Source organism: Streptomyces sp. R-07, assembly GCF_049913175.1.
Lineage (GTDB): Bacteria > Actinomycetota > Actinomycetes > Streptomycetales > Streptomycetaceae > Streptomyces.
Genome location: NZ_CP183978.1, coordinates 1,423,657 through 1,537,869, shown reverse-complemented (window position 1 = coordinate 1,537,869; position 114,213 = coordinate 1,423,657). Strand labels below are relative to the sequence as shown.

Below are 114,213 nucleotides of genomic sequence, written 5' to 3'. Positions count from 1 at the left end.
CCCGCCCCTCGGAGAGGTTCGTGCCCTCGAAGAGACAGGTGCCGGAGTAGACGAGCGCGGTCTCCGGCGTCGGCATGTTCGGGCTGGGCGGCACCCACGGCAGTCCGGTCGCGTCGAAGAACTCCGACCGCCGCCACCCCGTCATCCGTACGGTCTCCAGGGCGACGGGCGTGGCCAGGAACTCGCCGTTGAAGAGGCCGGCCAGCTCGGCCACCGTCATGCCGTGCGCCTGCGCGATCGGCTCCCGCCCGACGAAGGTCGCGAACGCCCGGTCCAGGACGGGACCGAGTGCCGCCCGCCCGGTCACCGGGTTCGGCCGGTCCAGGACCACGAACCGCTTCCCGGCGAGGGCGGCGGCCGCCATGCAGTCGTACAGCGTCCAGATGTACGTGTAGAAGCGGGCGCCGACGTCCTGGATGTCGAAGACGACGGTGTCCACCCCGGAGGCGGTGAAGACGTCCGCCAGCGGCTGTCCGCTCTTCAGGTACGTGTCGTAGACGGGCAGCCCGGTCGCCGGGTCGTCGTACCGGCCCTCGGAGCCGCCCGCCTGGGCGGTGCCCCGGAAGCCGTGCTCGGGGCCGAAGACGGCGACCAGGTCCACCCGCTCGTCGGCGTGCATCACGTCCACGAGGTGGCGCGCGTCCGGGGTGATGCCGGTCGGGTTGGTCACGACCCCGACCCGTTCGCCCGCGAGGAGCGCGTATCCGTCCGCCGCGAGCCGCTCGAAGCCGGTCCGCACGCGGCCGTGACCGGAAGCGGCGGCAGCGGGAGCGGCAGCGGTGGCCGCCACCGCCCCGAGGGCGCCTCCTGCGGCCAGCAGACTCCGTCGCGACAGGCTCATGCGGGACCTCCTCGCCAGTGACATGGGCACGCACGCTAGCGCTCCTGACCGCCCCGGGGAACGAGGCGTGCGGAACGGGTCTTCCGTCACTCCATACCGACTGGTTAGTCTGTCCGGGTCGTCACAGCCGAGAGGTGGGTCCATGACCGCGGACACGAACGAGCTCCAGGGCGCCGGTGTCAACGAGCTCCGGGGCGCCGGTGTCGTCGTCACCGGAGCGGGCGGCGGCATCGGCGCCGCGCTCGCCCGCCGCTTCGCCGCCGAGGGCGCCCGGGTCGTCGTCAACGACCTCGACCCCGAGCGCACCAAGGCCGTCGCCGAGGAGATCGGCGCCGTCCCCGTCCCGGGCGACGCCTCCGCCGTCGTCGCCGAGGCCCGCGAGGCCCTCGGCGGCAGCGTCGACATCTGGTGCGCCAACGCCGGACTCTCCTCGCCCGGCGACGCCTTCGCCGACGAGGACGTCTGGGCGGCCGCCTGGGACGTCAACGTCATGGCCCACGTCCGCGCGGCCCGCGCCCTCCTCCCGGAGTGGCTGGAGCGCGGCAGCGGCCGCTTCGTCTCCACCGTCTCCGCCGCCGGACTCCTCACCATGATCGGCGCGGCGCCGTACAGCGTCTCCAAGCACGGCGCGTACGCCTTCGCCGAATGGCTCTCCCTCACCTACCGCCACCGCGGCCTCAAGGTCCACGCCATCTGCCCGCAGGGCGTCCGTACGGACATGCTCACCGCCGCCGGATCCGCCGGCGATCTCGTCCTCGCCCCCACCGCCATCGAGCCCGAGGACGTCGCCGACGCCCTCCTCGACGCCATCGGCGCGGACCGCTTCCTCGTCCTTCCCCACCCCGAGGTCGCCGGCTACTACCGCAACCGCGCCACCGACCCCGAGCGGTGGCTCACCACGATGAACCACGTCCAGCGGACCTGGGAGACGGGCACCCGTCAGCCGTAGCCCCGGCGGATGGGAAGATCTACCGGCGGGAACGCGTTCCCGTGACCGAAAACGATCACCACGGAAGGCGGCGGAGCATGGCCAGGACGACGGACGGGAGCGGCACCCCCGTCCCCCAGAGGCTCCTCGCCGCCGCCACCCGGCTCTTCGCCGAGCGCGGCTACGACCGCACGTCCGTCCAGGAGATCGTCGAGGCCGCCGGAGTCACCAAGGGTGCGCTCTACCACTACTTCGGCTCCAAGGAGGACCTCCTCCAGGAGGTCTACTCCCGCGTCCTGCGCCTCCAGCAGGAACGGCTCGACGCCTACGCGGACGCCGACGCGCCCGTCGAGGACCGGCTGCGCCGCGCCGCCGCCGACGTCGTCGTCACCACCATCGAGAACCTCGACGACGCCGCCATCTTCTTCCGCTCCATGCACCACCTGAGCCCCGAGAAGAACAAGCAGGTCCGGTCCGAGCGGCGCCGCTACCACGAGCGCTTCCGCGCCCTGATCGAGGAAGGCCAGCGGGCGGGCGTCTTCTCCTCCGCCACGCCCGCCGACCTCGTCGTGGACTACCACTTCGGCTCCGTGCACCACCTGTCCACCTGGTACCGCCCGGACGGACCGCTGACCCCGCAGCAGGTCGCCGACCACCTCGCCGACCTCCTGCTGCGGGCCCTGCGCCCGTAACAGCCGCTCTAGAGGTACTTCTTCAGCTCGCGGCGCGCCAGCGACCTCTGGTGCACCTCGTCGGGCCCGTCCGCCAGCTTCAGCGTCCGTGCCGCCGCCCACAGCTCGGCCAGCGGGAAGTCCTGCGAGACACCGCCCGCCCCGTGCGCCTGCACGGCCTTGTCGATGATGTCGACGACCGCGCGCGGGGTCGCGATCTTGATGGCCTGGATCTCGGTGTGCGCGCCCCGGTTGCCGACGGTGTCCATGAGCCAGGCCGTCTTCAGGACGAGCAGCCGCAGCTGCTCGATGGTGACCCGGGCGTCGGCGATCCAGTTCTGCACGACGCCCTGCTGGGCGAGCGTCTTGCCGAAGGCCGTACGGGAGACGGCGCGCCGGCACATCAACTCGACCGCCCGCTCGGCCATGCCGATGAGCCGCATGCAGTGGTGGATGCGGCCGGGGCCGAGCCGGGCCTGCGCGATGGCGAAGCCGCCGCCCTCCTCGCCCACGATGTTCGCGGCCGGGACCCGGACCCCGTCGAAGATCACCTCGGCGTGGCCGCCGTGGGAGTGGTCCTCGTACCCGTACACCCGCATCGCGCGCCGGACCTCGACGCCCGGGGTGTCGCGCGGCACGAGGATCATCGACTGCTGGCGGCGGAGGTCCGGCCCGTCCGGGTCGGTCTTGCCCATCACGATGAAGATCCGGCAGTCGGGGTTCATCGCCCCGGAGATGTACCACTTGCGGCCGTCGACGACGTACTCGTCGCCATCCCGCCGGATGCGGGTCTCGATGTTGGTCGCGTCGGAGGAGGCGACCTCGGGCTCGGTCATCGCGAAGGCCGAGCGGATCTCGCCGGCGAGGAGCGGCTCCAGCCACTGCTTCTTCTGCGCCTCGTCGCCGAACTGGGCGAGCAGCTCCATGTTCCCGGTGTCCGGGGCCGCGCAGTTGAGGGCGGTGGGAGCGAGGTGCGGGCTGCGGCCGGTGATCTCGGCGAGCGGCGCGTACTGGAGGTTGGTGAGCCCGGCGCCGTACTCGGCGTCGGGCAGGAAGAGGTTCCACAGGCCCTGCCGCTTGGCCTCGGCCTTGAGCTCCTCCACGACCGGCGGGGTGTCCCAGGGGGAGGCGAGCAGGGCGCGCTGCTCCTCGGCGACGGCCTCGGCCGGGTACACGTGCTCGTCCATGAAGGCGAGGAGCTTCTCGCGGAGTTCCTGGGTGCGGGCGTCGTACGCGAAGTCCATGACGGATCAGCCTTCCTGGAGGGTGGTCAGGCCGTGCTCGATGAAGACGGGGACGAGTTCGCCGATGCGGTCGAAGCCGGCGCCGACCGTCTGCCCGAGGGTGTACCGGTAGTGGATGCCCTCCAGGATCACGGCGAGCTTGAACCAGGCGAAGGCCGTGTACCAGGCGAGGGCGGAGGTGTCGCGGCCCGAGCGGGCCGCGTAGCGCTCGACCAGCTCGGCGGCGCTCGGATGACCGGGGGCCGTGGCGGTCGTGGAGACGGGGGAGTCCGGCAGGTCGAGCGGCGTGCTGTACATGACGAGCAGGCCGAGGTCGGTCAGCGGGTCGCCGAGGGTGGACATCTCCCAGTCCAGGACGGCCCGGATCCGGTCGTCCTCGCCGACGAGGACGTTGTCGAGCCGGTAGTCGCCGTGGATCACGGTGGCCGGCGGCGAGGCGGGGAGCTCGCGCCCGAGGGCGGCGTGCAGCTCGTCGATCCCGGGCAGCTCGCGGCCGCGCGAGGCGTCGAGCTGCTTGCCCCAGCGGCGCAGCTGCCGGTCGAGGAAGCCCTCGGGGCGGCCGAAGTCGCCGAGCCCCACCGCCTCGGGGTCGACGGCGTGCAGGTCGACGAGGGTGTCGACCAGGCCGAGGACGGCGGCGCGGGTGCGCTCGGGGCCGAGCGGGGCGAGCTGACGGGCCGAGCGGTACGGCGTCCCGTCGACGAACTCCATGACATAGAACGGCGCGCCGAGCACCGACTCGTCCTCGCAGAGCAGGACCGTCCGGGGGACGGGCACGTCCGTCGCGTGCAGGGCGCTGATGACGCGGTGCTCGCGCCGCATGTCGTGGGCGGTGGCGAGGACGTGGCCGAGCGGGGGCCGGCGGACCACCCACCGGCCGGTGCCGTCGCTCACGACGTACGTCAGGTTCGACCGGCCGCCCTCGATCAACCGGGCTTCGAGGGGGCCGGACACCAGTCCGGGCCGCTCGCGGTCGAGGAATCGGCGCAGCTGCTCGGGGTCGAGTCCTGGCGGCGGGGCGGAGCTCATAGGTGCGTACCTCCGGATCGGCTTCGGTCGGCGTTCATGATGACCGACCAGTCGGTATGTCGTCCAGGGGGAGGCGTGCAAAGGGTGTCCCGCACTCTGGCGGACGATCGAATGGCTGAATAGGGTTCACATATGGATACGAAGCTGATCGTCGACGAAGTCCGGCTCACCCCGATCCTCATCTCCGACCCGCCTCTCCTCAACACTCAGGGCGTCCATCAGCCCTTCACGCCCCGGCTCGTCATCGAAGTGATCACCGGGGGAGGGGTGAGCGGGCTCGGGGAGACCTACGGCGACAGCGTCTACCTGGACATCGCCCGCCCGCTGGCCGAGGCGCTTCCGGGCCGCTCGGTCACGGACGTGAACGGCCTCTTCGCCCTGGCGGCGGAGAGCGGGGACGCGCCGCCCCCCGGCACGGACGCGGGCGTCGACGCCGCCGGCCTGCGGGGGGTCCGTACCGCCGAGAAGCTCCGCCTCTCCGTCGCCTCCGCCTTCGAGACCGCCTGCCTGGACGCCCTCGGCAAGACCCTCGGCCTGCCCGTCCACGCCCTCCTCGGCGGCAAGGTCCGCGACGAGGTCGAGTACAGCGCCTACCTCTTCTACAAGTGGGCCGGCACCGACAGCTGGGGCGCGGCCCTCGACCCCGCCGGCATCGTCGAACAGGCCCGCCGCTTCGACCGGGAGTACGGCTTCCGCTCCTTCAAGCTCAAGGGCGGCGTGTTCGAGCCCGAGCGGGAGATCGCCGCGATCCGGGCGCTCGCCGAGGCGTTCCCCGGCCGGCCGCTCCGCCTCGACCCCAACGGCGCCTGGTCCGTGGAGACCTCGCTCGCCGTCGCCCGCGAGCTGAAGGACGTCCTGGAGTACCTGGAGGACCCGGCGAGCGGCACCGGCGCCATGGCCGAGATCGCCGCCCGCACCGACGTACCGCTCGCCACCAACATGTGCGTGACCACCTTCGAGGAGGTCCCGGAGGCCTTCGCGAAGGGGGCGGTACGGATCGTCCTCTGCGACCACCACTACTGGGGCGGCCTCCACCGCACCCGCGAACTCGCCGCGCTCTGCCGCACGTACGGCGTCGGGCTCTCCATGCACTCCAACACCCACCTGGGCATCAGCCTCGCCGCCATGACCCAGGTCGCCGCCACCCTGCCCGGCCTCCACCACGCCTGCGACACCCACTACCCCTGGCAGACGGAGGACGTCGTCACCCCCCGCCCCACCTTCCGCGCGGGCCGCCTCACGGTCTCCGACGCCCCGGGCCTCGGCATCGACCTGGACCACGAGGCCCTGGCGACCCTGCACCGCCGCTGGAGGGAGGACGACGGGACCTTCAGGAACCGGGACGATGCGGCGGCGATGCGCACGACGAACCCGACGTGGACCCCGACCACCTGGTAGCCCGCGCCCGCAGGTCGTGGCCTCGCCCCCCCCGTGTGGGCAATCGTCCCGCAGGGCGGGACGGGTGGGGTGACGGCCCACAAGCGGGGCCGGCGGCCGGCAGGCTACGCGTGGCAGGCCACCGGCTCCCCGCCGTTCATCGCCGCCATGTCCCCGAACACCGTCACCGGATCCAGCGGCGACCCCTCCGGCAGCCCCTCCAGCTCCGCGTACGCCCGGTGCAGGTTGGCGACGAGCCGCTCGCTCTCCCGCCACTCCGCGAACTCGCCCAGCGACGCCCGCCGCGCCGTCTCCAGCGGCGAGTCCCCCTTCCCGTACCCCTCCGTGGCCAGCTCCCGCACCCAGAGCAGGTACCGCTCGGTGGTGTCGTACGCCGAGGGGTCGGTGACCCGCCCGTGCCCGGGTACGACCGTCGGCGCGTCGAGGGACCGCAGCAGATCGAGCGCGCGCAGCGAACCGGCGAGCGAGCCCATCGGCAGGAACGGCGTCCCGCCGTGGAAGACCAGGTCGCCGGTGAAGACGACGCCCTGCTCGGGGAGATGGACGATCGAGTCGCCCGTGGTGTGCGCGGGACCCGGGTGGAGCACCCGCACCTCGATCCCGCCGACGTACAGCGTGAGCCGCTCGCTGTACGTGAGGGAGGGCGGCAGGATGTCGACCCGCCCGAAGTCGGTCTGCGGCCACAGCAGATGGAGCTGGTGCCCGGCCGCGAGCTGCTCGGACCGGCAGTTCTCGTGCCCCACGATCCGCGCCTCGGGGCGGAACACCCCGTTGCCGTAGGTGTGGTCGCCGTGGTGGTGGGTGGAGACGATGGTCCGCGGCAGCGGCAGGCCCTCGGCGAGCACCGCCTCGCGCAGCAGCCGCGCCCGCCGCTCGGTGGCGGCGGTGTCGACGAGCAGCGTCTCGTCCGCGTCGCCGATGAACCCGGCGTTGTTCAGGCACCAGCCGCCGTCGGGCTGGACGAAGGCGTGCACGTGCGGAGCGAGCGTGACCACATAGGGATCGGTGGCAGACAAAGGGATTCCCCCGGATGAGAGCCCGACTGGAGACTGGACAGGGGAAGAGTGCCAGTCGGCCCCGGCCCCATGGAAGTCGGAACGACCTACTCCGCGTCCCACCCCTGCGCCGCCGCGAACGCGTCCCCGTACTCCGCCGACCAGCGCCCCAGCGCCTCGATCGGCCCGAGCAGCGAACGCCCCAGCGCGGTCAGCGCGTACTCGACCCGGGGCGGCGTCTCCTCGTACGCCCGCCGCTCCACCAGCGCGTACCCCTCAAGGCGCCGGAGGGTCTCCGTCAGCACCTTCGCGCTGATCCCGCCGATCGCCGTCCGCAGCTCGCCGGGCCGGCGCGGCCCGTCCGCGAGCGCGTACAGCACGACCCCGTTCCACGTATGGGCGAGCAGGTCGAAACCGAGCCGCGCCCGGCAGTCCGCGAGGACCCGGTCGGGGTCCCCTTCGGTAACCATTCGGTAAGTCGCCCCCCGCCTACGGTCGTTCATGTCAGCACGCACAACGGTACGTGAGGGAGGACGCCCCATGCGGGTGGGAGTGATGGGTACGGGAGCGATGGCACGGGCCCTCGCCGGAGGATGGGCCCGGGCGGGCCACGAGGTGCTCGTCGGCGGCCGGGACGCGGAACGGACGGCCGCGCTCGCCGCGAGCACGGGGGCCCGGCCGGGCACCCTCGCCGAGGCGGCCCGCTTCGGCGGGGCGACCCTCCTGGCCCTGCCGTACGACGCGGTCCTGCCGGTCCTCGGGACGGTGGGCCCCGTCGGCTCGTTCGGCGGCCGGATCCTGATCGACTGCACCAACGCGGTGGGACCGGGCCCGGTCCTCACGACCGGCGAGGGCCCCGGCGCCGCGCGCACGCTCGCCGCCGCCACGGGCGCCCGGGTGGTGAAGGCCTTCAACCACGTCACGCCGGCGGTGTGGAGCCGTACCCCGCCCGTCTTCGCCGACGGACCGGTCGCCGTCCCCCTCTGCGGGGACGACGAGGAGGCCCTCGCGCTCGTCTCCACGCTCGCCGCCGACCTGGGCTGCGCCCCCTTCGTCGCCGGGCCCCTGGCCCACGCGGACCTCCTGGAGGCGGCCACCGCCTTCCTCATCGGCCTCTGGACCTCGGGCCGCGACCCGCGCGCCATGCTCCCGCCGCCGGAGGCGCTCGGAGGCTGACGCCCCGGCTTGCGGGCCGGGCCGTACGCACCGAGGGTCGGGGTATGAAGGCGATCAGCTACAGGCGGTACGGCGGCCCCGAGGTCCTGGAGTACGGCGAGCTGCCGCAGCCCAAGATCGGACCCGACGCGGTCCTGGTCGAGGTGCGGGCGGCCGCCGTCAACCCGGTCGACTGGAAGTGCCAGGCCGGATACCTCGACGGCATGATGGACGCGGTCTTCCCGGTCGTCCCCGGCTGGGACGTCTCCGGCGTCGTCGTCCGGCTCGGCGTCTCCGTGCCCGAGTTCGCCGTGGGCGACGAGGTCATGGGGTACGTCCGCGAGGACTTCCTCTCCCGGGGCACCTTCGCCGAGTACGTCGCCGCCCCCGCCCGCACCCTCGCCCGCAAGCCCCGCACCTTCGGGTTCGAGGAGGCCGCGGCGCTTCCGCTCGCCGGCCTCACCGCGTACCAGGTGCTCCATCAGGACCAGGCCCTCGCGGTACGGCCCGGGGAGACCGTCCTCGTGCACGCGGCGGCCGGCGGCGTCGGCTCGATGGCCGTGCAGATCGCCCGCCACCTGGGCTGCCGGGTCATCGGCGCGGCCAGGGACGCGGGCCTGGAGCGGGTCGCGGAGCTCGGCGCGGAGCCCGTCCGCTACGACGAGGCGACCTTCACCGACCAGGTCCGCGCCCTCGCCCCGCTGGGCGTGGACGCCGTCCTCGACACCATCGGAGGCCCGTTCCTGGAGCTCTCCGCCCGGCTCCTCGCCCCGCAGGGCCGCCTGGCCTCCATCGCCGACGGCGAGGTCCTCGCGCTGGGCGGCCGCTACTTCTGGGTCCGCCCCGACGCCACCGACCTCGCGGCCCTCGCCGACCTGGCCGACGCGGGCGTCCTCACCGTACGGGTGGCCAGGACGTTCCCGCTGGAACAGGCGGCGGATGCCCAGCGCGCCAACGCGGCGGGCGGCCTCAACGGCAAGGTGGTGGTGACCGTCCCCTAGGGGATCACCAGATCACCGCCGCCCCGAACACGGCGAGCGCGATCGTGCACCCCGCCGCGAGCAGCGCGCCGCGGTGGGAGAGCGGGAGCGGCCGGGCGGCGCCCAGGGAGCGGATCCGGCGGTGCGCCACGGCCAGGAAGGCGATCCACACCAGGGACGAGAGCGCGAGCCCGGTCAGTTCCTTCGCGGTGACCTCGGCGCTGACGGTCAGCTTCACGGCGAGCACCGCGACGACCGTGCACGACAGGGTCGTACGCCGCCACGCGAGCCGGGTCCGCTCCGGCTGGAGCCCCGGATCCCGGGCCTCGGCACCCTCGGCGCCCTCCCCGGCCCCGCCGGCCGAACTCACCGCCCGGCCCAGCCGAAGACGACGAGCACCACCATCGCGAGGGCCACGGCGGCCACCGCGAGGCTCAGCACCGCCGGGAACCGGGACGTCGGCAGGTCCTCGCCGCGCCGCATCGCCCGCTCGCAGCGCACCCAGTGGTTCACGGCCCGCAGGGCGCAGAGGACGCCGGAGGCGAGCAGCGCGAGCGCGAGCCCGACGCGCACGCCCCAGCGCAGGTCCGGCAGGAACTGGTCGACGGCGAAACCTCCGCCGACGAGGGCGAGCGCGGTCCGGATCCAGGCCAGGAAGGTCCGCTCGTTGGCGAGGGAGAAGCGGTAGTCGGGGGTCTCGCCCTCGTCCCGGATCCGCTGCGGCGCGAACCACAGCCGCAGGCTCTGCACGAAATCGCTCACCCGTGCACCCTAACGGCCGGATGATCAGCCCGCCCGGCGCGGTCCGCCGACCCACAACACGCCCGGCACCCGCTCCGTGCCAGGATCCTCAGCGCGCCCGGCACCCGCTCCATACCGGGCCCTCAGCGCGCCCGGCACCGGCTCCGTGCCAGGATCCTCAGCGCGCCCGGCACCGGCTCCGTGCCAGGATCCTCAGCGCGCCCGCAGCAGCTCGTACGCGGCGAGCCCGTCCGGCACCCACTGCCAGGCTTCCGCCGCCCCGGGCAGCCGTTCGGCCAGCTCCGCGTCGGTGAGGAAGCCGTGCCAGGCGACCTCCTCCACCTGTGGGCTGACCGGCAGCTCGCAGCGGACCTCGTAGACCGCCGACCACCACTTCCCGGCCACGCCCCCGGAGTCGTACAGGAATTTCAGTACCGGCTCCGGCCGCGGCAGTCCGGAGACGCCCAGCTCCTCCTCGGCCTCCCGCAGCGCCGCCTCGTCATAGGACTCGCCCGCGCCGACGACCCCGCCGACGAACATGTCGTACAGGGAGGGGAAGAGCAGCTTCGTCGGCGTCCTGCGGTGGACGAAGATCCGGCCCTCGGCGTCCCGGACCCGGACGAAGACGCAGCGGTGGATCAGGCCCCGCGCGTACACCTCACCGCGTGGGGCCCGACCGATCACCCGGTCGTTCTCGTCGACGACGTCGTGAATCTCCTCGGAGGCGCTCATGCGCCCATGAAATCACCGCCGACGGACACCGCCCCGTGAACCTCACTGCCCCATGACGTACTTGACCGTCGGACCGGTCGTCCAGCCGCCGTCCACGGCGAGCTCCGCGCCCGTCACGTACGAGGCGGCGTCCGAGAGCAGGAAGACGACCGCGCCCGCGATCTCGTCGGCCTCGCCGACCCGGCCCATCGGCGTGTTCGGGTACTTGCCCTCGCCGCGCTCGATGCCGACGGAGGCCGTCATCGGGGTGTAGGTCATGCCGGGGTGGACGGAGTTGACGCGGATCCTCGCCGTGCCGAGCTCCACCGCGCCGATCTTCGTCAGGCCGCGCACGCCCCACTTGGAGGCGCCGTAACCGGCGGTCAGGGCCAGGCCCATCAGGCCCGCGGCCGAGGAGATGTTGACGATCGAGCCGCCGCCGGCCTCCTTCATCGCCGGGATCGCGGCCTTCATGCCGATGAAGACACCGGTCAGGTTGATGTCGAGGACCTTGCGGAAATGCTCGACGGACTCGCTCTCCAGGAACGCGCCGGTGGAGATGCCGGCGTTGTTCACCAGACCGTGCAGCCCGCCGAACTCCGCCACCGCGAAGGCGACGGCCGCCGCCCACTCCTCCTCGGAGGTGACGTCGTGGTGGAGGAACCGGGCCCGCTCGCCGAGCGCGTCGGCGGTCGCCTTCCCGTCCTCGTCGAGGACGTCGGTGATCACGACGTTCGCTCCGGAGGCCACGGCGAGGCGGGCGGCCTCGGCGCCCAGGCCGCGGGCGCCGCCGGTGATGAGCACGGTCTTGCCGGTGAGGTCGTTCATGAGAGGTCCCTTCGGGGTTCTTCAGAAGCTGTTCTTCAGACGCTCCGGGGCTGTGCGGCCCGGAGAAGCGCGGTGGTGGTCTCGACGAGATCGGCGAGGAAGAGGGGCTCCTCCGTGAGGGGCTCGGCGCCGTCGAGGTACTGCCGGGCCCGGTCCGCCATCGCCGCGCCCACCACGGTCAGCGCAAGGTCCAGGCGCTCCAGGAGCAGCGGCTCGGGGAGTCCGCCGTCGGCCAGGCGGTCGGCGATCCGCTCGATCAGGCGCCAGTAGACGGTGCCGGCGAGCGTGGGATGGGGGGTGCGCGTGCGGACGCCGCTCTCGTGGCTGAGCTGCGCGGAGATCCGCAGGCAGCGGCGGCCCCGGTCGGTGCGCAGCTCACTGGCCTCGGCGGTGACGAGCGCGTCGATCAGCTGCTTCAGGTCGTCGCCGGCGCTGTCGAAGAGGGGCGCGAGCACCTGTTCGGTACGGGTCTGACGGCCGGACATGACCGCGTCGAGCAGTCCGGTGCGTGAGCCGAAGTGGTACTGCACCGCGGAGGGGTTGGCCTGTCCGGCCAGCGCCACGACGTCCCGCAGCTGCGCGCCGTCGACACCCTGAGCGGCGAAGAGCTCCTCCGCCGCGCGGATCAGTTTGTCCCGGGTCTCGGGCCCTGACGTCCTCGCCATGTCTTCATATTAATGCTCGACATTAGAAAAGCGAAAGGGTCGGGCGGTTGACTCGATACATTCGTGTATCCAAGATGCGGTCCATGTCCTACGACGCTGATGTGATCGTGATCGGGGCGGGCCTCGCCGGCCTCGTCGCCACCGCCGAGCTGGTCGAGGCCGGCCGCACCGTGATCCTCCTCGACCAGGAACCCGAGCAGTCCCTCGGCGGCCAGGCCCACTGGTCCTTCGGCGGCCTGTTCCTCGTCGACTCGCCCGAACAGCGCAGGATGCGCGTCAAGGACAGCCACGCCCTGGCCCTCCAGGACTGGTTCGGCACCGCGGGCTTCGACCGCACCGAGGACCACTGGCCCAGGAAGTGGGCCGAGGCGTACGTCGACTTCGCGGCCGGCGAGAAGCGCGCCTGGCTCCACGCGCGTGGCGTGCGCTTCTTCCCCGTCGTCGGCTGGGCAGAGCGCGGCGGCTACGACGCGAACGGCCACGGCAACTCCGTACCCCGCTTCCACATCACCTGGGGCACCGGACCCGGCCTCGTCGCCCCCTTCGAGCGCAAGGTCCGCGAGGGCGCCGCCCGCGGCCTCGTCGACCTCCGCTTCCGCCATCGCGTCACCGGACTCGGCCGCACCGCCGGAGCCGTCGACACCGTCACCGGCGAGATCCTCGAACCCTCCAGCGCCGCCCGCGGCACCGCCAGCACCCGCACCCCCACCGGCTCCTTCGAACTGCGCGCCCAGGCCGTGATCGTCACCTCCGGCGGCATCGGCGGCAACCACGACCTCGTCCGCGAGCAGTGGCCCGCCCGGCTCGGCACCCCGCCCGCCAAGCTGCTCTCCGGCGTCCCCGCCCACGTCGACGGACTGATGCTCGGCGTGGCCGAGAAGGCCGGCGCCAGCCACATCAACCGCGACCGGATGTGGCACTACACCGAGGGCATCGAGAACTGGAACCCGATCTGGGCGCGGCACGGCATCCGCATCCTGCCGGGACCCTCCAGCCTCTGGCTCGACGCCACCGGCAAGCGGCTGCCCGTGCCGCTGTTCCCCGGCTTCGACACGCTCGGCACCCTCGAACACATCATGCGGACCGGCCACGACCACACCTGGTTCGTCCTCGACAAGCGGATCATCGGCAAGGAGTTCGCCCTCTCCGGCTCCGAACAGAACCCCGACCTCACCGGCAAGTCCGTCCGTGACGTCCTCGGTCGTGCCCGCGCCGACGTACCGGCGCCCGTCAAGGCCTTCATGGACCACGGCGTCGACTTCGTCGTCGAGGACGACCTCTCCGCCCTCGTCCGCGGCATGAACGCCCTGACCGACGAGCCCCTGATCGACGAGGCCGCCCTGCGCCGCGAGATCACCGCCCGCGACCGCGAGATCGCCAACCCCTTCACCAAGGACCTCCAGGTCACGGCGATCCGCGGCGCCCGCAAGTACCTGGGCGACAAGCTGATCCGTACGGCCGCCCCGCACCGCATCCTCGACCCGAAGGCGGGCCCGCTGATCGCCGTACGGCTCAACATCCTCACCCGCAAGTCCCTCGGCGGCCTGGAGACCGACCTCGACTCCCGCGTCCTGACGGAGGGCGGCGAGCCCCTGGAGGGCGTGTACGCGGCGGGCGAGGCGGCCGGCTTCGGCGGCGGCGGCGTCCACGGCTACCGCTCCCTCGAAGGCACCTTCCTCGGCGGCTGCATCTTCTCGGGCCGCGCGGCGGGCCGGGCGGCGGCCAGGGCGGTGAGCTGACGGACCCCGCCGAAGGGCGTCACGTGGCGCGGCCACCCGGCCGACGGACCCCGCCCGGCCGGCCGACGGACCCCTCCCGGCGTGTGGCGCGGGTCACATGCCGACCCCTTCGTGTCGCGGGCCTTCCCGCTGCCCAGGATGAGGTCCATGGAGATAGGCATCGCACTGCCCCAGTACGGCACCCACGCCCGCGCCGACCGCATCGCCGGCTTCGCGCGGGACGCCGAGGAGGCCGGCTTCGACTCGTTCTGGGTCGGCGACCGCACCCTGACCCCGGTCGCGCCCAGCGACCTCTACCCCGGCCACACGCCCGAGAACCCGTACCCCGCCCAGTACAAGACCTTCCTCGACCCGCTCACCGTCCTCACCGTGGCCGCCACCGCGACCGGCCGCGCCCGGCTCGGCATGAGCACCCTCAACGGCCCCTGGTACCCGCCGGTCCTCCTCGCGCGCTCGCTCACCTCGCTCGACCGGGTGAGCGGCGGACGCCTCGACGTCGGTCTCGGGATCGGCTGGCTGCGGGACGAGTACACCGCCGTCGGTGCCGACTTCAGCCGCCGCGGCGCGCTCCTCGACGAGCTCCTCGACGTCCTCCACGGCATCTGGACCGAGGAGGAGTTCGGCCACGAGGGGCCGCACTGGACGATCCCCGTCTCGTACGTCGGTCTGCGCCCCGCCCAGCCGGCCGGACCGCCCGTCTACCTGGGCGGCTTCAGCCCGGCCGCCCTGCGCCGGGTCGGCCGCCGGGCCGCGGGCTGGGTCGGCGCCGTCCTCCCGCCCGGCATGGCCGAGGCGCTGTGGGACGAGGCGCGGCGCGCCGCCGACGCGGCGGGCCGCGACCCGGAGGCGCTGCGCCGGCAGATCCGGTACAACCCTGCCCCGGGCGCCACGGCCGACGCGGTGGCCGCCGTCCTCGCGGGCGTCCGGGACACGGGGGCGGACGGCTGCTTCGTCGACTTCCAGCAGTCGGTCGACTCGCCCGACGAGGCCCTGGAGCTGGGCGTCAAGGTCCTCGGCCTGCTGCGGGGCTGACCGCCGGCACGTACGGAAGGGCCCCGGACGTCCCTGAGGTCGTCCGGGGCCCTTCCGCGTGGCAGCGGGAGCTACAGCACCAGCGAGAGCAGCAGCACGAACGCGATGCCGACGACCGAGATGATCGTCTCCATCACCGACCAGGTCTTGATCGTCTGGCCGACGTTCATGCCGAAGTACTCCTTCACCAGCCAGAACCCGGCGTCGTTGACGTGGCTGAAGAAGAGCGAACCGGCACCGATGGCCAGCACGAGCAGCGCCGTGTGGCTGGTCGACATGCCCTCCGCGAGCGGAGCCACGAGGCCCGCCGCCGAGATCGTCGCCACCGTGGCCGAGCCCGTCGCCAGCCGGATCGCCACCGCGATCAGCCAGGCGAGCAGCAGGGCCGGGATCGACCAGTCCTTCGAGAAGTCGAGGATCATCTGGCCGACGCCGAGGTCGATCAGGGTCTGCTTGAAGCCGCCGCCCGCGCCGACGATCAGCAGGATGCCGGCGATGGGGGCGAGGGACTTGTCGACGGTCGAGGACAGCCGCTCCTTGCTGAAGCCGGCCGCCCGGCCCAGGGTGAACATGCCGACTATGACGGCGGCGAGCAGCGCGATCAGCGGCGAGCCGATGACGTCGGTGACCTTCTGGACGCCGTTCTCCGGGTCGTCGACGACGATGTCGACGAGCGCCTTGACCAGCATCAGGGCGACCGGAAGCAGGATGGTCGCGACGGTGACGCCGAAGCCGGGGCGCTTCTCCAGGTCCTCGGAAGGACGCGTCGGGATCATCTTCTCGGGGGCCTTGATGTCCACCCAGCGGGCGGCGTACCGGGAGAAGACCGGACCGGCGATGATCACCGTCGGGACGGCGACGACGAGGCCGAGCGCGAGGGTGACGCCCAGGTTGGCGCCGACCGCGTCGATCGCGACGAGCGGGCCGGGGTGCGGCGGGATGAGCCCGTGCATCACGGAGAGGCCTGCGAGCGCGGGGATGCCGATCCGCATCAGGGAGTAGTTGCCGCGCTTGGCGACGAGCAGCACCACCGGGATCAGCAGCACGATGCCGACCTCGAAGAAGAGCGGCAGGCCGATCACGGAGGCGATGAGGACCATCGCCCACGGCATGGACCGCTTGCTCGCCTTCGCCAGGATCGTGTCGACGATCTGGTCGGCGCCGCCGGAGTCGGCGAGCAGCTTGCCGAGGATCGCACCGAGCGCGATGAGCACGCCCACGCCGGCCACGGTGTTGCCGAGTCCGGTGCTGAACGACTTGATGGTGTCCGCGAGCGGGGCACCCGCGAACGCGCCGAGCGCCAGCGACCCGATGGTCAGCGCGAGGAACGCGTGCATCTTGAACTTGGTGATGAGCAGGACGATGACGGCGATGCCGGCGAGCACGGCGATCCCCAGCTGGGCGTTGCCTGCCGAGGTGATCGGTTCGGCGGCGTCCGCTGCCAGGGTCTCGACGCTGAGACGGGTCACGGTGGTGTCCTTCGTACGGGCAGGTGGGGGACGGGGCGGGGGAGAGGGTCAGCCGGCCCGGCCGCGCAGGGCGGCGACGGCGCGGGCGGTGATCTCCTCCGGGGTGCCGGAGACGTCGACGGCGACGCCGGCCTCGTCGTCCTGCAGCGGCTGCAGGGTGGCGAACTGGGAGTCGAGGAGCGCGGTGGGCATGAAATGGCCCTTGCGTGCGGCCATCCGCCGCTCGATCAGCTCCCGGTCACCGGTCAGATGCAGGAAGACGACCCCGGGCGCGGCGGCACGCAGCCGGTCCCGGTAGGTCCGCTTGAGCGCGGAGCTGCTCACGACCCCGCCGAGCCCGGCCCGGCCGTGCGCCCACTCCCCGATGGCGTCGAGCCACGGCCCCCGGTCCGTGTCGTCCAGCGGGATGCCGGCCGACATCTTGGCGACGTTGGCCGCCGGGTGGAAGTCGTCGCCCTCGGCGTACGGCAGACCGAGCGCCTCCGCGACCAGCGGACCGATCGTGGTCTTGCCGGTCCCGGCGACGCCCATCACGACGACGACCGGGGGAGCGGTGAGGGGGGTGGTGCTCATGGGGGGTGCCTCGCTGTCTTCATCGACATCGATTCGGTGAATCCGTCGCGCTCATGAAACCCATTGGGTACGACGTATTCAAGAGCCTGTGACATAAAAGTCGTACTTTTCATTCCCGGTGTGATCACGAGGGCCCGCGCGCATAGGCTGATCACCATGACGACACCGGCCCAGGGGCTCCACTCACACGTCCTGGCCACCCTGGGTCTCGCGATCACCGCCGGGGAGTACCCGCCGGGCACCGTGCTGCGCACCGACGAGCTCGCCCAGCGCTTCGACGTCTCCCGCACCGTCGTCCGCGAGGTCGTCCGGGTCCTGGAGTCCATGCACCTCGTCGAGTCCCGCCGCCGCGTCGGCGTGACCGTGCTCCCCACGGCCAGCTGGAACGTGTACGACCCCCAGGTCATCCGATGGCGGCTCGCAGGCGCCGACCGCCCCCGCCAGCTCCGCTCGCTCACCGTGCTCCGCTCGGCCGTCGAACCCGTCGCCGCGGGCCTCGCCGCCCTGAACGCCACCCCCGAGCAGTGCCGCGAGCTCACCGAGCAGGCCCTCGGCATGGTCGCCACCTCGCGCGGCCGGCGCCTGGAGGAGTACCTCGTCCACGACGTCGCCTTCCACCGGGTCGTGCTCAACGCCTCGGGCAACGAGATGTTCGCCCGCCTCGGCGACGTCGTCGCCGAGGTCCTCACCGGCCGCACCCACCACCACGTGATGTTCGAGGACCCCGACCCGGCCGCCGTCACCCTCCACGTCCAGGTCGCCGAGGCCGTACGGGAGCGGAACGCGGCCCGCGCGGAGGAGCTCACCCGCCAGATCGCGGTCGGCGCCCTCCAGGAGCTGGACGTCCTCGCGCCGTAGCTCATCGGTTGTTACGCGCAGGTAAAGCTCTGAACTAGCTCAAATAAGGGCGTTCAGTGACATGCGCCACAGTCTGTCGGCGACATTGCCGTGAGGATGTGCGCTGGCCGTGCCGGGGACACCACCCCACGAGGTACGGCCGGGCACCGCACAGCTCCCCCCTCACGAAGGCGAACAACTTTATGACTGACCGCGTCACCGCGGCCGAGCCGCTGTCCGCCGCACCGGCGAACCCGGCCACCGTCCCCCACGTCGACGCAGGCGACGCGGGGTACCGCAAGGACCTCAAGTCCCGGCACATCAACATGATCGCGATCGGCGGCGCCATCGGCACCGGCCTCTTCCTGGGCGCCGGCGGCCGCATGTCCCAGGCGGGCCCGTCCCTCTTCATCGCGTACGCCGTCTGCGGCGTCTTCGCCTTCTTCGTGGTGCGCGCCCTCGGCGAGCTGGTGCTCTACCGCCCCTCCTCCGGCGCCTTCGTCTCCTACGCCCGTGAGTTCATGGGCGAGAAGGGCGCCTACACGGCAGGCTGGCTGTACTTCCTCAACTGGTCGACCACCGCCGTCGCCGACATCACCGCGGCCGCCACCTACGCCCACTTCTGGGCCATGTTCAGCGACGTCCCGCAGTGGATCCTCGCCCTGATCGCCCTCGCGGTCGTCCTCGCCGCCAACCTCATCTCCGTGAAGTACTTCGGCGAGATGGAGTTCTGGTTCGCGATCATCAAGGTCGCCGCCCTGGTCGCCTTCATGCTCGTCGGCATCTTCCTCGTCGTCACCTCGCACGACGTCGGCGGCCACACCCCGGGTCTCGCCAACATCACCGACAACGGCGGCATCTTCCCCAACGGCATGATGCCGATGCTGCTGCTCATCCAGGGCGTCGTCTTCGCCTACGCCTCCGTCGAGCTCTGCGGCGTCGCCGCCGGCGAGACCGAGAACCCCGAGAAGATCATGCCGAAGGCGATCAACTCGATCATGTGGCGCGTGGGCCTGTTCTACGTCGGCTCGGTGATCCTGCTCGCGCTGATCCTCCCGTACACCGCGTACTCCGGCGACCAGAGCCCCTTCGTCACCGTCTTCGACAAGCTGGGCATCCCCGGCGCCGCCGGCGTGATGAACCTCGTCGTCCTCACCGCGGCCCTCTCCAGCCTCAACTCGGGCCTCTACTCCACCGGCCGCATCCTGCGCTCCATGTCGCTGGCCGGCTCCGCGCCCAAGTTCACCGGCGTCATGAACAAGGGCGGCGTCCCCTACGGCGGCATCCTGCTCACCGCGGGCTTCGGCATCCTCGGCGTCGCCCTCAACTACGTCATGCCCGGCGAGGCCTTCGAACTGGTCCTCAACTTCGCCTCCCTCGGCATCATCGGCACCTGGGCCATGATCATGGTCTGCTCGCTGCTCTTCTGGCGCAACGCCGAGCAGGGCAAGGTCACCCGCCCCGGCTACAACCTGCCCTGGGCCCCGTACACCCAGATCGTCACCCTGGTCTTCCTCGCGGCCGTCCTCGTCCTGATGTGGATGGACGGCGGCATCAGCCGCACCACCGTCAACTGCCTGCCGCTCATCGCGGCGGCGCTCGTCGGCGGCTGGTTCCTGGTCCGGCGCCGGGTCCGCGCGACCTCCGCCGCGCACCAGGACTGACACTCCCCCCACGGGAGACGGCGAGACCCCCACAGGCACGGCCTGCGGGGGTCTCGCCTTTTGTCAGGAGATAGTGGTACGCAAGAGCCTTACAAGATCCGGTCGGAGGAAGGGAAGTTCGCGATGCCGCAGCACGTCCAGGGGGTCATCGCCCCCGGCAGGAACGAACCGGTACGCGTCGAGACCATCGTGATCCCCGACCCCGGCCCCGGCGAGGCCGTCGTGAAGATCCAGGCCTGCGGCGTCTGTCACACCGATCTCCACTACAAGCAGGGCGCGATCAACGACGAGTTCCCCTTCCTGCTCGGCCACGAGGCCGCGGGAATCGTCGAGTCCGTCGGCGAGGGCGTCACCGACGTGACCCCCGGCGACTTCGTGATCCTCAACTGGCGCGCCGTCTGCGGCACCTGCCGCGCCTGCACCCGCGGCCGCCCCTGGTACTGCTTCGCCACCCACAACGCGAAGCAGAAGATGACCCTGCTCGACGGCACCGAGCTCTCCCCGGCCCTCGGCATCGGCGCCTTCGCCGAGAAGACCCTCGTCGCCGCCGGCCAGTGCACCAAGGTCGACCCGGCCGTCGCCCCCGAGGTCGCGGGCCTCCTCGGCTGCGGAGTGATGGCCGGCATCGGCGCCGCCATCAACACCGGGAACGTCGGACGCGGCGACACCGTCGCCGTCATCGGCTGCGGCGGCGTCGGCGACGCGGCCGTCGTCGGCTCCCGCCTCGCCGGAGCCGCGAAGATCATCGCCGTCGACATCGACGACCGGAAGCTGGAGAAGGCCCGCGAGATGGGCGCCACCCACACGGTCAACTCCCGCACCGCCGACGCCGTCGAGGCGATCCGCGGGCTCACCGACGGCTTCGGCGCCGACGTCGTCATCGAGGCCGTCGGCCGCCCCGAGACGTACGAGCAGGCCTTCTACGCCCGCGACCTCGCCGGCACCGTCGTCCTCGTCGGCGTCCCCAGCCCCGAGATGAAGCTCGAACTCCCGCTCCTCGACGTCTTCGGCCGCGGCGGCTCGCTCAAGTCCTCCTGGTACGGGGACTGCCTGCCGTCCCGTGACTTCCCGATGCTCATCGACCTGCACCAGCAGGGCCGCATCGACCTCGCCGCCTTCGTCACCGAGACCATCGGCCTCGGCGACGTCGAGAAGGCCTTCGCCCGCATGCACGAGGGCGACGTCCTCCGCTCGGTGGTGATCCTCTGATGTCCGCCCGCATCGACCACCTCGTCACCTCCGGCACCTTCAGCCTCGACGGCGGCACCTGGGACGTCGACAACAACGTCTGGATCGTCGGCGACGACACCGAGGCCATCGTCATCGACGCCGCCCACGACGCCGGGGCGATCCTCGCCGCGCTCGAAGGCCGCACCCTGCGCGCCATCGTCTGCACCCACGCCCACGACGACCACATCGACGCCGCCCCGGCCCTCGCCGCCGCCACCGGCGCCCGCATCCTGCTCCACCCGGCCGACCAGCCGCTGTGGAAGCTCACCCACCCCGATCACAGCCCGGACGGCGAACTCGCCGACGGCCAGGTCCTCACCATCGCCGGCACGGACCTCACCGTCCTCCACACCCCGGGTCACGCCCCCGGCGCCGTCTCCCTGTACGCCCCCGACCTCGGCACGGTCTTCACCGGCGACACCCTCTTCCAGGGCGGACCCGGCGCGACCGGCCGGTCCTACTCGGACTTCCCGACGATCGTCGGCTCGATCCGCGAGAAGCTCCTCACCCTGCCGCCGGAGACGGTCGTCCGAACCGGCCACGGCGACACCACCACGATCGGCGCCGAGGCCCCGCACCTGGAGGAATGGCTCAGCCGAGGCCACTGAGAGGCCGCCGGCTCAGGAAGCTCCTGGGCTCACCCGTGACCGGGTCGGTGAACGCCAGCGACCGCGCGAGCAGCTGCAGCGGCCGCCCGAAGTCCTCCGGCCCGTCCGCACGGACCACCGGGTACAGCGGATCGTTCAGGATCGGCAGCCCGAGCGCGTTCATGTGCACCCGCAGCTGATGGGTCCGCCCGGTCACCGGCACCAGCCGGTACCGGGCGAGACCGCCCGCGTGGGCCAGGAGCTCGACATGGCTCTCGGCGTTCGGCTCGCCCGGCACCTCCCGGGCGGCCATCACCCCGCGCTCCTTATCGATCCGGCTCCGCACGGTCACCGGAAGCGCCAGCTCCGGGTCGTACGGCGCCACCGCCTCGTACGACTTGCGCACCGCCCGGTCCCGGAACAGCGTCTGGTACGCCCCCCGGTCCTCCGGCCGTACGACGAACAGCACGAGCCCCGCCGTCAGCCGGTCAAGACGGTGCGCGGGCTGCAGGAACGGCAGCCCCAGGTCCCGCCGCAGCCGCGCCAGCGCGGTCTCCGTCACATGCCGGCCCCGCGGCATCGTGGCGAGGAAGTGCGGCTTGTCCACGACCACGATCCGCTCGTCGCGGTGCACGACCCCGATCGTGAAGGGCACCGGCGTCTCGGCGGGAAAGTCCCGGTGGAACCAGAGGTGCCGCCCCGCGGCGTACGGCTCGTCCCCGTCGACCGGCCCGTCGACCCCGACGAACCGCCCGTCCCGCAGCATCCCCTCGACCCGCCCGGCCCCGACGGCGGCCCCGTACCGGTCGACCAGATACTCCCGGACGGTCGTCCAGCCCCCCTCGGGGTCCTCCGGCAACCGCACCCGCACGGGATCGATCCCGTGCAGCTGGGGAAGGGGCGAAGAGGGAGCCCTGGATCTGCGTCGCACCGGTCCTACCGCCGTGATTCCTGCCGCCGTAACAAGAAAGACCCCACATGATGTGGGGTCTTTCGATGGTGTCCGAGGGGGGACTTGAACCCCCACGCCCGATAAAGGGCACTAGCACCTCAAGCTAGCGCGTCTGCCATTCCGCCACCCGGACAAGGTGTCTGTCTTCCTGGCCGCTGGGCCCTTCCGACGAGGAAAACCATAGCAAACATTCGGAGTGGTCGATCACCACCCCCGACCGGCCCCCGTCATGTGACAGCCGCATGTCGGCCGACGGGCGCCCTTGGGCGCCGAGGGGCCCACGCGGGAGGATGGGGGGAGATCACCAGCAACCACGTGGGGCACGTAGTGGGAGGAAGCAGCGTGAGCGAGTCGAACACGGCCCGGACTGTCAGGGGCGAGGACGAGGTGGTGGACCTCTGTCGCGATCTCATCCGCATCGACACCAGCAACTACGGCGACCACTCCGGTCCGGGAGAGCGGGGGGCGGCCGAGTACGTCGCCGAGAAGCTCGCGGAGGTCGGGCTCGAGCCGAAGATCATCGAGTCGCACAAGGGGCGGGCCTCCACCGTCGCCCGGATCGAGGGCGAGGACCCGTCGCGCCCGGCCCTGCTGATCCACGGCCACACCGACGTCGTCCCGGCCAACGCCGAGGACTGGACCCACCACCCCTTCTCGGGCGAGATCGCCGACGGCTGCGTCTGGGGCCGCGGGGCCGTCGACATGAAGGACATGGACGCGATGACCCTCGCGGTCGTCCGGGACCGGCTGCGCAGCGGCCGCAAGCCCCCGCGCGACATCGTCCTCGCCTTCCTCGCCGACGAGGAGGCCGGCGGCACCTACGGCGCCCGGCACCTGGTCGACAAGCACCGCGACCTCTTCGACGGGGTCACGGAGGCGATCGGCGAGGTCGGCGGCTTCTCCTTCACCGTCAACGAGAACCTGCGGCTCTACCTCGTCGAGACCGCCCAGAAGGGCATGCACTGGATGCGGCTGACCGTCGAGGGCACGGCCGGCCACGGCTCGATGACCAATGACGACAACGCAATCACGGAGCTCTGCGAGGCCGTCGGCCGCCTCGGCCGCCACCAGTGGCCGGTGAGGGTCACCAAGACCGTCCGCTCCTTCCTCGACGAGCTCTCGGACGCCCTCGGCACCCCGCTCGACCCCGAGGACATGGACGGCACCCTCGCCAAGCTCGGCGGCATCGCCAAGATGGTCGGCGCCACCCTCCGCAACTCGGCCGCCCCGACGATGCTCGGCGCCGGCTACAAGGTGAACGTGATCCCCGGCCAGGCCACGGCGCACGTCGACGGCCGCTTCCTGCCCGGCTACGAGCAGGAGTTCCTGGCCGACCTCGACCGGATCCTCGGCCCCCGCGTGAAGCGCGAGGACGTGCACGGCGACAAGGCCCTGGAGACCAGCTTCGACGGCGCCCTGGTGGACGCCATGCAGCTGGCCCTGCGCGCCGAGGACCCGATCGCCCGCGCCGTGCCGTACATGCTCTCCGGCGGCACCGACGCCAAGTCCTTCGACGACCTCGGCATCCGCTGCTTCGGCTTCGCGCCGCTCCAGCTGCCGCCGGAGCTCGACTTCGCCGGCATGTTCCACGGCGTGGACGAGCGGGTCCCGGTGGACGGCCTCAAGTTCGGTGTCCGTGTCCTGGACCGCTTCATCGACGCCTGCTGAATTCGTCCGCGCGTTTGCATGTGACCGGAAAGAGTGAATGAACTGGGGCGCTCGTAGCCCCCACCATTCCCCCTCGTTACAGGTGATGCGGTCCGCGGCTGGGGCCGCATTGCCAACTAGGAGGAATAATGATCAAGAAGGTCGTCGCTGCTGCGGCTGCCACCGGCGGTCTCGTTCTCGCGGGTGCGGGCATGGCCGTTGCCGACGCGGGTGCCCAGGGTGCCGCCATCGGTTCCCCCGGCGTGCTCTCGGGCAACGTCGTCCAGGTGCCGGTTCACGTCCCCGTGAACGTGTGCGGCAACACGGTCTCCGTGATCGGCCTGCTGAACCCCGCCTTCGGCAACACCTGCGTCAACGCCTGACGTTGTGCCTCGCCCCGTGAGGGTGTGAGCCGGTCCGGCCCCGGAGTGCGTGCCATGCACTCCGGGGCCGGTGGCCATTTCCGCCCCGGGCCGTCCGCCCGGTGGCACTCTTTCGAAGCCGAGCAGGCAGGGAACAAGCTATGCGACAGGTCACGCGCAAGGGCCTTATCACCGTCGCGGCCGCCGGAGGCGTTTTCGCCGCCGTCGGCGGCGGTTATGCGCACGCCGATTCCGGCGCGAACGGTACGGCCATGAATTCCCCGGGCGTCGCGTCCGGAAATTCCGTCCAGGTCCCGGTGCACGCACCGGTGAACGCCTGCGGAAACACCGTCAACGTCATCGGGCTGCTCAATCCGGCCTTCGGCAACACGTGCGCCAACACCTCGCCGTCCGGCAGCGGATCCTCCGCCGGCGGGCACACGAGCAACTCTCCCGGCGTGGGCTCCGGCAACAACGTCGAGGTGCCGGTCGACGTGCCGGTGAACGTCTGTGGCAACAACGTCACGGGCGTCGGCCTGGGCAACCCCGTCATGGGCAATGACTGCGCGAACGGCGGGGACACGGGGTACGGGGAGGAGGGGCCGGGCACCCCCGGAACTCCTGGCACCCCGGGTACGCCCGGGACCCCCGGAACTCCTGGCACTCCCGGAACCCCCGGTACGCCTGGGACCCCCGGTACGCCGGGAACCCCCGGCACCCCCGGTACTCCGGGCACTCCGGGTGGCGAGCACGGGCCGAACACTCCCGGTACGCAGGTCGTCACTCCGCCGCGCGCCGTGGAGGAGCTCGCCGAGACCGGCTCCGCTCCGCTCGGCGTGATCGTCCCCGCCGGTGCCGGGCTGCTGCTCGCCGGCTCGCTGATCTACCGTCGCGCCCGCGGCGCCGCCTGACCCCGCCGAGGTCACGCACCGAACACAGGGGCCCCGCACACCGCGGGGCCCCATTTCGTCCGTCCTGTTCCCGCTACCAGGTCGCCCGGACCTGGCGGATGATCCGCCGCTTCAGCCGCACTCTGCGGCTCCCGTCCCGGTGAAGGCTCAGACGGTCCAACTCCCAGTGTCCGTACTCGGCATGGTCGGTCAGGAGCCGCGTCGCCTCCTTGCGGGAGACACCGCGCGGCACGTACACATCGACAAATTCGTATTCCGGCATCGCATCTATTGTGCGGGCACCGGCCCGGTACGGATAGCGTCTGTCCCATGTCTGATGCTGCGCAGCCCACCGCTGCCGAGGTACGTGCCGCCGCCGAGGCGGTCAAAGCCGCACTGGACCGTCACCTCGCGGCGGTCGAACGCCGCACGGGAGACGACGACACGGCCGTCTACGAAGCCTTCAACGCCCTCGCCGCGGCGGCCGAGGCGTACGACGAACTCCTCTACGACCGCTACGACGAGGTCACCCCCTTCGAGATCCCCGGAGCCGACGGCGCCCTGCCGCCGTACGCCGGACCTGACGAACCTCATGCCGTCAGCCTGCTGATCCGCCGCGACTACGCGGTGGCCGAACCGCAACGCCTGCTCGCCCAGGCCCGCCGCGTCGCCGAGCTCGACGAGGACGTCACCGGGGCGGCCGCCAAGGCCGGAGTCTCGCCGCTCGCCGCGCTCGGCGTGCTCTTCGGCGAGTTCGAACCGGACGAGATCGCCTCCCGGCACAAGGAGTTCGGCCTGGAGGAGGGCGACTCCACGCTCTGGGTCACCGCCGCCGAGGAACTCCCGGAACCGGGGGAGTGGCTCCACGCCCCCTTCGACCACGCCGATCCCGAGCGGATCGTCTGCCGCTTCGACGTCAGCTCCGTCTTCGACGAGGAGGACGAGGACCGGCCCGTGGAAGCGGAGGCCGGCGGCGCGGACGCCTGACGGTACGCGCACGCCTGACGGTACGGGGACGCGGGAGGGCCGGGACACCACGCACGGTGTCCCGGCCCTCCGTCGTTCCGCTGCCGCCGACTCCTCGCCGGCGGCGGTGCCGACTACTCCTCGTCGGCGGCCAGCAGCGCCTCCAGGAGCGGCCGCAGTCGCGTCGTACGCTCCGGGGCCACCCCCTCCGCCACCGCGCGGGCCAGCGCCTGGTCCACGCCGTGCACGACCGACAGATGGCGCTCCGCCCGGCCGAAGGCCGTGTACACCCACGGCCGGCTCAGGCCCCCCGCGGCGTCCCCGGGCAGCACCACGACCACCGCGGGCCAGCGCGCCCCGGCCGCCTGGTGCGCGGTGAGCGCCCAGCCGTGCCGCAGCGACGACTCCACGGCCTCCCGCGGTACGAGGAGCTCGTCGTCCCCGCAGCGCAGCCGCAGCCCCTCGGCGTCGGCCGACAGGACCGTGCCGGTCACCGTCCGCCCCGGCGCGGGCGCGTACGCCACCCGGTCCCCGGGGTCGTAGCCGCCGAACCGGCCCGGTCCGGGGTTGAGCCGCTGCTTGAGCGCGGCGTTCAGCGCGCGCGTACCCGCGGAGCCGCCGTGGCCGACCGTGACGACCTGCGTCTGCTCGGGCGGCACCCCGATCGCCCGGGGCACCGAGTCCGCCACCAGCTGGACCGTACGGTGCACGGCCTCGCCCGCGTCCCGCACCGGGACGATCACGACCTCCTTGCCGGGGGCCTCGACCTGGTTCAGCTCGCCGACGCCGATGCCCGACACCAGCTCGCCGAGCGGGCCCGGGTCGGGGACGCGGGAGGCGATCCGGGGACAGACCCGGGCCGCGAGCACATCCGCGAAGACCCGGCCGGCGCCCGGCGCGCCGAGCACCTCGGGGTCGCCGCTCAGCACGAGCCGGCAGCCGTCCGGCAGCGACTCCACGAGCAGCGCGCCGGTCTCCACGTCCAGCTGCGGCGCGTCGAGGACCACGAGCAGATCCAGGGCGAGGGCGCCCTCCTCGTCCCGGCCGGGACCGGCCGCCCCGGACAGCAGGGCGGCGACCGTGACGGCCTCCGTACCGGCGGCGGCGAGCGCGCGGCGCCCGCCGTCCGCGTGGACGGCCACCAGGGTGCGCAGCCCGCGCTCTCGGGCCGCCGCCGCGAGGGCCACCGGCTCGGCGCGGGAGGCCTCCCCGCCCGTGTGCAGGACGAGGCCGTGCGCACCGGCGGCGCGTTCCAGCTCGGAGCCCTCCCAGGGCTGGGCCGTCGCGGTCTTGACCAGGCGGGCGAGACCGTCCGCGAGGCTCTCCTCCGCCAGGGCGTACCGGTCGAGCCCGAGCAGCACGGGCGCGGCCGGTTCCTCGGCGGCGGGCCGGGCCGACTCCTCGGCCGACTCGGTGTCGTCGTCGGGCTCCGGCTCCGCCGTCTCCTCCTCCTGGAAGACGAGGACCGCCCCTTCGGAGACGGCCGTCTCGACGGCCTGCTCCGGGTCGGGGACCCCGTGCCCGGCCAGTCCGGCGCGGACGGCCTGGATCTCCAGCGCCGTGTGCCCCTGGAGGGCGGCCCGCTCCAGCAGCCACACGGTCAGCGCGACCGTCCGGCGAGGGTCGGCGGGGCCGCACGCGGCGCCGAGCAGCGCCCGCGCGAAGCCGTCGGCCTGCTCCGGGCGCACCCCGGACACCGCGAGCAGCTGCCACGGGTCCTCGCTCAGTGCCGCGGCCGCGTTCTCGCCGAGCGCGGCGGCGACCTGGCCGGCCAGCGCCTCGGGAGCGCCGCCCTTGGCCAGGACCTCCCGTACGGCGGCCGTGGCGCCGGGCGCCGGCGCGGAGGTCCGCTCGGGCGCGGGGGGCCGCACGGTCGTGGCCGGGGCCGCCTCGGGGGCGGGGCGCCGCGGTGCGGGCTCCGGGGCCTCGTAGAACGTGCCGCCCGAGGCGGCGCCGCCCTCCACGGCCCGGACGGCCGCGAGGAGGTCGGCCGCGGTGCCGCTCAGCTTGGCGCCGCTCGTCACCGGGCCGCTCTTCTCGGCCTTCCTGGCCTCGATCCTGGCCCGCAGCTCCCGCTGCGCGGCGAGCTCGGCCTGCGCCTCGCTCACCTCGGGCGCGGCGGCACCTTCGGCGGCCTCGGCCTTCTCACCCGCGCCGGGCTCTCCGCCGGGCTGTTCGCCCGTGCCGGGCTCTGCGCCGGGCTGTTCGCCCGCCTCGGGCTTCTCGTCCGAGCCCGGCTCTTCACTCGCCTCGGGCTTCTCGTCCGTGCCCGGCTCTTCACTCGCCTCGGGCTTCTCGTCCGAGCCCGGCTCTCTACCCGCCTCGGGCTTCTCGTCCATATCCGACTCTTCGGTCGGCCCCGCCTCTTCGGCGGTACCCGGCTTCTCGTCCGCGCCCGGCTCTGCGTCCGTTCCCGGCTCTTCGGCCGTCCCCGGCCGGTCGGCGGGCTCCACGGCCTCGGGCGCGGTCTCCCCGGAAGGCTCGGTCACAAGGTGCTCCAGTCGTGATCCGGATAGCGGTGCACGGGCGCCGACACATCGTCCAGCGCCCGACAGATCTCGTCAGGAAGACTAAGGGCCTCCACTGACAAAGCGGTCGCGAGCTGCCGCGCCGTGCGCGCGCCGACGATCGGCGCGGTCACCCCGGGCCGGTCGCGGACCCAGGCGAGCGCCACGTGGAGCGGCGTCGTCGCGAGCCCGTCGGCCGCCGTCGTCACCGCGTCCACGATCCGGCTCGCCGCCTCGTCCAGATACGGCTCCACGAAGAGCGCCATCGTCTCCGAGGCGCCCCGCGAGTCCGTCGGCGTGCCGCTGCGGTACTTCCCCGTCAGGACCCCGCGTCCGAGCGGGGAGGAGGGGAGCAGGCCTATGCCGAGGTCCATGGCGGCGGGCAGCACCTCCCGCTCGACGCCCCGCTGGAGCAGCGAGTACTCGAGCTGCGCCCCGGCGAGCCGGGTCCGGTCGCCGCCGAGCTGCCAGGTGCCCGCCTTGGCGAGCTGCCAGCCGCAGAAGTTGGCCACGCCCGCGTACCGCGCCCGGCCGCTGCGTACGGCGATGTCGAGGGCCTGGAGCGACTCCTCCAGGGGCGTGTACGGGTCGAAGGCGTGCAGCTGCCACAGGTCCACGTGGTCGGTGCCCAGGCGGTCGAGGGAGGCGTCGAGCGCGGCGAGCAGGTGCCCGCGCGAGCCGTCCGTGCGCCGGTCGGGGTCCAGGACGCTGCCCGCCTTCGTCGACAGGACGAGGTCCTGCCGGGGCACCAGGCGCTCCATCAGGCGCCCGAGCAGATACTCCGCCTCGCCCCCGCCGTACACGTCGGCGGTGTCCACGAGCGTGCCGCCCGCGTCCCAGAACGCCTTCAACTGCTCGGCGGCGTCGTGCTCGTCGGTGTCCCGTCCCCAGGTGAGGGTGCCGAGTCCGATGCGCGACACACGCAGGCCGGTACGTCCGAGATGCCTCTGCTCCATGGGCGCGAGAGTACTGGCCAGGGCACCACGCGGAGAGAGCCTGTGGACAACCGCGTCCTGACGGATGGCCCGCACGCGCGCTAGAGTCCGGCCGAGAAGGACGTTACCGATGGGTAAGGGGTGTGTGGAATGCGGCTCGGCATCAACCTCGGCTACTGGGGCGCCGGCATGGACGGCGACAACCTCGCCGTCGCCCAGGAGGCGGACCGCCTCGGCTATGACGTCTGCTGGGCCGCCGAGGCCTACGGCTCCGACGCCCCCACCGTCCTCGCCTGGGTCGCGGCGAAGACCGAACGGATCGACGTCGGCTCCGCGATCATGCAGATCCCGGCCCGCCAGCCCGCCATGACGGCGATGACGGCCGCCACCCTCGACTCGCTCACCGGCGGCCGGTTCCGCCTCGGCCTCGGCGTCTCGGGACCGCAGGTCTCCGAGGGCTGGTACGGCGTGAAGTTCGACAAGCCGCTCGCCCGGACCCGCGAGTACGTCGAGATCGTCCGCAAGGCCATGACCCGGGAGCGGCTCAGCTACGAAGGCGCGCACTGGACCCTGCCGCTCCCCGGCGGCCCCGGCAAGCCCATCAAGCTCACCGTCCACCCGCAGCGCGAGCACATCCCGCTCTACATCGCGGCGATCGGGCCGAAGAACCTGGAGCAGACCGGCGAGATCGCCGACGGCGCCCTGCTGATCTTCCCCTCCGCCGAGCACCTGGAGGAGACCGCGCTCCGGCACCTGCGCGCGGGCCGCGAGAAGGCCGGTCTGACGATGGACGGCTTCGATGTCTGTCCCACCCTGCCGCTCGCCCTCGGCGAGGACGTGAACGCGCTCGCCGACGTCTTCCGCCCGTACACCGCGCTGTACGTGGGCGGCATGGGCAGCCGGAAGCAGAACTTCTACAACCAGCTCGCCCAGCGCATGGGGTACGAGAAGGAGGCCGCCGAGATCCAGGACAAGTACCTGGCCGGCGACAAGGCCGGGGCCGCGGCCGCCGTGCCGCACTCCCTCATCGACCAGACCACGCTGCTCGGCTCCGTCGAGCGGATCGCCGAGCGGATGACGGCCTACGCGGAGGCCGGGGTCACCACCCTCACCCTCGCCCCGGCCGGCTTCACCCTGGACGAGCGGCTGGCGGCCCTGCGGGCGGGCGTCGAGGCGATGGAGCGAGCCGGACTGGCTTAGGAAATCCTGCGGCCGTGGTGGGGGCTCGGGGGTCTTCCCCGCCACGGCCGTCATGCAGCACAACGGCTTCACCGGGCCCTCGGTTACGCCCCCGCGGCTCACTCTTTCGGCCGAGTGGTCCCGCCCTCCTGTTGCCCGATGCCCCGGACCGCATTTGACTCGTGGTCCCGGGGGCGTACGGAGGTGGCGGCGATGCTCACGGCCAAGGGCCTGTTCCAGGAAATCATCGACAATGACGAGTCGTTCCGGCTCTTCTGTTCCATCGCCGCGAGCGGCGAGTCCCAGGGCGGCTGGGAGAACGCCCGGATCGCGGCCCTCGTCGCGCCCGGCATGCGGACCCTCGCGCCCAAGATCACCCGGCACGGCGCCGACGAGGACAAGCACGGCCGGATCTTCAACGCGTTGATGAAGAAGCGCGGCCTCGAACCCGTCCCCGTGCCGCCCGACACCGACTACACGATGCTGCTCGAACAGCGCGGCATCGGCCTCGCGCACGAGAAGCTCCGCGCCGACCGGCCGCTCACCGAGGAGGACGTGGTCGCCTACCTCGCGCACAGCAGGGTCACCGAGGAGCGCGCCGCCGAACAGATGCAGTTGCTCGTGAAGTACTTCGGCGACCACCCGGAACTCGGCAAGGCCATCCGGATGATCTGCAACGACGAGGACAACCACCTCGCCTACTGCCACGAGGAACTGCTCCGGCTCGCCCGCCAGGGCCACGGCCGGCTCATCCAGCGGACCCTGCGCGAGTCCGCCCTCGCCGAGATCCAGGTCTACCGCGACGTCAGCCTCGCCGTGATGCGCCACATGGGCCGCATCCTGAACTGGTCCAGGCCGAAGGCGGCCGTCCTCGCCGCCGGGATCCACGCCGTGTACGCGTACGAGCGCGCCGCGGGCTGGCACCGGATGGTCGACCTGAGGATGCCCGAGCGCCTCGACGCCCTCGGCGGCCCGGCCACCCCCGCACCCGCCTTCTGAGCACGCCCGCCGCGGGCGGGCCTCACATCCAGCCGCGCCGCTTGAACACCCGGTACAGCGCGACGACGATGCCCGCCATCACCACGATCACCACCGGGTACGAGCCCTCCCAGTGCAGCTCCGGCATGTGCTCGAAGTTCATCCCGTAGATCCCCGCGACCATCGTGGGGACCGCGGCCATGGCGGCCCACGCCGAGATCTTCCGCATGTCGTCGTTCTGCCGGACCCCCATCTGCGCGAGATGGGCCGACAGGACGTCGGACAGGAGCCGGTCGAGGCCCTCCACCTGCTCGTTGGAGCGCAGCAGATGGTCGTTGACGTCACGGAAGAAGGGCTGCGACCGCTCGTTCACGAACGGCACCGAAGCGGCCGTCAGGCGCGCCATCGGCCCGGCCAGCGGACCGCTCGCCCGCCGGAACTCCAGGACCTGCCGCTTCGCCGTGTAGATCCGCGCCGCCGTGTTGGAGGGATTGCCCCCGCTGGGTGCGAAGACGTCCGCCTCCAGCTCCTCCAGGTCCACCTGGAGTTCGCCCGCCACGTCGAGGTAGTGGTCCACGATCGCGTCGCTCACCGCGTACAGCACCGACGTCGGCCCGTGCTTCAGGACCTCCGGGTCGGCCTCCAGGCGCCGCCGCACCTCGGCGAGCGGCGCGCCCTCGCCGTGCCGGACCGTCACGACGAACGAGTCGCCCATGAACACCATCAGCTCGCCCGAGGACACCCGGTCGCTCTCCGGCTCGTACACGACCGGCTTGAGCACCACGAAGAGCGAGTCGTCGTAGACCTCCAGCTTGGGCCGCTGATGGGCCTTCAAGGCGTCCTCGACGGCCAGCGGGTGCAGTGCGAACTCCGAGGCGACATGGTCGAACTCCGCCTCCGACGGCTCGTGCAGCCCCACCCACAGGAACGCGTCCCCCGTCGCCCGCGCCTCCTCCAGGGCGTCGGAGAGGTCGGCGGGTCCGTCCGTACGGCGCCCGTCCCGGTAGATGGCAGAGTCCACGATCACGCCGCGCATTCTGCCTCGAACACCCCCGCGACGCACGCGTGGACCCTTGCCACGTACGCGTGGACCCCTGCCGCGCACGCGTGGACCGCCCAGAGCCCAGCCCGGCCCGCTCCGCCCGGCCACCCCCTAGGCTGGCCCGCATGGCCACGCTGATCCTCGTCCGGCACGGACGCTCCACCGCCAACACCTCCGGGGTCCTCGCCGGGCGCACCCTCGGGATCGCGCTCGACGAGCGCGGGGCCGCCCAGGCCGCCGCCCTCCCCGGTCGCCTCGCGGGCGTGCCGCTCGCCGCGGCGGTCACCAGCCCCCTCCAGCGCTGCCGGGAGACCCTGCGGCCGCTCCTCGACGCCCGCCCCGGCCTCCCGCTCCACGTCGAGGACCGGATCAACGAGTGCGACTACGGCGACTGGTCGGGCCGCAAGCTGGCCGAGCTGGGCGACGAACCGCTGATGGAGGTCGTGCAGGGGCACGCCTCCGCCGCCGCCTTCCCCGGCGGCGAGTCCATGCGCGCCATGCAGAACCGCGCCGTCGAGGCCGTACGCGACTGGAACGCCCGCGTCGAGGCGGAGCACGGCGAGGACGCCACGTACCTCATGTGCTCCCACGGGGACATCGTGAAGGCGATCGTCGCCGACGCCCTCGGGCTCCACCTCGACCTCTTCCAGCGCATCCACGTAGACCCCTGCTCGGTCACCGCGATCCGCTACACGCGCCTGCGTCCCTTCCTCCTCCGCCTCGGCGACACCGGGGACTTCGCCGGCTTCGCCCCCCGGGAGCACCCCGACAGCAGTGGGACGGCCGAGGTCGGTGGTGGTGCGGGCGCACCGTGATCCCTTCGCGCAGTAGGGTGGACGCGCCGCTGTAGTACGACTGTCGAGACTCAAGGGAGCCGGGAACGTGTCCCGTCAGGTGTTCCTCTACGACCCACCGGAGCGTTTCGTGGCCGGCACGGTCGGGCTGCCTGGCCGCCGTACGTTCTTCCTCCAGGCGTCCGCCGGCGGCCGGGTCACCAGCGTCGCGCTGGAGAAGACCCAGGTCGCGGCGCTCGCCGAGCGCATAGACGAACTTCTCGACGAGGTCGTCCGCCGCACCGGGGGCAACGCGCCCGTGCCGGCCGTCGCGCCCGCCGAGATCGCGGACACCGCCCCCCTCGACGCGCCCGTCGAGGAGGAGTTCCGGGTCGGCACCATGGCCCTCGCCTGGGACGGCGAGGAGCAGCGCATGATCGTCGAGGCGCAGGCCCTCGTCGAGCTCGACGTGGACTCCGAGGAGGACCTCGCCGAGGCCGAGGAGCGGCTGCTCCAGGACGAGGAGAACGGCCCGCCGATGCTCCGGGTCCGGCTCAGCGGTGCCCAGGCCCGGGCCTTCGCCAAGCGGGCCCTGGACGTCGTCAACGCCGGCCGTCCGCCGTGCCCGCTGTGCAGCCTGCCGCTCGACCCCGAGGGGCATGTCTGCCCGCGCCAGAACGGATACCGCCGCGGCGCATGAGCAGCCCCGAGAGCCCGCGCGACACGGAGCTGCTCGCGCGCGGTGAGCTGACCGTGCGCGGCCGGGTCCGCGAGGCGTCCAACGCCGTGCTGTACTGCTCCGTCGCCCACGGGGGCCGGGAGGCGGCCTGCGTCTACAAGCCGGTCGCGGGGGAGCAGCCCCTGTGGGACTTCCCCGACGGCACCCTCGCCCAGCGCGAGGTCGCCGCGTACGAGATCTCCGAGGCGACCGGCTGGGGCCTGGTCCCGCCGACCGTGCTCCGCGACGGGCCGTACGGGGAGGGCATGGTCCAGCTGTGGATCGAGGCCGACCCCGGGGCGCGGCTCCTGGCCCTCACCGAGGACGAGGAGGCGGGCGAGGGCTGGAAGGCCGTGGGGCCCGCGCAGATCGACGAGGACCGCACCGCGCTCCTCGTCCACGCGGACACCCCCGAGCTGCGCAGGCTCGCCGTCCTGGACGCCGTCATCAACAACGGCGACCGCAAGGGCGGGCATCTCCTGCCGGCCCCCGGCGGGCGCCTGTACGGCATCGACCACGGGGTGACCTTCCACGTCGACGACAAGCTGCGCACCCTGCTGTGGGGCTGGGCGGGCGAGGAGCTGCCCGCCGAGGCGGCCGGCGTGCTCGACGCCCTCGGGCGGTCCCTGGCCCCGGGAGCGCCGCTCGCCACCCGACTGGCGGAACTCCTGACCGGCGCCGAGGTCGCGGCGGTACGCGCCCGCGTGGAGGCGCTGCGGGCCACCGGACGGCACCCGGAGCCCTCGGGGCAGTGGCCCGCGATCCCCTGGCCGCCCGTCTGAGGTCCCGATCACACCGGCGACCGCATGTTTTCGGCCACACCCCCGGGAGCGGGGCGCACCCCTGGGGGGTATGCACGCACGCTTCCGACCCGCAAGAGCGCCTAATCGGTCAAGATCCCGGATCCGGTTCGTATCCGGAACACCTGTCCGGTTACGCTCGGGTCATGCATGCCTGGCCCGCTTCTGAGGTCCCCGCCCTTCCCGGCAAGGGCCGCGACCTCCGGATCCACGACACCGCGACCGGTGGACGAGTGACCCTCGCCCCCGGCCCCGTCGCCCGTATCTACGTCTGCGGCATCACGCCGTACGACGCGACCCACATGGGTCACGCGGCGACCTACAACGCGTTCGACCTCGTTCAGCGCGTGTGGCTCGACACCAAGCGGCAGGTGCACTACGTCCAGAACGTGACGGACGTGGACGACCCGCTCCTGGAGCGCGCGATCCGCGACGGCATCGACTGGGTCGGCCTCGCCGAGCGCGAGACCGCCCTCTTCCGCGAGGACATGACCGCCCTGCGGATGCTGCCCCCGCAGCACTACATCGGCGCGGTCGAGGCCATACCGGGCATCGTCCCGCTCGTCGAGCGGCTCCGGGACTCCGGCGCCGCCTACGAACTCGACGGCGACGTCTACTTCTCCGTGGACGCCGACCCGCACTTCGGCCAGGTCTCGAACTACGACACCGAGCTGATGCGTCACCTCTCCGCCGAGCGCGGCGGCGACCCGGACCGCCCGGGCAAGAAGAACCCGCTCGACCCGATGCTCTGGATGGCCGCCCGCGAGGGCGAGCCGAGCTGGGACGGCGCCAGCCTCGGCCCCGGCCGCCCCGGCTGGCACATCGAGTGCGTCGCCATCGCCCTCGACCACCTCGGCATGGGCTTCGACGTCCAGGGCGGCGGATCCGACCTGATCTTCCCGCACCACGAGATGGGCGCCTCGCACGCCCAGACCCTCACCGGCGAGTTCCCCATGGCCAAGGCGTACGTCCACGCCGGCATGGTGGCCCTCGACGGCGAGAAGATGTCCAAGTCGCGCGGCAACCTGGTCTTCGTCTCCAAGCTGCGCCGGGACGGCGTCGACCCGGCCGCCATCCGGCTCGCGCTCCTCTCGCACCGCTACCGCGACGACTGGGAGTGGACCGACCAGGTCCTCCAGGACGCCGTGGAGCGGCTCGACCGCTGGCGCGCCGCCGTCTCGCGCCCCGACGGCCCGTCCGCCGACGCGCTCGTCGAGGAGCTCCGCGAGGCCCTCTCCGACGACCTGGACACCCCCACCGCGCTCGCCGCGGTCGACCGCTGGGCCGCGCTCCAGACGGCCGAGGGCGGCACGGACGAGTCCGCCCCCGGTCTCGTCTCGCGCGCCGTCGACGCGCTGATGGGTGTCGCCCTGTAACAGGCGCCGAGGATCAACTTCCGTTTGTGCAACCGCCCTTGGACTTCTCGACGAAGTCCGGGGGCGGTTCCTTTTTGTCCTGTCGCAATGCTCGAATCTGCGCTAAATAGGCCCCATGCAATCATCAATGCGCATGAGAGCTGCAGTCGCCGGAGCACTGCTCGGCCTGGTCACCGCCTTCGCGGGACCCGGCGGCAGCGCCACCGCCGAACCGTCCGACACCACCGTCGGCGAGGTCACCGGCTTCGCCGCGGACGGAGCCGTCTACCGGCTGACCGCCGGACACACGGAGGCCCGCGTCTCCTTCGTCTCGGCCGACACCTTCCGCATCGAACTCGCCCCCGACGGGAAGTTCACCGACCCCACCGGCACCGACATCACGCTGCCCCAGGGCCCGCCCCCGGCCACCCACTGGCGCGACCTCGGCGACCGGTACGAACTCGCCACCGCCAAGGTGACCCTGCGCGCCACCAAGTCCCCGCTGCGCTTCTCGGCCGTACGCGCCGACGGCACCCCGCTCTGGACCGAGACCCAGGGCCTCACCTGGAACCAGGACCGCACCGTCCAGACCCTCGCCCGCGGCGCCGACGAGCAGTTCTACGGCGCCGGCATGCAGAACGGCCGCGGCAACACCTCCCACCGCGGCAAGACCGTCGAGGTCGGCGTCGACTACAACTGGAACGACGGCGGCCACCCCAACTCCGTCCCCTTCTACGTCTCCTCCGCCGGCTACGGCGTCTACCGCAACACCTACGCCCCCAACACGTACGCCTTCACCGAACCCGTCACCACCAGCGCGAAGGAACAGCGCTTCGACGCCTACTACTTCGCCGGTGACGGCCGCGACGCCCTCAAGGACGTCATCGGCCAGTACACCCGGCTCACCGGCAAGCCCTTCATGCCGCCCGTGTACGGCCTGGAGATCGGCGACTCCGACTGCTACCTGCACAACGCCAACCGGGGTGAGCGCCACACCCTCGACGCCCTGAAGGTCGCCGACGGCTACGTCCAGAACGACATGCCCAACGGCTGGATGCTCGTCAACGACGGCTACGGCTGCGGCTACGAGAACCTCGCCGAGACCACCGCCGGCCTCGGCGAGCGGAACATGAAGCTCGGCCTGTGGACCGAGGACGGCATCGACAAGCTCGCCGACCAGGTGAAGGCCGGCCAGCGGGTCGCCAAGCTCGACGTCGCCTGGGTCGGCGAGGGCTACAAGTTCGCCCTCGACGGCTGCAAGGACGCCCACGCCGGCATCGAGGCCAACAGCGACGCCCGCGGCTTCACCTGGGCCCCCGAGAGCTGGTCCGGAGCCCAGCGCTGCGGCGTCCAGTGGTCCGGCGACCAGTCCGGCACCTGGGACTACATCCGCTGGCAGATCCCCACCTACGCGGGCGCGTCCATGTCCGGACTCGCCTACACCACCGGTGACGTCGACGGCATCTTCGGCGGCAGCGCCAAGACGTACACCCGCGACCTCCAGTGGAAGTCCTTCCTGCCCGTCGCCATGACCATGGACGGCTGGGCCGCCAACGACAAGCAGCCCTTCCGGTACGGCGAGCCGTACACGAGCATCAACCGCGCCTCGCTCAAGCTCCACGAGGCCCTGCTCCCGTACATCTACAGCCACGCCCACCGGGCGACGACGACCGGCGTCGGCCTCGCCCGGCCGCTCGCCCTGGAGTACCCGGACGACCCGAAGGCGGCGACCGACGCCGCGAAGTACGAGTTCCTCAGCGGCGAGGACTTCCTCGTCGCCCCCGTCTACCAGGACGCCGTCGAACGCGACGGCATCTACCTCCCCGAGGGCACCTGGATCGACTACTGGAACGGCCGCACCTACCAGGGCCCGGTCACCGTCGACGACTACAGCGCCCCGCTCGACACCCTGCCCCTCTTCGTACGGGCCGGGGCGGCCGTCCCCATGTGGCCCGGCTCCATCCGCTCCTACCAGGACCGCGCCCCCGGCGACCCGATCGCCTGGGACGTCTACCCGAAGGGCAGCTCCTCCTTCGAGCTGTACGAGGACGACGGCGTCACCCGCGAGCACCGCACCGGGAAGTACGCCACCCAGCGCGCCGAGGTCCGCGCCCCGGAGACCGGCCCCGGCGACGTCACCGTCCGCGTCGGCGCCTCGACGGGCACGTACACCGGCAAGCCGGCCGCCCGTCCGTACTCCTTCACCGTCCACACGGGCGACGCCCCCGGCACGGTGAAGCTCGACGGGGCCAAGCTGCCCGCCCTCACCTCCCGCGCCGCCTTCGACGCGGCGGCCCAGGGCTGGTGGTACGACCGCGACGAGCGCGGGGGAGTGGTCCGGATCAAGACCTCCGCCCTGTCCACCGACCGCGGCTTCGAACTGCGCCTGACCGACACCAGCGCGGTCGGCGGGGCCGTCCCCGGCGCCTCCGCGACCCTCGCCGCCGCCACCGGGCAGGAGCTCGGCGCCGGAACCCCCGGCACCGTCGCCGTGGACGTCACCGCGGGCACCCGGGACGCCACCGACGTACGGGTCTCCCTCGACGCCCCCGCCGGCTGGCAGGTCACCCCGGCCGCCCCGATCGCCCGCGTCCCGGCCGGCACCACCCGCCGGGTCGAGGTCGCGGTCATCCCGGCGGCGGACGCGAAGCCCGGCGAGGCCACCCTCACGGCGACCGCCCGATACCGTGCCGCGGGCACCGACCGCACGGCCGTCCAGCGGTTCGCGGTCGGGGTGATGCCCCCGGCGCCGACGGCCGACGCCTGGGCGAGCGACCTCGTGTGGCTGCGGGCGACCAACGGCTGGGGACCGCCCGAACGCGACCGCTCCAACGGCGAGTCCGGCGCCGCCGACGGCCGCACGATCACCCTCGCCGGACAGACCTACGAGAAGGGCATCGGCGCCCACGCCGACTCCGACATCGAGGTCTACCTCGGCGGCCGCTGCACCACCTTCACCGCCGACGTCGGCATCGACGACGAGATCAACGGCTACGGGGACGTGGCCTTCTCCGTCGAGGCCGACGGCCGGGTCCTGTGGACCTCGCCCCGGCTGACCGGAGCCTCCGCGACCCTGCCCGTGAACGTCGACGTGACCGGCGCCCGGCACGTCCGGCTGAAGATCACGGACACCAACGGGTCGAAGAGCGGCGACCACGGCGACTGGGCGGCGGCCCGGTTCGGCTGCGCCTGACGCACGAACGGGAGGGGCGCCCTCGGGCACCCCTCCCGTTCGTCAGCTCCTCGGAACGACTACTTCCCGTCCGCGCCGTCCGTACCGTCCGCGTCCGGCGCATCGCCGTCGGACGTCCCGGATTCGGCGGAGGCCTCGGGCCCCTCAGACGCGTCGGCGGATCCCTCCGCGCCGCGCACCTCCTCGGAGCCGCCGGCCGCCTCCTCGGAGCCGCCGCGCGCCTCCTCGGCGCCCTCGGCCGCTTCGTCCGGATCCTCGGTGGCATCCGTCCCCGGGACCGACTCCGGCCCGCGCTGCTCCGGCTTGGGAGGGCGCGTCCGGCCGCTCCCCGAATCCCTCAGGAAGTCGCCGCCGTCGGTCGTGAGGCCCGGACCGGAGCCCGGCCCCGTCCCCGGCTCGCGCCGCCGCAGATACCGCTCGAACTCCCGGGCGATCGCCTCGCCCGAGGCCTCCGGCAGCTCCGCCGTGTCCCGCGCCTCCTCCAGGGTCTGCACGTACTCGGCGACCTCGCTGTCCTCGGCGGCCAGCTGGTCCACGCCCAGCTGCCAGGCCCGCGCGTCCTCCGGCAGTTCGCCCAGCGGGATGCGCAGCCCGATCAGGTCCTCCAGACGGTTGAGGAGCGCCAGCGTCGCCTTGGGGTTCGGCGGCTGCGACACGTAGTGCGGCACCGCCGCCCACAGGCTCACCGCCGGCACGCCCGCGTGCGTGCACGCCTCCTGGAGGATGCCCACGATGCCCGTCGGGCCCTCGTAGCGGGTCTCCTCCAGGTCCATCGTCCGCGCCAGGTCCGGATCGGAGGTCACCCCGCTGACCGGGACCGGCCGGGTGTGCGGGGTGTCACCGAGCAGCGCGCCCAGGATCACCACCATCTCCACGCCCAGCTCGTGCGCGAAGGCCAGCAGCTCGTTGCAGAAGGAGCGCCAGCGCATCGAGGGCTCGATCCCGCGCACCAGCACCAGGTCGCGCGGCTTGTCGCCGCCGACCCGGACCACGGAGAGCCGGGTCGTCGGCCAGGTGATCTTCCGGACGCCGTTGTCCAGGAAGACGGTGGGCCGGTTGACCTGGAAGTCGTAGTAGTCCTCGGCGTCGAGTGCCGCGAACACCTCGCCCTTCCATTCCCGGTCCAGGTGGGCGACCGCGGTGGAGGCGGCGTCGCCGGCGTCGTTCCAGCCCTCGAACGCGGCCACCATGACCGGGTCGATCAGCTCGGGTACCCCCTCGAGCTCGATCACCCAGCGCCTCCTTATTCGAAGTTCCTGTCGTACGGCCCCACCTTACGGCTTTCCGGCGGGCCGCCCGCAGTCCCCGGACGTCCCCGAAAACCCTTGCGGCCTTGATCGACTACCCAGGAACTCGCCTCCGCACACGGCGGTGTCACTCCTCCCACAGAGTGCTCGGAGCCTCCCTCCGCACCACCGGCGCGATCTCCTCGGCGAAGCGCTGGAGCGTCTCCTGCTGCTCCGCCGTCGACTGCCCGAAGGTGTCGACCGTGACGGACTGCAGGTCGTGTCCGTAGTGCGCGTGGTAGCCGAGGATCTTGTCGATGATCTGCTGCGGCGAGCCGATCAGCTGGGGGCCGTCCGCGATCGCGTCCTCGATCGTGCGGAACGGGGTGTTGTACCCGGCCTTCCCCTCCAGGTGCGGCTTGAAGCTCTGCCGCACCTTCGCCTCGTACAGCTCCTTGTACCGGCCGACCGCCTGCTCGGGGGTGTCGGCGATGAGCAGCCCGCCGGAACCGGCCGCCACGCGCGCGTGGGCCGGATCGTGCCCGTACTCCTCGAACTTCTCGCGGTAGTGGGCGATGAGTCGCGCGTACGCCTCGCGCGGCTGGATGGCGTTGGCGGTGAAGAGCGGATCGCCGTGCTTCGCCGCGAGCTCGGGGGAGTTGAGGCTCGTGGCCGAGCCGTGCCAGATCCGGGGCGGACCCGCGTACGGACGCGGGACCGTCGTCACGTTCTTCAGCGGGGGCCGGAACTCGCCCTCCCAGTCGACGCCCTCCTCCGTCCAGAGGCGGCGGAGCAGCTCGTACTTCTCCTTCTGGAGGTCCCACTGCCGATCCTCGTCCAGGCCGAAGAGGTCGAAGTGGCCGGCCTCCGCGCCCTTGCCGACCACGAGTTCGAGGCGGCCGCGGGAGAGCTGGTCGAGGGTCGCGTAGTCCTCGGCGACCCGGACGGGATCGAGGATCGCGACCACGGTGACACCGGTGAGCAGCTTGATCCGGCTGGTGCGGGCGGCAAGTGCGGCGAGCAGCACGGTGGGGGACGAGGAGAGGAACGCGCCCGCGTGCCGCTCGCCCACCGCGTACGCGTCGAAGCCGAGCCGTTCCGCGGTCTCGCCGAGCGTGACGACCTGCTCCAACCGGTCGGCGGCGGAGAGCAGTTCGCCGGTGAGCGGGTGCGGGGAGTGGTGGACGATCGAGAGCACCTGAAACTTCATGGCCCCACTCTGCGCGCCGAGTGTTGCGGACGTGTGGACGGCGCATGGCACGCGTCAGGGGCGGCCCCTCGATGAGGAACCGCCCCTGCGCTCACGGGAGTTACTTGCGCAGCATCGACTCGACCCCGGCGCGGATCTCGTCCGTCGCGAGACCGCGGATGGTCAGCGTCGTACGGCGGCGGAGCACGTCGTCCGCCGTCTCGGCCCACTCGTGGTCGCGGGCGTAGGCGACCTGCGCCCAGATCTCCGGCGCGTCCGGGTGGATCCGGCGGGCCAGCTCGGGGTTCTCGTTCGCCATCCGGGCGATGTCGAAGGAGAGCGAGCCGTAGTGCGTGGCCAGGTGCCTGGCGGTGTCGGCGGCCATCCGGGGGCCGGGCGCCGGACCGTCGACGAGCAGCCGGTGGGCGACCGCGTTGGGGTTGGCTATGCCGGGCAGCGGCAGCCGCTTCGGCAGCGTGGACACCGGCTCGTAGTCCTCGCCGAGCGGGTGGCCGGGCAGCTGCTCCAGCTTCTTCATCACCGTGCGGCCGATGTGGCGGAAGGTCGTCCACTTGCCGCCGGCGACTGACAGCATGCCGCCGCGGCCCTCGGTGACGACCGTCTCGCGCTTGGCCTTGGAGGTGTCGCCGGGACCGCCCGGGAGCACCCGCAGGCCGGCGAAGGAGTACGTGATGAGGTCACGCGAGAGCTGCTGGTCGCGGATGGAGAAGGCGGCCTCGTCCAGGATCTGGGAGGTGTCCTTCTCGGTGACCTCGACCTTGCCGGGGTCGCCCTCGTACTCCTCGTCGGTGGTGCCGAGGAGCAGCATGTCCTCCCAGGGGAGGGCGAAGGTGATGCGGTACTTGTCGATCGGGGTGGCCAGGGCGGCCTTCCACGGCGAGGTCCGCTTGAGGACCAGGTGCGCGCCCTTGGAGAGGCGGATGGAGGGGGCCGCGTTCGGGTCCTCCATCTTGCGCAGGTGGTCGACCCACGGGCCGGTCGCGTTCAGCACGAGGCGGGCGCTGACACCGAACTCGTCGCCGGTGGTGCGGTCCTTCAGCTCCGCGCCGGTGACCCGGCCGCGGGTGAAGCGCAGACCGGTGACCTCGGCGTGGTTGAGGACGGTGGCGCCGGCGTCGACGGCCGCGCGGACCGTCATCAGGGCCATCCGGGCGTCGTTCATCTGGTCGTCGCCGTAGACGGCGACGGCCTTCAGGTTGTCGGTGCGCAGCTCCGGCACGTCCTGGGCGGCCTTGGCGGGGGAGAGCAGGTGCCCGACGCCGTCGCCGAACGCCGAGAGGGCGCTGTAGGCGAAGACACCGGCACCGAGCTTGGCCGCGCCGTGCGGGCCGCCCTTGTAGACGGGCAGGTAGAAGGTGAGCGGGTTGGCGAGGTGCGGTGCGACCTGGCGGGAGACCGCACGCCGCTCGAAGTGGTTCTCCGCGACCAGCTTCACCGCACCGGTCTGCAGGTAGCGCAGACCGCCGTGGAGCAGCTTGGAGGAGGCGGAGGAGGTGGCGCCGGCGAAGTCGCCGGCGTCCACCAGGGCCACCCGCAGGCCCGACTGCGCGGCGTGCCAGGCGGTGGAGATGCCCAGGATGCCGCCGCCGATCACCAGGAGGTCGTACGTCGCCTTGGAAAGCTGTTCCCGGGTCTCGGCGCGGCTCGGCAGGGAGCCGGCAGCCGGGTGCGTCCCGAGGGCAGGGACGCTCTGCAGGGTGGTCATGTCGATCTACTCCTCGTCCTCGATCCAGCCCATGGTCCGCTCGACGGCCTTGAGCCAGCTCTTGTACTCGCGGTCACGCTTGTCGGCGTCCATGCGAGGGGTCCATTCCGCCGCCCGGCGCCAGTTGGCGCGCAGCGCGTCGGTGTCCGGCCAGAAGCCGACGGCCAGACCGGCGGCGTAGGCGGCGCCGAGGCAGGTGGTCTCGGCGACCATCGGACGCACGACGGGGGCGTCCAGGAAGTCCGAGAGGGTCTGCATCAGCAGGTTGTTGGAGGTCATGCCGCCGTCGACCTTGAGCGCGGTCAGCTCGACGCCGGAGTCCTTCGTCATGGCGTCGGTGATCTCGCGGGTCTGCCAGGCCGTGGCCTCCAGGACGGCGCGGGCGATGTGCGCCTTGGTGACGTACCGGGTGAGGCCGGCGATCACACCGCGCGCGTCGGAGCGCCAGTAGGGGGCGAACAGGCCGGAGAAGGCCGGCACGAAGTAGGCGCCGCCGTTGTCCTCGACCGAGGACGCGAGGGTCTCGATCTCGGCGGCGGACTTGATCAGGCCCATCTGGTCGCGCATCCACTGCACCAGCGAACCGGTGACGGCGATCGAGCCCTCCAGGGCGTAGACCGGCTGCGCGTCGCCGATCTGGTAGCCGACCGTGGTCAGCAGGCCGCTGTAGGAGTTGATGATCTTGTCGCCGGTGTTCATCAGCATGAAGGTGCCGGTGCCGTACGTGGACTTGGCCTCGCCCTCGGCGAAACACGTCTGGCCGAACAGGGCGGCCTGCTGGTCGCCGAGCGCGGAGGCGACCGGGACGCCGTCGAGGATGCCGCCCTTGACCGTGCCGTACACCTCGGCGGAGGAACGGATCTCCGGCAGCACGGCGGCCGGGATCTCCATGGACTGCAGGATCTTCTCGTCCCAGCCCATGGTGTGGAGGTTCATCAGCATGGTGCGGGAGGCGTTGGTGACGTCGGTGACGTGGTGGCCGCCGTCGACGCCGCCCGTGAGGTTCCAGATGACCCAGGAGTCCATGGTGCCGAAGAGGATGTCGCCCCGCTCGGCGCGCTCGCGCAGGCCCTCGACGTTGTCGAGGAGCCAGCGGACCTTCGGGCCGGAGAAGTAGCTCGCGAGGGGCAGGCCGGTCTCGCGGCGGAAGCGGTCCTGGCCGACGTTGCGGCCGAGCTCCTTGCAGAGGGTGTCGGTGCGGGTGTCCTGCCAGACGAGGGCGTTGTGGACGGGCTCACCGGTGTTCTTGTCCCAGAGCAGCGTCGTCTCGCGCTGGTTGGTGATGCCGATGGCCTTGACGTCGGCGGCGGTGATGTTGCCCTTCTCCAGGGCGCCGGCGACGACCTCCTGGACGTTGGTCCAGATCTCGGCGGCGTCGTGCTCGACCCAGCCCGGCTTCGGGAAGATCTGCTCGTGCTCCTTCTGGTCGACCGAGACGATCCGGCCGTCCTTGTCGAAGACGATGCAGCGCGAGGAGGTGGTGCCCTGGTCGATGGCCGCGATGAACGGGCCGGCGGTGTGTGCGTCGGTCACGGTGTGCTCCAAGGGGGTCTGGAAGAAGGACGGCTCAGGCGAACGCGATGTTGTAGATACCCGCGGCGAGGGCGCCACCGATCAGCGGACCGGCGACCGGGATCCAGGCGTAGCTCCAGTCGGAGCCGCCCTTGTTCGGCAGCGGGAGCAGGGCGTGCACGATGCGCGGGCCGAGGTCACGGGCCGGGTTGATGGCGTAACCGGTCGGGCCGCCGAGCGAGAGGCCGATGGAGACCACGACGAACGCGGTGATCAGGGCGCCGATGACGCCGAGACCCTTGCCGCTGTCGTTGAGGCCCTGGGTGAGCACGGCCAGGACCAGCACGACGGTGCCGATGATCTCGGTGGCCAGGTTCTGCCAGGTGTTACGGATCTCGGGACCCGTGGAGAAGATGCCGAGCACCGGGCCGGGGCCCTCGATCGGCTTCTCTCCGACGGTCTCCGGGTCCGCGAGGTGCGCCTGGAACTGGCCGTAGTAGGCCACCCAGACCAGCGCCGCGCCGATCATCGCGCCGAGCATCTGGCCGGCGATGTAGACCGGGACGTTGCTCCAGTCCCCGTCCTTGATCGCGATTCCGACCGTGACGGCGGGGTTCAGATGGGCGCCCGAGAGGGAAGCCGTCATGTAGACGGCCGTCATGACGGCGAAGCCCCACCCGAAGGTGATCGCGAGCCAGCCCGCGTTGCGGGCCTTGGAGCTCTTGAGCGTGACGGCGGCGCACACACCGCCGCCGAGCAGAATGAGTACGGCGGTACCGATGGTCTCGCCGAGGAAGATGTCGGAGCTGGACACCCGCGACTCCTTTGTCCTTCGTCCAGGGGAAGGCGAACCCCGGGTCCCTCCGGTGGTCCGCGCCCTCGTGTGAGGGCGTTGCCGGCCCTTGGCACTGTCACACCCTAGCGTGTATTGCCGTTAGGTGTTCGACAATGCCGACCGATGAACGGAAGTTTTGCCCCCGGGTTAACAGCACGTCAAGGGTCTGGGAAGCGAAAAACCCGCCGATAACGCGATCGTTACCGGCGGGTTCGCTGCTGTCGGGGCAGCGTGCGGGGGAGCGTCAGAAGCGGCCGGCCCCCAGATCCCGGGAGACCGCGCGGGCGCAGTCCCGGACCGCCGCCACCAGCTCCGGGCGCAGCTCCCCGCCCGGACAGACCCGCTCCACGGCGCCCGTCACCGCCACCGCGCCCACCGGCATCCGCCGCCGGTCGTGGATCGGCGCCGCCACCGACGCCACGCCTTCCCAGGTCTCCTCCACGTCCGCCGCCCAGCCCCGGGCCCGCGTCATGTCGAGCAGCGACTCGAAGTCGACCAGCTCCGTGGTCGTGCGGGGAGTGAACGCCTCCCGCTCGACCTCCAGCACCTCGCTGTGCGCCACCGGGTCGTACGCCGACAGGACCTTGCCCAGCGCCGTGGAGTGCAGCGGCTGCATGGCCCCCACCTCCAGGACCTGGCGGCTGTCGTCCGGCCGGAAGACGTGGTGCACGATCAGCACGCCCCGCTGGTGCAGCACCCCCAGGTGCACGCTCTCACCGCTGGACCGCGCCAGGTCGTCCGTCCACACCAGGGCGCGCGCCCGCAGCTCGTGCACATCCAGATAGCTGTTCCCGAGCCGCAGCAGCTCCGCGCCCAGCTGGTAGCGGCCCGAGGCCGCTTCCTGCTCCACGAAGCCCTCCGCCTGGAGGGTCCGCAGGATGCCGTGGGCCGTCCCCTTGGCGAGCCCGAGCGAGGACGCGATGTCGGACAGACCGAGCCGGCGCTCGCCGCCCGCGAGCAGTCGCAGCATGGCCGCCGCTCTTTCAAGCGACTGGATGTTCTTCGCCATCGCCCGGCCCCTCACCCTTCTCACACTGTTCGACAATGCTGAACACTATCGGTCGATGCCGACCTTGCGTCACACCACACAGTGTCGGCCAAGGAGGGGCAGGACCGGGAGTCCCCGCACACAGGATGCCGTCCGGCCCGTGGGACGCCGTGTCCACCCCGGCCCCCACGCGGTTACGCTGGCCCCGTGCACCCTCCCCCGAGGGTGCAAAGCCGACAGCCGTCGCATCCCAGGGAGCTCATCCATGGCCTCGTTGCCGACCCCTTCCGCTGACAGCCGGAACCGCGCCGCCGCCCTCCGCGAGGCACTCGCCAGCCGAGTCGTCGTCGCCGACGGAGCCATGGGCACCATGCTGCAGGCCCAGGACCCCACCCTCGAGGACTTCCAGAACCTCGAAGGATGCAACGAGATCCTGAACGTCACACGGCCCGACATCGTCCGTTCGGTGCACGAGGCGTACTTCGAGGTCGGCGTCGACTGCGTCGAGACCAACACGTTCGGCTCCAACCACTCCGCCGCCGGTGAGTACGAGATCGCGGACCGCATCTTCGAGCTCTCCGAGGCGGGCGCCCGGATCGCCCGCGAGGTCGCCGACGAGTTCGGCGCCAAGGACGGCCGCCAGCGCTGGGTCCTCGGCTCGATCGGCCCCGGCACCAAGCTGCCCTCGCTCGGCCACATCGCGTACGACGTGCTGCGCGACGGTTACCAGCAGAACGCCGAGGGCCTGCTGGCCGGCGGCGCCGACGCCCTGATCGTCGAGACGACCCAGGACCTGCTGCAGACCAAGTCCAGCCTCATCGGCGCGCGCCGCGCGATGGACGCCCTGGGCGTGGACGTGCCGCTGATCTGTTCGCTCGCCTTCGAGACCACCGGCGTCATGCTGCTCGGCTCCGAGATCGGCGCGGCCCTGACCGCCCTGGAGCCCCTCGGCATCGACCTGATCGGCCTGAACTGCTCGACCGGCCCGGCCGAGATGAGCGAGCACCTGCGCTACCTCGCCCGCCACTCGCGCACGCCCCTCATGTGCATGCCCAACGCCGGCCTGCCCGTGCTCACCAAGGACGGCGCGTACTTCCCGCTCACGGCGTCCGAGATGGCCGACGCGCAGGAGAACTTCGTCCGCGACTACGGCCTGTCCCTGGTCGGAGGCTGCTGCGGCTCCACGCCCGAGCACCTGCGTCAGGTCGTCGAGCGGGTCCGGGGCCTCACGCCCCCCGAGCGCTCCCCGCGCCCCGAGGCGGGTGCCGCGTCGCTCTATCAGACGGTGCCGTTCCGGCAGGACACCGCGTACATGGCGATCGGTGAGCGGACCAACGCCAACGGTTCGAAGAAGTTCCGTGAGGCGATGCTGGAGGCTCGTTGGGACGACTGTGTGGAGATGGCGCGGGACCAGATCCGTGAGGGCGCGCACATGCTCGATCTGTGCGTGGACTACGTGGGCCGTGACGGTGTCGCCGACATGCGGGAGCTCGCCGGCCGCTTCGCCACCGCGTCCACCCTGCCGATCGTTCTGGACTCCACCGAGGTGGACGTCCTGCGGGCGGGTCTGGAGAAGCTGGGCGGTCGTGCGGTCATCAACTCGGTCAACTACGAGGACGGCGACGGGCCCGAGTCCCGCTTCGCGAAGGTGACCCGTCTGGCTCAGGAGCACGGTGCGGCGCTGATCGCTCTGACCATCGACGAGGAGGGTCAGGCCCGGACCGCCGAGCACAAGGTCGCGATCGCCGAGCGGCTCATCGAGGACCTCACGGGCAACTGGGGGATCCATGAGTCGGACATCCTCATCGACACCCTGACCTTCACGATCTGCACGGGTCAGGAGGAGTCGCGGAAGGACGGCATCGCGACGATCGAGGCGATCCGCGAGCTGAAGCGCCGCCGGCCGGAGGTGCAGACCACGCTGGGTCTGTCCAACATCTCCTTCGGCCTCAATCCGGCCGCCCGGATCCTCCTGAACTCGGTCTTCCTCGACGAGTGTGTGAAGGCGGGCCTGGACTCGGCGATCGTCCACGCCTCGAAGATCCTGCCCATCGCGCGCTTCGACGAGGAGCAGGTCACCACCGCCCTCGACCTGATCTACGACCGCCGCGCCGAGGGCTATGACCCGCTGCAGAAGCTGATGGCCCTCTTCGAGGGCGCCACCACCAAGTCGATGAAGGCCGGCAAGACCGAGGAGCTCCTCGCCCTGCCGCTCGACGAGCGGCTCAAGCGGCGGATCGTCGACGGCGAGAAGAACGGCCTGGAGGCCGACCTCGACGAGGCGCTGGAGACCCGGCCGGCCCTCGACATCGTCAACGAGACCCTCCTCGACGGCATGAAGACGGTGGGTGAGCTGTTCGGCTCCGGCCAGATGCAGCTGCCGTTCGTGCTCCAGTCCGCCGAGGTCATGAAGACGGCCGTCGCCCACCTCGAACCGCACATGGAGAAGTCGGACGCCGAGGGCAAGGGCACGATCGTCCTCGCCACCGTCCGCGGTGACGTCCATGACATCGGCAAGAACCTCGTCGACATCATCCTCTCCAACAACGGCTACAACGTCGTCAACATCGGCATCAAGCAGCCGGTCTCCGCGATCCTGGAAGCCGCCGAGGAGCACAACGCCGACGTCATCGGCATGTCCGGCCTCCTCGTGAAGTCGACCGTGATCATGAAGGAGAACCTGGAGGAGCTGAACGGCCGGGGCCTCGCCGCGAAGTTCCCCGTGATCCTCGGCGGCGCCGCCCTGACCAGGGCATACGTCGAACAGGACCTCCACGAGATCTACCAGGGCGAGGTCCGCTACGCCCGCGACGCCTTCGAGGGCCTGCGCCTGATGGACGCCCTCATCGGCGTCAAGCGCGGCGTCCCCGGAGCCGTACTGCCGGAGCTCAAGCAGCGCCGGGTCGCCAAGACCACGGGCGCCGCCCTCCAGGTCGCCGAGCCGGAGCCCGGCGGCCGCTCCGACACGGCCACCGACAACCCGGTGCCGACCCCGCCCTTCTGGGGCACCCGGGTCGTCAAGGGCATCCCGCTGAAGGACTACGCGTCCTGGCTCGACGAGGACGCCCTCTTCAAGGGCCAGTGGGGCCTCAAGCAGAACCGGGTCGGCGACGGACCGGCGTACGAGGAGCTCGTCGAGACCGAGGGCCGGCCCCGGCTGCGCGGCTGGCTGGAGCGCCTCCACACCGAGAACCTCCTGGAGGCGGCCGTCGTGCACGGCTACTTCCCCTGCGTCTCCAAGGGCGACGACCTGATCATCCTGGACGACGCGGGCAACGAGCGGACCCGGTTCTCCTTCCCGCGCCAGCGCCGCGGCCGCCGCCTCTGCCTCGCGGACTTCTTCCGCCCGGAGGAGTCCGGCGAGACCGACGTCGTCGGCCTGCAGGTCGTCACCGTCGGCTCGAAGATCGGCGAGGCCACGGCCAAGCTCTTCGAGTCCGACTCCTACCGCGACTACCTGGAGCTGCACGGCCTCTCCGTCCAGCTGGCCGAGGCCCTCGCCGAGTACTGGCACGCCCGCGTCCGCGCCGAGCTCGGCTTCGGCGGGGAGGACCCCGAGAACGTCGAGGACATGTTCGCGCTCAAGTACCGCGGCGCCCGCTTCTCGCTGGGCTACGGCGCCTGCCCCGACCTGGAGGACCGCGCGAAGATCGCGGACCTGCTGGAGCCGGAGCGGATCGGCGTCCACCTCTCCGAGGAGTTCCAGCTCCACCCGGAGCAGTCCACCGACGCCATCGTCATCCACCACCCCGAGGCGAAGTACTTCAACGCACGGTGACCGGACTCTGACGGCGCGGGGTAAATCCGCGCGTTTCCGGTGATCGCGACGTACACTTGTCGGTCCAGTGCAGGCCGGTCTTCCTCCCCGTACCGGGGAGGGAGGCCGGCCTTCTCGTCCCTCCATGGAGGTGTGCCGGATGACCAGTACGGTCCCCGCGTCCCTGTTCCGTACGAACGGCAGCTCCGCCCTGCAGGCGGTCTTCCTCGACATGGACGGGACCCTCGTCGACACGGAGGGGTTCTGGTGGGACGCGGAGGTCGAGGCCTTCGCCGACCTCGGGCACCGGCTGGACGAGGCCTGGCGGGACATCGTCGTCGGCGGCCCGATGAGCCGCAGCGCGGGCTACCTCATCGAGTCCACCGGCGCCGACATCACCCTCGAAGAGCTGACCGTCCTGCTCAACGAGAAGTTCGAGCAGCGCATCGCGCGGGGCGTCCCCCTCATGCCGGGCGCCGAGCGGCTCCTCGCCGAACTGGCCCGGCACTCCATCCCCACGGCCCTGGTCTCCGCCTCGCACCGGCAGATCATCGACCGGGTCCTCGCCTCGCTCGGCCGCGACCGGTTCACCCTCACCGTCGCCGGCGACGAGGTCGTCCGCACGAAGCCGCACCCCGAGCCGTACCTGACGGCCGCCCGGGGCGTCGGGGCCGACCCCGCGCTCTGCGCCGTCATCGAGGACACGGCGACCGGCGTGGCGGCCGCCGAGGCGGCGGGCTGCCGGGTCGTCGCGGTGCCCTCCGTCGCCCCGATCGCGCCGTCCCCGGGCCGGGTCGTCGTGCGCTCCCTCGAAGAGGTCGACGTTCCCTTCCTCCGGACCCTGATCACGCGAATTTGAGCTTTGTCTGAGGAAAGCGATCCGGATAAAGCGATCGGGCCATTCGCCGAAAAGCCTCTACGTGACCTTGGTCACCCAGAGTGCTGGACGGCGGGTGGCCCGTTCCTGTTCCGTGTCTGAAAAGCGGACGTTTCGGCGCCCCCTGTGTCCCGATTGGGTCCATGCCGTCCACAACGTCCGTCGCATGACTATCGAGGCCGACGCATTCATGATCACTCTGCGATTACCCCCCTGCACAGCCCCGGTCAAGGGATACCGGCGCCGCCCACTAATCTTTCGCGAGTACTTCGCCGCATAACCGCGTGCACCGGCGCACACCCAAGTCGCCGTGAACACAGGACCGATCGCAACACCCGGCCCGATCGCTCCCGCCCCGACCGGGCGGCCGGCGGCGGAGTTCCACTGACCGCTGTACCCCAGTGCCGGATGAGGAGATCGTCCCTGATGAACCGCAAGACCCTGGTGCTGCCGGCCGTGGCCGGACTGCTCGCTCCCCTGCTCGCCGCCTGCGGCGGAGCCGAGGACGCCAGAGCGATCGCCGTCGGCACCACGGACCAGTTCATCGCCACCGAGGACGCACCCGCCCCGCTCGACCCGGCCTACGCCTACGACACCGGCGCCTGGAACATCCTCCGCCAGACCGTCCAGACCCTGCTGCACGTGCCCCGCGGCGGCGGCGAGCCCGTCCCCGAGGCCGCCCAGAGCTGCGGCTTCTCCGACAAGGCGAGCGAGAGCTACCGCTGCAAGCTCCGCCCCGGCCTCACCTTCGCCGACGGGACCCCCCTCACCGCCGAGGACGTCAAGTTCTCCGTCGAGCGGGTCCTGAAGATCAAGTCGGACAACGGCACGGCCGCCCTCCTCTCGAACATCGACACCGTCGAGACCCAGGGCACCGACGGGGTCGTCTTCCACCTCAAGACCCCCGACGCCACCTTCCCGTACAAGCTCTCCACCCCCGTCGCCGGCATCCTCAGCAAGGACAAGTACTCCGGCGACAAGCTCCGCGACGGCTTCGACATCGACGGCTCGGGCCCGTACACCATGAAGGTCGAGCGCGAGGGCGACAAGGCCACCCGCTTCGTCTTCACCAAGAACCCGGCGTACAAGGGCGACATCACCCTGCGCAACGACAAGGTCGAACTGCGCCCCTACGCCGACGCCGGCGCCATGGGTGCGGCCCTGGAGCGCGACGACATCGACATGATGGCCCGCTCCCTGTCGCAGAAGCAGATCAAGGACCTCACCGAGACGCCCAAGGACGGCATCCGCGTCACCGAGGTCCCCGGCCTGGAGATCCGCTACCTCGGCTTCAACACCAAGGCCCCCTCGGTCCAGGAGAAGGCCGTACGCCAGGCGATGGCCGCCGTCGTCGACCGCGGCGCCCTCGTCAACCTCGTCTACGGCCCCACCGCCGAGCCGCTCTACTCGCTGATCCCCTCCAGCATCACCGGCCACGCCACCCCCTTCTTCGACGAGTACGGCGAGCCCGACCCCGCCCGCGCCGCCAAGCTCCTCAAGGAAGCGGGCGTGAAGACCCCGGTCAAGGTGACCCTGAACTACACCACCGACCACTACGGCGCCGAGACCGCCCAGGAGTTCGAGGCGCTCAAGAAGCAGCTGATCGCCAGCGAGCTCTTCGACGCCTCCGTCAAGGGCGCCGAATGGTCCCGGTTCCGCACCGAGCAGAAGCGCGGCGACTACGCCGTCTACGGCCTTGGCTGGTTCCCGGACTACCCGGACCCCGACAACTACATCGCGCCGTTCCTCGACAGCGACAACTTCCTCAACACCCCCTACGTGAACAAGACCGTTCGCGAGAAGCTCATCCCGCGCTCGCGCCGCCAGGCCGACCGCAACGCCGCAAGCCCCGTCTACGCGCAGATCCAGAAGATCGTCGCCGAGGACGTCCCCGTCCTGCCCCTGTGGCAGGGCAAGCAGTACGTCGCCGCCCGCGACGACCTCAACGGAGTCGAGTACGCCCTCAACACCTCCTCCGACCTGCTGCTGTGGGAACTGGGCCGCGGCACCGCCTGACCCCTTCGTTGTCCCGGCCGCGCGCCCCTGCGCGGCCGGCCTGACAAGAGATCAAGAGGCAAGTTCTGTGAAGGCACGAAACAAGTGGCTGACGGCCCCCCTCGCCGCCGGCCTGTCAGCCGCCCTCCTCAGCGGCTGCGGCACCGAGCAGGGAAGCGGCTCCGGCGGCTCCGGAGGCGGAGTACGCGTCGGCATGTCCGACGAGATCCTCGCCACCGACCCGGCGGCCGGCTACGACCCCGGCTCCTGGCTGCTGTTCAACAACGTCTTCCAGTCCCTCCTCGCCTTCCCCAAGGGCGGCTCCGAGCCCGAGCCCGAGGCCGCCGACAAGTGCGACTTCTCCGCGGGCAGCAAGGTCTACACCTGCACCCTGCGCGAGGGCCTCACCTTCTCCAACGGCAACAAGCTCACCTCGGAGGACGTCAAGTTCTCCTTCGAGCGGGCCCTCAAGATCGCCGACCCCTCCGGCCCGGCGCCGCTGCTCTCCACCATCGACAGCATCGAGACCCCGGACGAGCGGACCGTCGTCTTCCGGCTGAAGGTCCCGGACGCCACCTTCCCCAGCAAGATCGCCTCCGGCGCCGGCTCCATCGTCGACCACCGCGACTACCCCGCCGACGCGCTGCGCACCGACGGCAAGGCCACCGGCTCCGGCCCGTACAAGCTGGACTCCTTCGGCGACACCGAGGCCACCTTCTCCGCCAACGCCGGCTACAAGGGCAACGCCAAGCCCAAGAACGGCGCGGTCACCCTCAAGCTCTACCGCGGCGACCGCTCCGCCCTCTCCAAGGCCCTCACCGACGGCGACATAGACGTCGCCTACCGAGGCCTCTCCGCTGACGACATCGCCGCCCTCGAGAACTCCGCCAGCACGGCCGACAAGGGCATCGAGGTCGTCCAGGGCAGCAGCGCCGAGGTCCAGCACCTCGTCTTCAACATGAAGGACCCGGTCGTCGGCAAGCTCGGCGTCCGCAAGGCCATCGCCCACCTCGTCAACCGCGAGGCCCTCGTCGAGAACGTCTACAAGTCGACGGCCACCCCGCTCTACTCGATCGTCCCGGCCGGCATCGCCGGACACAACACCGCCTTCTACGACACCTACGGCACCCCCGACAAGGCCAAGGCGAAGAAGGCCCTCCGCGCCGCCGGCATCACCGACAAGGTGAAGCTCACCCTCTGGTCCACGCCCAGCCGCTACGGCCCCGCCACCGACCAGGAGCTCAAGGCCATCGCCGGGCAGCTCAACGCGAGCGGCCTCTTCGAGGCCGACGTCAAGTCCGTCCCGTACGACCAGTACGAGAAGGACATCGCCGCCGGCAAGTACGGCGTCTACGTCAAGGGCTGGGTCCCCGACTACCCCGACGCCGACAACTTCACCAGCCCCTTCTTCGGCGCCGGCAACGTCCTCGGCAACCACTACGAGAACACCACCATCACCGGCACCCTCCTCCCGGAGACCGCCGCCGCCGCCGACCGCGCCGCCACCGCCGACGAGTACGGCCGGCTCCAGGACCTCGTCGCCGAGGAGCTCCCGGTCCTGCCGCTCTGGCAGGGCAAGCAGTACGCCGTCGCCCGCGACGACGTCACCGGCCTCGAATGGACCCTCGACGCCTCGACCGTCTTCCGCTTCTGGGAGATCCGCAAGGGCTGACGACCGGCCGAACGACGGAGGGGCCCGGCGCGCGACACGCGCACCGGGCCCCTCCTCGTACCGGCTACTGGCTCCCGGCCCCCGGCCGCACCAGACCGCTCTCGTACGCGTACACCGCGGCCTGCACCCGGTCCCGAAGCCCCAGCTTCGTCAGCACATGACCCACGTGCGTCTTCACCGTCGTCTCGCTGACGAACAGGTCCGCCGCGATCTCCGCGTTCGACAGACCGCGCGCCACCAGCTTCAGCACCTCCACCTCACGGTCGGTCAAGGTGTTCAGCGTGTCCGGCACCTGCTCCTCGCCCGTCGGCAGATGCGCCGAGTACTTGTCGAGCAGCCGGCGCGTGATCGACGGCGCCAGCATCGCCTCACCCGCCGCCACCACCCGGATCGCCTGCACCAGCTCGTTCGCCGGAGCGTCCTTCAGGAGGAAGCCGCTCGCCCCCGCCCGCAGCGCCTCCACCACGTACTCGTCCAGATCGAAGGTCGTCAGGACCAGCACCTTCGCCGGACCGTCCCGCCCCGGACCCGTGATCTGCCGGGTCGCCTCGACCCCGTCCATCCGCGGCATCCGGATGTCCATCAGCACCACGTCCGGCTGCAGCGCGCGCACCTGCTCCTGCGCCTGCAGACCGTCCCCGGCCTCACCCACCACCGCGATGTCCTGCTCAGCCTCCAGGATCATCCGGAAGCCGGTCCGCAGCAGCGGCTGATCGTCGACCAACAGGACGCGGATCGTCACAAGGGCTCCTTCACGGGACTGAGCTCACGAGGTGCGCCCGCCACGGTGCGGGCCGTGCTCAGGAAGACGGCTGGGCCGGGTCCATTCTGCCCTGCCCGGATTCACCCGACTCCGCCGGGCGCGCGGAAACGATCTTCAGCGGATAGACCGGGGGAGTCCCGCCGAACTCGGGACAGACCGCCTGATGGTCGCACCAGCCGCACAGCTTCGTCGGCCGCGGCCGCCAGTCGCCCGACTCCGTCGCCAGCCGGATCGCGTCCCACAGCGCCAGCAGCTTCCGCTCGACCCGCAGCAGATCCGCCTCCACCGGGTCGTACGTCAGCACCTCCCCGCTGCCCAGATACACCAGCTGCAGCCGCCGCGGGATCACCCGCTTCAGGCGCCACACCACCAGCGCGTAGAACGTCATCTGGAACAACGCCCCGTCGCGGTACTCCGGCCGGGGCGCCTTCCCCGTCTTGTAGTCCACGATCCGCACGTCGCCCGAGGGCGCCACGTCGACCCGGTCGATCACCCCGCGCAGCCGCAGCCCCGAATCCAGCTCCGTCTCCACGAACAGCTCACGCTCCGCGGGCTCCAGACGCGTCGGGTCCTCCAGCGTGAACCACCGCTCGACCAGCGCCTCCGCCTCACCCAGCCAGCCCGCAAGACGCTCCCCGTCCGGATCCTCCGCGAACAGCTCGCCCAGCTCCGGCTTCGACTCGAGCAGCCGGTCCCACTGCCCCGGGACCATCGACCTCGCCCGCGGCGCCGTCCGCTCGACCGCCGGGTCGTCGAAGAGCCGCTCCAGCACCGCGTGCACCAGCGTCCCCCGCGTCGCCGCGGCGCTCGGCTTCTCCGGCAGCCGGTCGATCACCCGGAACCGGTACAGCAGCGGACACTGCATGAAATCGCTCGCCCGGGAGGGCGACAACGACATGGGCGCCCGGGGCTCCGCCGGCACCTGCTCGCTCGTACTCATGACGAAGACCCTACGACCCGCCACCGACAACGAGCGGCATACCATCGACCTGGGACCCCGTCGCACTGCATGATCGAACCGTGACGCACCGACGCGGGTCACACCACGCGACGAAAGGAACCCGTGAACCAGGACGAGCCCAAGCCGCAGCGGACCGAGGAGCCCGGCGGCGGGATCCTCATGGGACGGCCCTTCGGCGTGCCCGTCTACGTCGCCCCCAGCTGGTTCCTCGTCGCCGCCCTCATCACCTGGGTCTTCGGCGACCAGATCGACCGCGTCCTGCCCGAGCTCGGCGCCGCCCGCTACCTCGTCTCCCTCTTCTTCGCCGTCGCCTTCTACGCCTCCGTACTCGTCCACGAACTGGCCCACACCATCGCCGCGCTCCGCTTCAAACTCCCGGTGCGCCGCATCCAGCTCCAGTTCTTCGGCGGCGTCTCCGAGATCGAGAAGGAGACCGAGACCCCCGGCCGCGAATTCGTCCTCGCCTTCGTCGGCCCCCTCCTCTCCCTCGTCCTCGCCGGCGTGTTCTACCTCTCCCTGTACGCCGTCGAACCCGGCACGGTCCCCGGCGTCCTCCTCGCCGGCCTGATGATCTCCAACCTGATCGTCGCCCTCTTCAACCTGCTCCCCGGCCTCCCCCTCGACGGCGGCCGCATGCTCCGCGCCATCGTCTGGAAGATCACCGGCAAGCCCATGAGCGGTACCGTCGCCGCCGCCTGGGTCGGCCGCTTCCTCGCCGTCACCGTCCTCATCGGCCTCCCGCTGCTCACCCGCACCGGCTGGCTCGGCAACTCCACCGAGGACATCGACGGCTTCACCACCGTCACCGACGCCCTGCTCGCCGCCATCCTCGCCGCCATCATCTGGACCGGCGCCGGCAACAGCCTCCGCATGGCCCGCCTCCGCGAACACCTCCCCGAGCTCCGCGCCCGCGCCCTCACCCGCCGCGCCATCCCCGTCGAGCCCGCCACCCCGCTCTCCGAGGCCCTCCGCCGCGCCAACGAGGCCGGCGCCCGCGCCCTCGTCGTCGTCGACGCCGGTGGCGAACCCATCGGCATCGTCCGCGAGGCCGCCATCGCCGCCGTACCCCAGCACCGCCGCCCCTGGGTCGCCGTGAGCACCCTCGCCCAGGACCTCACCGACGGCATGCGGGTCCCCGCCGAACTCACCGGCCAGCCCCTCCTCGACCACCTGCGCGCCAGCCCCGCCACCGAGTACCTCGTCGTCGAGGACAGCGGCGAGATCTACGGCGTCCTCGCCACCACCGACGTCGAACGCGCCTTCGTCCAGGCCATGGCACGACCCTCTTCGTAACCCCGGTACTCTGGTCACATGTCCGAACCGACCGGTGCCGCCCGCCGACGCGGGCCCTTCAAGGTCGGGGACCAGGTTCAGCTGACCGACCCCAAGGGCCGTCACTACACGTTCACGCTCGAAGAGGGAAAGAACTTCCACACCCACAAGGGTTCTTTCCCGCACGACGAACTGATCGGCGCCCCCGAGGGCAGCGTTGTCCGCACCACCGGAAACGTCGCCTACCTCGCGCTGCGCCCCCTGCTCCCCGACTACGTCCTGTCCATGCCCCGCGGCGCCGCCGTGGTCTACCCCAAGGACGCGGGGCAGATCCTCGCCTTCGCCGACATCTTCCCCGGCGCACGCGTCGTCGAAGCCGGCGTGGGCTCGGGCTCGCTCAGCAGCTTCCTGCTCCGCGCCATCGGCGACAGCGGCATGCTGCACTCCTACGAGCGCCGCGAGGACTTCGCCGAGATCGCGAAGGGCAACGTCGAGCGCTACTTCGGCGGCCCCCACCCCGCGTGGCAGCTGACCGTCGGCGACCTCCAGGACAACCTGTCCGACACCGACGTCGACCGCGTCATCCTCGACATGCTCGCCCCCTGGGAGTGCCTGGAGGCCGTCTCCAAGGCGCTCGTCCCCGGCGGCATCCTCTGCTGCTACGTGGCGACCACCACCCAGCTCGCGCGCACCGTGGAGTCCATCCGCGAGTTCGGCTGCTACGCCGAGCCGCAGCCCTGGGAATCCATGATCCGCAACTGGCACGTCGAGGGCCTCGCCGTCCGCCCCGATCACCGCATGATCGGCCACACCGGCTTCCTCGTCACCGCCCGCCGCCTCGCGGACGGCGTCGAGCCCCCGATGCGCCGCCGTCGCCCCGCCAAGGGCGCCTACGGCGAGGACTACGAAGGCCCCAACAAGAGCTAGGTCCCGAAACTGGGCCGCATCCCAGTACCGAGGGCTGACGTTCCGACATTCAGACCGCGCCGCCGCCGAGTTCCCGCCCACGCGGGAGAACTCGGCGGCGGCGTCCTCATGTTGTCCGGCGTGTCGTCCGCCGGCTCCCGGGAGTCGGCCCACCCCAGCTGTTCCGTCCCCCTGTGACGTGTGGCACGATGCCGGAAACCCCGCCGCACCACCCCACAGGAGACGTCGCGCGTGCAGCCCTCCGCCGCCCCGGACCTCGCGGACCTCGCCCACACCCACGCCCGGCCGGCCCACTGGCTGGCCACCGCCACCGCGACCGCCGCGGTCGTCGCCCTCGCCGGACTGCTCCAGCCCGGCCCCGCGGGAGCCGCCGCGGCCCCGGCCGCCGCCCCGCGCCCGGCACCCGCCCCCGACGCCACCGGAGTCGACTACCCCCTGGAATGCGGGGGAGGCCCCAGTACGGTCGCGAAGCGGGTCTCCGGAGACCTCGACGGCGACGGGAACCCCGAGACCGTTGCGGTCGTGCACTGCGAAGCCGGCTCCGGCACCCCGCCGAGCGGCGTCTACGTCCTCACCCGCGGCAAGGAGAACGGCACCCCCGCGCGCGTGGTCGCGACCCTCGTCGCCCCGGAACAGCACCGGAACGTCACCGAGCTCGCCGTACGCGACGGAGCCGTGCGCGCCACGCTGCTCGGCTACTCGTCCCCCGACGTGCCCAGCTGCTGCCCCGACGAGAAGGAGCAGGTCAGCTGGCACTGGCAGAGCGGCGCCTTCGTCCGCGCCGGCCAGGCCGACGCGCGCGGCGCCTGAGCCGTCACTCGGCGTCGGGGCCGTACACCTCGACCTTGTCGGCGACCCGGCGCACATGGATGCAGTCGCCGGGGCACTCCTTCGCGGAGTCCACCACGTCCTGGAGCAGAGGCAGCGGCACGCGCGTGGTGGCACCCGTGTCCTGGAGCAGCTCGTCGTCGGCGCTCTTCACATAAGCGAGCCCGTCGATGTCGAGCTCGAAGACCTCGGGAGCGTACTGCGCGCAGATCCCGTCCCCGGTGCACAGGTCCTGGTCGATCCAGACCTCCAGCGCCTCCTCGGCGCCCGTGGCCGGGGCGTCATGCTGCACGGTCATATCTCCTGCCGTTTCTGCTTCGCGCGATAAGTCGGGCCACCCCTGACGGGTGTTGACCAATGACGACGATACAACCGCCCGCTTTCAAGCGGTGAAGGGTGGGTATTCCCCTGGCGAGAGGGGAAGCGCAAGGGTGAAGATCGGACACACCCCGGAGTCTTTTTGATCTAGGGGTTTCAATCACCACCCACGCAGGTAGGGTCAGGAAGCGTCCAGCTCCCCTTGGAGGAGGTGAGGACCGTGGCAGCCCACGACGACGACATCAACCGCGGCATCCGGCCGGGGCGGGGGTCTGAAGACCCCGCCGGTCAGGTTGCCTATCTCGAGCAGGAAATCGCCGTCCTGCGCCGCAAGCTCGCCGACTCTCCGCGCCACACGAGGATTCTCGAAGAGCGGATCGTCGAGCTGCAGACCAACCTGGCCGGCGTGTCCGCGCAGAACGAACGACTCGCGAACACGCTCCGTGAGGCCCGCGACCAGATCGTGGCCCTCAAGGAGGAGGTCGACCGGCTCGCACAGCCGCCGGCCGGCTTCGGTGTCTTCCTGCAGGCGAACGAGGACGGCACGTGTGACATCTTCACCGGGGGCCGCAAGCTCCGGGTGAACGTCAGCCCGAGCATCGAGCTCGAAGAGCTCAAGCGCGGCCAGGAAGTCATGCTCAACGAAGCGCTCAACGTGGTCGAGGCCATGGAGTTCGAGCGCGCCGGGGACATCGTCACCCTCAAGGAGATCCTCGAGGACGGCGAGCGCGCCCTGGTGGTGGGGCACACCGACGAGGAACGGGTGGTGAGGCTCGCCGAGCCTCTGCTGGACATCACCATCCGCGCCGGCGACGCCCTGCTGCTCGACTCCAGGTCCGGCTACGTCTACGAGGTGGTCCCCAAGAGCGAGGTCGAAGAGCTCGTTCTGGAAGAGGTCCCGGACGTCGACTACGACAAGATCGGCGGTCTGGGCAACCAGATCGAGCTGATCCGCGACGCGGTCGAGCTCCCCTACCTCTACCCGGACCTCTTCAAGGAGCACGAACTGCGGCCGCCCAAGGGCATCCTGCTCTACGGCCCGCCCGGCTGCGGCAAGACGCTGATCGCGAAGGCCGTGGCCAACTCCCTGGCCAAGAAGGTCGCCGAGGTGACCGGCCAGCCCGCGGGGAAGTCCTACTTCCTCAACATCAAGGGCCCCGAGCTCCTCAACAAGTACGTCGGCGAGACCGAGCGGCACATCCGCCTGGTCTTCCAGCGTGCCCGGGAGAAGGCGAGCGAGGGCACCCCCGTCATCGTCTTCTTCGACGAGATGGAATCCCTCTTCCGCACCCGCGGCTCCGGTGTCAGCTCGGACGTGGAGAACACCATCGTCCCGCAGCTGCTCGCCGAGATCGACGGCGTGGAAGGCCTGGAGAACGTCATCGTCATCGGCGCCTCCAACCGCGAGGACATGATCGACCCCGCGATCCTGCGGCCCGGCCGGCTCGACGTCAAGATCAAGATCGAGCGTCCGGACGCGGAGGCCGCGAAGGACATCTTCGCGAAGTACCTCACGGCCACCCTGCCGCTCCACTCGGACGACATCTCCGAGCACAGCGGCTCGAAGGCCGCCGCCGCCCACGCGATGATCCAGTCCGTCGTCGAGCAGATGTACGCGGAATCCGAGGAGAACCGCTTCCTCGAAGTCACGTACGCCAACGGCGACAAGGAAGTCCTGTACTTCAAGGACTTCAACTCCGGCGCGATGATCCAGAACATCGTCGACCGGGCCAAGAAGATGGCCATCAAGGCCTTCCTCGACCACAACCAGAAGGGCATCCGGGTCTCCCACCTCCTCCAGGCGTGCGTGGACGAGTTCAAGGAGAACGAGGACCTCCCCAACACCACCAACCCCGACGACTGGGCCCGGATCTCCGGAAAGAAGGGCGAGCGGATCGTGTTCATCCGCACGCTCGTCACCGGAAAGCAGGGCGCGGACACCGGACGCTCCATCGACACGGTGGCCAATACCGGTCAGTACCTGTAAAACGCGCACCGGCTGCGGATGTCCGGAAACCGGGCATCCGCAGCCGACGCATTCCATCCAGCATTTCCCCCGGCATCACAGGGAAATACCGCAACTGATCTCCCCACCAGCGCGGAGCCGCTCTAGGCTCATCGGTACCGCCGAGTCGCGCACAGTGAGCGCCGCCGGGCAAGGAGGGCCGCATGACCGTACGGCGAGTAATGGGCATCGAGACGGAGTACGGGATCTCCGTCCCCGGACACCCGAACGCCAATGCCATGCTCACCTCGTCCCAGATCGTCAACGCCTACGCGGCGGCGATGCACCGGGCGCGCCGCGCCCGCTGGGACTTCGAGGAGGAGAATCCGCTGCGGGACGCCCGCGGCTTCGACCTCGCCCGCGAGGCCGCCGACTCCAGCCAGCTCACCGACGAGGACATCGGCCTGGCCAACGTGATCCTCACCAACGGGGCCCGCCTCTACGTGGACCACGCCCACCCCGAGTACAGCGCGCCCGAGGTCACCAACCCGCGCGACGCCGTCCTCTGGGACAAGGCCGGCGAGCGGATCATGGCCGAGGCGGCCGAGCGCGCCGCCCAGCTCCCCGGGGCCCAGCCCATCCACCTCTACAAGAACAACACGGACAACAAGGGCGCGTCCTACGGCACGCACGAGAACTACCTGATGAAGCGGGAGACCCCCTTCTCGGACATCGTGCGCCACCTCACCCCCTTCTTCGTCTCCCGCCAGGTCGTCACCGGCGCGGGACGGGTCGGCATCGGCCAGGACGGACGCGAGAACGGCTTCCAGCTCAGCCAGCGCGCCGACTACTTCGAGGTCGAGGTGGGCCTGGAGACCACCCTCAAGCGGCCGATCATCAACACCCGGGACGAGCCGCACGCCGACGCCGAGAAGTACCGCCGCCTGCACGTGATCATCGGCGACGCGAACCTCTCGGAGATCTCCACCTACCTGAAGCTGGGCACGACCGCGCTGGTCCTCTCGATGATCGAGGACGGCTTCATCACCGTCGACCTCGCCGTCGACCAGCCGGTCCGCACCCTCCACCAGGTCTCGCACGACCCGACCCTCCAGTACCTGGTCACGCTCCGCAGCGGCCGGACACTGACCGCGGTCCAGCTCCAGATGGAGTACTTCGAGCTGGCCAGGAAGTACGTGGAGGAGCGGTACGGCTCCGACGCGGACGAGCAGACCATGGACGTCCTCACGCGCTGGGAGGACACCCTCGGCCGGCTCGAGACCGACCCGATGAGCCTCGCCGGCGAGCTGGACTGGGTCGCCAAGCGGGAGCTCATGGAGGGCTACCGGCGCCGCGACGGCCTGGACTGGGACGCGGCCCGGCTGCACCTGGTGGACCTCCAGTACGCGGACGTACGCCCCGAGAAGGGCCTCTACAACCGCCTGGTGGCCCGCGGGCGCATGAAGCGGCTCCTGGACGAGGACGAGGTGGTGCGGGCCGAGACGGCGCCTCCGGAGGACACCCGGGCCTACTTCCGGGGCCGCTGCCTGGAGCAGTACGCCGACGACGTCGCCGCGGCCTCCTGGGACTCGGTGATCTTCGACCTGCCCGGCCGGGACTCGCTCCAGCGCGTCCCGACCCTGGAGCCGCTGCGCGGCACCAAGGCCCACGTGAAATCGCTCCTGGACCGCTGCCGGACCGCGGAGGAACTGGTCCGCGTGCTGTCGGGCGGCTGAACCGGGGGCCCGGTACGGGCCTGAAATACCCCGGCGCTGGGAATCATGGAATCAGTGCCCGGGCGTTGTGGAAACTGCGGGGCCGAAGTCAGACCCGACCTATAGGGTCTGATCTTGTACGGACTCAACCGAGCGGGCCGATTCGAGCGGGGTGAGGGATATGGCGACCAAGGACACCGGCGGCGGACAGCAGAAGGCGACGCGATCCACGGAGGAGGTCGAGGAGACCACCACGGAGGCGAGCTCCGACCTCCAGGAACGCCAGGAGAAGCTGAGCGACGACGTGGACTCCGTCCTGGACGAGATCGACGACGTGCTCGAGGAGAACGCCGAGGACTTCGTGCGCTCCTTCGTTCAGAAGGGCGGCGAGTAGCCGCCTCACGCGCCTGTCGTCCTCCGTCCCCGGAGCCCTGGTGAAAGCCGTGGGTCCGGGGACGGATGACAAGCGGTGGCACGGGTAAGGTCCGTGCACAGCACTCAAGATCAGCCGGTGCCTCCCACGGCCGGCCGACTGTCCCACCGGAAGGAATCGCGTGGAAGCCAACCCTCGAAGCACCGGGCGTCTGCCGGCGGCCTTCCTGACGCCGGGCTCGTCCTCGTTCATCGACTTCCTGGCGGACCACTCGCCGGAGATGCTCCCGGGGAACCGGAAGCTTCCCGAGGGGATCGTCGAGGCGCCGCACGGCACGACCATCGTGGCCGCCACGTTCCCCGGCGGGGTCGTGCTCGCCGGTGACCGGCGGGCGACCATGGGGAACATGATCGCGCAGCGGGACATCGAGAAGGTGTTCCCGGCGGACGAGTACTCGGCCGTCGGCATCGCCGGTACCGCCGGTCTCGCCGTGGAGATGGTCAAGCTGTTCCAGCTGGAGCTGGAGCACTTCGAGAAGGTGGAGGGCGCGACGCTCTCCCTGGAGGGCAAGGCGAACCGCCTCTCCACCATGATCCGGGGCAACCTCGGCATGGCCATGCAGGGGCTCGCCGTCGTTCCGCTCTTCGCGGGCTGGGACGAGGGCAAGGAGAAGGGCCGGATCTTCTCGTACGACGTGACCGGCGGCCGCTCCGAGGAGCACGGTTTCGCCGCCACCGGCTCCGGCTCGATCTTCGCGCGCGGGTCGATGAAGAAGCTGTACCGCGCCGACCTGACCGAGGAGCAGGCCACCACACTGGTGGTGCAGGCGCTGTACGACGCGGCGGACGACGACTCGGCGACCGGCGGTCCCGACATGGCCCGCCGGATCTTCCCGATCCTCACCGTCATCACCGAAGAGGGCTTCCGCAGGCTCAGCGAGGCCGAGTCCTCCGGCCTGGCCCGGTCGGTCACCGAGCGGCGCCTGGAGCAGCCCGACGGGCCGCGCGCCGCCCTGCTCTGACCGTTCGTCGCCCGTAGAAGCCCTTCAGACCGGAAGAAAGGGACGGTAGCCGGTGTCCACGCCGTTCTATGTCTCACCCCAGCAGGCCATGGCCGACCGGGCCGAGTACGCCCGCAAGGGCATCGCCCGCGGCCGCAGTCTGGTCGTCCTCCAGTACACCGACGGCATCGTCTTCGTCGGTGAGAACCCGTCCCGTGCCCTGCACAAGTTCAGCGAGATCTACGACCGGATCGGCTTCGCGGCCGCCGGCAAGTACAACGAGTACGAGAACCTCCGCATCGGCGGTGTGCGCTACGCCGACCTGCGGGGCTACACCTACGACCGGGACGACGTCACCGCGCGGGGCCTGGCCAACGTCTACGCCCAGACCCTGGGCACGATCTTCTCCAGCGCGGGGGAGAAGCCGTACGAGGTGGAGCTGGTCGTCGCCGAGGTCGGTTCCGAGCCGGAGGGCGACCAGATCTACCGGCTGCCGCACGACGGCTCGATCGTGGACGAGCACGGCTCGGTCGCGGTCGGCGGGAACGCGGAGCAGATCAGCTCCTTCCTGGACCAGCGGCACCGGGACGGCATGTCGCTGGCCGAGGCCCTGAAGCTGGCCGTGCAGGCGCTGTCGCGGGACACCAACGGCACCGAGCGGGAGATCCCCGCGGAGCGCCTGGAGGTGGCGGTCCTGGACCGTACGCGTCCGCAGCAGCGCAAGTTCAAGCGGATCGTCGGCCGCCAGCTGTCGCGTCTCCTGGAGGCGGACAACGCGGCGGCGACGAAGACGGACGAGCCTTCGGACGAGGCTCCCGAGGAGTAGTCGGTTCCGCCCCCGAGGGGCTCCGGTCCGTGTGGACCGGGGCCCCTCGGGCTTTTCCGGGCTCAGGAGGCCGGTGCGGGGCCCGAAGAGCCGCGGGGGACGAGGGCCACGGGCAGGGTGACCGGCGGGGCCTGTTCGCCCGCGAGAACGGCGAGGAGCGCCTCCATGCCCCGCCGGCCGAACTCCTCCGCGGGCAGCCGGACCGTGGTCAGCTCGGGCTCCAGCACGGTCGCCAGGGCCATGTCGTCGAAGCCGGTGACCGAGAGGTCCTCGGGGACCCGCAGGCCGAGCCGGCGCGCGGCCTTGCAGACGCCGGCCGCGAGGATGTCGTCGTCGCAGATCACCGCGGTGGGCCGGGCGCCGGGAGCGGCGAGGGCCGTACCGGCGGCCTCCCAGGCGTCCGCGGCGTTCAGCGGCGATCGCACGGTGCGCACGTCCGCGCCGCGCAGGGCGTGGGAGAGCACCTCGGCCCGTACGTCGAAGGTCCAGGACGGGGCCGCGGACGCGAGGTGGAGGAAGCGGCGGTGGCCGAGGGCGAGCAGGTGGTCGGTCACCCGGCGCATGCCGTCGGCTACGTCGAGGTTCACATGGGCGGCGGCACCCGGGTCGGCCGGGTCGCTGTCGAGCATGACGAGCGGGAGGTCGCCGCCCCGGAAGGCCTCCAGGGCGTCGGTCGCCATCGAGGAGGCGATGACGCCGTCGAGGGCGGCCTGCGCCGACGCGAAGGGGTCGCGGGCGGGGCCCAGGCCGTCGGGGGAGGGGTAGAGCACGACGCCGAAGCCGTGCTCCGCCGCGGCGGTGGCGGCGCCCGTGTAGACGTGGGCGAAGAACTCGTTGGTGAGGGCCGGAACGACCAGCAGGGCCGTGCGCGTGCGCCCGAGCCGGAGGTTGCGGGCGGCCAGGTTGGGCCGGTAGCCGAGCTCGGACGCGGCCTCCCGCACGGCTGCCGCGGTGCGCTCGGAGACGCGTCCGCGCCACTTGTCGCCGAGGACGAGGGAGACGGTGGCCTGGGAGACCCCCGCGACCCGTGCCACGTCCCGGCTGGTGGGGCGGGTGCCCCCGAGGGGTTCGTGGGACTGCACGGGAAGCCTCCGCGTGGGACGGTGGTCGAGGGTCGTGGGCGCGGGGTGGACCCGGTTCACGCCGACATGGTACGTATGACTCCGGACGTTATACGTAAAACCTCGGCGTGGTTCCGAGGTGAGGGGAGAGCGACATGGCCACCGAGGCCCCCGCGCACGGCGGCTATCTCGACATACTCCGGGCACCGCACGCCGCCCGGCTGCTCACCGGAACCCTGATCGGGCGCCTGCCCAACGGCACCGGCCCCATCGCCATGACCCTGTTCGTCCGGGACCTGGGCGGCAGCTACACCCTGGCCGGCGGCCTGATCGCCGCCTACGGCGTCTCCAACGCCATCGGACAGCCGCTCCTCGGCCGGGCCGTCGACCTCAAGGGCCAGCCCCGCGTCCAGCTGCCCGCCGCCGTCCTCTCCGCGCTCGGCATGGCCCTCTTCGCCCTCACCGGCATCGGTCACCTGGCCCTCGCCTACGCCGCCGTCGTGATCGCCGGGCTCTTCACCCCGCCCCTGGAGGGCGGCCTGCGCGCGCTGTGGCCGAGCGTCCTGGGCCGCGAGGACCGCGTCCACCGGGCGTACGCCCTCGACGCGGTCGCCCAGGAGGTCATGTTCACCGTGGGCCCGCTCCTGGTGACGCTCCTGGTCGCCCTGCGGTCGCCCGCCGCCGCCCTCCTCGTCATCAACGTCCTGGGGATCCTGGGCGCCCTCGCCGTCGTCCTCTCCGAGCCGTCCCGCACCTGGCGCTCCGCCCCCCGCGAGGCCCACTGGCTGGGAGCCCTGCGCTCGCCCGGGCTCCTCGCCCTCCTGGGCTCGTTCTTCTTCGTCGGCCTCGCCCTCGGCTCCATCACGGTCGCCGCCGTCGCCTACGCCGACGACCGCGGCACCCCGTCCGTCTACGGCTGGCTGATGGCCGCGCTCGGACTCGGCGCGCTGGCCGGCGGCGTCGTCTACGGCGCCCGGCAGTGGGCCGGAGCGCCCGAGCGGCGCCTGCGGGTCCTCGTGGGGCTCCTCGCGGTCTGCTACCTGCCGCTCATGCTCACCCCCGGCCCCGTCGCCATGACCGGCCTCTCGGTCCTCTCCGGGATCTTCCTCGCCCCCGTCCTCGCCTGCGCCTTCATCGTGGTCGACCGGCACGCCCCGCGCGGCACGGTCACCGAGGCGTTCTCCTGGCTCGTCACCACCTTCGGCGTCGGCGCGGCCCTCGGCTCGGCCGTCGCGGGACCGGCGGTCGAACTGGCCGGAACGGTGGCCGGGTTCGCCGTGGCCGGCGCGGGCGGTCTCGTCGCGCTGCTCGTACTGCTCGCCACCGGCCGTGTCCTCGCCGCCCCCGACATGCCGGGCGGTCCCGGCGCCGCCGCGCGACACGCCGTCGGAGAGACCGCCCCCACCGCCGTACACGCCGAAAAGAACGCGCACTGATCGGAAAATGATCGAAACGGGAACGTCCAACCCGGTTTCAGCGCACGCCGTCAGGCGTAATGTTCAGACATGGACCGCCGCATTTTCGGGCTGGAGAACGAGTACGGCGTCACGTGCACGTTCAGGGGACAGCGCCGACTGTCTCCTGACGAAGTGGCGCGCTACCTCTTCCGCCGTGTCGTGTCATGGGGCCGCAGCAGCAATGTCTTCCTGCGGAACGGCGCCCGCCTGTACCTGGACGTGGGTTCGCATCCGGAATACGCCACACCGGAATGCGACAACGTGACCGAACTGGTCACCCACGACAAGGCCGGGGAGCGCATTCTCGAGGGCCTGCTCGTCGACGCCGAACGCCGCCTGCACGAGGAGGGAATCGCGGGCGACGTCTACCTCTTCAAGAACAACACCGACTCGGCCGGAAACTCCTACGGCTGCCACGAGAACTATCTCGTCGCCCGCCACGGGGAGTTCTCCCGGCTCGCGGACATCCTCATTCCCTTCCTCGTGACGCGGCAGCTCATCTGCGGCGCGGGAAAGGTCCTCCAGACCCCGCGTGGTGCCGTCTTCTGCGTCTCCCAGCGTGCCGAGCACATCTGGGAGGGCGTCAGCTCGGCCACCACCCGCTCGCGGCCCATCATCAACACGAGGGACGAGCCACACGCCGACGCCGAGCGCTACCGCCGGCTGCACGTCATCGTCGGCGACTCCAACATGTCCGAGACGACCATGCTGCTCAAGGTCGGCGCCACCGACCTCGTGCTCCGCATGATCGAGGCGGGCACGGTGATGCGTGACCTGACCCTGGAGAACCCCATCCGGGCGATCCGCGAGGTCAGCCACGACATCACGGGCCAGCGCAAGGTCCGGCTCGCCAGCGGCCGCGAGGCCTCCGCCCTGGAGGTCCAGCGCGAGTACTACGAGAAGGCCGTGGACTTCGTCGACCGGCGCGGCATCCGCTCCGGCACGGTCGCCCAGGTGCTGGAGCTGTGGGGCCGGACGCTCGACGCGATCGAGAGCGAGCAGCTCGACCGGATCGAGACCGAGATCGACTGGGTCATGAAGCACCGGCTCATCGAGCGCTACCGGGCCAAGCACAACATGACCATGTCGAACCCGAGGGTCGCGCAGATAGACCTCGCCTACCACGACATCCACCGTCGTCGCGGGCTGTACTACCTGCTGCAGAAGAACGGGCAGGCGGCCCGCATCTGCAACGACCTGAAGATCTTCGAGGGCAAGTCGGTGCCCCCGCAGACCACTCGGGCCCGGCTGCGCGGCGACTTCATCCGCCGTGCGCAGGAGCAGCGGCGGGACTTCACCGTCGACTGGGTCCACCTCAAGCTCAACGACCAGGCACAGCGAACGGTGTTGTGCAAGGACCCGTTCCGCTCCGTCGACGACCGGGTGGAAAAGCTGATCGCCGGAATGTAGGCAGGTCGTATCGGTCGGCAGGGCCCCGCACGTTCGGCGTGCGGGGCCCTCGACGTGACAGGAGGAGCGCCTAGAGTGTCGGCACAACTACTGTGCCGTCTGAGATCTGAGGAACACGTGCGCCGACTTGCCGGCCTTCTCGTCGTCCCACTGCTGCTGCTCTCCACAGCGGCGTGCGGCAGCGACGACAAGGGCTCCGATTCCGCCTCGATGACGAACGGGCTGCCCACCATCACCGCGGGGCAGAAGTTCGGGGAGAAGCCGACCCTCGCCAAGGGCGAGGGCGACCCGCCCAAGGAACTCAAGGTCAACGTCATCAGTGAGGGCACGGGCCCGGTGACGAAGAAGGGCGACGCGCTCCAGGTGAACTACCTGGGCCAGGCCTGGGACTCCACCACCCCCTTCGACAACAGCTTCGACCGCGGTCAGCCCTTCGACGTGACGCTGGGCGCCGGTCAGGTCATCAAGGGCTGGGACCAGGGCCTGGAGGGCCAGAAGGTCGGCAGCCGCATCGAGATCGGCATCCCGCCGGAGCTCGGTTACGGCGCGGCTGGCTCGCCGCCGAGCATCAAGCCGAACGCGACCCTGGTCTTCGTCGTGGACATCCTGAAGGCCGTGACGATCCCGAAGTCCGCCACGGGCACCCCGGTCGCCCAGGACAACAAGGACCTGCCGAAGGTCGGTACGAACACCGACGGCAAGGCCCCCTCGCTGACGGTCCCGAAGACGGACCCGCCGACCAAGCTCGTCTCGAACTACGTGCTCGAGGCCAACGGTGAGGCCGTCAAGGCCACCGACACGGTCGTCGTGAACTACGTCGCCGCCCTCTGGAAGGACGGCAAGGTCTTCGACTCGACCTACACCACGGGCAAGCCCGCGAACTTCCCGCTGCCGCAGCTCACGCTGAAGGGCCTCAAGGACGGTCTCGTCGGCAAGAAGATCGGCAGCCGCGTCCTCATCGTCGCCCCGCCGTCGGAGGCGTTCGGCAACGAGGAGAAGCAGGGCATTCCGAAGAACTCCACGCTGGTGTTCGCCGTGGACATCCTGACGAAGATGTAAGACTGTCCCGTTCGCGCGGTTCACCATCGCGCAGTTCATCAGTTTGAGGAGCAGTTCAGTGAGCATCGAGAAGCCCGAGATCGACTTCCCGGGTGGCGAGCCGCCGAAGGACCTGGAGATCAAGGACCTCTGGGAGGGTGACGGCGAAGTCGCCAAGGCCGGCCAGTTCGTGCAGGTCCACTACGTGGGTGTCGCCTTCTCCACCGGCGAGGAGTTCGACGCCTCCTGGAACCGCGGCAACGCGCTCGAGTTCAAGCTCGGCGTCGGCCAGGTCATCGAGGGCTGGGACCAGGGCGTCCAGGGCATGAAGGTCGGCGGCCGCCGCCAGCTGATCATCCCCGCGCGCCTCGCCTACGGCGACCGTGGCGCCGGCAGCGCGATCGCCCCGGGCGAGACGCTGATCTTCGTCTGCGACCTCGTGGCCGTGAAGGGCTGACCTCCGGGTCGTTCCGGGGCCCCCGCCATCCATGGCGGGGGCCCTCGGCTTTTGTCCCGACACCCCGGGGCGGTACGGTCGGACGTCCGAGAAGTGGAACCGGCGGAAGGGTGCGGGGCGTCGATGGCGATTGCCAAGTCCGAGCGGCTGATGAATCTCGCGCTGTGTCTGCTCGGGACGCGTCGCCCGCTGAGCAAGCGGGAACTCCGCGGCTCCATCGAGGCCTACCTCGAAGCGAGCGGGGACGACGCCTTCAACCGTATGTTCGAGCGTGACAAGGACGACCTGCGGGAGCTCGGTCTGGTCATCGAGACCGTCGAGAACCTGGAGGGCGAGACCGGCTACCTGGCCCGCCGCGACTCCAACCGGCTGCCGCCGATCACCCTCGACGCCGAGGAGGCCGCCGCGCTCGGCCTCGCCGCCAAGGTGTGGCAGCAGGCCCGCCTCGCCGGGGCCGCGAGCGGCGCCCTGCAGAAGCTCCGCGCCGCGGGCATGCCCGAGGCGGAGGACTCGTACGAGATCCAGCCCAGCGCCCTCGAACCGCGCATCCCGGTCCACGAGGCCGCCTTCGAGCCGCTCATGCTGGCCTGCCGCGACCGCCGGACCGTCGCCTTCGACTACCGCAAGGCCAACGCCGCCCGCCCGGAGACCCGCCAGGTCGAGCCCTGGACCCTCGAATGCTGGCGCGGCCACTGGTACCTGGCCGGCTGGGACCGCGACCGCGGCGCCGAGCGCGTCTTCCGGCTCTCCCGGATCACCGGGAAGGTCCGCTCGCGGGCCGGTGCCTTCACCGCGCCCGTGCCCGACGTCGTGACCGTGCGGGAGACCGTCGAGAGCTGGGCAGGCGAGACCGCCACCCGCTCCGCGCGGATCCGGCTGCGGGCCGGCTGCGGCTACCCGCTGCGGGCCCGGGCACGGTCCGTGACCGAGGGCGGCGAGGGCTGGGACGAGCTGGAGATCCCGTACGGGCACGGGCTCGACGCCTGGCTCGTCGAGTTCGGCCCCGACGTCGTCGTACTGGAACCGGCCGATCTGCGGGCCGATGTGGTGGAGCGGCTGCGCGCCGTGGCCAAGGGCTGAGGGGGAGACGGACCGCATGGCTGCCAACGCGATCGACCAGACGAGGCGGATGCTCTCGCTCGTCACCTATCTCCGTGAGCGCCCCGGCGCCCACGTCGCCGATGTGGCGCGCGCCTTCGGGATCACCGAGGACGAGCTGATCTCCGACCTGGACGTGCTGCCCATGTGCGGCACCAGCTTCCGGGGCGGCGACCTCCTGGACATCGACACCGACGGCGACCGGATCTGGTGGCACAACCCCGACGACGTCGCCGAGCCGCTGCGGCTCGCCGCCGACGAGGCCACCGCACTGCTCGTCGCCGCGCGGGCCGTCGCCACCCTGCCGGGGCTGCGCGAGAGCGACCGGGACGCCCTCCTGCGGGCCACCGCCAAGCTGGAGGCGGCGGCCGGCGAGGCCGCCGGGGCCAGCGCCCGGCTCTCCGTGACCTTCGAGTCCGAGGGCGGGGTCTTCGCCGAGGTCGACCGGGCCATCTCGGAGCGCAGGCGGCTGTGGGTCCGTTACTACTCGCCCGCGCGCGACGAGCTCACCGAGCGCGAGGTCGACCCGATCCGGCTCTTCGCCGTCGGACACACCTATATGGAGGCGTGGTGCCGGCTCTCCGAGGCGCGCCGCACCTTCCGGCTCGACCGGGTCGCGGAGATCCGGATCCTCGACGAGCACGCGGCGCCGCCGGAGCTGGAGCTGCGCGATCTCTCCGCAGGTCTGGTCCAGCCGTCCGCCGACGACCCGGAGGTCGTGGTCGAGGTGGGGCCCGGTGGGCGCTGGGTCGCCGAGTACTACCCGCACGACCGGGCCGAGGAGCTGCAGGACGGCGGGCTGCGGATCACGCTGCGGACGCCGGACCCGGCCTCGCTGCGGAGGCTGGCGCTGCGGCTCGGCAGCGACGGGCGGATCGTCGCGCCGGCGGAGCTCGCCGACAGCGCGAGGACGGCGGCGGCCGCCGCGCTCGCCGCGTACGAGGGCGTGTGACGTTCCCCGCCCCGGGGACGCTGTTACTGACGTGATGCCAGAGTCGAGCGAGATGAGGGAGATGTCCGCGATGCACGGTTTTGCGGCGTCCATGGCCCCGGTCCTCTTCAAGGCCGCCTGCCCCGACTGCCGCTCGCGCTTCGAACTCTCCGCGAGTGCCCTGCGCCTCGCCATCGGGGCGAGCCGCCGCACCACCTTCTACTCCTTCACCTGCCCCGAGTGCGGCAGCTCGGTCCGCAAGCCCGCGGGGGAGCGCATCGTCGAACTCCTCACGGGCGGCGGCGTCCGGACCCTGCGCCTCCACACCACCGTATGAACGACCCATACGTGGCCGGCGTCTAGGCTCAGCACATGTTCTGGCCCATGCTCGCCATCGCCCTCGGCTTCCTCGGCCTCGCCGTCCTCGGTGTCCTCGCCGTCAAGGTCTTCCTCGAGGTCCAGCGCCTCGGGCGTCAAGTGGCCCACACCACAGAGCGGATCCAGCAGGCCGCCGAAGAGCTCGAAACCGCCGCCGTCAGGCTCGCCCGCACCGGCGAATCCGCCGCCGTCGGCCTCGCCCGCACCGGCGAGACGCTCCGCTGAGCACGTGCCGTACGCTGCAGGAAGCGGCCCCGGTCAGGGCTCGCTGGACGCAATCGGGAGTATGCAAGGGCATTGCCTCACGTTTACTCCTGCGGGTTACGATCGCAGGCAGCGCGGTGGCCGGACGCCTGTCCGACCCGCCGGGCAAGCACTCCATGTCGCCTCGGTGAAGAAGGTAAACAGCTATGGGTAGGCTCGGCCCCACCGAGATCATTCTCATCCTCGTCGTCGTCATCCTCCTGTTCGGCGCCAAGAAGCTCCCGGACATGGCGCGCTCGCTGGGCAAGTCGGCCCGCATCCTCAAGAGCGAGGCCAAGGCGATGAAGGCGGACGACCAGCAGAGCGCCCCCGCCGACCCGCCGAACGCCGGCACGCAGGAGCCCGCCCCGCGCACCATCCAGGCCGCTCCCGGCGACGTGACCAGCGCGCGTCCCGTGACCGAGCCGTCGGACACCACCAAGCGCTGACCCGGTCCGCCGCGGCCGCCGCACCGGGCGGCGGCCTGCCGCACGAGATGAGGACGTGGGTTGCCCAAGTCTGCCCGCAAGCAGGAGAAGGACCCCGAGGGCCGGATGCCCCTCGTGGAGCACCTGCGTGAACTCCGCAACCGACTGGCGAAGGGTCTCCTCGCCATCGCAGCGGTGACGATCGTGGCCCTCGTGTACAGCGAGGAGCTCATGCAGTTCCTGACGAAATCGGTGCCCACCTGCGGACCGAACGTCGCCAGCAACGGCGGCAACTGCGCGATCGTCTCCTTCAACACGCTGATGGCCCCCTTCAGCACGACGATCCAGCTGTCCCTGACGGCGGGCCTCGTCGTCGCCAGCCCCGTCTGGCTGTACCAGCTGTGGGCCTTCGTCGCGCCCGGGCTGCACAAGAACGAGAAGAAGTACACGTACGCCTTCGTGGGCGCGGCCGTGCCGCTGTTCGCCGCCGGCGCCTACCTCGCGTACCTCATCCTCCCCGTCAGCGTGAAGGTCCTCATCAGCCTCACGCCCGAGGGCTCCGCGAACATCCTCTCGCTCGGTGACGTCCTCGACTTCACCCTGCGCATGGTGCTCGTCTTCGGCCTCGCCTTCGAGCTCCCGCTCGTCCTGGTGATGCTCAACCTGACCGGTGTCCTCAGCGGCCGCCGCATGGCGGGCTGGTGGCGCGGTGTGATCATGGGCGTCTTCGTCTTCGGCGCCGTCATCACCCCCACCACCGACCCCATCGGCATGCTCGCCCTCGCCGGTCCCATCACCATCCTGTACTTCGGGGCCGTCGGCTTCTCGCTCCTCAACGACCGGCGGCGCAAGCGCAACAACCCCGACGCCGAGCTCGACGACGACGAGGCCTCCTCGCTCGACCTGACCCCCGAGACCGTCGGGGCCGTCGAACCGGTGAGTGCCGTCGGCGCCGTGCCCGAGCAGGCCACCGGCGAGCACGGTGGAACGAGCGCGCAGCGTCTCAACGGTTACGACGACATCACCTGATCTTGTAGGGTCCCCCCAGACTCCGTCCGGGGGGACCCGCAATGACCAGCGACATCACCCTCTTCGTCAATCCCACCGCCGGCCGCGGCCGCGCCGCCCAGGCCGCCCAGCCCGCCGCGCAGGTGCTCAGGGACGAAGGGTTCTCCGTCCGCACCGTCCTCGGGCTCGACGCCGACGACGCCCTGGCACGCGCGCGCGAGGCCGTCGCCGACGGCACCCGCGCCCTCGTCGCCGTCGGCGGCGACGGCATGATCTCCCTGGCGCTCCAGGTCGTCGCGGGCACCACCACCCCCCTGGGGATCATCGCCGCCGGCACCGGCAACGACTTCGCCCGCACCCTCGGCCTGCCCGTCCGCGACCCGGCAGCCGCCGCCCGCCTCACGGCCGGACTCCTGAAGGGCTCGGGCGCCCGCGCCGTGGACCTCGGCCGCGTGACGAGCGGAACCCGCACCCGCTGGTACGGCACCGTCCTCGCATCCGGCTTCGACTCCCGCGTCAACGACCGGGGCAACCGCATGCGCATCCCCGCCGGACGCTTCAAGTACGACCTCGCGATCCTCGCCGAGCTCGCCGCCTTCCGGCCCGTCCCGTACCGCCTCACCCTCGACGACGGGCGCGTCCTGGAGACCGACGCCACCCTCGTCGCCGTCGGCAACGGCACCTCCTACGGCGGCGGCATGCGGATCTGCGCCGACGCCCGCATGGATGACGGACTGCTCGACGTCACGGTCGTCGGGGACTGCGACCGCACCACCCTGATCAAGGTCTTCCCCCGGGTCTACAAGGGCACCCACCTCGACCACCCCAAGGTCACCACCCACCGGGTGCGCTCCCTGACCCTCGACGCCCCCGGCACCACCGGCTACGCCGACGGCGAGCCGCTCGGCCCGCTGCCGCTCACCGCGGAGTGCGTCCCGGGCGCCCTGCGCGTCCTCGCTCCCGCCCCCGCAGCCCCGGGGACGGAGGCCTCCACAGCCCCCGGAGCCGGGCCTTCCGCATCCCCTCGATAAAGATCGCGTCACTGTCACAGGTGGCGGGTAGGCTCGACAACAAGATGACAGAGGACCTCACACCAGCCGAGGCGTACGCGGCCGCCCGCGCCCGCAACGCCGAGCAGGCCACCGCGCTGGCCCCTTTCCGCGAGATGTACGAGTTCGGTCTGGACCCCTTCCAGATCGAGGCGTGCCAGGCCCTGGAAGCGGGCAAGGGCGTACTCGTCGCCGCGCCCACGGGCTCCGGCAAGACCATCGTCGGCGAATTCGCCGTCCACCTCGCCCTCACCCAGGGCCGCAAGTGCTTCTACACGACCCCCATCAAGGCGCTGTCGAACCAGAAGTACGCCGACCTCGTCAAGCGGTACGGCGCCGACAAGGTCGGCCTGCTCACCGGCGACAACAGCGTCAACGGCGACGCCCCGATCGTCGTCATGACCACCGAAGTCCTCCGCAACATGCTGTACGCGGGGTCCCAGGCCCTCTCCGGCCTCGGGTACGTCGTGATGGACGAGGTCCACTACCTCTCCGACCGCTTCCGCGGCGCCGTCTGGGAGGAAGTGATCATCCACCTCCCCGAGTCCGTCACCCTGGTCTCGCTCTCCGCGACCGTGTCCAACGCCGAGGAGTTCGGCGACTGGCTCGACACCGTCCGCGGCGACACCGAGGTCATCGTCTCGGAGAGCCGCCCCGTACCCCTCTGGCAGCACGTCCTCGCCGGACGCCGGATGTACGACCTCTTCGAGGAGGAGACCGACCACGGCGGCCGCGGCGCGTCCCGGCGCGAGCTCAACCCCGACCTCCTCCGCCTCGCCCGCACCGAGAACACGCGCACGTACAACCCGCGCGACCGGCGACGCGGCAAGATGGTCCGCGAGGCCGACCGCGAGCGCGAGCGCCGCCAGCGCTCCCGGATCTGGACGCCCGGCCGGCCCGAGGTCATCGAGCGCCTCGACGCCGAGGGGCTGCTGCCCGCCATCACCTTCATCTTCAGCCGCGCCGGCTGCGAGGCCGCCGTCCAGCAGTGCCTCTACGCCGGACTCCGGCTCAACGACGACGACGGACGCCAGCGCGTCCGCGAGATCGTCGAGGCGCGCACCGCCGCCATCCCCGGTGAGGACCTCCACGTCCTCGGCTACTACGAGTGGCTCGAAGCCCTGGAGCGGGGCATCGCCGCCCACCACGCCGGCATGCTCCCGACCTTCAAGGAGGTCGTCGAGGAGCTCTTCGTCCGGGGCCTGGTCAAGGCCGTCTTCGCCACCGAGACGCTCGCCCTGGGCATCAACATGCCCGCGCGCACCGTCATCCTGGAGAAGCTCGTCAAGTGGAACGGCGAGCAGCACGCCGACATCACCCCCGGCGAGTACACCCAGCTCACCGGCCGGGCCGGACGCCGTGGCATCGACGTCGAGGGACACGCCGTCGTGCTCTGGCAACGCGGCCTCGACCCGGAGCACCTCGCCGGACTCGCCGGCACGCGCACGTACCCGCTGCGCTCCAGCTTCAAGCCCTCGTACAACATGGCGGTCAACCTCGTCGAAGGGTTCGGCCGGCACCGCTCCCGCGAGCTGCTCGAGACCTCCTTCGCGCAGTTCCAGGCCGACCGCTCCGTCGTGGGCATCTCGCGCCAGGTCCAGCGGAACGAGGAAGGCCTCGAGGGCTACCGGGAGGGCATGACCTGCCACCTCGGGGACTTCGAGGAGTACGCGCGGCTCCGCCGCGACCTCAAGGACCGCGAGACCGAACTGGCCCGCCAGGGCGCCGCCCAGCGCCGCGCCCAGGCCGCGAGCTCCCTGGAGAAGCTCAAGCCCGGTGACGTCATCCACGTCCCCACCGGGAAGTTCGCGGGCCTCGCCCTCGTCCTCGACCCCGGCATCCCGGCCGGCCGCACCAACGGCCACCGCGGCTTCGAGCACCACGACGGGCCGCGCCCCCTCGTCCTCACCGCCGAGCGGCAGGTCAAGAGGCTCGCCTCCATCGACTTCCCGGTCCCGGTCGAGGCACTGGAGCGCATGAGGATCCCCAAGTCCTTCAACCCGCGCTCCCCGCAGTCCCGCCGCGACCTCGCCTCCGCCCTGCGGAGCAAGGCCGGGCACATCAACCCCGAGCGCCACCAGAGGCAGCGCGCGGCGGCCGCCGACGACCGCGAGATCGCCCGGCTGCGCACCGAGATCCGCGCGCACCCCTGCCACGGCTGCGACGAGCGCGAGGACCACGCCCGCTGGGCCGAGCGCTACCACCGGCTCCAGCGCGACACCCAGCAGCTGGAGCGGCGCATCGAGGGCCGCACCAACACCATCGCCCGCACCTTCGACCGCATCGTCGCGCTCCTCACCGAGCTCGACTACCTGCGGGGCAACGAGGTCACGGACAACGGCAAGCGGCTCGCCCGGCTCTACGGCGAACTCGACCTGCTGGCCAGCGAATGCCTTCGCGACGGTGTGTGGGAGGGCCTCACCCCGGCCGAACTCGCCGCCTGCGTCTCGGCGCTGGTGTTCGAGGCGCGTCAGGCCGACGACGCCGTCGCGCCCAAGCTGCCCACGGGCAACGCCAAGGCGGCGCTCGGCGAGATGGTGAAGATCTGGGGACGTCTGGACGCCCTCGAAGAGGAGTTCAAGATCAACCAGGCGGAGGGTGTGGGGCAGCGCGAGCCCGACCTCGGCTTCGCCTGGGCCGCCTACCAGTGGGCCTCGGACAAGAGCCTCGACGAGGTGCTCCGCGAGGCGGAGATGCCCGCCGGCGACTTCGTCCGCTGGTGCAAGCAGGTCATCGACGTCCTCGGACAGGTCGCCGCGGCGGCGCCCAAGGAGAACAGCACGGTCTCCAAGAACGCCCGCAAGGCCGTGGACGCGCTGCTGCGCGGTGTCGTGGCCTACAGCTCGGTGGGCTGACGGGCTGACGGTTCTTTGGCAGGGGCCCGTGGCGTGCGCGCCGCGGGCCTCTTGGCATGCCGCCGACAGGCGTTGTCCACAGGTGGTTGTCCACAGGGGTGGCGCGTGCACGGGCCTTCCGCTTGCATGGACTCACAAGCAGGGCAGGTCAGTTGGGGAGGGGACGCACATGACCACGCAAGCCGGTCATCCGCATGCCGGGACGCGGGACGAGGGAGGGCCGACGGGGGCGGAGGCAGGCGCAGGGGGAGCGGCGTCGGCGGCTCCGGTTGTCGTCGAGGGGCCGCGAGGCGTGCCCTTCCTCGGGAACCTGCCGGCCTTCGGCAAGAACCCCCTCGCCTTCTTCGAACAGCTCCGGGAGCGCGGGGACTTCGTCCGCTGGCGCTTCGGCGGAAAGCCCTCGCTGTTCATCGCGCACCCCGACGCGGTCGGCGAGCTCCTCACCGAGGTCGAGCGCACCTTCGACCAGCCCGACCTCGGCATCGCCTTCCGTACGCTCCTCGGCGACGGCGTCATCGTCTCCAAGGGCGCGGACTGGCGGCGCAAGCGGTCCCTGGTGCAGCCCTCCGTCCGCCCGAAGCAGGTCCGTTCCTACGCGGCGACCATGGCCGAATGCGCCGTGGCCCTCGCGGACCGGTGGAGCGACGGGCAGCGGGTCGACATCAAGAAGGAGATGGCCGCCCTCACCCAGCTCATCGCCGTCCGCACCATCTTCGGCGTCGACACGGCGGCCGACGCCGAGGCCATCGGCCGGGCGATGGACATCGCGCAGAAGGAGATCGGGGCCGAGTTCAGCGGCATCGGAGCGGTGTTGCCGGACTGGGTCCCGACCCCCGGACGTGCTCGGATCAAGCGCGCCACCGCCGTCATCGACGCGGAGGTCTCCCGTGTCGTGTCCCAGCACCGTGACGGCGAGACCGAACGTCCCGACCTGCTGAGCCGCCTGCTCGCCGCCCGGGACGAGACCGGTGCGTCGCTCTCCGACCAGGAGATCCGGGACGAGACCGTCACCCTCTACATCGGCGGTCACGAGACCACGAGTTCCACCCTCGTCTGGGCCTGGTACCTGCTCTCCCGCAACCACCGGGTCCGTGAGGCCCTCACCGAGGAACTCGACCGGGTGCTCGCCGACCACGAACCGGGCTACGACGACTACTCCTCCCTGACGTACACCCAGGCGGTCATCAAGGAGACCCTCCGCCTGTACCCCACGATCTGGCTGATCACCGGCCTGGCCAAGGAGGGCGCCACCCTCGGCGGCATGCCCGTGCCCGCCGGCACCCGCGTCTGGTCCAGCCAGTGGGCGACCCACCGGGACCCCCGCTGGTACGGGGACGCCGAGGCCTTCCGCCCCGAGCGGTGGATCGAGCAGGACGGCGCACCGGCCGAGGAGATACCCGAGTACGCCTGGTTCCCCTTCGGCGGTGGCCCCCGCGTCTGCCTCGGCACCCGCTTCGCCCTCGTCGAAGCGGTCCTCGTCCTCGCGGTCCTGGCCCGCCGCTACCACCTGGACCTCACCACGGACGAGATCCTCCCGGTGCCCAGCCTCACACTCCAGCCGGACCGCGACGTCCTCGCCACGGTCCACGCCCGGAAGTGAGCCCGCCGGGGCGCCGATGAGGTGGGTTAGGGTCGCGGAATGGTTCAAGATCCCGAGAAGTTCGACACCGCGATGGCCACCTGGCAGGAATGGCAGGACGCCCCCTGGGGCCGCCTCCGCTACACGCTCGCCGAGGCGAACCTCATGCGCCACCTCGACGACGGGCCGGAGGGCGGGCCGCTGCGGATCCTCGACCTCGCGGGCGGCGACGGCGGCGACGCGATGCGGCTCGCCGCGCGCGGGCACCACGTCACCGTCGTCGACCTCGCGCCGGCCATGCTGGCCGCCGCCGAGGCGAGAGCCAAGGGGAGGGGGCTCTCGGAGCGGGTGACCTGTGTCCGGGCCGACGTGAACGCCTTGCCGGCGGACGTCGCCGCGGGTGGCTTCGACGTGGTGCTGTGCCACAACCTCCTGCAGTACGTGGACGACGTGCCCGGCACCCTCGCCACGGCGCTCGCCCCGCTGAAGGAGGGAGGGCTCTTCTCCGTGATGGCGATCAACCGGCACTCGGCGCCCCTGAACGTCGCCGTGCGGGAACTGGACCCTGCCGCGGCCCTGGCCGCACTCGACTCGGACCGGCTCCGGAACGAGATGTTCGACTCCGAGCTGACTCTCCACACGGCGGAGGAGATCATCCCGGTCCTCGGGGACCTCGGCTGCGGGGACGTGCGGCACTACGGCATCCGCAGCTTCTGCGACTACCTCACCGACGACGCGCGCAAGTACGAGCCGGCGTACTACGCCGACCTCGAACGACTGGAGCTCGCCACGACCGCGCGCGCTCCCTACATGCACACCGCGCGGCTCTTCCAGCTCACGGCACGGAAGCGGGCCGTGAGCTGACGGGCCGGTGGTTCAGCGCGTCGCGGCGGACAGGGCCTCGGCCAGGGCCCGCAGATCCGGGGCGCGCAGGACCCGGCCGGCGGAGCCGGGGAGGGGGACGTGGAGAGGGGACGTCCAGCGGGCGGGGATGGCGGCGGAGCCGTACACCGCGCCCGCGAGGGTGCCGGTCACGGCGGCGACCGTGTCGGTGTCGCCGCCCAGGTCGACCGCCGCGGCGAGGGCGTCCTCGAAGGAGTCGGTGGCGCGCAGCGCCCAGACCGCCGAGCCGAGGCAGGGCCAGACCGCCCCGTTGAACTCGGTCGCGTCGTCCGGGTGCCAGGCGGGGGCGAGCACCTTCGCCCACCGCTCCCGGTGCGCGGGGGCCACCTCGGCCAGCGTGGCGGGCAGGGCGGCGAGCGGGTCATCGCCGAGGAGGGCGACCCGCACCAGCTCGTGGAGGATCGCCGTGCCCTCCCAGGCGGCGCCGTCTCCGTGCGTCAGCGCGGCGATCCGGCGGGCGGCGTCCATCGTCTCCGCCCGCCCCCGCGCCGCGAAGTACACGGCCGAGGTCGAGGCGCGCATCAGTGAACCGTTGCCGGCGGCGCGGCTGTTGACCTGGAAGTGCAGTGAGGCCGCGATGTCCCAGGCGTCGCCCCCGAGGAGCACCTGCTCGGTCTGGAGTCCGATGTCCTTGGGTTCGGCCGCCGCCCAGCGCCGGAAGCGGTCGAAGACGTCCGGGAGGTCGAGACCGCCCCGTTCGAGGAGCGACTCCCCGAGCAGGACGGCCATCTGCGTGTCGTCCGTCGCCTCGCCCGGATCCCAGCCGCCGCCCCCGCACAACTCCCCGGCGCCGTCCGGGAATCGTTCCCGGAACATGCCGGGCAGGCCGAACTCGAAGGGCGCGCCCAGCGCGTCTCCCACGGCGGAACCCAGTACGGCGCCCACGGCGCGGTCGGTGTCTGACATCCGGTCAGGGTAGACGGCCCGGCCGGCGGCTGCTGCCGCTCACATCGGTGCCGGTGCCGGTGCCGGTGCCGGTGCAGGTGCCGGTGCCGGCCGTCGGGTCGTGCGCGCCATCCAGATCGCGCGGACGAGCAGGAACAGGGGCAGGCCGACGGGGGAGAGGAGGATGGTCAGGAGGAGCAGCGGGGCCATCAGGAGCGGCGGGACCGAGAGGCGGCGGGCCTCGCGGTACATCCACTGGCCGAGGAGGAGGTCCCAGGCGATGACCTGGGCCCAGAGCGCACCGGCGCCGTTCGCGAGCGCGGTGAGTTCGCGGAAGGTGTCGATGTCGGGGCTGCTGACCGCCGCCCACAGCTCGGGCAGGACGGGGGCCGCGAACACCGCCCAGACGACCAGGAGCGGCAGGACGGTCAGCGGGGAGGCCGCGAGCCGTTCGGTGCCCCGCCAGCGCGGCGCGAAGATCATGAGCAGCCAGACCGGCGCCGCCAGGAGGAACGTCAGCTCGAAGAGGAAGCCGGTCATGCCGCGACCTCCTCGGTGCGGGTGGTGGAGGCGGTGGTGGTGCGGAGGGACAGTGCCGCGGCCGCGCCGCCCAGGAGCACGATCGCCGCCGCGCCGGCGAGCGTCGCGCCGTCCGGTGCGAACAGCGCCTGGCCGCGCAGCGCCTGCCAGGTCAGCAGGACGAAGGTCGCCGCGTACGCCGCCGAGGCCGTGAGCGTGAGGCGCAGCCGGACCCGCTCGTCGGCGAGGCGGGCGAAGCCGGGGAAGCGGGCTGAGCGGGCGGCGAGAGCGGTGAGGACGATCAGCAGCAGCGGGAGCAGCTGGAGCGCGTGCATGCCGAAGAAGTGGGCGATGCGCAGGTCCCCGCCGGTGGTCGCCCAGCCGGTGAGCGGCATGGACGGGCCGCCGTCCGGGACGCCGACGCTGTGGGCGCCGCTGATCGGAGGGTTGTCGGCCTTCAGCTGCTCCGGCGTCGGACGGACCATCAGGAAGCCGACGGCGGCGCCCGCCAGGGCGATCAGGGAGGACAGCCGGACGGCCCAGGCCATGGCCCGGTCGAGGATCCGGGCACGGAGCAGGAGCACCGCGATGGCCAGGGCGCCCAGCCACAGCACGACGACGGTGGCGCCCATGATCTGGAAGACGGCGCTGTCGAAGGGCGTCGCCTGATTGAAGTGACTTCGGGTGCCCCGGATCACCTGGAGGGTGATGAGCACCATCTCGATCGTGCTCGCCACGGTGACCACCGTCCCGGCCCACCATCCCACCCGCCGGCCGCGGGGGAGCAGCGAGAGCATCCAGGCCAGTGAGAGCGCGTAGGCGATGAACGAGACCGAGAACTTGAACGGCTTGGTCCAGATCGGGACGCCGACCAGGATCCGGTCGTCGACGACCAGACCGACGGCGGAGACGAGGGCGAGGAGGCCCATCGAGGCGGCGAACCAGACCAGTGGGCGGTGCAGCCGGGTCGGCAGGGCGAGTGGGGCGGGCGCGGTGGGTGCGTTCGGCGAAGACATACGGATCCCCCCGTGGGAAGGTATAGATAGTGGCACTCGCCACTATCTGATAGCGCCACTATCTATGATGGGGGTGTCGGTCGGCAAGGCCGTAGAAGGACCGGGAAGGTGAACGCGCGGTGCGCATCGGAGAGTTGAGTCGCAGGACCGGGGTGTCCGTGCCCACGATCAAGTTCTACGTACGGGAAGGGCTGCTGCCCGCCGGAGAGCTGACCAGCCCCAACCAGGCCTCGTACGGGGAGACCCACGTGCAGCGGCTCCGCCTGATCCGGGCGCTCCTCGATGTGGGGGGCCTGTCGGTGGCGGGGATCCGCGAGGTGGTCATCGCGGTCGACGACCCGGAGCAGTCGGTCCACAAGGTGCTGGGCGCGGCGGCCAGCCGGATGGTGCCGCGCTACGAACGTGAACCGGGCGACGGGATCGAGGAGGCGCGGAAGCGGGTCGCCGCGCTGATCGAGGCGCGCGGCTGGCGCGCGCACCCTGCCGCCCCGGCGGCGGAGGCGCTCGCGACGGCCCTCGCGGCACTCGACGAGGTCGGCCATGGCGCGTTCGTCGAGGTCCTGGACGCGTACGCGGACGCGGCGGAGCGGGTGGCGCGGGCGGACCTGGACTACGTGGCGCACCACGTGGCGCGGGAGGAACTCGTCGAGAGCGTGGTCGTCGGCACGGTCCTCGGCGACGCGATCTTCTCCGCCCTGCGGCGCCTGGCCCAGGTGGACGCCTCGGACCGCATGTTCGGCCGGGCGACGTAGGCGGGTGACGCGAGGCGGGTGACGCGGGGCGCCGGGCGGGGCCCGTGCCGGGGGCGGTCACGCAGAGGCGTCCTGAGGCCGTGAAGGGGCCTTGCCGGTCGCCCACGCGGCCGGGCGGTCACGTTAAAGACGCCCTGAGGTCGTGAAAAGGGGCCCTGTCGGTCGCCCAGCGCCCTGCCCCGGTCGCCCAGCACCTTGCCGGTCGCACAAGGTGCTCTGAGGTCGTGAAAGGGCCCTGCGGCCACGCAACGCCCTGCGGTCGCTCAGGGCCCCCGGCGGTCCCGAGACGCCCTGCGGTCACTCAGGGGCCCCCGGCGGTCAAGACGCCCTGCGGTCGTCAGGGCCCCCGGCGGTCAAGACGCCCTGCGGTCGTCAGGGCCCCCGGCGGTCAAGACGCCCTGCGGTCGTCAGGGCCCCCGGCGGTCAAGACGCCCTGCGGTCGCCAGGGCCCCCGGCGGTCCCAACACGCCCCCCGTGGTCGCTCAAAGCGCCCCGCAGTCGTGAAAAAGAGCCCGGGGCTTTTGCCGCCCCGGGCTCTTCTCTCAGTTCTCCTGCTCGCGCTCCACCTGGTCGTTCCATTCGCGCTTGATCGCGCGCCACGCCTCGTCCGACTTGCCCAGGCGCCAGTAGCCCGAGATCGACAGGCGCTCGCGCGCCACGCCCCGGTCGAGGCGCAGGTGTCGGCGCAGCTCCTTCACGAAGCCCGCCTCGCCGTGGACGAAGGCGTGGACGTCGCCCGCCGGGAAGTCCAGGGCCGTGACCGCCTCGACCAGCGCCTCGCCCGCCGGGCGGTCGCCCCGGTGGAGCCAGGTCACGTCGATGCCCGTCCCCGTCGCGAGCTTCTGCTCCTCGGCCGCGTCCGCGACCTCGATCAGGACGTGCGCCCGCGCGCCCTCGGTCAGCTGCTCCAGGGCCACCGCGATCGCGGGCAGCGCGCTCTCGTCGCCCACGAGCAGGTGCCAGTCCGCCGCCGGGTCCGGGGTGTAGCCGCCGCCGGGGCCGAGGAAGCGCACCGTCTCGCCGGCCTGGGCGCGCGCGGCCCACGGGCCCGCCAGGCCCTCGTCGCCGTGGACCACGAAGTCGATGGTCAGCTCGTGGTGGACCGGGTCCCAGGCCCGCACGGTGTACGTCCGCGTCGTCGGCCACTGGTCGCGGGGGAACTCCGCCCGGATCCGCTCCATGTCGAAGGGCTCCGGGTAGGTGACGCCCTCCGGGGTGAAGAGCAGCTTCACATAGTGGTCGGTGTACGTGTCGGCCTCGAAGCCCTCGAGCCCGGGGCCTCCCAGCACGACCCGCACCATGTGCGGAGTGATCCGCTCGGTGTGCACCACGCGCGCTTCGGTGGCCTTCGGTGCCTTGCGGGCCGGCTGCTCTGCCACGACGGGCTCTCCTGACTCTGCGTACTTAGGTATGCCTAAGCTAGCATCCCGTGGCAAGAGGGGCCCGGTCCGGTCGGAAGATCCCGTCCCGTCAGCGCTCCAGGACCGGCAGCAGACGCCCGACGGCGCCGCCCAGACCCCAGCGCTTCACCAGCGCCTCCAGGGCCGCCGGGTCGCGGGGAGCGGCCGGCAGGGCCGCGTCGAAGTCGGGAAGCGGCACGTCGGCGGCGACCCGCACCACCGTCGGCGCCACGTCCAGGTAGGCCGCCGCCTCCACGATCCCGCGCCGCTTCGCCGGCGTCAGCTTCGACGTCCGGTCCTCCGCCGCCGCCCGGACGCCCGCCAGGTCCCCGTACTCCGTGATCAGCTGGGCCGCCGTCTTCTCGCCGATGCCCTTCACCCCGGGCAGCCCGTCGCTCGCGTCCCCGCGCAGCGCCGCGAAGTCCGCGTACTGCTCGGGCCGCACCCCGTACTTCGTGCGGATCAGCTCGTCGTCCACCAGGTCGCAGTCGCCGACGCCCTTGCGCGGGTACAGCACGCGCACGCCCCGGGCGTCGTCCACCAGCTGGAACAGGTCGCGGTCGCCGGTGACGATGTCCACGGGTCCCCCGGCGCGGCCCGCGAGCGTCCCGATCACGTCGTCCGCCTCGTATCCCGCCGCCCCGACCCGCGCGATGCCGAGCGCCGCCAGGACCTCCTCGATCACCGGCACCTGCGGGGACAGCGTGTCCGGGATCTCCTCCTCGTCCGGGCCCGTCTCCGTCTCCACGGCCACCCGGTGCGCCTTGTACGAGGGGATCAGGTCCACCCGCCACTGCGGCCGCCAGTCCTCGTCCCAGCAGGCCACCAGATCGTCGGGGCGGTGGTCCTGGACGAGCCGGGCGATGAAGTCGAGCAGCCCGCGCACGGCGTTCACCGGGGTGCCGTCCGGCGCCCGGACGGAGTCCGGCACGCCGAAGTACGCGCGGAAGTAGAGGCTGGCGGTGTCGAGGAGCATCAGGCGTCGCGTCACACCCCGATCATGCCGCACCCCACCGACAGTCCCCTCCGAGCGACAGGCCGCCCCGGCCCGCCCTTCTCCAGGACGGTTGCGTGACCCCCGTCACCTTTGCGTTTGCATCCTGTGAAGCCGGGCAGGCGCGAGCCCGGAGCGGAACCCGGTACGGAATTCAACGAAAAGGATCCCCGTACGCGACGGGCCCGCGGGCCGATCCCGCCCGCTCCACGGCCCGGCCGCGCGGGGGTGGTGGGGCCGTTCTTCATTGCTACCCGTGAGGTGTATGTGTCCAGGCTCCAGGCCGACCACCTGTACAAGGTGTTCGGCAGACGACCCGACGAAGCCGTCCGCAGGCTCGCCGACGGCGCCGACCGCGAGGAGCTGCGCGCCGAAGGGACGACCGCCGCCGTCGTCGACGCCGGCTTCACCGTCGAACCCGGCCAGATCTTCGTCGTGATGGGCCTGTCCGGCTCCGGGAAGTCCACCCTGCTCCGCATGCTCAACGGCCTGCTCGAACCCACCGCGGGCCGGGTCCTCTACGACGGCCACGACCTCACCGCGCTCTCCCCCCGCGAGCTGCGCGCGGTCCGCTCCACCAAGATCAGCATGGTCTTCCAGCACTTCGCGCTCTTCCCGCACCGAAACGTCCTGGAGAACGCCGCCTACGGCCTGGAGGTCCAGGGCGTGCCCCGCGCCGAGCGCGAGCCCCGCGCCGCCGAGGCCCTCGCACTGTGCGGCCTCGCCGGCTGGGAGAAGTCCTGGCCCGACGAGCTCTCCGGCGGCATGCAGCAGCGCGTCGGCCTGGCCCGCGCCCTCGCCACCGACGCCGACCTGCTCCTGATGGACGAGTCCTTCAGCGCGCTCGACCCGCTGATCCGCCGCGACATGCAGGACCAGCTCCTCGTGCTCCAGCAGCGGCTGAAGAAGACCATCGTCTTCATCACCCACGACCTCAACGAGGCGATGCGCCTCGGCGACCGGATCGCCGTCATGCGCGACGGCAGGATCGTCCAGCTCGGCACCGCCGAGGACATCCTCGTCCGCCCCGCCGACGACTACGTCGCCTCCTTCATCCAGGACGTCGACCGCTCCCGGGTGCTCACCGCCGCCGCCGTCATGACGGACGCCGTCGCCCCGGCCGACTGCGCCGACGACTGCGCCTGCCGGGCCGTCGGACCCGACACGCTCGTCGCCGACCTGTGCGCCGTCGCCGCCCTGGCCCCGCACCCCGTGACCGTCGAGGACACCGACGGCTCCGTCCTCGGAGTCGTACGGCAGGACAGGCTCCTCGCCGTCATGGGCGGTCTCGCGAAGGAGGAGGTGACCGCCCGTGCCTAGGCTCCCCCTCGGCCAGTGGGTCGACAGCTCCGTCGACTGGCTCCAGGCCCAGTTCTCCTGGCTCTTCGACGCCATCAGCACCGGCGTCACCGGCCTCTACGACGGCATCGACGCCGTCCTGTCCGCACCCCAGCCGCTGCTCTTCGCCGGCATCCTCGCCGTCGTCGCCTGGTGGCTGCGCGGCCTCGCCGCCGGCGTCCTGGCCTTCGCGGGCTTCGCGCTCGTCGACTCGGTCCAGCTGTGGGACGAGGCCATGGCGACGCTCTCCCTCGTCCTCGTCGCCACCCTCGTCACCCTGGTGATCGCCGTCCCGCTCGGCATCTGGGCGGCCCGCTCGAAGACCGTCAGCGCGGTCCTGCGGCCCGTCCTCGACTTCATGCAGACCATGCCCGCGATGGTCTACCTGATCCCCGGCATCATCTTCTTCGGCGTCGGCGTGGTCCCCGGCATCATCGCCACCATCGTCTTCGCGCTGCCCCCCGGCGTGCGCATGACCGAGCTCGGCATCCGCCAGGTCGACGGCGAACTCGTCGAGGCCGCCGAGGCGTTCGGCACCACCCCGCGCAACACGCTGCTGCGCGTCCAGCTGCCGCTCGCCCTGCCGACGATCATGGCCGGCGTCAACCAGGTCATCATGCTCGGCCTCTCCATGGTCGTCATCGCCGGCATGGTCGGCGGCGGCGGTCTCGGCGGCGCCGTCTACCGCGCCATCGGCAACGTCGACATCGGCCTCGGCTTCGAGGCCGGCGTCTCCATCGTCGTCCTCGCCATGTACCTGGACCGGATGACCGGCGCGCTCGGCCGGCAGGTCTCCCCGCTGGGCCGCCGCGCCGCCGCCAAGGCCCGCGCCGCGCTCGGCGCGAAGCGGCCCGGCGCGAAGCTCTGGGCCCACCGCCCGCAGCCCGTCGCCGCCCTCGTCGGCGTCGTCGTCCTCGCCCTCGTCGCCGGCGGCATGGGCTTCCTCGGCTCCGGCGGCGCGACCTCCACCACCGCCTCGGGCCCGAACGGCGGCCACGGCAAGAAGGTCACCATCGGCTACATCCCCTGGGACGAGGGCATCGCCTCCACGTACCTGTGGAAGGAGCTCCTGGAGCGCCGCGGCTACGAGGTCGAGACCAAGCAGCTGGAGGCCGGCGCGCTCTACACCGGTCTGGCCGGCGGGCAGCTCGACTTCCAGACCGACTCCTGGCTCCCCGTCACCCACGCCCAGTACTGGGAGAAGTACCAGAACAAGCTGGAGGACCTCGGCTCCTGGTACGGCCCCACGTCCCTGGAGCTCTCCGTCCCCTCGTACGTGAAGGGCGTCGACTCCCTCGCCGACCTCAAGGGGAAGGCCGGACAGTTCAAGGGCCGGATCGTCGGCATCGAGCCCAGCGCCGGAATGATGGGCATCCTCAAGGACAAGGTCCTCAAGGAGTACGGCCTCGAGGGCGAGTACAAGGTCGTCGACGGCTCCACGCCCGGCATGCTCGCCGAGCTGAAGCGCGCCTACGAGCGCAAGGAACCCGTCGCCGTCACCCTCTGGTCCCCGCACTGGGCCTACTCCGCCCACGACCTGAAGAAGCTCGACGACCCCAAGGGCTCCTGGGGCAAGGGCGACGGCATCCACACCCTCGCCCGCAAGGGGTTCGCCGCCGAGAACCCCGAGGTCGGCGCCTGGCTGAAGAACTTCAAGCTGACCGAGAAGCAGCTCACGGACCTCGAAGCCGTCATCCAGGAGACCGGCAAGGGCAAGGAGCAGCAGGCCGTCCGCACCTGGCTGGACCGGAACCCCGGCCTCGTGGAGAAGCTCGCGCCGCAGTAGCCGTCGCTGAGCCCTCGTGACTCCCTGAGGGCTCACTGGCCGAAAAGGGGTGGTCGCCGAACGTATTCGGCGGCCACCCCTTTCCGTCACGACGCGAAACCCCACCCGAAAGCTGCGTAAGGTTCAGGTAACCGACCGATACGAGCAGAGGGAGGGAGTCGACATGGACGAGAAGGAAGCACCCCGCGTGGGCGCGGCCGTCAAGAGGCGCCGCAGAGCGCTCCAGCTGACCCTGGCCGTCGTCGCCTCCCGCAGCGGCCTCTCCGTTCCCTTCCTCAGCCAGGTCGAGAACGAGCGCGCCCGCCCCAGCCGCCGCTCCCTCGAACTCGTCGCCGAGGCCCTGGAGACCACGGCCGGCGAACTCCTCGCCGCCGCCGAGGCCTCCCGCACCGTCGACGTCGTCCGCTCCGGGGAGCGCTCCCCGGCCCTGCCCCCGGGCGTCCGTGCGCTGGTCCGCGGCCGCCACCAGCTGCACGCCCTGGAGTTCACCGGCGAGCAGGACGCCGGGCGCGAGTTCCAGCACCGGAACGACGAGCTGTTGTACGTGGCCGACGGCGCCGCCGAGGTCGAGGCCGAGGGCCGCGCCTACCGGCTGGGCCGCGGCGACACCCTCTACCTCTCCGGCGGTGTACGGCACCGCTGGCGCGCCACCGAGCCCGGCACCCGGCTCCTCGTCGTCGCCGTCGGCGACCACGTGGAGGCCGAGGAGGAGTGACGGCCGTCCGGGGGAGCGTACGGAGGGTCGTCTCGCTCGTGCCGTCCCTGACCGAGGCCGTCGCCGTCACCGCGCCGGGCCTCCTCGTCGGCGCGACCGACTGGTGCACCCACCCCGCCGACCTCGACGTCGCACGCGTCGGCGGCACCAAGAACCCCGACGTCGCGGCGGTCACCGCGCTCCGGCCCGACCTCGTCCTCGCCAACGAGGAGGAGAACCGCGCCCCGGACCTCGCCGCCCTGCGGGCCGCCGGACTCGACGTCCTCGTCACCGAGATCCGCACCCTCGACCAGGGCCTGCGGGAACTGGAGCGGCTCCTCGCCGCCTGCGGCGCGCCCCGGCGGCCCCGCTGGCTCGACGAGGCCGAGGCGGCCTGGGACTCCGTCGCACCGCTCGGGCCGCTCACCGCCGTCGTACCGATCTGGCGGCGGCCCTGGATGGTCCTCGGCCGCGACACCTTCGCCGGCGACCTGCTTGCCCGCCTCGGCGTCCGCAATCTGTACGCCGACCACCCGGAGCGCTATCCGCGCCTCCCGCTCGACGAGCTCCGCGCCGCCGGCCCCGACCTCGTCGTGCTGCCCGACGAGCCCTACCGCTTCACGCCGGACGACGGCCCCGAGGCCTTCCCCGGGACCGCCGCCGCCCTCGTCGACGGGCGCATGCTCACCTGGTACGGGCCGTCACTGGCCGAGGCCCCGCGGGCTCTCGCCCGGGCCCTGCGAGCAGCGCACCGCTGAGCAGCCCCCGCAGGGTGTGGAGACCGGCCACCAGCCAGGCCGCCACGAGCACCACGTACAGGAAGATCGCGAGCCACCGGAACGCGGCCAGACCCGTGTGCTGGGCGAGGCCCTCGGCGCCGGTCACACAGGTCCCGACCGGGAAGGTGAACGCCCAGAAGGTCATCGCGAAGCCCATGCCGTGGCGCCGTGCCCGCAGCACCATCGCCCCGGCGAGCGCCAGCCACAGCAGCGCGAAGCCCATCACGGGGACCCCGTAGAGCACGGCGAAGGCCGCGAAGCCGTGTGCGTACGGGGCGGGCAGCACGCCCGCGGCCGAGTCGGCGAACTTGTTCGCGGCGGTCGTCGACTGGCCCAGCGGGCCGAGGACCAGGAAGAGGGTGGGGGTCAGCGCGAGCGGCAGCGGGCCGCCGGTGACGAGCCGTCCGAAGACCAGCGGCAGCATCACCAGGGTGGCGAGCAGACTGACGCCGAACATCGCGTAGCAGCCGATCAGCAGGGTCTGCTGAGCCTGCCCTGCGGGCAGATGGGGCACGAGCAGCGGGCCGACCGCGGCGGAGACCATGGGGGCGACGACCGGCAGCAGCCACACCGGCGAGGCGCTCTCGATCCGGTGGTGCACCACCATCAGGTACGGGACGGCCACCGCGGCCACCAGGCCGATCACCGTGCCGGCCGTGAACAGGACGGTGTCGACGGCGACGGCCGCCGGGAGCCCGATCCAGTCGCGGCCCACGATCACCGCCCCGCCGCCGACGGCGAGCAGCGCCATCGACAGACAGCCGTAGAACGGGGCCATCGCCGGATCCATGAGGTGGGCGCGGGCCTGGTCCCCGTGGCGGGCCCAGTGCGCGGCGCGGGCCGCGACCAGGGCGAGCAGCATCGCGAACGACAGGGCCCAGACCGCGGCGCAGGCCGTACGGAGGCCGGGCACGTCCACCGGGAGGGCGGTGCCCGCGTTGGCGACGATGGCCGTGCCCATCACGGAGGCGTACCAGTTGGGTCCGAGGTGACGGACGGAACGGGTCGACCGGGCGCCGGGGGTGCTGGCGCGGAGGGCCGGAAGAGAAGGTGCGTGGCTTGCCATGCACCGATCGTTTCGCGCCGGAACCGCCCCCACCAGGGACGTTGTGGCTATGAGGCCATAAGCTGACCTTATGAGCAGTGAGCCGGACAAGACGCCGACCCCCCTCCTCCACCGGGGCCTCTCCCACCGGGTCCCCGACCTCGGCGCGCTCGAACTGCTCCTCGCCGTCGCCCGGCACGGGAGCCTCGGCGCCGCCGCCCGCGAGGTCGGCATCACCCAGCCCGCCGCCAGCAGCCGCATCCGCTCGATGGAACGGCAGCTCGGCGTGGCCCTGCTCGACCGCTCGCCGCGCGGCTCCCGGCTCACCGACGCGGGCGCCCTCGTCACCGACTGGGCCCGGCGCATCGTCGAGGCGGCCGAGGCCTTCGACGCGGGCGCGCAGGCGCTGCGTGGACGGCGGGACTCGCGGCTGCGGGTGGCGGCGTCCATGACCATCGCCGAATACCTGCTGCCCGGCTGGCTGATCGCGCTGCACGCCCAGCGCCCCGACACCGCCGTGTCCCTCCAGGCCGGGAACTCGGCGGCCGTCGCCGAACGCCTCTTCGCCGGCGACGCCGACGTCGGCTTCGTCGAGGGCCTCGCCGTGCCCGACGGCCTCGACGGCGTGGTCGTCGCGCACGACCGGCTCGCGGTCGTCGCCGCGCCCTCCCACCCGTGGGCCCGGCGGCGGGGCCCGGTCGACCCGGCCGAGCTGGCCGCGACCCCGCTGGTCCTGCGGGAACGCGGCTCGGGCACCCGGCAGGTCCTCGACGCGGCGCTCTCCGCGCACGGCGGCCTCGCGCAGCCCCTCCTCGAACTCGCCTCCACCACGGCGGTGAAGGCCGCGGCGGTGAGCGGGGCCGGGCCGGCCGTCCTGAGCGAACTCGCGATCACCGAGGAGCTGGCGTCGCGCCGCCTCGTGGCCATCCCGGTGGAAGGGGTACTGCTCCGCCGAGACCTACGAGCGGTCTGGCCGGCGGGCCACCGCCCGACGGGCCCGGCGCGCGACCTGCTGTCGCTGACGCGGGGGTAGTCATGGTGGGGCGGGACCTGCTGCGGCTGACCCGCGGCTGACGAGACCGGCGCGACCTGCTGTCGCTGACCCGGCCCGTCCGGGCGGCGCCCCCGCCACCACCCGTGTGGGCAATCGTCCCTCCGCCAGACTTCGTCCGGGGGCCCCCAGGGGCGATGGGGGTCCCCCCCTGCTCGAGCGAAGCCGAGAGCTTGGGGGAGGGTGGGCACACGGGACCGCGCCCTTGCGGGCGCCTCCGCCCCCTGCGCCTGGACCCGTACCCCAGCGGTGCCGCACAAAGCAGTGCGGGTCAGGGCCCGGGAGCCTAGGCCCGGCAAGGGGCGCCGTCCGTTGTGCCCACCCGTTCCGCCCCAGCGGAACGATTGCCCACAACGGGTGGGCGCCGGGTCGTCAGACGTCCGTCGCGCGGAACGTCACCCGGCCCGACACCGTCGTCAGACGGACCGGGACGTCCGGCAGGTCCGTCGACGCGGTCGCCAGGGGGTCCGCCCCCAGCGCCGTCAGGTCGGCGCGGTACCCGACCGCCAGCCGGCCCGCCTCGTGCTCCTCGCCCGCCGCGTACGCCGCCGCCGTCGTCATGCCCCGCAGCGCCTCCAGCGGCGTGAGCGCCTGCTCCGGACCGTGTGGCGCCTGCCCGAGGTCGCGGCTCGGGCGTCGGTGGCGGGCCCCGGCCATCACCCCGAGCGGCGGGAACGGCGCGATCGGCCAGTCGGAGCCGAGGACCACGGTCGCACCCGAGTCCGACAGGTCGCGGCAGCGCCACGCGCGCGCGGCACGCTCCTCGCCGAGCCGCCGCGACCAGTTGTCCGTGTGGTCGGCGCGCGTGAAGTCGCAGCAGTGTGTGGGCTGCATCGACGCCAGGACGCCCAGCTCCGCGAAGCGGCGCAGCGTGTCGTCCGGCACCGTCTCGATGTGCTCGACCCGGTGCCGTACCCCGCCGCCGCCCGCCGTCCGCGCCTTCTCGACGGCGTCGAGGACGTGCCGTACGGCCGCGTCGCCGATGGCGTGCGTCGCGGTGGCCACGCCCGCCCGGTGCAGCTCCCCGACGATGCGGGTGTACGCCTCGGGGTCCGGCCAGAACGCGTGCGTGGATTCGCCGTGGCAGTCGGGGCGCTCCAGCCACGCCGTGCCGTTGTCGATGGTCCCGTCCATGAAGAGCTTCACGCCGGCGACCCGCCACAGTTCCCCGCCCGTGCCCTGCTGCTCGATCAGCGCGCGTACGCCGTCGGCGTCGGTGCCCGGCTGGCACCAGGGCGCGACCCGGAGCCGCAGCGGCAGCTCACCGGCCGCGTCGAGCTCCCCGTACAGGGCGAGGCTGTCGCCGTTGGCGTCCATCGCGTGACCGCCGGTGAGGCCCGCCGCCGCCATGGACCGCAGCGCCGCCGCGAGCCGCTGCCGGCTCTCCTCGCGCGTCGGCCGGGGGGCGACCCGCTCGATCAGCTCGCAGGCGGCGTCCTCCTGGAGCAGCCCGGTCGGACGCCCGTCGGCGTCGCAGACGATCTCGGCGGAGGCCTGGTCGAACGTGCGGGGGCCGTCGACCCCGGCGAGTTCGAGCGCCCGGCGGCTGGCCAGCGCCGAGTGGGCGTCGAAGAGCAGCAGGAAGGACGGCACGCCGTCGAGCACGGCGTCGAAGGGGGCGGTGTCGACGGGCCGTTCGCCGAAGACGTTCGGGTCCAGGCCCCAGCCGAACAGCCACTGCCCACGGTCGAGGGCCCGCACCTCGCGGGCCAGGGCCTCCCGTACGTCGTCGAGGTCGGCGCAGTACGACAGGTCGAGACCGTGGGTGAGTTCGGCGCCGGTCACCGGGTGCAGGTGGCCGTCGACGAGGCCGGGGGTGACGACGGCCCCCTTGAGGTCGACGACGGTGGTCGCCGGACCGGCCAGCGCCCGTATCTCGCGGTCGTCACCCAGGGCGGAGATCCGGCCGTCGTCGGAGACGGCGAGTGCGGTCTCCGGCAGGAACGCCCCCGTGCCGGGGTCGAGCAGACGGGCGGAGAGCAGGACGAGTCGGGTGCGCACGGGTGGCTCCAGGAAGAGTGCGGGAGGCGGTACGGGTGGCTGGGGCTGGGGCTGGGGCTGGGGCTGGGGCGGAGGGCGGAGGGCGGAGGGCGGAGGGCGGCGGCCTGAGGCCGGTGGGTGGGTGGGCCGGCGGTCCGCAGCGCGGCTTGACGCCGGCCGGGCCGGGGAGGGCGGGGTGTGCGTGAGCCTCACGACGGCCGCCCGGTGCGCCCGGGCGGCCGTCGTGAGTGCGGCTGGACCGGCCGGACTGGCTGGACCGGCTGGACCAGCTAGGCCTGTTAGACCGGCTGGACCAGCTAGGCCTGTTAGACCGGCTGGAGCGGCTAGGCCAGCTAGACCGGTTCGGCCGGTTCGGTCGACTCGGTCGACTCGGCGTGATCGGCCTGCTCGACCCCCTCGGTCTGCCCGGCCCGCTCGTCCCCTTCCGCCGGCAGTCGTACGTCGGTCAGCGCGCCGTGCGCCAGCCCGAGTTCGCGTTCCGCCGTGGTGATCGCCATGCGGGTCACGGCTGCGGGGCGGTTGCTGCGGTCCGTGTTGGCGTGGGCGCCGAGGCCGTCCAGGACCACCAGGATCTGGATGGCCGTCGCGCGCGGGTCCTCCGTCCGGAACTCGCCCCGCTCGACGCCCTCGCGGATGAGCCCTTCGAGGCGGTCATCGGAGGCGAGCTCCTGTTCGGCGACCCGGTCGCGCAGCACGGGCCGGTAGCGGCTGAGGTGCCGGGCGTTGATCCACAGGCGGCTGATGTCGTCGTACGCCGCTCCGGCCGAGAGGGCGAAGTAGCGCGCGAGGTACTGCGTGGGGGTCCCGTCGGGGCGGTCGGCGGGCAGCAGGGAGTCGAGCTCGCCGAGGGAGGCGACGCTGAACGCCTCGGCGACCAGATCCTCCGCCGACGGGAAGTAGTGGCTGATCAGACCGGGGCGTACGGCCAGCTCGTCGGCGATGCGCCGGAGCGTGACGCACTCCAGGCCCTCGGTCAGGGCGACCCGGGCGGCGGTCTCCACGATCTCCGCCCTACGGGCTTCGGGCGTTTTCCGAATTCTCTTGCGCTGGACGCTTGACGGCATACCGGTGATGCTATTGAGTGTGCGACCAATAAGCAACCAGGTGGGCATCACACGCACCGGAGGGCCGCATGGCTTCCACGATCCCCGACCACGGCGCCCCCCGCGCCGAGGTCCCCCCGCCGGCCGACCGGCCCGGCCGCATCGAGGCCCACGGCATCGACCACATCTCCGACGCGGAGCGCCACGGCGACCCGCGCGAGCTGTTCGCCGTCTGGGCCGCCGCCAGCGTCAACTACCTCAGCCTCGTCGTCGGCGGCGCCCTGGTCCTGATGGGCCTGAACCTCTGGCAGTCGCTCGCCGTGATCGTCGTCGGCAACCTCTTCAGCGTGCTCACCGGCCTGGTCGCCACCCCTGGGCCGGCCGCGGGCGCGCCCAGCGAGGTCATCACCCGCGCCCTCTACGGCGTCATAGGCAACCGCGTGAACAACGCGGTCGGCGGCTGGCTGGTCTCCGTCTGCTACTTCGCCCTCAACCTGGCCGCCGCCGCGACCGCCGCCTTCGCCCTGGTCGAGAAGACCGGCATCACGGCGAACACCCCCGTGAAGGTCGCCGTCGTCGTCGTCATCGCCGCGCTCACCCTCGGCATCAGCGTGTACGGGCACGGCCTGATCATCAAGCTGTACCTGCCGATCACGCTGGCCCTGGCCGGTGCCTTCACCGTCGTCGCTCTGGCGGTCTTCAAGCACGCCGACTTCTCGTACGTCCCCGCCGAGCGGCTGACCGGCACGGACCTCTGGGCCGTGCTCATCGCGGGCACGGCGATGGTCGCCTCGGGCCCGCTCTCGTACACCACGAGCGCCGACTTCTCCCGCTACCTGCCGCGCACGGCCTCGCCGAAGGCCGTCGCCGGCTGGACCGCGCTCGGCTCCTTCGTCCCGAGCGTCGTGGTCTGCGCGCTCGGCGCGTTCGCCGCGACGGCCGTCGACATGACCGACCCTCAGAACGCGCTCCAGGAGATCCTGCCCGGCTGGTTCACGCCCGTCTTCCTGCTGGCCCTGGTCCTGGGCACGATCTCCATCAACGCCCTGACCGCCTACAGCGCGGGTCTCGCCCTCCAGGCCGTCGGTCTGCGCATCCGCCGGACCGTCAGCGTCCTCTTCGACGGCGTCGTCGCGGTGGGCCTCACCCTCTACGGGCTGCTCGTCTCCAGCTTCCTCGACACCGTCAGCAACGCCCTCCAGGTGATCACCGTCCTGATCGGCCCGCTGATGGCCGTGTACGCGACGGACGTCCTGCTGCGCCGCAACCGGTACGACGGCGTCGCGCTCTCGGACGAGACCCCCGGCAGCCCCTTCTGGTTCACCGGCGGGGTCAACTGGGCGGGGGCCGCCTCCCTCGTGACGGGTGTGGCCGCCGCCGCGCTCTGCGTGAACACCCTCTACACCGGACCGGTCGCCGCCGCCGTCGGCGGCATGGACCTCTCGCTGCCGGTCGGCATGGTGGTCTCCACCGTGCTGTACGTGGTCCTGGGCCGCCGCGCGGTCGCGGCGACCACCGCGGCCCACTGAACCGCGGGGCGGCCGGAGCCCACCCCGGCCGCCCCGCTCCCTTTCCTGCAGAGGGCAGAGCTACCGGCCCGCCGCCTCGACCAACCCCCGCATCACGCGCAGGTCCTCGCCCATCTCCGGATGCCACTGCACGCCGAGCGCCCAGGCCGGCGCGGCCAGTTCCACCGCCTCCACCGTGCCGTCCTCCGCGTGGGCCGAGGGCGCGAGTCCCGTGCCGAGCCGGTCCACGGCCTGGTGGTGGTAGGTCGGGACCTCGGTGAGTTCGGGCACCAGGGAGGCGTACCGCGTGCCCGGCACCGGCTTCACCGCGTGCCGGCCGATCACGCCGACGGCCTCCACGTGCCCGTCCAGGTGCTGGATCAGCGTGCCGCCGAGCGCCACGTTCAGGAGCTGCATGCCCCGGCAGATGCCGAGCAGCGGGGTGCCGGAGGCCAGGGCCGCTTCGATCAGGGCCAGCTCCCAGGAGTCCCGGGCGCGGGCCGGCGGGCCGGTACGGGGGTCGGGCTCGGCCCCGTACCGTACGGGCTCGACGTCCGCCCCGCCCGCGACGACGAGTCCGTCGAGCCGGGCCACGACCGCCGCCGCGTCCTCGGGTCCGCCCGGCGGGAGCATGACCGCGAGCCCTCCGCTCTCCCGGACGAGCCGCGGGTACGGGGCGGGGAGCAGTGCGGCCTGCATGTCCCACACCCCCCAGCGGGCCTGGTCCAGATAGGTGGTCACGCCGATGAGCGCCTTGGTCACGGAACTTCCTCCAGAGGTGCGGAGCGTCGGGGGATCAGTCGCGTTCGAGTTCGGCCTCGGCCGCGGCGAGCGCCGCGAACTCCTCCTCGGGGGCCCGGGCCACCAGATGGTGCCGACTGTAGAACGCGAAGTAGGCGAGGGCGATCACGTACACCCCGAGTGCCATGAACGCCGCCGTCCGGTCCACCAGGAAGGTCGCGACGAGCGCCGAGAGGGCCAGGACGAAGGCCACGGAGGAGGTCGCGATCCCGCCGGGCGTGCGGTACGGACGGTGGAGTCCCGGCTCCCGGCGGCGCAGCACGATGTGGGAGAGCGCCATCAGGGCGTACGAGATGGTGGCGCCGAAGACCGCGATGTTCAGCATCCGCGCCCCGTTCCCGGTCCCGGCGGCGAGCGCGAAGCCGATGGCGCCCGGGATGAGGAGCCCCAGGTAGGGCGACTTGCGGCGGCTGGTGAGGGAGAGGAACCGGGGCAGGTAGCCGGCCCGGGAGAGGGCGAACAGCTGGCGCGAACCGGCGTAGATGAGGGAGAAGAAGGAGGCGACCAGGCCCGCGAGGCCCGCGTAGTTCACGAAGCGGCTGAGCGTCGTCGGGTCCCCGTCGCCCTGGAGCGCCACGACCAGCGGGTTGCCGGCCTCCTGGACGGCGGCCGAACCGCGCGCCCCGGTGGCGGCGAAGAAGGTCATGACCGCCAGCAGCACCAGGATGCCCATCGAGATCGCGAGCGCCCTCGGCATCGACCGCACGGGGTCCTTCGCCTCCTCGGCGGCGAGCGGCACGCCCTCGACGCCGAGGAAGAACCACATGCCGAAGGGGAACGCCGCCCAGATCCCGAGGAGTCCGAACGGCAGCCAGGAGTTCGATCCGAAGGCCTCGCTGTCGACCGGGATGTCGTTCAGGCCGTCGACGTGGAAGTCGGTGAGCGCGCCGAGCGCGAAGACGACCAGGGCCGCGACCGCGATCGCCGTCACGATCAGGCTGAAGCGCAGCGCCTCGCCCACGCCCCACAGGTGGATGCCGATGAAGAGCGCGAAGCAGACCAGGTAGACCGGCCAGCCGGACTCCAGGCCGAAGAGTCCGAGGGACTCGACGTAGTCGCCGATGAAGATGGAGATCGCGGCGGGGGCCAGGATGTACTCGATGAGGATCGCGGTGCCGGTGAGGAAGCCGCCCCAGGTTCCGAGCGCCCGGCGGGCGAAGCCGTAGCCGCCGCCCGCGGTGGGCAGGATGGCGGAGAGCTCGGCGAGCGCGAAGACCAGACAGGCGTACATCGCGCCCATCAGGACCGTGGCGACGGCGAGTCCGCCGAAGCCGCCCTTCGACAGGCCGATGTTCCAGCCGGAGAAGTCCCCGGACACGACGTACGCCACTCCGAGGCCGGTCAGCAGCAGCCAGCCGGCGCTGCCGCGGCGCAGGGCCCGGCGTTCGAGGTAGTCGTCCTTCGACGGCGTGGTGTCTTCGAGCGTCATGGCAGCGTCAGCTCCCCGCAACGGGCCCAATGGATTGGTCCCATACCTTTGCGGTGGCCGACGGGGCAGCGCAACCCCCCTGCGTTACTTTCGGGTTACGCGCCCGCCCCGCCGGTCCGCCCGTCCGCCCCGGAGCCCGCCCCGCCGGTCCGGCCGCTCGCCCCGTCCCGGCCCGCCTGCCCTCCCGTCACGTCAGGAAACCCCGCAGCAGCGCCGCCGTGCCCGCGCAGTGCTCCCGCATCACCTCGCGCGCCGCGTCCGCGTCCCCGTCGAGGACCGCCTCCACCAGGGCGGTGTGCTGGTGCTGGGAGTGCTCCAGATTGCGTACGAGCAGGGGGATGCAGTCCAGGAGGTCGTTCACCGTCGCACGGACGGCGGCGTACTGCGCCGTGAGCGTCGGCGAGCCGGAGAGCTCGGCGAGCGTGAGGTGGAGCAGGGTGTCCTGGCGGCGGTAATCGGCCAGCGGGGCGTCATGGGTGGCCGCGACGGCCGTCCGCAGCCGCTCGGCGCCCGCCGCGTCCAGGCCGTGGGCCGCGCACAGCCCGGCGGCCCCCACCTCCAGGACCTCACGGAAGCGCAGGGTGTCCTCCATGTCGACCGTGGCGATCCGGCGACGCAGCTCGTCCTCGTCGGCCGTCTGGACCCGGGGCAGCACGAACGTCCCGCCGTACCGGCCGCGCCGGCTCTCCACGAGCCCCTGTTCCTGGAGGACCTTGAGGACCTCGCGCAGGGTCACCCGGCTGATCCCCATCCGGTCGGCGAGCTCCCGTTCGGCGGGCAGCCGCTCCCCGCCGGGCACCAGGCCGAGGCGTACCACCTGGAGGATCTGCTCCAGGGCCTCCTCGAATCCGTTGCCCGCCCGCACCGGCCGCAGCACGGGCGTCAGCCGGTCCGCCGATTCACTCGTACTGGCCACGTTCTCGTTTCCCTTCCTCCAGCACTTCCCAAGCAATGGTCTTCCGCAATACCTTATGGCTTCCGGCAGGCCGAAGGAGGAGCAATCCCGTGGCAGACCGCACACCCCCGCTCACCGTCGAGGAGCTGCGCGCCCTCGTCGCGAGCGGCGAGATCGACACCGTAGTCCTGGCCTTCCCCGACATGCAGGGGCGGCTCCAGGGCAAGCGGTTCGCCGCACCGTTCTTCCTGGACGAGGTCCTCGGCCACGGCACCGAGGGCTGCAACTACCTCCTCGCCGTCGACACCGACATGAACACCGTCGACGGCTACGAGATGTCCTCCTGGGACCGCGGCTACGGCGACTTCGCGATGCACCCCGACCTCACCACCCTCCGCCGTCTCCCCTGGAACGACGCCACCGCCATGGTGACGGCGGACCTCGCCTGGGCCGACGGCAGCCCGGTCGTCGCCGCGCCCCGCCAGATCCTCCGCCGCCAGCTGGAGCGCCTCGCGGAGCTCGGCCTCACCGCCCACGTCGGCACCGAGCTCGAGTTCATCGTCTTCAGGGACAGCTACGAGCAGGCCTGGGACGCGAACTACCGCGGCCTCACCCCCGCCAACCAGTACAACATCGACTACTCCGTCCTCGGTACCGGTCGCATCGAACCGCTCCTGCGCCGCATCCGCAACGAGATGACCGGCGCGGGACTCACCGTGGAGTCCGCCAAGGGCGAGTGCAACCCCGGCCAGCACGAGATCGCCTTCAAGTACGACGAGGCCCTCGTCACCTGCGACCAGCACGCCGTCTACAAGACGGGCGCCAAGGAGATCGCCGCCCAGGAGGGCTGCTCGCTCACCTTCATGGCGAAGTACAACGAGCGCGAGGGCAACTCCTGTCACATCCACCTCTCCCTCCAGGACGCCGAGGGAAAGAACGTGATGGCCGGGGAGGACGGGCACGGCATGTCCGGGACCATGCGGCACTTCCTGGCCGGACAGCTCGCCGCCCTCCGTGACTTCTCCCTCCTCTACGCCCCCAACATCAACTCCTACAAGCGGTTCCAGCCCGGCTCCTTCGCGCCCACCGCCGTCGCCTGGGGCCACGACAACCGCACCTGCGCGCTCCGGGTCGTCGGCCACGGCCGCTCCACCCGCTTCGAGAACCGCCTCCCCGGCGGCGACGTCAACCCGTACCTCGCCGTCGCCGGCCTGATCGCCGCCGGACTCCACGGCATCGAGCAGCGCCTCGAACTGCCCGAGCCCTGCACCGGGAACGCGTACACCGCCGAGTACGCGCACGTCCCCACCACCCTGCGCGAGGCGGCCGAACTCTGGGAGACCAGCGAGATCGCCAAGGCCGCCTTCGGCGCCGAGGTCGTCGCCCACTACCGCAACATGGCCCGCGTCGAACTCGACGCCTTCGACGCCGCGGTGACCGACTGGGAGCTGCGCCGCTCCTTCGAACGTCTCTGAGAGGAATGAGTTGCTCCAGGTACTGAACCCGGCGACCGAGGAACTCGTCGCCACCGTCCCCGCCGCCACCGCGGCCGACGTCGACGCCGCCGTCGTACGGGCGGCACGAGCCCAGCGCGGCTGGGCCGCCGCCACGCCCGCCGTCCGGGCCCGGCTGCTCCGCCGCTTCGCCGCCGTCGTCGACGACCACGCCGAGGAACTGGCCCGCCTGGAGGTCACCGAGGCGGGCCACACCCTCGGCAACGCCCGCTGGGAGGCCGGCAACGTCCGCGACCTGCTCGACTTCGCGGCCGGGGGAGTGGAGCGCCTCAACGGCCGCCAGATCCCGGTGGCGGGCGGCCTCGACATCACGATCCTCGAACCGCTCGGGGTCGTCGGCGTCATCGCCCCCTGGAACTTCCCCATGCCGATCGCCGCCTGGGCCACCGCACCCGCCCTCGCCGCCGGCAACGCCGTCCTCCTCAAGCCGGCCGAGACCACCCCGCTCACCGCGCTGCGGCTCGCCGAACTCGCCCTGGAGGCGGGCCTCCCCGAAGGCCTCTTCCAGGTCCTCCCCGGCACCGGACCCGTCGCCGGGAACGCCCTCGTCGAACACCCCGGCATCGCCAAGATCGTCTTCACCGGCTCCACCCGGGTCGGCAAGTCGATCATGGCCAAGTGTGCGGACCAGGTGAAGCGGGTCACCCTCGAACTCGGCGGCAAGAGCCCCAACATCGTCTTCGCCGACGCGGACATCGAGGCGGCGGCGGCCGCGGCCCCGATGGCCTTCCTCGACAACAGCGGCCAGGACTGCTGCGCCCGCACCCGCATCCTCGTCCAGCGGAGCGCGTACGACCGCTTCCTGGAGCTCCTCACCCCCGCCATCGAGGAGATCGTCGTCGGCGACCCGCTCGACGAGCGCACCCAGATGGGGCCCCTCATCTCCCGCGCCCAGCTCGACCGCGTCCGCTCCTACGTCACCGAGGACCTCCCGGCCATCCGCGGCAAGGCGCCCGAGGGCCCCGGCTTCTGGTTCCCGCCGACCGTCCTCACCGACGTACCCGAGGACGCGCCCTGCGCCGTCGAGGAGATCTTCGGACCCGTCGCCGTCGTCCTCCCCTTCGAGGACGAGGCCGACGCGATCCGCCTCGCCAACGCCACCCCGTACGGCCTGTCCGGCTCGATCTGGACCCGGGACGTCGGCCGCGCCCTGCGCGCCTCCCGCGCCGTCCGGGCCGGCAACCTCTCCGTCAACTCCCACTCCAGCGTCCGCTACTGGACCCCGTTCGGCGGCTACCAGCAGTCCGGCCTCGGCCGCGAACTCGGCCCCGACGCCCTGACCGCCTTCACCGAAACCAAGAACGTCTTCATCAGCACGGAGGGCCCCGCACTGTGAGCAACGAGATCATCTGCCGCCGCCTGGTCGGCCGCACCGCCGTCATCACCGGAGCCGGCAGCGGCATCGGCCTCGCCACCGCCCGCCGTCTCGCCTCCGAGGGCGCCAACGTCGTCTGCGGCGACATCGACGAGACCGCGGGCAAGGCCGCGGCGGAGGAGGTCGGCGGCACCTTCGTCCAGGTCGACGTCACCGACCCCGAGCAGGTCGAGGCGCTGTTCAAGACCGCCTTCGACACCTACGGCTCCGTCGACATCGCCTTCAACAACGCCGGCATCTCGCCGCCCGACGACGACTCGATCCTGGAGACCGGCCTGGAGGCCTGGAAGCGCGTCCAGGACGTCAACCTCACCTCCGTCTACCTCTGCTGCAAGGCCGCCCTGCCGTACATGCGCCGCCAGGGCAAGGGCTCCATCATCAACACCGCCTCCTTCGTCGCCATCATGGGCGCGGCCACCAGCCAGATCTCGTACACCGCCTCCAAGGGCGGCGTCCTCGCCATGTCCCGCGAGCTGGGCGTCCAGTTCGCCCGCGAGGGCATCCGCGTCAACGCCCTCTGCCCGGGGCCGGTCAACACCCCGCTGCTCCAGGAGCTGTTCGCCAAGGACCCCGAGCGGGCCGCGCGTCGCCTCGTCCACATCCCCGTCGGCCGTTTCGCCGAGGCCGAGGAGATCGCCGCCGCCGTCGCCTTCCTCGCGAGCGACGACTCCTCCTTCGTCAACGCCAGCGACTTCCTCGTCGACGGCGGTATCTCCGGGGCGTACGTGACCCCCCTCTAGGCCCTCGCCGCCGCCACCCCCTCCCCCCCCACCCGACAGCCGGGCGTCGCAAGGCGCCCGGCTGTCCTGCGTCCATCCAGGAGAGTGTTCATGAACGACAGGCTCCGCACCTCCGCCGCGGCGGCCGCCCTCGCCCTCGCCGCCACCGGTCTCCTCCCCGCGGCGAACGCCGAGGCCAGGCCCGCCGCATGCCCCACCCTGAAGGTCTCCGACGGCTGGTACGGAGACAACAAGGCCCGCATCGACGCCCTGATCGCCGACCACTGCGCCGACGAGCGCGCCGACGAGCGCGGCCGGAAGCCCGTCGCGGTCTTCGACTGGGACAACACCGTCATCAAGAACGACGTCGGCGACGCCACCTTCTACTGGCTGCTCCGCAACGACCGCATCCGGCCCCCGAAGGACGGCGACTGGTCCACCACCAGCCGCTGGCTCACCCCCGAGGCCGCCACCGCCCTCGGCGAGGCCTGTCCCACCGGCGTCCGCACCCTCCCCACGGCCACCGACACCCGCTGCGCCGACGAACTCCTCTCCGTCTACGGATCCGGTGCCACCACCGGCGGGAAGACCGCCTTCGCCGGCCACGACCACCGCCGCATGGAACCCCAGTACGCCTGGCTCGCCCAGCTCCTGCACGGCTGGACCACCCGCCAGGCCGCCTCCTTCGCAGCCGCCGCCCGCGCCGAGAACCTCGCCGCCCCGCAAGGCGCGACCCAGCGCGTCGGCAGCTCACAGGTCACCGGCTGGGTCCGGTACTACGACCAGCAGCGGGACCTCATCCGTGCCCTCCAGGACGGCGGCTTCGACGTCCGGATCGTCTCCGCCTCACCCGAGCCCGTCGTCGACGTCTGGGCGAAGGGCGTCGGCATCGACCCCTCCCACGCCCTCGGCATCCGCAACACCACCGACCACGGCCGCCTCACCAGCCACCTCAAGGGCTGCGGCACCGTCCAGGACGGCCAGGACGCGATGATCACCTACATCGACGGCAAGCGCTGCTGGATCAACCAGGAGATCTTCGGCGTCCGGGGCCCCGCTGCCGAACGCGTCCAGCCCGCCTCCCGCCGCCAGGTCTTCGCCGCCGGCGACTCCGACACCGACGTCTCCTTCCTGCGGGACGCCACCGGACTGCGCCTGGTCCTCAACCGCAACAAGAACGAACTCATGTGCCGGGCGTACGAGAACGGCGACGGCCGCTGGCTGGTCAACCCCATGTTCATCGAACCGAAGAAGCGGAAGGCGACCCCGTACCCCTGCGCCACCACCGGCTACACGGCGAGCGACGGCACGGCCCAGCCGGTCCGGCGTGACGACGGCAGCGTCGTCCCGGACCAGCTCGACTCCGTCTCCTAGAGGAAGGTCATCCCCTCACCCCGGTACGTGGGCACCGTCGCCGAGACGCGGTCGCCCTCGACCAGGTGCAGGCTCTCGAACCGCTCGCACAGCTCCCCGGCCTTCGCGTGCCGGAACCAGACCTTGTCGCCGATCCGCAGATCGTCGGCGGGCGAGCCGAGCAGCGGGGTCTGCACCTCGCCGGGACCCTCCTGCGGGTCGTACCGCAGCCCCTCCGGCAGATACGGGACGGGCAGCCGGTCCGGGCCGGCGGCACCCGACGCCGGGTACCCGCCGCCGAGCACCGTCACCACGCCCACGCCCGGGCGGCGGACCACCGGCTGCGCGAAGAGCGCGGCCGGGCGCCCGCTGAAGGACGTGTAGTTGTCGAAGAGGCGCGGCACGAACAGGCCCGAACCGGCCGCGATCTCCGTCACCGCGTCCTCGGCGGCCGTGTGCTGCACACTCCCGGTGCCGCCGCCGTTCACGAACTCCAGCTCCGGCGCCACCGCCCGTACGGCCCGCACCACGGCCGCCCTGCGGTCCGCCAGCTCCTTGCGGGCGGCGGACTGCATCAGCCGGATCGCCCGCGAGCGCAGCGGCCGGCCCGCGAGCGCGTCACCGACCCCGGCGACATGCCCCTCGTACGCCATGATCCCGACCAGCCGGAACCCCGGCCGCCGCACCACCGAGCGGGCCAGCTCGGCCAGGTCGGCGGGGGTCCGCAGCGGGGAGCGCCGGGCCCCGACCCGTATCCTCCCGCCGAGCAGCTGGAGGGCGGTGTCCAGCTCCAGACAGACCCGCACCTCCTCCGCCCCGCCCGCCCGCGAGGCGTCGATCAGATCGAGCTGCGCCACGTCGTCCACCATCACGGTCACGGCGGCGGCGAGCTTCGGATCCCGCGCGAGCTCCCCGAAGCCGGAGCGGTCGGCGGAGGGATAGGCGAGGAGGACGTCCTCGAAACCGGCGCGCGCCAGCCACAACGACTCGTCGAGCGTGAACGACATGATCCCGGCGAAGCCGTCGCGCGCCAGCACGCGTTCCAGCAGGGCCCGGCACCGCACGGACTTGCTCGCCACCCGGACCGGCTTGCCTCCGGCCCGGCGCACGAGGTCCGCCGCGTTGGCGTCGAAGGCCTCCAGATCGACGATCGCCACGGGCGCGTCGAGGTGAGCGGTGGCCCGGTCGTAACGGGCCCGGTCGGCGGCACGGGGAGTCATGGCCCGAGCTTGCCAGACAGGTTTACGGGTGGGTAGCCCCTGGGTTCCCGTGCGCGGGGGAACAGCCCGTAGAGTGACGGGCATTGTCGACACGAGCGCGGGGGGACGGGGATGACCGGCGAGCACCGCCCCACGACCTCCCGCATCACGGACGCCCTGCTCCCGGCGGATCCCCCTGCGGTGGAGACGACGACCCGCCTCCGCCCGATCCGTGCGACGGACCCGCCGCCGAGCCCGGCAACGCCCGCGCAGCCCCGGCCGACGCCCCCCGCACCGCCCGCCCGGGCAACCACGCCCCCGCTTCCGCCCCGGCCTGCGGCAGCCCCGCCAGCCCCGCCCCGGCCCGCGCCAGCCCCCGCGCCGCCCACGACCGGCCCCGCCCGGCCCGCTGCCGCCCCTTCGGGGCCGACGGTCACGCCGTCCACCCCGCCCCGGCCCGCGGCAGCCCCCGCGCGGCCGACGACCGGACCTGCCCGGCCCACGGCCGCCTCCGTCCGGCCCGCGACCGCCCCTGCCGGGCCCACGGCCGCCTCCGTCCGGCCCGCGGCCGCCCCTGCCCGGCCCACGGCCGCCTCCGTCCGGCCCGCGACCGCCCCTGCTGGGCCCACGGGCGCGCCGCCCCGGCCCACGGCCGGACCCGCCCGGCCGGTGGCTGCTCCCACAGGCGCCGCGGCTGCCACCTCCGGGCCCTCGGCCGCCCCGCCCCGGCCCACGGCCGGACCCGTCGCGCCCACCCAGGCGCCGGTCGGCCCCCCTCCCGTAAAGACGCGGTCCCTCCCTCCGTACGGCCGCTCCTACGGTCCCGGCCCCCTGCCGCCCGAGGTGCCCGTCGAGATCACCACGCGGCTGCGGCCCGTGCGGGAGCGGCGTACCGGGCGGACCCTCGTCGTCGCCGTCTGTGCCGTGCTCGGGTTCGGGCTCGTCGGCGGTGCCCTCGCCGGTGTGTGGCTGGCCGCGGCCGAGCCCGGCAAACCCGTCGAACCCGTCGGGTACACCGAGGCCAAGGACCTCTGGCACAACGCTCCCGTCGACACCCTCTTCCCCCGCACCCTCGCCGGCCCCGGCGCCGGCCCCGGCGGCGCGGCCCGCACCTGGACCCGGATCGTCGTCGCCCCCGACGCCGCCTGCACCCCCGCCGTCCTGCCCAAGGGCCTCCGCGCCACCGTCGAGCCGCTCGGCTGCGCGCGCGTCCTGCGCGCCACCTACACCGACGCCACCGCCAGCAGCGTGATCACCGTCGGCCTCGTCTTCACCCGCGCCGACGCCGCCACCCAGCGCACCCTCGGCCAGGACCTCACCACCCGCCTCGGCACGGACGTCCCCCCGGCCCTCCCCGGCCCCGGCACCGTCGCCGCGCGGTTCGGCGCCCCGCAGCGCGCCGCCTGGTGGCTGAACGCCCCCGCCGACCTCCCCGTCGTGGTCACCGCCGTCTCCGGCTTCGCCGACGGCCGGACCGTCGACGGCGGCGCGGTGCCCGCCGACCGGGCCATGACCGCGAACCGTACCGACGCCACCGCCCAGTCCGGCCTGGGCCACGAGGCCAAGGGCATCACCGAACGCCTCGTACGACTGCTGCGCACGGCCGCCACCACGGCCGCCAAGGAGAACGCCCGGTGATCCGACCCACCCACCGCCGGGCACGCGGCGGCGCGGTCGCCCTGCTCGCCGCGGCCTTCTCCGTCCTGCCCGCCACCACCGCCCCCGCGCACGCCGACACCATCCGGGCCCGCCAGTGGGGCCTCGAAGCCCTCCACACCACGGAGGCCTGGCGCACCACCAAGGGCAAGGGCGTCACCGTCGCCGTCCTCGACACCGGAGTCGACGCCGACCACCCGGACCTCGCGGGTTCGGTCCTCACCGGACGCGACCTCGTCGGCTTCGGGGCCTCGCGCGGCGACCGCGCCTGGGCCCGGCACGGCACCGCCATGGCCGGCATCATCGCCGGGCACGGCCATGGCCCCGGCGCCCAGGACGGCGTCCTCGGCGTCGCCCCGGACGTCCGGATCATGCCCGTACGGGTCATCCTGGAGTCCACCGACAAGGCTCGCGACAAGGCCCGCAAGACCCGGGGCACCGCCCTCGCCGAAGGCATCCGCTGGGCCGCCGACCACGGCGCCGACGTCATCAACCTCTCCCTCGGCGACGACTCCAAGTCCGCCCACCCCGACGCGGGCGAGGACGCCGCCGTCCAGTACGCCCTCGCCAAGGGCGTCTCCGTCGTCGCCTCCGCGGGCAACGGCGGCGAGAAGGGCGACCACATCTCCTACCCCGCGGCCTACCCCGGCGTCATCGCCGTCGCCGCCGTGGACCGCTACGGCACCCACGCATCCTTCTCCACCCGCCGCTGGTACGCCACCGTCAGCGCCCCCGGCGACGACATCGTCATCGCCGACCCCGACCGCCGCTACTACGAGGGCTGGGGCACCAGCGCCGCCGCCGCGTTCGTCTCCGGGGCCGTCGCCCTCGTCCGCTCCGCGCACCCCGACCTCACGCCCGCCCAGGTCAAGCGGCTGCTGATCGCCACCGCCCGCAACCGGCCGAAGGGCGGACGCAGCGACGCCAAGGGGTACGGGACGGTCGACCCGGCCGCCGCGATCGCCGCCGGGGGCAAGATCAAGGGCGGCGACCCCAAGAACACCGCCACCGGCTACCAGGGCCGGTACTTCGGGCCCGGCCCGCTGGCCGCCCCCGAGGAGAGCCGCCCCTTCGGTCTGCTCGCCCCCGTCGCCGGCGGACTCGGCGCCCTGCTGCTGCTCACCGCCGTGATGGTGAGGCGCGCCCACCGGGCCTCCTCCTGACCTGGGGGGTGTCCGGCCGGGCCCGGCCCGGCGGTTAGGCTCGGTGCGTGGCGCTCAAGAACATCCCGGACCCCGGTTTCTCCGAAGACGACGGCACCGCCGACCCGCGGCTCGCCGCGGCCCTCGCGGCCTGGGCGGAGGACAGAACCGCCCACGGCCCGGTCCTCGAAGCACTGAAGGGGGCCCGGCTTCTGGTCCCCGTGGTCGCCATGCTCGGCGAGGTCGAGACCGACCCCGAGACGGGCCTGAAGCGGGAGAAGACGAGCGACATGGCCGTCCCCACCCTCACGGCCGGCGACCGGCGGGCCCTGCCCGCCTTCACCTCGATCGCCTCGCTCGCCCTCTGGGACCCGGCCGCCCGGCCCGTCGCGGTCCCGCTGCAGCAGGCGCTCGCGGCCCTCGTCCACGAGAAGGCCGACACCCTGGTCCTGGACCTGGCCGGCCCGGTGCCGTACCAGGTGACCGGCTCCGCCCTGCTCGCCCTCGCGGAGGGCCGGGCCGGTACCGACCCGCTCGACGACCCGGCCGTACGGGAAGCCGTGCGCGCCGCCGTCGCCGCCGAGCCCGCGGTGCTCCGCGCCCACCTGGGACCCGGCACCGCCGACGGCACCGTCGCCCTCGTCCTCGACGCGGACGCCTCCGCGGCGGAGGCCGCCCAGCGCGTGGCCCGCGCCCTGGCCGCCGACGAAACACTGAGGGCCCGCCTGGTGCGGGGCCTCGACCTGGCACTCCTGCCGGCCTCGGCCACCCCTCCGGGCGAGCCCTTCTACGTGAGGAACTAGGCGCGTCTGGCCGTACACCGGCCCTGTGACTGTTGTCTTCCGGGGGCGCCTCCCCGTACCCCCTCCCGGGGGGCGCGGCCCCCGTACCCCCGGGAGGACGACCAGGTCCTAGCCGTACACCGGCCCCGTGTACTTCTCGCCCGGGCCCTGGCCCGGCTCGTCCGGGATCAGGGAGGCCTCGCGGAAGGCGAGCTGGAGGGACTTCAGGCCGTCCCGCAGGGGAGCCGCGTGGAAGGAGGAGACCTCCGTCGCGCCGGCGTCCAGCAGGCCCGCGAGCGCGTGCACCAGCTTGCGCGCCTCGTCGAGGTCCTTGTGCTTGTCGCCCTCCTCGGTGAGCCCGAGCTTCACGGCGGCGGCGCTCATCAGGTTGACGGCGACGGTCACGATCACCTCGACCGCCGGGACCTCGGCGATGTCGCGGGTCATGGATTCGAAGTCGGGGGTCTCGGGGGAGTCCGGGGACTCGTTCTGGGGCGTCTCGCTCATGCCTCATACGATATGCCGGTACACGGTTCGCGGAGACCGCCGGGTCCTGCTAACCTTGTGTAACGACCGGCCGGACACCTGCGTGCCCGGCCCACAAGTGGAGGCTCCGTACTCCCACCTGACCACCCTGACGGGTGGCGGGTCACCGGTCAGGTGGCGCCCATCGTTCCGTACGGACGATGGAGCCGCCCGATGTGCGCCCCGCGGTTGACCGCGGCGGTGCTCCGGTATTTCTTTGGAGCCCCGCCTGTGTCCCGTCCGGGGCATTTTTCATGTACCGGCTCGGTTGGTCTTCAAAAACAGACGTTGCGCGTCCGTCCGCCAGGCGGTCGCGTGGTGCTACCTAGGAGGATCCATCAGCGCCGAGCCCCGCATCAACGACAGGATTCGCGTTCCCGAGGTGCGACTTGTCGGACCCAGCGGCGAGCAGGTCGGGATTGTTCCGCTTGCCAAGGCCCTGGAGCTCGCACAGGAGTACGACCTCGACCTGGTCGAGGTCGCGGCGAACGCCCGTCCGCCCGTGTGCAAGCTCATGGACTACGGGAAGTTCAAGTACGAGTCGGCCATGAAGGCCCGTGAGGCGCGCAAGAACCAGGCGCACACGGTCATCAAGGAGATGAAGCTCCGGCCGAAGATCGACCCGCACGACTACGACACCAAGAAGGGTCACGTCGTCCGGTTCCTCAAGCAGGGCGACAAGGTCAAGATCACGATCATGTTCCGTGGTCGTGAGCAGTCCCGCCCCGAGCTTGGATTCCGGCTGCTGCAGCGGCTGGCGTCGGACGTCGAGGAGCTTGGCTTCATCGAGTCCAACCCGAAGCAGGACGGCCGGAACATGATCATGGTTCTCGGCCCGCACAAGAAGAAGACCGAGGCCATGGCCGAGGCGCGTGAGGCGCAGGCCGCACGCAAGGCCGAGCGCCAGGGCGTCACCGCCGAGGAGGCGTCCGAGGCTCCGGCCGACGAGGCCCCGGTCGCCGAGGCCCCGGTCGCCGAGGCTTCGGCCGACGCTCCGGCCGAGACCCCCGAGGCGTGAGCCGACGGGCTGCCATCCAGGCAGCCCGGGGCCCCGCCCGGAACCACCACACGAAGAATTGACGCTCCCGTTCGTCCGGTGCCAGCACCGGGGGGAGCGCCACTGACGAGGAGATACGGCGCGATGCCGAAGAACAAGACGCACTCCGGTGCCAAGAAGCGCTTCAAGGTCACCGGCTCCGGCAAGATCCTGCGCGAGCGCGCCGGCAAGCGCCACCTGCTCGAGCACAAGTCGTCCAAGCTGACGCGTCGCCTCACCGGCAACGCCGAGATGGCCCCGGGCGACGCGGCCAAGATCAAGAAGATGCTGGGCATCTGATCTGATCACCCGCCCTCGGCGACGAGGGCTTCCGGCCAGGTCCGGGACCCATTCGTTTTTCGGGTCGTGTGAGTCCAACCACGACCCCGCTACAAGGAGTTAACAAGTGGCACGCGTCAAGCGGGCAGTCAACGCCCACAAGAAGCGCCGGGCGATCCTCGAGGCGGCCTCCGGCTACCGCGGTCAGCGCTCGCGCCTGTACCGCAAGGCCAAGGAGCAGGTCACCCACTCGCTGGTCTACAACTACAACGACCGCAAGAAGCGCAAGGGCGACTTCCGTCAGCTGTGGATCCAGCGCATCAACGCCGCTGCCCGCCTGAACGGCATGACGTACAACCGCCTCATCCAGGGTCTGAAGGCCGCCAACATCGAGGTGGACCGCAAGATCCTCGCCGAGCTGGCCGTCAACGACTCCAACGCGTTCGCCGCGCTGGTCGAGGTCGCGCAGAAGGCCCTGCCGGC

General features: G+C 72.0%; 105 protein-coding genes and 1 tRNA gene (2 of these 106 cut by a window edge). 65 read left to right on the top strand and 41 right to left on the bottom strand.

What is annotated here, in order from left to right:
• A protein-coding gene (locus ACN9M0_RS06875; RefSeq protein ID WP_426403290.1) for an exo-beta-N-acetylmuramidase NamZ family protein crosses the window boundary here: on the bottom strand, positions 1–841 show its 5' portion. The gene continues 404 nt to the left of window position 1, outside the view; only the first 841 of its 1,245 coding nucleotides appear in the window; the start codon lies at positions 839–841; its stop codon lies beyond the left edge, outside the window.
• 142 nt (positions 842–983) lie between these two features.
• Here ACN9M0_RS06875 and ACN9M0_RS06870 point away from each other — a divergent pair, with 142 nt between their 5' ends.
• Entirely contained in the window at positions 984–1,790 is an 807-nt protein-coding gene (locus ACN9M0_RS06870; protein WP_366040599.1) for an SDR family oxidoreductase, read from the top strand.
• A 77-nt stretch (positions 1,791–1,867) separates the two neighbouring features.
• Positions 1,868–2,461, top strand: coding sequence for a TetR/AcrR family transcriptional regulator (locus ACN9M0_RS06865; protein ID WP_366040600.1), 594 nt, complete (start codon positions 1,868–1,870; stop codon positions 2,459–2,461).
• Positions 2,462–2,469: 8 nt separating this feature from the next.
• Here the strand turns inward: ACN9M0_RS06865 and ACN9M0_RS06860 are convergent, their stop codons facing one another.
• Positions 2,470–3,684 (bottom strand): acyl-CoA dehydrogenase family protein, encoded by a 1,215-nt coding sequence (locus tag ACN9M0_RS06860; protein WP_426403289.1) that lies wholly within the window; start codon positions 3,682–3,684, stop codon positions 2,470–2,472.
• A gap of 6 nt (positions 3,685–3,690) precedes the next feature.
• The gene (locus tag ACN9M0_RS06855) at positions 3,691–4,713 is read right to left on the bottom strand and encodes a phosphotransferase (protein WP_426403288.1); all 1,023 of its coding nucleotides are present in this window, start codon (positions 4,711–4,713) and stop codon (positions 3,691–3,693) included.
• A gap of 132 nt (positions 4,714–4,845) precedes the next feature.
• Here ACN9M0_RS06855 and ACN9M0_RS06850 point away from each other — a divergent pair, with 132 nt between their 5' ends.
• On the top strand, positions 4,846–6,111 hold the full coding sequence (locus ACN9M0_RS06850; RefSeq protein WP_426403287.1) for an enolase C-terminal domain-like protein: 1,266 nt from the start codon (positions 4,846–4,848) through the stop codon (positions 6,109–6,111).
• A 104-nt stretch (positions 6,112–6,215) separates the two neighbouring features.
• Here the strand turns inward: ACN9M0_RS06850 and ACN9M0_RS06845 are convergent, their stop codons facing one another.
• Together ACN9M0_RS06845 and ACN9M0_RS06840 are read right to left on the bottom strand one after the other, a co-directional pair.
• Positions 6,216–7,127: an MBL fold metallo-hydrolase gene (locus ACN9M0_RS06845; RefSeq protein WP_366040604.1), complete on the bottom strand. Its 912-nt coding sequence runs from the start codon at positions 7,125–7,127 to the stop codon at positions 6,216–6,218.
• A gap of 86 nt (positions 7,128–7,213) precedes the next feature.
• On the bottom strand, positions 7,214–7,576 hold the full coding sequence (locus tag ACN9M0_RS06840) for a winged helix-turn-helix transcriptional regulator (protein ID WP_366040605.1): 363 nt from the start codon (positions 7,574–7,576) through the stop codon (positions 7,214–7,216).
• Between the two features lie 70 nt (positions 7,577–7,646).
• Here ACN9M0_RS06840 and ACN9M0_RS06835 point away from each other — a divergent pair, with 70 nt between their 5' ends.
• Positions 7,647–8,282 (top strand): NADPH-dependent F420 reductase, encoded by a 636-nt coding sequence (locus ACN9M0_RS06835; protein ID WP_366040606.1) that lies wholly within the window; start codon positions 7,647–7,649, stop codon positions 8,280–8,282.
• Between the two features lie 44 nt (positions 8,283–8,326).
• Entirely contained in the window at positions 8,327–9,262 is a 936-nt protein-coding gene (locus ACN9M0_RS06830; protein ID WP_366040607.1) for an NADP-dependent oxidoreductase, read from the top strand.
• 4 nt (positions 9,263–9,266) lie between these two features.
• Here ACN9M0_RS06830 and ACN9M0_RS06825 read toward each other — a convergent pair whose 3' ends face one another.
• From ACN9M0_RS06825 to ACN9M0_RS06805, 5 genes are all read right to left on the bottom strand, one after another.
• Positions 9,267–9,611, bottom strand: coding sequence for a DUF202 domain-containing protein (locus ACN9M0_RS06825; RefSeq protein WP_399697760.1), 345 nt, complete (start codon positions 9,609–9,611; stop codon positions 9,267–9,269).
• Positions 9,608–10,003, bottom strand: coding sequence for a YidH family protein (locus ACN9M0_RS06820; protein WP_366040609.1), 396 nt, complete (start codon positions 10,001–10,003; stop codon positions 9,608–9,610). Before ACN9M0_RS06820 ends, ACN9M0_RS06825 begins: the two co-directional genes overlap by 4 nt.
• Before the next feature lie 192 nt (positions 10,004–10,195).
• Positions 10,196–10,714: an NUDIX domain-containing protein gene (locus ACN9M0_RS06815; protein WP_366040610.1), complete on the bottom strand. Its 519-nt coding sequence runs from the start codon at positions 10,712–10,714 to the stop codon at positions 10,196–10,198.
• 42 nt (positions 10,715–10,756) lie between these two features.
• The gene (locus tag ACN9M0_RS06810) at positions 10,757–11,521 is read right to left on the bottom strand and encodes a glucose 1-dehydrogenase (RefSeq protein WP_366040611.1); all 765 of its coding nucleotides are present in this window, start codon (positions 11,519–11,521) and stop codon (positions 10,757–10,759) included.
• A gap of 35 nt (positions 11,522–11,556) precedes the next feature.
• A complete protein-coding gene (locus ACN9M0_RS06805; RefSeq protein WP_399697755.1) occupies positions 11,557–12,186 on the bottom strand; it encodes a TetR/AcrR family transcriptional regulator in 630 nt (209 codons plus the stop codon).
• A gap of 83 nt (positions 12,187–12,269) precedes the next feature.
• On the opposite strand from ACN9M0_RS06805, the gene ACN9M0_RS06800 reads away from it, so the two are divergent.
• Positions 12,270–13,925, top strand: coding sequence for an FAD-binding dehydrogenase (locus ACN9M0_RS06800; RefSeq protein WP_426403286.1), 1,656 nt, complete (start codon positions 12,270–12,272; stop codon positions 13,923–13,925).
• A gap of 147 nt (positions 13,926–14,072) precedes the next feature.
• A complete protein-coding gene (locus tag ACN9M0_RS06795) occupies positions 14,073–14,957 on the top strand; it encodes a TIGR03619 family F420-dependent LLM class oxidoreductase (protein WP_426403285.1) in 885 nt (294 codons plus the stop codon).
• 71 nt (positions 14,958–15,028) lie between these two features.
• Here ACN9M0_RS06795 and ACN9M0_RS06790 read toward each other — a convergent pair whose 3' ends face one another.
• Positions 15,029–16,426, bottom strand: coding sequence for a GntP family permease (locus ACN9M0_RS06790; RefSeq protein WP_366040615.1), 1,398 nt, complete (start codon positions 16,424–16,426; stop codon positions 15,029–15,031).
• Between the two features lie 48 nt (positions 16,427–16,474).
• Entirely contained in the window at positions 16,475–16,999 is a 525-nt protein-coding gene (locus ACN9M0_RS06785; RefSeq protein ID WP_366040616.1) for a gluconokinase, read from the bottom strand.
• Between the two features lie 156 nt (positions 17,000–17,155).
• On the opposite strand from ACN9M0_RS06785, the gene ACN9M0_RS06780 reads away from it, so the two are divergent.
• The 4 genes from ACN9M0_RS06780 to ACN9M0_RS06765 all read left to right on the top strand — a co-directional run bounded on the left by ACN9M0_RS06780 (position 17,156) and on the right by ACN9M0_RS06765 (position 21,338).
• Positions 17,156–17,857: a FadR/GntR family transcriptional regulator gene (locus ACN9M0_RS06780; RefSeq protein WP_366040617.1), complete on the top strand. Its 702-nt coding sequence runs from the start codon at positions 17,156–17,158 to the stop codon at positions 17,855–17,857.
• A gap of 182 nt (positions 17,858–18,039) precedes the next feature.
• The gene (locus tag ACN9M0_RS06775) at positions 18,040–19,500 is read left to right on the top strand and encodes an amino acid permease (RefSeq protein ID WP_366040618.1); all 1,461 of its coding nucleotides are present in this window, start codon (positions 18,040–18,042) and stop codon (positions 19,498–19,500) included.
• Positions 19,501–19,623: 123 nt separating this feature from the next.
• Positions 19,624–20,709: an S-(hydroxymethyl)mycothiol dehydrogenase gene (locus ACN9M0_RS06770; RefSeq protein WP_366040619.1), complete on the top strand. Its 1,086-nt coding sequence runs from the start codon at positions 19,624–19,626 to the stop codon at positions 20,707–20,709.
• The gene (locus ACN9M0_RS06765; protein WP_366040620.1) at positions 20,709–21,338 is read left to right on the top strand and encodes an MBL fold metallo-hydrolase; all 630 of its coding nucleotides are present in this window, start codon (positions 20,709–20,711) and stop codon (positions 21,336–21,338) included. Before ACN9M0_RS06770 ends, ACN9M0_RS06765 begins: the two co-directional genes overlap by 1 nt.
• On the opposite strand, the gene ACN9M0_RS06760 is transcribed toward ACN9M0_RS06765, so the two are convergent.
• Positions 21,322–22,248 (bottom strand): RluA family pseudouridine synthase, encoded by a 927-nt coding sequence (locus tag ACN9M0_RS06760; protein WP_426403284.1) that lies wholly within the window; start codon positions 22,246–22,248, stop codon positions 21,322–21,324. The genes ACN9M0_RS06765 and ACN9M0_RS06760 overlap by 17 nt on opposite strands.
• A gap of 66 nt (positions 22,249–22,314) precedes the next feature.
• Positions 22,315–22,402, bottom strand: a tRNA-Leu gene (locus tag ACN9M0_RS06755).
• A gap of 209 nt (positions 22,403–22,611) precedes the next feature.
• Between ACN9M0_RS06755 and ACN9M0_RS06750 the strand changes: the two genes are divergently transcribed.
• The 3 genes from ACN9M0_RS06750 to ACN9M0_RS06740 all read left to right on the top strand — a co-directional run bounded on the left by ACN9M0_RS06750 (position 22,612) and on the right by ACN9M0_RS06740 (position 25,189).
• Entirely contained in the window at positions 22,612–23,937 is a 1,326-nt protein-coding gene (locus tag ACN9M0_RS06750; protein WP_366040622.1) for a M20/M25/M40 family metallo-hydrolase, read from the top strand.
• Between the two features lie 128 nt (positions 23,938–24,065).
• Positions 24,066–24,299 carry a chaplin ChpH gene (chpH, locus tag ACN9M0_RS06745; protein WP_015032475.1) on the top strand — a complete coding sequence of 78 codons (234 nt, stop codon included), beginning with the start codon at positions 24,066–24,068 and terminating at the stop codon, positions 24,297–24,299.
• 140 nt (positions 24,300–24,439) lie between these two features.
• Positions 24,440–25,189 carry a chaplin gene (locus ACN9M0_RS06740; RefSeq protein ID WP_426403283.1) on the top strand — a complete coding sequence of 250 codons (750 nt, stop codon included), beginning with the start codon at positions 24,440–24,442 and terminating at the stop codon, positions 25,187–25,189.
• 73 nt (positions 25,190–25,262) lie between these two features.
• Here the strand turns inward: ACN9M0_RS06740 and ACN9M0_RS06735 are convergent, their stop codons facing one another.
• Complete coding sequence (locus ACN9M0_RS06735) at positions 25,263–25,451, bottom strand: DUF5703 family protein (RefSeq protein ID WP_015032473.1); 189 nt, start codon at positions 25,449–25,451, stop codon at positions 25,263–25,265.
• Between the two features lie 47 nt (positions 25,452–25,498).
• Here ACN9M0_RS06735 and ACN9M0_RS06730 point away from each other — a divergent pair, with 47 nt between their 5' ends.
• Positions 25,499–26,155 carry a hypothetical protein gene (locus ACN9M0_RS06730; protein ID WP_366040624.1) on the top strand — a complete coding sequence of 219 codons (657 nt, stop codon included), beginning with the start codon at positions 25,499–25,501 and terminating at the stop codon, positions 26,153–26,155.
• A gap of 113 nt (positions 26,156–26,268) precedes the next feature.
• Here the strand turns inward: ACN9M0_RS06730 and ACN9M0_RS06725 are convergent, their stop codons facing one another.
• On the bottom strand, positions 26,269–28,623 hold the full coding sequence (locus tag ACN9M0_RS06725; RefSeq protein ID WP_426403282.1) for a helix-hairpin-helix domain-containing protein: 2,355 nt from the start codon (positions 28,621–28,623) through the stop codon (positions 26,269–26,271).
• The gene (locus ACN9M0_RS06720; protein ID WP_366042367.1) at positions 28,620–29,597 is read right to left on the bottom strand and encodes an aldo/keto reductase; all 978 of its coding nucleotides are present in this window, start codon (positions 29,595–29,597) and stop codon (positions 28,620–28,622) included. The genes ACN9M0_RS06725 and ACN9M0_RS06720 overlap by 4 nt, the downstream gene beginning before the upstream one ends.
• 129 nt (positions 29,598–29,726) lie before the next feature.
• Between ACN9M0_RS06720 and ACN9M0_RS06715 the strand changes: the two genes are divergently transcribed.
• Both ACN9M0_RS06715 and ACN9M0_RS06710 read left to right on the top strand, forming a co-directional pair.
• Complete coding sequence (locus ACN9M0_RS06715; RefSeq protein ID WP_366042366.1) at positions 29,727–30,776, top strand: LLM class F420-dependent oxidoreductase; 1,050 nt, start codon at positions 29,727–29,729, stop codon at positions 30,774–30,776.
• 192 nt (positions 30,777–30,968) lie between these two features.
• The gene (locus tag ACN9M0_RS06710) at positions 30,969–31,754 is read left to right on the top strand and encodes a ferritin-like domain-containing protein (RefSeq protein ID WP_366042365.1); all 786 of its coding nucleotides are present in this window, start codon (positions 30,969–30,971) and stop codon (positions 31,752–31,754) included.
• Positions 31,755–31,776: 22 nt separating this feature from the next.
• Here ACN9M0_RS06710 and ACN9M0_RS06705 read toward each other — a convergent pair whose 3' ends face one another.
• Positions 31,777–32,769, bottom strand: coding sequence for a magnesium and cobalt transport protein CorA (locus ACN9M0_RS06705; RefSeq protein ID WP_366042364.1), 993 nt, complete (start codon positions 32,767–32,769; stop codon positions 31,777–31,779).
• 131 nt (positions 32,770–32,900) lie between these two features.
• On the opposite strand from ACN9M0_RS06705, the gene ACN9M0_RS06700 reads away from it, so the two are divergent.
• From ACN9M0_RS06700 to ACN9M0_RS06680, 5 genes are all read left to right on the top strand, one after another.
• On the top strand, positions 32,901–33,590 hold the full coding sequence (locus ACN9M0_RS06700) for a histidine phosphatase family protein (protein WP_426403281.1): 690 nt from the start codon (positions 32,901–32,903) through the stop codon (positions 33,588–33,590).
• Positions 33,591–33,657: 67 nt separating this feature from the next.
• Positions 33,658–34,248 carry a DUF3090 domain-containing protein gene (locus ACN9M0_RS06695; RefSeq protein ID WP_190160048.1) on the top strand — a complete coding sequence of 197 codons (591 nt, stop codon included), beginning with the start codon at positions 33,658–33,660 and terminating at the stop codon, positions 34,246–34,248.
• Complete coding sequence (locus ACN9M0_RS06690; protein WP_426405286.1) at positions 34,212–35,048, top strand: SCO1664 family protein; 837 nt, start codon at positions 34,212–34,214, stop codon at positions 35,046–35,048. The genes ACN9M0_RS06695 and ACN9M0_RS06690 overlap by 37 nt, the downstream gene beginning before the upstream one ends.
• A 164-nt stretch (positions 35,049–35,212) precedes the next feature.
• Positions 35,213–36,442: a cysteine--1-D-myo-inosityl 2-amino-2-deoxy-alpha-D-glucopyranoside ligase gene (mshC, locus tag ACN9M0_RS06685; RefSeq protein ID WP_399697727.1), complete on the top strand. Its 1,230-nt coding sequence runs from the start codon at positions 35,213–35,215 to the stop codon at positions 36,440–36,442.
• A 115-nt stretch (positions 36,443–36,557) separates the two neighbouring features.
• Positions 36,558–39,614, top strand: a complete 3,057-nt coding sequence (locus tag ACN9M0_RS06680) for an NPCBM/NEW2 domain-containing protein (RefSeq protein WP_366042361.1) — start codon at positions 36,558–36,560, stop codon at positions 39,612–39,614.
• 59 nt (positions 39,615–39,673) lie between these two features.
• Here ACN9M0_RS06680 and ACN9M0_RS06675 read toward each other — a convergent pair whose 3' ends face one another.
• The 6 genes from ACN9M0_RS06675 to ACN9M0_RS06650 all read right to left on the bottom strand — a co-directional run bounded on the left by ACN9M0_RS06675 (position 39,674) and on the right by ACN9M0_RS06650 (position 47,111).
• Entirely contained in the window at positions 39,674–40,846 is a 1,173-nt protein-coding gene (locus tag ACN9M0_RS06675) for a PAC2 family protein (RefSeq protein ID WP_399697724.1), read from the bottom strand.
• Between the two features lie 142 nt (positions 40,847–40,988).
• The gene (locus tag ACN9M0_RS06670) at positions 40,989–42,050 is read right to left on the bottom strand and encodes an LLM class flavin-dependent oxidoreductase (RefSeq protein WP_426403280.1); all 1,062 of its coding nucleotides are present in this window, start codon (positions 42,048–42,050) and stop codon (positions 40,989–40,991) included.
• 100 nt (positions 42,051–42,150) lie between these two features.
• Complete coding sequence (locus ACN9M0_RS06665) at positions 42,151–43,755, bottom strand: glycerol-3-phosphate dehydrogenase/oxidase (protein ID WP_366042358.1); 1,605 nt, start codon at positions 43,753–43,755, stop codon at positions 42,151–42,153.
• Positions 43,756–43,761: 6 nt separating this feature from the next.
• Positions 43,762–45,288 (bottom strand): glycerol kinase GlpK, encoded by a 1,527-nt coding sequence (gene glpK / locus ACN9M0_RS06660; protein WP_366042357.1) that lies wholly within the window; start codon positions 45,286–45,288, stop codon positions 43,762–43,764.
• 34 nt (positions 45,289–45,322) lie between these two features.
• Positions 45,323–46,081 carry an MIP/aquaporin family protein gene (locus tag ACN9M0_RS06655; protein WP_366042356.1) on the bottom strand — a complete coding sequence of 253 codons (759 nt, stop codon included), beginning with the start codon at positions 46,079–46,081 and terminating at the stop codon, positions 45,323–45,325.
• A 265-nt stretch (positions 46,082–46,346) separates the two neighbouring features.
• Entirely contained in the window at positions 46,347–47,111 is a 765-nt protein-coding gene (locus tag ACN9M0_RS06650; protein WP_366042355.1) for an IclR family transcriptional regulator, read from the bottom strand.
• Positions 47,112–47,355: 244 nt separating this feature from the next.
• On the opposite strand from ACN9M0_RS06650, the gene metH reads away from it, so the two are divergent.
• From metH to ACN9M0_RS06630, 4 genes are all read left to right on the top strand, one after another.
• Entirely contained in the window at positions 47,356–50,868 is a 3,513-nt protein-coding gene (metH, locus tag ACN9M0_RS06645; protein ID WP_426403279.1) for a methionine synthase, read from the top strand.
• A gap of 139 nt (positions 50,869–51,007) precedes the next feature.
• Positions 51,008–51,706 carry an HAD family hydrolase gene (locus tag ACN9M0_RS06640; protein ID WP_366041179.1) on the top strand — a complete coding sequence of 233 codons (699 nt, stop codon included), beginning with the start codon at positions 51,008–51,010 and terminating at the stop codon, positions 51,704–51,706.
• A 444-nt stretch (positions 51,707–52,150) separates the two neighbouring features.
• Positions 52,151–53,740 carry an ABC transporter substrate-binding protein gene (locus ACN9M0_RS06635; protein ID WP_366041178.1) on the top strand — a complete coding sequence of 530 codons (1,590 nt, stop codon included), beginning with the start codon at positions 52,151–52,153 and terminating at the stop codon, positions 53,738–53,740.
• 67 nt (positions 53,741–53,807) lie between these two features.
• Positions 53,808–55,391, top strand: a complete 1,584-nt coding sequence (locus ACN9M0_RS06630) for an ABC transporter substrate-binding protein (RefSeq protein ID WP_366041177.1) — start codon at positions 53,808–53,810, stop codon at positions 55,389–55,391.
• Between the two features lie 64 nt (positions 55,392–55,455).
• Here ACN9M0_RS06630 and ACN9M0_RS06625 read toward each other — a convergent pair whose 3' ends face one another.
• Together ACN9M0_RS06625 and ACN9M0_RS06620 are read right to left on the bottom strand one after the other, a co-directional pair.
• Positions 55,456–56,133 (bottom strand): response regulator transcription factor, encoded by a 678-nt coding sequence (locus tag ACN9M0_RS06625; RefSeq protein ID WP_366041176.1) that lies wholly within the window; start codon positions 56,131–56,133, stop codon positions 55,456–55,458.
• A gap of 58 nt (positions 56,134–56,191) precedes the next feature.
• Positions 56,192–57,094 (bottom strand): RecB family exonuclease, encoded by a 903-nt coding sequence (locus ACN9M0_RS06620; RefSeq protein ID WP_366041175.1) that lies wholly within the window; start codon positions 57,092–57,094, stop codon positions 56,192–56,194.
• 123 nt (positions 57,095–57,217) lie between these two features.
• Between ACN9M0_RS06620 and ACN9M0_RS06615 the strand changes: the two genes are divergently transcribed.
• The 3 genes from ACN9M0_RS06615 to ACN9M0_RS06605 all read left to right on the top strand — a co-directional run bounded on the left by ACN9M0_RS06615 (position 57,218) and on the right by ACN9M0_RS06605 (position 60,124).
• Complete coding sequence (locus ACN9M0_RS06615; protein WP_399697707.1) at positions 57,218–58,408, top strand: site-2 protease family protein; 1,191 nt, start codon at positions 57,218–57,220, stop codon at positions 58,406–58,408.
• Between the two features lie 18 nt (positions 58,409–58,426).
• Entirely contained in the window at positions 58,427–59,314 is an 888-nt protein-coding gene (locus ACN9M0_RS06610; protein WP_351193250.1) for a tRNA (adenine-N1)-methyltransferase, read from the top strand.
• Positions 59,315–59,545: 231 nt separating this feature from the next.
• Positions 59,546–60,124, top strand: coding sequence for a hypothetical protein (locus ACN9M0_RS06605; RefSeq protein ID WP_366041174.1), 579 nt, complete (start codon positions 59,546–59,548; stop codon positions 60,122–60,124).
• Positions 60,125–60,128: 4 nt separating this feature from the next.
• Here the strand turns inward: ACN9M0_RS06605 and ACN9M0_RS06600 are convergent, their stop codons facing one another.
• Positions 60,129–60,440: a ferredoxin gene (locus ACN9M0_RS06600; RefSeq protein WP_366041173.1), complete on the bottom strand. Its 312-nt coding sequence runs from the start codon at positions 60,438–60,440 to the stop codon at positions 60,129–60,131.
• Positions 60,441–60,680: 240 nt separating this feature from the next.
• On the opposite strand from ACN9M0_RS06600, the gene arc reads away from it, so the two are divergent.
• The 5 genes from arc (at position 60,681) to prcA (ending at position 66,319) form a co-directional block, all read left to right on the top strand.
• A complete protein-coding gene (arc, locus tag ACN9M0_RS06595) occupies positions 60,681–62,447 on the top strand; it encodes a proteasome ATPase (protein ID WP_399697703.1) in 1,767 nt (588 codons plus the stop codon).
• A 182-nt stretch (positions 62,448–62,629) separates the two neighbouring features.
• On the top strand, positions 62,630–64,141 hold the full coding sequence (dop, locus tag ACN9M0_RS06590; protein ID WP_399697701.1) for a depupylase/deamidase Dop: 1,512 nt from the start codon (positions 62,630–62,632) through the stop codon (positions 64,139–64,141).
• Between the two features lie 160 nt (positions 64,142–64,301).
• Positions 64,302–64,514: a ubiquitin-like protein Pup gene (locus tag ACN9M0_RS06585; protein ID WP_030315996.1), complete on the top strand. Its 213-nt coding sequence runs from the start codon at positions 64,302–64,304 to the stop codon at positions 64,512–64,514.
• 160 nt (positions 64,515–64,674) lie between these two features.
• Entirely contained in the window at positions 64,675–65,514 is an 840-nt protein-coding gene (gene prcB, locus ACN9M0_RS06580; RefSeq protein ID WP_426403278.1) for a proteasome subunit beta, read from the top strand.
• A 52-nt stretch (positions 65,515–65,566) separates the two neighbouring features.
• Positions 65,567–66,319: a proteasome subunit alpha gene (gene prcA / locus ACN9M0_RS06575; protein WP_365223025.1), complete on the top strand. Its 753-nt coding sequence runs from the start codon at positions 65,567–65,569 to the stop codon at positions 66,317–66,319.
• A 62-nt stretch (positions 66,320–66,381) separates the two neighbouring features.
• Here the strand turns inward: prcA and ACN9M0_RS06570 are convergent, their stop codons facing one another.
• A complete protein-coding gene (locus tag ACN9M0_RS06570) occupies positions 66,382–67,401 on the bottom strand; it encodes a LacI family DNA-binding transcriptional regulator (RefSeq protein WP_426405285.1) in 1,020 nt (339 codons plus the stop codon).
• A 134-nt stretch (positions 67,402–67,535) separates the two neighbouring features.
• On the opposite strand from ACN9M0_RS06570, the gene ACN9M0_RS06565 reads away from it, so the two are divergent.
• The 14 genes from ACN9M0_RS06565 to ACN9M0_RS06500 all read left to right on the top strand — a co-directional run bounded on the left by ACN9M0_RS06565 (position 67,536) and on the right by ACN9M0_RS06500 (position 82,175).
• Entirely contained in the window at positions 67,536–68,816 is a 1,281-nt protein-coding gene (locus ACN9M0_RS06565; RefSeq protein WP_426403277.1) for an MFS transporter, read from the top strand.
• A 69-nt stretch (positions 68,817–68,885) separates the two neighbouring features.
• The gene (pafA, locus tag ACN9M0_RS06560) at positions 68,886–70,247 is read left to right on the top strand and encodes a Pup--protein ligase (protein ID WP_017241694.1); all 1,362 of its coding nucleotides are present in this window, start codon (positions 68,886–68,888) and stop codon (positions 70,245–70,247) included.
• Positions 70,248–70,364: 117 nt separating this feature from the next.
• Positions 70,365–71,306, top strand: coding sequence for an FKBP-type peptidyl-prolyl cis-trans isomerase (locus ACN9M0_RS06555; protein ID WP_366041168.1), 942 nt, complete (start codon positions 70,365–70,367; stop codon positions 71,304–71,306).
• Between the two features lie 58 nt (positions 71,307–71,364).
• Positions 71,365–71,742 carry an FKBP-type peptidyl-prolyl cis-trans isomerase gene (locus ACN9M0_RS06550; RefSeq protein WP_366041167.1) on the top strand — a complete coding sequence of 126 codons (378 nt, stop codon included), beginning with the start codon at positions 71,365–71,367 and terminating at the stop codon, positions 71,740–71,742.
• Between the two features lie 123 nt (positions 71,743–71,865).
• A complete protein-coding gene (locus ACN9M0_RS06545; RefSeq protein ID WP_366041166.1) occupies positions 71,866–72,822 on the top strand; it encodes a helix-turn-helix transcriptional regulator in 957 nt (318 codons plus the stop codon).
• Positions 72,823–72,838: 16 nt separating this feature from the next.
• Positions 72,839–73,792, top strand: coding sequence for a helix-turn-helix transcriptional regulator (locus tag ACN9M0_RS06540; protein ID WP_426403276.1), 954 nt, complete (start codon positions 72,839–72,841; stop codon positions 73,790–73,792).
• Between the two features lie 52 nt (positions 73,793–73,844).
• Positions 73,845–74,108: a hypothetical protein gene (locus tag ACN9M0_RS06535; RefSeq protein ID WP_189804517.1), complete on the top strand. Its 264-nt coding sequence runs from the start codon at positions 73,845–73,847 to the stop codon at positions 74,106–74,108.
• A gap of 35 nt (positions 74,109–74,143) precedes the next feature.
• A complete protein-coding gene (locus ACN9M0_RS06530) occupies positions 74,144–74,374 on the top strand; it encodes a hypothetical protein (protein WP_426403275.1) in 231 nt (76 codons plus the stop codon).
• Between the two features lie 185 nt (positions 74,375–74,559).
• Positions 74,560–74,841, top strand: coding sequence for a Sec-independent protein translocase subunit TatA (gene tatA / locus ACN9M0_RS06525; protein WP_366041163.1), 282 nt, complete (start codon positions 74,560–74,562; stop codon positions 74,839–74,841).
• Between the two features lie 105 nt (positions 74,842–74,946).
• Positions 74,947–75,849 carry a twin-arginine translocase subunit TatC gene (gene tatC / locus ACN9M0_RS06520; protein WP_366041183.1) on the top strand — a complete coding sequence of 301 codons (903 nt, stop codon included), beginning with the start codon at positions 74,947–74,949 and terminating at the stop codon, positions 75,847–75,849.
• Between the two features lie 41 nt (positions 75,850–75,890).
• Positions 75,891–76,859: a diacylglycerol kinase gene (locus ACN9M0_RS06515; RefSeq protein WP_426403274.1), complete on the top strand. Its 969-nt coding sequence runs from the start codon at positions 75,891–75,893 to the stop codon at positions 76,857–76,859.
• A gap of 44 nt (positions 76,860–76,903) precedes the next feature.
• Positions 76,904–79,732, top strand: a complete 2,829-nt coding sequence (locus tag ACN9M0_RS06510; protein ID WP_366041161.1) for a DEAD/DEAH box helicase — start codon at positions 76,904–76,906, stop codon at positions 79,730–79,732.
• A 169-nt stretch (positions 79,733–79,901) separates the two neighbouring features.
• Positions 79,902–81,332 (top strand): cytochrome P450, encoded by a 1,431-nt coding sequence (locus ACN9M0_RS06505; protein WP_426403273.1) that lies wholly within the window; start codon positions 79,902–79,904, stop codon positions 81,330–81,332.
• A gap of 39 nt (positions 81,333–81,371) precedes the next feature.
• Entirely contained in the window at positions 81,372–82,175 is an 804-nt protein-coding gene (locus tag ACN9M0_RS06500) for a methyltransferase domain-containing protein (RefSeq protein WP_366041159.1), read from the top strand.
• Positions 82,176–82,187: 12 nt separating this feature from the next.
• On the opposite strand, the gene ACN9M0_RS06495 is transcribed toward ACN9M0_RS06500, so the two are convergent.
• Genes ACN9M0_RS06495 through ACN9M0_RS06485 form a run of 3 tightly spaced genes read right to left on the bottom strand, consistent with a single transcriptional unit; the run spans position 82,188 to position 84,547 of the window.
• Positions 82,188–83,120, bottom strand: a complete 933-nt coding sequence (locus ACN9M0_RS06495) for an ADP-ribosylglycohydrolase family protein (RefSeq protein ID WP_426403272.1) — start codon at positions 83,118–83,120, stop codon at positions 82,188–82,190.
• Between the two features lie 39 nt (positions 83,121–83,159).
• Positions 83,160–83,639 (bottom strand): ABA4-like family protein, encoded by a 480-nt coding sequence (locus ACN9M0_RS06490; RefSeq protein ID WP_426403271.1) that lies wholly within the window; start codon positions 83,637–83,639, stop codon positions 83,160–83,162.
• Positions 83,636–84,547, bottom strand: a complete 912-nt coding sequence (locus ACN9M0_RS06485; RefSeq protein WP_399698009.1) for a hypothetical protein — start codon at positions 84,545–84,547, stop codon at positions 83,636–83,638. The genes ACN9M0_RS06490 and ACN9M0_RS06485 overlap by 4 nt, the downstream gene beginning before the upstream one ends.
• A 206-nt stretch (positions 84,548–84,753) precedes the next feature.
• Between ACN9M0_RS06485 and ACN9M0_RS06480 the strand changes: the two genes are divergently transcribed.
• Positions 84,754–85,386 carry a MerR family transcriptional regulator gene (locus tag ACN9M0_RS06480; protein ID WP_366041156.1) on the top strand — a complete coding sequence of 211 codons (633 nt, stop codon included), beginning with the start codon at positions 84,754–84,756 and terminating at the stop codon, positions 85,384–85,386.
• 542 nt (positions 85,387–85,928) lie between these two features.
• On the opposite strand, the gene ACN9M0_RS06475 is transcribed toward ACN9M0_RS06480, so the two are convergent.
• Positions 85,929–86,765, bottom strand: coding sequence for a siderophore-interacting protein (locus ACN9M0_RS06475; protein WP_426403270.1), 837 nt, complete (start codon positions 86,763–86,765; stop codon positions 85,929–85,931).
• 91 nt (positions 86,766–86,856) lie between these two features.
• Positions 86,857–87,762, bottom strand: a complete 906-nt coding sequence (locus ACN9M0_RS06470) for a 5'-3' exonuclease (protein WP_366041181.1) — start codon at positions 87,760–87,762, stop codon at positions 86,857–86,859.
• A gap of 285 nt (positions 87,763–88,047) precedes the next feature.
• Here ACN9M0_RS06470 and ACN9M0_RS06465 point away from each other — a divergent pair, with 285 nt between their 5' ends.
• The 4 genes from ACN9M0_RS06465 (at position 88,048) to ACN9M0_RS06450 (ending at position 92,356) form a co-directional block, all read left to right on the top strand.
• A complete protein-coding gene (locus ACN9M0_RS06465; protein WP_426403269.1) occupies positions 88,048–89,100 on the top strand; it encodes a quaternary amine ABC transporter ATP-binding protein in 1,053 nt (350 codons plus the stop codon).
• Complete coding sequence (locus tag ACN9M0_RS06460; RefSeq protein ID WP_426403268.1) at positions 89,093–90,904, top strand: ABC transporter permease/substrate binding protein; 1,812 nt, start codon at positions 89,093–89,095, stop codon at positions 90,902–90,904. Before ACN9M0_RS06465 ends, ACN9M0_RS06460 begins: the two co-directional genes overlap by 8 nt.
• Positions 90,905–91,067: 163 nt before the next feature.
• Entirely contained in the window at positions 91,068–91,619 is a 552-nt protein-coding gene (locus tag ACN9M0_RS06455) for a helix-turn-helix domain-containing protein (protein ID WP_366041152.1), read from the top strand.
• Complete coding sequence (locus tag ACN9M0_RS06450) at positions 91,616–92,356, top strand: helical backbone metal receptor (RefSeq protein ID WP_426403267.1); 741 nt, start codon at positions 91,616–91,618, stop codon at positions 92,354–92,356. Before ACN9M0_RS06455 ends, ACN9M0_RS06450 begins: the two co-directional genes overlap by 4 nt.
• Here ACN9M0_RS06450 and ACN9M0_RS06445 read toward each other — a convergent pair.
• Positions 92,283–93,443 carry a TDT family transporter gene (locus ACN9M0_RS06445; RefSeq protein WP_426403266.1) on the bottom strand — a complete coding sequence of 387 codons (1,161 nt, stop codon included), beginning with the start codon at positions 93,441–93,443 and terminating at the stop codon, positions 92,283–92,285. The genes ACN9M0_RS06450 and ACN9M0_RS06445 overlap by 74 nt on opposite strands.
• A gap of 70 nt (positions 93,444–93,513) precedes the next feature.
• On the opposite strand from ACN9M0_RS06445, the gene ACN9M0_RS06440 reads away from it, so the two are divergent.
• The gene (locus ACN9M0_RS06440) at positions 93,514–94,455 is read left to right on the top strand and encodes a LysR family transcriptional regulator (protein ID WP_366041149.1); all 942 of its coding nucleotides are present in this window, start codon (positions 93,514–93,516) and stop codon (positions 94,453–94,455) included.
• A 390-nt stretch (positions 94,456–94,845) separates the two neighbouring features.
• On the opposite strand, the gene ACN9M0_RS06435 is transcribed toward ACN9M0_RS06440, so the two are convergent.
• Positions 94,846–96,474: an amidohydrolase gene (locus ACN9M0_RS06435; RefSeq protein WP_426403265.1), complete on the bottom strand. Its 1,629-nt coding sequence runs from the start codon at positions 96,472–96,474 to the stop codon at positions 94,846–94,848.
• A 332-nt stretch (positions 96,475–96,806) separates the two neighbouring features.
• The gene (locus ACN9M0_RS06430) at positions 96,807–97,538 is read right to left on the bottom strand and encodes a TetR/AcrR family transcriptional regulator (protein ID WP_426403264.1); all 732 of its coding nucleotides are present in this window, start codon (positions 97,536–97,538) and stop codon (positions 96,807–96,809) included.
• 68 nt (positions 97,539–97,606) lie between these two features.
• On the opposite strand from ACN9M0_RS06430, the gene ACN9M0_RS06425 reads away from it, so the two are divergent.
• The gene (locus tag ACN9M0_RS06425; protein WP_366041145.1) at positions 97,607–99,046 is read left to right on the top strand and encodes a purine-cytosine permease family protein; all 1,440 of its coding nucleotides are present in this window, start codon (positions 97,607–97,609) and stop codon (positions 99,044–99,046) included.
• 60 nt (positions 99,047–99,106) lie between these two features.
• On the opposite strand, the gene ACN9M0_RS06420 is transcribed toward ACN9M0_RS06425, so the two are convergent.
• The 3 genes from ACN9M0_RS06420 to ACN9M0_RS06410 all read right to left on the bottom strand — a co-directional run bounded on the left by ACN9M0_RS06420 (position 99,107) and on the right by ACN9M0_RS06410 (position 102,171).
• The gene (locus ACN9M0_RS06420) at positions 99,107–99,787 is read right to left on the bottom strand and encodes a gamma-glutamyl-gamma-aminobutyrate hydrolase family protein (RefSeq protein WP_366041143.1); all 681 of its coding nucleotides are present in this window, start codon (positions 99,785–99,787) and stop codon (positions 99,107–99,109) included.
• Between the two features lie 34 nt (positions 99,788–99,821).
• Complete coding sequence (eat, locus tag ACN9M0_RS06415) at positions 99,822–101,255, bottom strand: ethanolamine permease (protein WP_426403263.1); 1,434 nt, start codon at positions 101,253–101,255, stop codon at positions 99,822–99,824.
• Positions 101,256–101,442: 187 nt separating this feature from the next.
• Positions 101,443–102,171 (bottom strand): FadR/GntR family transcriptional regulator, encoded by a 729-nt coding sequence (locus tag ACN9M0_RS06410; protein WP_116161919.1) that lies wholly within the window; start codon positions 102,169–102,171, stop codon positions 101,443–101,445.
• An 89-nt stretch (positions 102,172–102,260) separates the two neighbouring features.
• Here ACN9M0_RS06410 and ACN9M0_RS06405 point away from each other — a divergent pair, with 89 nt between their 5' ends.
• From ACN9M0_RS06405 to ACN9M0_RS06390, 4 genes are all read left to right on the top strand, one after another.
• The gene (locus ACN9M0_RS06405) at positions 102,261–103,625 is read left to right on the top strand and encodes a glutamine synthetase family protein (RefSeq protein WP_366042825.1); all 1,365 of its coding nucleotides are present in this window, start codon (positions 102,261–102,263) and stop codon (positions 103,623–103,625) included.
• A gap of 10 nt (positions 103,626–103,635) precedes the next feature.
• Positions 103,636–105,000: an aldehyde dehydrogenase family protein gene (locus ACN9M0_RS06400; protein ID WP_426403262.1), complete on the top strand. Its 1,365-nt coding sequence runs from the start codon at positions 103,636–103,638 to the stop codon at positions 104,998–105,000.
• Positions 104,997–105,779 carry a 3-oxoacyl-ACP reductase gene (locus tag ACN9M0_RS06395; RefSeq protein WP_366042827.1) on the top strand — a complete coding sequence of 261 codons (783 nt, stop codon included), beginning with the start codon at positions 104,997–104,999 and terminating at the stop codon, positions 105,777–105,779. Before ACN9M0_RS06400 ends, ACN9M0_RS06395 begins: the two co-directional genes overlap by 4 nt.
• 90 nt (positions 105,780–105,869) lie before the next feature.
• Entirely contained in the window at positions 105,870–107,132 is a 1,263-nt protein-coding gene (locus ACN9M0_RS06390; RefSeq protein WP_366042828.1) for a haloacid dehalogenase-like hydrolase, read from the top strand.
• Here the strand turns inward: ACN9M0_RS06390 and ACN9M0_RS06385 are convergent.
• Entirely contained in the window at positions 107,129–108,331 is a 1,203-nt protein-coding gene (locus ACN9M0_RS06385) for an amino acid deaminase/aldolase (protein WP_426403261.1), read from the bottom strand. The genes ACN9M0_RS06390 and ACN9M0_RS06385 overlap by 4 nt on opposite strands.
• A 648-nt stretch (positions 108,332–108,979) precedes the next feature.
• Between ACN9M0_RS06385 and ACN9M0_RS06380 the strand changes: the two genes are divergently transcribed.
• Genes ACN9M0_RS06380 through ACN9M0_RS06370 form a run of 3 tightly spaced genes read left to right on the top strand, consistent with a single transcriptional unit; the run spans position 108,980 to position 111,911 of the window.
• Entirely contained in the window at positions 108,980–109,948 is a 969-nt protein-coding gene (locus tag ACN9M0_RS06380; protein ID WP_426403260.1) for a hypothetical protein, read from the top strand.
• Positions 109,945–111,129, top strand: coding sequence for a type VII secretion-associated serine protease mycosin (gene mycP / locus ACN9M0_RS06375; RefSeq protein ID WP_426403259.1), 1,185 nt, complete (start codon positions 109,945–109,947; stop codon positions 111,127–111,129). Before ACN9M0_RS06380 ends, mycP begins: the two co-directional genes overlap by 4 nt.
• A 47-nt stretch (positions 111,130–111,176) precedes the next feature.
• A complete protein-coding gene (locus tag ACN9M0_RS06370; protein ID WP_399697659.1) occupies positions 111,177–111,911 on the top strand; it encodes an SseB family protein in 735 nt (244 codons plus the stop codon).
• Between the two features lie 108 nt (positions 111,912–112,019).
• Here ACN9M0_RS06370 and ACN9M0_RS06365 read toward each other — a convergent pair whose 3' ends face one another.
• Complete coding sequence (locus ACN9M0_RS06365) at positions 112,020–112,397, bottom strand: DUF1844 domain-containing protein (protein WP_030691940.1); 378 nt, start codon at positions 112,395–112,397, stop codon at positions 112,020–112,022.
• 286 nt (positions 112,398–112,683) lie between these two features.
• Between ACN9M0_RS06365 and infC the strand changes: the two genes are divergently transcribed.
• From infC to rplT, 3 genes are all read left to right on the top strand, one after another.
• The gene (gene infC, locus ACN9M0_RS06360) at positions 112,684–113,433 is read left to right on the top strand and encodes a translation initiation factor IF-3 (protein WP_366040682.1); all 750 of its coding nucleotides are present in this window, start codon (positions 112,684–112,686) and stop codon (positions 113,431–113,433) included.
• A gap of 123 nt (positions 113,434–113,556) precedes the next feature.
• Complete coding sequence (rpmI, locus tag ACN9M0_RS06355) at positions 113,557–113,751, top strand: 50S ribosomal protein L35 (protein ID WP_015032399.1); 195 nt, start codon at positions 113,557–113,559, stop codon at positions 113,749–113,751.
• A 106-nt stretch (positions 113,752–113,857) separates the two neighbouring features.
• On the top strand, positions 113,858–114,213 hold the 5' portion of the coding sequence (gene rplT / locus ACN9M0_RS06350) for a 50S ribosomal protein L20 (protein WP_366040683.1). Its footprint extends 31 nt past the window's final position; only the first 356 of its 387 coding nucleotides appear in the window; it begins with the start codon at positions 113,858–113,860; its stop codon lies off the right edge, out of view.

Coding starts and splice junctions, on each gene's coding strand:
- ACN9M0_RS06440 (WP_366041149.1), top strand. CDS start 93,514: ATGAGCAGTGAGCCGGACAAGACGCCGACCCCCCTCCTCCACCGGGGC.
- ACN9M0_RS06635 (WP_366041178.1), top strand. CDS start 52,151: ATGAACCGCAAGACCCTGGTGCTGCCGGCCGTGGCCGGACTGCTCGCT.
- ACN9M0_RS06765 (WP_366040620.1), top strand. CDS start 20,709: ATGTCCGCCCGCATCGACCACCTCGTCACCTCCGGCACCTTCAGCCTC.
- ACN9M0_RS06500 (WP_366041159.1), top strand. CDS start 81,372: ATGGTTCAAGATCCCGAGAAGTTCGACACCGCGATGGCCACCTGGCAG.
- ACN9M0_RS06805 (WP_399697755.1), bottom strand. CDS start 12,186: ATGGCGAGGACGTCAGGGCCCGAGACCCGGGACAAACTGATCCGCGCG.
- ACN9M0_RS06385 (WP_426403261.1), bottom strand. CDS start 108,331: ATGACTCCCCGTGCCGCCGACCGGGCCCGTTACGACCGGGCCACCGCT.
- ACN9M0_RS06785 (WP_366040616.1), bottom strand. CDS start 16,999: ATGAGCACCACCCCCCTCACCGCTCCCCCGGTCGTCGTCGTGATGGGC.
- ACN9M0_RS06510 (WP_366041161.1), top strand. CDS start 76,904: ATGACAGAGGACCTCACACCAGCCGAGGCGTACGCGGCCGCCCGCGCC.
- ACN9M0_RS06855 (WP_426403288.1), bottom strand. CDS start 4,713: ATGAGCTCCGCCCCGCCGCCAGGACTCGACCCCGAGCAGCTGCGCCGA.
- ACN9M0_RS06775 (WP_366040618.1), top strand. CDS start 18,040: ATGACTGACCGCGTCACCGCGGCCGAGCCGCTGTCCGCCGCACCGGCG.
- ACN9M0_RS06515 (WP_426403274.1), top strand. CDS start 75,891: ATGACCAGCGACATCACCCTCTTCGTCAATCCCACCGCCGGCCGCGGC.
- ACN9M0_RS06810 (WP_366040611.1), bottom strand. CDS start 11,521: ATGAACGACCTCACCGGCAAGACCGTGCTCATCACCGGCGGCGCCCGC.
- ACN9M0_RS06815 (WP_366040610.1), bottom strand. CDS start 10,714: ATGAGCGCCTCCGAGGAGATTCACGACGTCGTCGACGAGAACGACCGG.
- ACN9M0_RS06535 (WP_189804517.1), top strand. CDS start 73,845: ATGAGGGAGATGTCCGCGATGCACGGTTTTGCGGCGTCCATGGCCCCG.
- ACN9M0_RS06680 (WP_366042361.1), top strand. CDS start 36,558: ATGCAATCATCAATGCGCATGAGAGCTGCAGTCGCCGGAGCACTGCTC.
- ACN9M0_RS06470 (WP_366041181.1), bottom strand. CDS start 87,762: ATGCTCCTCGACACCGCCAGCCTCTACTTCCGCGCGTACTTCGGCGTG.
- pafA (WP_017241694.1), top strand. CDS start 68,886: ATGGACCGCCGCATTTTCGGGCTGGAGAACGAGTACGGCGTCACGTGC.
- rpmI (WP_015032399.1), top strand. CDS start 113,557: ATGCCGAAGAACAAGACGCACTCCGGTGCCAAGAAGCGCTTCAAGGTC.
- ACN9M0_RS06670 (WP_426403280.1), bottom strand. CDS start 42,050: ATGAAGTTTCAGGTGCTCTCGATCGTCCACCACTCCCCGCACCCGCTC.
- eat (WP_426403263.1), bottom strand. CDS start 101,255: ATGACGCTCGAAGACACCACGCCGTCGAAGGACGACTACCTCGAACGC.
- ACN9M0_RS06860 (WP_426403289.1), bottom strand. CDS start 3,684: ATGGACTTCGCGTACGACGCCCGCACCCAGGAACTCCGCGAGAAGCTC.
- ACN9M0_RS06585 (WP_030315996.1), top strand. CDS start 64,302: ATGGCGACCAAGGACACCGGCGGCGGACAGCAGAAGGCGACGCGATCC.
- ACN9M0_RS06530 (WP_426403275.1), top strand. CDS start 74,144: ATGTTCTGGCCCATGCTCGCCATCGCCCTCGGCTTCCTCGGCCTCGCC.
- ACN9M0_RS06610 (WP_351193250.1), top strand. CDS start 58,427: ATGTCCGAACCGACCGGTGCCGCCCGCCGACGCGGGCCCTTCAAGGTC.
- ACN9M0_RS06650 (WP_366042355.1), bottom strand. CDS start 47,111: ATGGCGAAGAACATCCAGTCGCTTGAAAGAGCGGCGGCCATGCTGCGA.
- ACN9M0_RS06430 (WP_426403264.1), bottom strand. CDS start 97,538: ATGCCGTCAAGCGTCCAGCGCAAGAGAATTCGGAAAACGCCCGAAGCC.
- ACN9M0_RS06565 (WP_426403277.1), top strand. CDS start 67,536: ATGGCCACCGAGGCCCCCGCGCACGGCGGCTATCTCGACATACTCCGG.
- metH (WP_426403279.1), top strand. CDS start 47,356: ATGGCCTCGTTGCCGACCCCTTCCGCTGACAGCCGGAACCGCGCCGCC.
- ACN9M0_RS06445 (WP_426403266.1), bottom strand. CDS start 93,443: ATGGCAAGCCACGCACCTTCTCTTCCGGCCCTCCGCGCCAGCACCCCC.
- dop (WP_399697701.1), top strand. CDS start 62,630: ATGACCGTACGGCGAGTAATGGGCATCGAGACGGAGTACGGGATCTCC.
- ACN9M0_RS06870 (WP_366040599.1), top strand. CDS start 984: ATGACCGCGGACACGAACGAGCTCCAGGGCGCCGGTGTCAACGAGCTC.
- ACN9M0_RS06770 (WP_366040619.1), top strand. CDS start 19,624: ATGCCGCAGCACGTCCAGGGGGTCATCGCCCCCGGCAGGAACGAACCG.
- ACN9M0_RS06490 (WP_426403271.1), bottom strand. CDS start 83,639: ATGACCGGCTTCCTCTTCGAGCTGACGTTCCTCCTGGCGGCGCCGGTC.
- ACN9M0_RS06540 (WP_426403276.1), top strand. CDS start 72,839: ATGGCTGCCAACGCGATCGACCAGACGAGGCGGATGCTCTCGCTCGTC.
- tatA (WP_366041163.1), top strand. CDS start 74,560: ATGGGTAGGCTCGGCCCCACCGAGATCATTCTCATCCTCGTCGTCGTC.
- ACN9M0_RS06715 (WP_366042366.1), top strand. CDS start 29,727: ATGCGGCTCGGCATCAACCTCGGCTACTGGGGCGCCGGCATGGACGGC.
- mshC (WP_399697727.1), top strand. CDS start 35,213: ATGCATGCCTGGCCCGCTTCTGAGGTCCCCGCCCTTCCCGGCAAGGGC.
- ACN9M0_RS06600 (WP_366041173.1), bottom strand. CDS start 60,440: ATGACCGTGCAGCATGACGCCCCGGCCACGGGCGCCGAGGAGGCGCTG.
- ACN9M0_RS06700 (WP_426403281.1), top strand. CDS start 32,901: ATGGCCACGCTGATCCTCGTCCGGCACGGACGCTCCACCGCCAACACC.
- tatC (WP_366041183.1), top strand. CDS start 74,947: ATGCCCCTCGTGGAGCACCTGCGTGAACTCCGCAACCGACTGGCGAAG.
- ACN9M0_RS06455 (WP_366041152.1), top strand. CDS start 91,068: ATGGACGAGAAGGAAGCACCCCGCGTGGGCGCGGCCGTCAAGAGGCGC.
- ACN9M0_RS06620 (WP_366041175.1), bottom strand. CDS start 57,094: ATGAGTACGAGCGAGCAGGTGCCGGCGGAGCCCCGGGCGCCCATGTCG.
- ACN9M0_RS06505 (WP_426403273.1), top strand. CDS start 79,902: ATGACCACGCAAGCCGGTCATCCGCATGCCGGGACGCGGGACGAGGGA.
- ACN9M0_RS06495 (WP_426403272.1), bottom strand. CDS start 83,120: ATGTCAGACACCGACCGCGCCGTGGGCGCCGTACTGGGTTCCGCCGTG.
- ACN9M0_RS06425 (WP_366041145.1), top strand. CDS start 97,607: ATGGCTTCCACGATCCCCGACCACGGCGCCCCCCGCGCCGAGGTCCCC.
- ACN9M0_RS06640 (WP_366041179.1), top strand. CDS start 51,008: ATGACCAGTACGGTCCCCGCGTCCCTGTTCCGTACGAACGGCAGCTCC.
- ACN9M0_RS06840 (WP_366040605.1), bottom strand. CDS start 7,576: ATGGTTACCGAAGGGGACCCCGACCGGGTCCTCGCGGACTGCCGGGCG.
- ACN9M0_RS06830 (WP_366040607.1), top strand. CDS start 8,327: ATGAAGGCGATCAGCTACAGGCGGTACGGCGGCCCCGAGGTCCTGGAG.
- ACN9M0_RS06665 (WP_366042358.1), bottom strand. CDS start 43,755: ATGACCACCCTGCAGAGCGTCCCTGCCCTCGGGACGCACCCGGCTGCC.
- ACN9M0_RS06485 (WP_399698009.1), bottom strand. CDS start 84,547: ATGGGCCTCCTCGCCCTCGTCTCCGCCGTCGGTCTGGTCGTCGACGAC.
- ACN9M0_RS06795 (WP_426403285.1), top strand. CDS start 14,073: ATGGAGATAGGCATCGCACTGCCCCAGTACGGCACCCACGCCCGCGCC.
- ACN9M0_RS06710 (WP_366042365.1), top strand. CDS start 30,969: ATGCTCACGGCCAAGGGCCTGTTCCAGGAAATCATCGACAATGACGAG.
- ACN9M0_RS06800 (WP_426403286.1), top strand. CDS start 12,270: ATGTCCTACGACGCTGATGTGATCGTGATCGGGGCGGGCCTCGCCGGC.
- chpH (WP_015032475.1), top strand. CDS start 24,066: ATGATCAAGAAGGTCGTCGCTGCTGCGGCTGCCACCGGCGGTCTCGTT.
- ACN9M0_RS06390 (WP_366042828.1), top strand. CDS start 105,870: ATGAACGACAGGCTCCGCACCTCCGCCGCGGCGGCCGCCCTCGCCCTC.
- ACN9M0_RS06865 (WP_366040600.1), top strand. CDS start 1,868: ATGGCCAGGACGACGGACGGGAGCGGCACCCCCGTCCCCCAGAGGCTC.
- ACN9M0_RS06740 (WP_426403283.1), top strand. CDS start 24,440: ATGCGACAGGTCACGCGCAAGGGCCTTATCACCGTCGCGGCCGCCGGA.
- ACN9M0_RS06735 (WP_015032473.1), bottom strand. CDS start 25,451: ATGCCGGAATACGAATTTGTCGATGTGTACGTGCCGCGCGGTGTCTCC.
- ACN9M0_RS06365 (WP_030691940.1), bottom strand. CDS start 112,397: ATGAGCGAGACGCCCCAGAACGAGTCCCCGGACTCCCCCGAGACCCCC.
- ACN9M0_RS06850 (WP_426403287.1), top strand. CDS start 4,846: ATGGATACGAAGCTGATCGTCGACGAAGTCCGGCTCACCCCGATCCTC.
- ACN9M0_RS06705 (WP_366042364.1), bottom strand. CDS start 32,769: ATGCGCGGCGTGATCGTGGACTCTGCCATCTACCGGGACGGGCGCCGT.
- ACN9M0_RS06720 (WP_366042367.1), bottom strand. CDS start 29,597: ATGGAGCAGAGGCATCTCGGACGTACCGGCCTGCGTGTGTCGCGCATC.
- ACN9M0_RS06545 (WP_366041166.1), top strand. CDS start 71,866: ATGGCGATTGCCAAGTCCGAGCGGCTGATGAATCTCGCGCTGTGTCTG.
- ACN9M0_RS06780 (WP_366040617.1), top strand. CDS start 17,156: ATGACGACACCGGCCCAGGGGCTCCACTCACACGTCCTGGCCACCCTG.
- ACN9M0_RS06730 (WP_366040624.1), top strand. CDS start 25,499: ATGTCTGATGCTGCGCAGCCCACCGCTGCCGAGGTACGTGCCGCCGCC.
- ACN9M0_RS06835 (WP_366040606.1), top strand. CDS start 7,647: ATGCGGGTGGGAGTGATGGGTACGGGAGCGATGGCACGGGCCCTCGCC.